Consider the following 114,176-nt stretch of genomic DNA (forward strand, 5'->3'; position numbering starts at 1 on the left):
GACAACGAACGCAAAGTTGTTCGTGGAGGTTCTTGGAAAGATGTTGCTTACTTTTTACAAGTAAGTTCTAGAGACTATGAATATGCAGATTCAGCAAGAAGCTACATCGGATTTAGAACAGTTCAGGATTACATGGGGACTGAAGTAACTCAAAATGCAGCAACTAACTAATTTTTAATTAACTAAACTAAATATTTAATCTACTTAAGTTATTACTTAGGACTAAAAACTAAAACAAAATTATGGCACAAAAAGGAAAAGTAACCGTAACTAATATGATCTACGGATTAGGAGCAGCAATTGTAATTGTTGGAGCTTTATTTAAAATTCAACACTGGCCTTTCGGATCTGAAATCCTTACCCTAGGGATGATTGTTGAGGCACTTGTATTTACGTATTCAGCTTTTGAAAGACAACAAGCAGAATTAGATTGGTCCTTAGTTTACCCTGAACTTGCAGGAGGAATGATGTCAAATAAAAAAGCTAAGAAAGAAGAACCTAAAGATGCTGAAGGATTATTATCTAAAAAATTAGATAACCTTTTGAAAGAGGCTAAAATTGATGGTGAATTAATGGCAAGCTTAGGTACAAGTATCAAAAATTTTGAAGGTGCTGCAAAAGGAATTAGCCCTACAGTTGACGCCATGACTGCTCAAAAGAAATACAGCGAAGAAATGTCTTTAGCTGCAGCACAAATGGAATCACTTAACAGTCTTTATAAAGTACAAATGGAAAGTGCTAATCGTCAAGCCGCAATTAATGAAGAAGCTGTTGAAAACGCAATGAAATTAAAAGAACAAATGCAATCTCTAGCATCTAACTTATCATCATTGAATGGTGTTTATGGAGGAATGCTTTCTGCAATGAATAAAAGCTAATTAGTTTTTAAACTAGAATTAATAACAACTATTAACAAACTAAAAAACTAATTTAAAATGGCAGGAGGAAAATTATCTGCAAGGCAGAAAATGATTAACTTGATGTACTTAGTATTTATTGCTATGATGGCGATGAATATGTCAAAAGAAGTACTATCCGCTTTCGGTTTAATGGAAGCAAAATTTGCTGACTCAAATGAGTTAACAGGCGAACGTAATGAGGCATTGCTAGCTGATCTTGAGAAAAAGTCAGATGAGAAGCCAGAAGAATTTATGATTCCCGCAGCAAAAGCTAAACAAGTAAGCGCAGCATCTGAAAAGTTCTATAACTATATCGAAACTTTGAAAGCTGATCTTTTGAAAAATGGAGATTATCAGATAGATCCTGAAACAGGAAAACTTCCTTTTGAAGCAATGGATAAGACAGATATTCTTGATGAAGCATGGTTTACTGGTGACAGATTAACTAAAAAAGGTCAGGAAGTGATGGCTAAAATTGAAGAATATAAAACTTCAATTCGAGATATCTTAGGTAAAGATGTTAAAGCTTCTAAAGTGTTATCTAACTTTGAAAAAACATTTAGCACAGAAAAAGTAGAAAATAAAGATGGTAAGAAAATAGATTGGTTAGATTACCACTTTAAAGGATTTCCAGCAATTGCATCATATACCAAAATGACAGCATTTCAAAATGATGTTGAGGTTACTGAAGCAAACATCATCAACTACTATTTAGGAAATGTGTTAACTGATGCAGTTTCTTTAGATAAATACAAAGCTATCATCTTAGCTGATAAATCAGCGTTCTTCGCTGGTGAAAAATTCCAAGGTAGAGTTGTCATTGGTAAATATGCAAAAGTACCACCTACAGGTTTAAGTATTGGAGGTCAGGCTATCGATTTAAATGAAGCTATTGATTCAACTGGAGCTGCACGTTTAGATTTTAACGTTGGTGGAGTTGGAGAGCATGAAATTGATGGAACATTTACTTTCATGGAAGATGGAAAGCCATTAGAAATCCCAATTAAAGGAAACTATGTGGTTGTACCAAGACCTAATTCTGCAACAATTTCTGCAGATAAAATGAATGTTGTATATCGTGGTGTTGTAAACCCAATGACGATTTCTTTTGCTGGTGTTCCAGATAATAAAGTTTCTGCTTCAGGAGCTGGATTGAAAAAAGGATCAGGTATGGGTAAATATACTATGGTTCCTACTTCAGGTAGAGAAGTGACTATCAATGTGACAGCTACCTTAGATGATGGTTCTAAAGTAAGTGATAAAGCAGTATTCAGAATTAAGGATATTCCTAAGCCATCTGGACAAATTGCTGGTCAGATTGGAACTGCTAAATTACCTAGAAATAACGTAGAGATTGGAAGAATTGAAGCTGTGTTAGAAGATTTTGATTTTGATTTACCTTTAACTGTAACAGGATTTAAAATGAAAGTAGAAGGGAAGCCTTCTGTAACGTGTTCTGGTAATAGATTAAATGATGCTGCAAAATCAGCTTTAAGAAGTGCTAAACGTGGTTCTCAAGTTCAGATTTTTGACATCAAATCAAGAAGTAACGGACCTGCTATTAAACCAGCATCTCCAATTATTATTGAGTTGAGTAATTAATCAGCCAACTTTAAGAATAACCCAAATTAATATTAAAAAGATGAATTATAAATTCGTATTATCAATTATTGCTACTGTAGGTTTAACATCTAGTATGTTCTCTCAGGCAAATATTTTAAATGCTAAAGTGCCACAAGAAGTTGGTGTGAAAACTGAAGCTCAGTTAGCATTAGATAATGACAAACCATTAGAATACGGCTATGTTGATGATAGAGACATATTGTTTTCTAAAATGACTTGGGAAAAAGTGGTTTTAGACGAGCGTGTGAATTTTCCGTTATACTTTCCTGTAGATACCAACAACATAGGAAAAGAAAGACGTTCTTTATATCATACATTGATAAAAGCCGTTAAAGATGGAAAAATTGAAAACGTGTATAATGATTCTTATTTTACTCAAAAGCGTACTGTAAAAGAATTGAATGACATTACAACTAAAGTAGATACTTTAGATATTGGTTATGATCAATTAAACGCAGATGGATATGTAGATCCTGAGTACATTACTACAACTAATATTGAAGCATTTCACATTAGTGCCTATTTAATTAAAGGGTTATGGTATTTTGACAAGCGTCACGGAGAATTAAAGTACAGAATTTTAGGTATTGCTCCTGCAGCACCTGATGTTAACTTTTTAGATTCAGAAGACGAGTCTTTAAAAACTCCAAATGCTTTATTTTGGGTGTTTTTTCCTGAAGCCAGAGATATATTACACGAAGCTAAAGCGTTCAATAATAAAAATAGCGCAATGCCAATATCGTTTGATCACTTGCTAAATTCAAGACGTTTCAACGCTTACATGTACAAAGAAGAAAATGTGTATGGTGATCGTGAAGTTAAAGAATATGTAGCTGATAATGCATTAATGCAATTATTAGAATCAGATCGAATAAAAGATAAGATTCGTAATTTCGAACAAGATATGTGGGCTTATTAATAGCATACAAGTTTTTAAAAAAACGTTCGCCTTGTTAGGTGAACGTTTTTTTTGTTCTTTATTGATTACAGAATCTTTTAAGAAAGCCTAACTATACTCACATTATCTTCGTTATTTTTGCAGTAATGAAACAGGTAGATTATATAATCGTAGGTAATGGATTGGCTGGTATTGCCTTTTGTGAACAACTTAGACAACATCATAAAGATTTTGTGGTCTTTGATAACCAATCCCAACAATCGTCCAGGGTTGCAGCAGGTTTATATAATCCGGTCGTTTTGAAACGTTTTACAAGTGTGTGGAATGCGCAATTTCAATTAAAATTTGCAATTCCTAAATATGCAGAACTTGAAAAATTGCTTGATGTTAAATTAGATTATAAACTTCCTATTTACAGGAAACTGACATCAGTTGAGGAACAAAATGACTGGTTTACAGCTTCAGATCAACCAGTATTATGCGATTTTCTATCAACAGCACTTATTAAAAACAATAACCCATCAATTAATGCGGAATTTGGTTTTGGCGAAGTACTTCATTCAGGCAGAATTAATACGTCTCAATTGATAAAGTCTTACAGTTCATTTTTGAATTCTGAAAATAGATTATACAAGGAAGAGTTTCATCATAATCAACTGGTAATTCATCAAAATGCTGTTAGCTATAAAAATATTACTTCAAAATATATTGTGTTTGCTGAAGGATATGGAATAAAGAGGAATCCGTTTTTCAAACATCTTCCTCTAAATGGCACAAAAGGTGAAATGCTTACTATTAAAGCTCCAGAATTGCATATGAACTTCATATTAAAGTCATCTGTGTTTATTGTTCCGCTTGGTAATCATTTATATTGGATTGGAGCCACTTATGAGTGGGAAGATAAAACACACGTCACCACATCTAAAGGTAAAGAGGAATTGATTAAAAAATTAAGAAAGGTAATTACTTGTGATTTTGAAATTGTCGATCAAGTTGCAGGTATTCGTCCAACAACCAAGGATCGCAGACCTTTAGTTGGTGCTCATCAGGAATATAAAAATGTATTTGTATTGAATGGTTTAGGAACAAGAGGTGTAATGATGTCTCCTTTTGTAGCTGACCAATTATTTAATCATATTGAAAATAACAACTGCTTAGATAAAGAAATAGACATCATACGGTTCCAATAAATAATCCGTTTTTATTTATTAGCTAAATTCTTATCATAACTCATAAACAGATTGATCCAGATATTTCTTGAAAGACGCATGATGATTGGTCCAAAAACAATCATGGTGACTACTATTGAAATAAAGGCAGTTAGTAGAGAGGTCTCTAAAAATAAATAACTGATTACAAAAGCGGCTACAGCAAACGCAATGCCAACACCATAACTCACATACATAGAACCGTAAAAAAAAGAGGGTTCTAAACGATAGCGTGTATTGCAGTGAGAGCACTTGTCGTTAATTTTTAAAACATCACTTAGCACGTAAGGGTTTTTCGTTTTGTACATCGATTCTTGATGACATTTCGGACAAGCTCCCGTAAAAATGCTGTAAACTTTTGTGCCTTTTAACATGATTTAAATTTGATTACTTTTGCGCTTTGTATTTAAGTGCAAATTTACGTTTTATTAATAATTTCATTGTAACAAAAGTAACAAATGCTTAATATCCATAATCTTTCTATTTCTTTTCAAGGCGACTTTCTCTTTGAGGATATTACGTTTAAGCTTAGCCCAGGAGATCGCATAGGTTTAATTGGGAAAAATGGTGCTGGTAAATCTACCATGCTTAAAATTTTGTCAAAAGAGTTAGAACCAGATTCCGGACAAATTGCAGCTGATAAAAATTTGAGTATTGGGTTTTTAAAACAGGATATTGATTTTATCTTCGGAAGAACAGTTCTTGAAGAATCCTATGAAGCTTTTAAGGAAATAAAAGATCTGGAAGCTAAAATGGAAGATGTAAATACCCAGTTAGCCGAACGTACAGATTATGAAAGTGAAAGTTATCATCAATTAATGATAGATCTCAATGAAATTCAGCATACCTATGAAATTATTGGAGGGTATAATTATCAAGGTGAAACGGAAAAAATATTACAAGGCCTAGGCTTTAAACGTGACGACTTTAATAAGCTCACAGATACCTTTTCTGGTGGCTGGAGAATGCGTATTGAGTTGGCGAAACTGTTATTGCAAAATAATGACATTCTGCTTTTAGATGAGCCAACAAACCATTTAGATATTGAATCGATTATTTGGTTGGAAAGTTTTTTAAAAAACTATTCAGGTGCAGTTGTTATTGTATCTCACGATAAAATGTTTTTAGATAATGTAACCAATCGTACTATTGAGATTTCTCTCGGAAGAATTTACGATTATCCGAAGCCATACTCAAAGTTTCTAATCCTTCGTCAGGAAATTAAAACACAACAACTTGCTTCTCAGAAAAATCAACAGAAACAAATTGAACAAACCGAAAAGCTTATCGAGAAATTTAGAGCCAAGGCTAGTAAGGCAACTATGGCTCAGTCACTGATTAAAAAGTTGGATAAAATTGATCGCATCGAAGTTGATGAAGATGATAACAGCGTAATGACTTTGAATTTCCCCGTTTCTGTGACACCAGGAAAAGTTGTGGTTGAAGCAGAACATATCTCAAAACGTTACGATGATAATCAGGTACTAACTGATGTCAATTTAATGATTGAACGTGATAGTAAAACGGCATTCGTTGGTCAAAATGGTCAGGGAAAATCGACATTAGCTAAAATTATTGTCGGTGAAATTAAATATGAAGGCCATTTAAAATTAGGTCATAATGTGCAAATAGGATATTTCGCTCAAAATCAGGCAGAGTATTTAGATGGTAGTAAAACCGTTTTAGATACGATGATTGATGCTGCGAATGAAACCAATAGAAGTAAAGTTCGTGATATTTTAGGATCCTTTTTGTTTCGAGGTGATGAAGTAGAAAAATACGTTAGAGTACTTTCAGGTGGTGAACGAAACCGATTGGCTTTGGCTAAATTAATGCTTCAACCGATTAATGTTTTAATCATGGATGAGCCTACAAACCACCTTGATATCAAATCTAAAAATGTATTGAAAGAGGCGCTTAAAAAGTATGAAGGAACTTTAGTATTGGTATCTCACGATAGAGATTTTCTTCAAGGGCTTACGAATAAAGTGTACGAGTTTAAAGACCAAAAAATTAAAGAATATTTAGGAGATATAGACTTTTATTTAGAACAACGTAATGTTGAGAATTTGCGAGAAGTCGAGAAACGAACAATAATAAAAGAAACACCTAAAACAACCAATAAGCAATCGTACGAAGATCAAAAGAAACTCAAATCACTTAATAACAAGTTGAGTAATGTAGAGTCTAAAATAAGTCAATTAGAAAAGGATATCAAAGCAGATGATGTTGAATTGGCAACAAATTATGACGCGACAGTTGCAGATACCAGTTTTTTTGATCGCTATCAGGCTAAAAAAGATAAACTGAAAACGTTAATGTCAGATTGGGAATCAATCACCATCGAATTAGATGAATTTAGCTAAGAGGAAATCTGATGTGCTTTTTTAAGGAATAATTAACAACAGGACACTAAACTTACCAATACTTTTGTGGTCTAATTTTATTTACCAACTTAGACAATGCGAAATATTATACTTTCTGTTTTAGGCATCTTACTCATTATTGGATCTTTCTTATTTGCAAGATATCTTATAAATAACAAAACAAAACCAAAACCAGTTGCCGCAAAAATTGTGAAAACGGTATTCACAGACACGATTTTAAATACAACAGTGCCAATCGTAATTCCGGCAAACGGAAGTTTAGTTGCTAAACGCAGAGTAGAGTTATATTCAGAAGTTCAAGGTGTGTTTAAATCTGGTAATAAGTTGTTTAAACCTGGACAAGAGTACAGCCAAGGTGAAACCCTTATACGTATTGACGCTTCAGAATATTATGCAAGTGTACAATCTTCAAAAAGTAACCTTTATAACTCTATTGCGGCTATTATGCCTGATTTAAAGTTAGATTTTCCAGAGGTATTTCAAAAATGGCAAACGTATCTTAACGGATTTGATTTAAATAAAACCACACCAAAATTACCTGAAATGTCTTCTGAAAAAGAAAACTATTTTATTACAGGTAGAGGCATCGTTTCAAGTTATTATACAGTGAAAAATCTAGAACAACGTCTCGTAAAGTATAACATAAGAGCACCTTTTTCTGGAATTTTAACAGAAGCTTTAGCGACTGAAGGTTCATTAATTCGAAGCGGACAAAAATTAGGAGAGTTTATTGATCCATCTGTTTATGAGATGGAAGTCGCATTGAGCAAAACCTATGCGAGTCTTTTAAAAGTCGGTGAAAAAGTAGCATTAAATAATTTGGAAAATACCGAAACTTTTACTGGTGTGGTCTCTCGTGTTAATGGAAGTATAGATGCAACAACACAAACTATAACTGCCTTTATTGAAGTAAAAAACGATAATCTTAAAGAAGGGATGTATCTGGAAGCTAATTTAAATGCTAAAGAGGAATCGAATGCTATTGAAATAGATAGAGGTCTTCTGCTTGAAAGCAAACAAATATACATTCTTAGAGATAGCATTCTAGATGTTTTGGATGTTAATCCAGTATATTTTTCAGAAACAAAAGTTATATTGAAAAATGTACCTAATGGAACGGTTATACTTTCAAAACCGGTCCCTGGAGCTTATGCAGGAATGCTGGTCAAGCCTTTTGAGGATAAAAAAGAAAACAGTGCTATTTCTTCTGAAGCAAAATCTAATAAAACAGAATAGGTTATGAGAAAAATAATAGCCTATTTTATTCGTTATCATGTAGCCGTAAATGTATTTATACTAGCCTTTGGTATTTTTGGAGTATTAGGTTATAAATCACTTAAATCTTCATTTTTTCCATTAGTAGATTCTAAAATTATAAATATTAGTATCACATATCCTGGCGCTTCTCCTCAAGAGATTGAAGAAGGTATTGTACTTCAAATTGAAGATAATCTCAAAGGGTTAAAAGGAATTGATCGCGTCACGTCAACTTCAAGAGAAAATAGTGGTACAATTACAGTCGAAATAGAAAAAGGCGAAAATATAGACTTCATGTTGTTAGAAGTTAAAAACGCTGTGGATCGTGTGCCATCATTTCCTTCTGGAATGGAGCCTTTGGTGGTTGCAAAACAAGAAGCTGTAAGGGAAACAATATCGTTTGCTTTGAGTGGTACCAATGTGCCTTTAGCCACATTAAAACAAATTGGTCGTCAGGTAGAAAATGACTTACGTGCTATTGATGGTATTTCTCAGGTAGAAGTATCGGGTTATCCTGCTGAAGAAATTGAGATAGCTGTTAATGAAACTAATTTGTTGGCTTATAATTTAACTTTTGATGAAGTTTCACAAGCCGTTAGCTCCTCAAATATACTGGTCACTGGTGGAAATATTAAAACAGATGCTGAAGAGTATTTAATTCGTGCGAATAACAGATCTTATTATGGTGACGAATTGTCAAATTTAGTGATTAGAGCAACATCAGACGGTAAAACGGTTCGTCTTAAAGATGTGGCTATTGTAAGAGATCGTTTTTCAGAAACACCAAACGCAACTTATTTTAATCAGAATTTATCTGTCAATATTTCGGTGACTAGTACAAACAATGAAGATTTAATTTCGTCTGCGCAACAGGTTAAAGATTACATTGAAACCTACAATCAAAAACACGAAAATGTAAGATTGGATGTTGTTCGTGATTTATCAATAACATTAACCCAGCGTACAGCACTTCTAACAGAAAATGCTGTAATCGGAATGATTCTGGTTTTACTGTTCCTATCATTGTTTTTAAATACACGTTTGGCATTTTGGGTAGCTTTCGGTTTACCGATTTCTTTTCTTGGTATGTTCATTTTTGCAGGTCAGTTTGATGTTACTATAAACGTTTTGTCGCTTTTCGGTATGATAATCGTTATTGGTATTCTAGTTGACGATGGAATTGTAATTGCCGAAAATATTTATCAGCATTACGAAAAAGGTAAATCACCAATCGATGCTGCAATTGATGGAACGATGGAAGTTATTCCTCCTGTAGTGTCTGCAATTATAACAACTTTACTGGCATTTTCACTATTTCTGTTTTTAGATAGTAGAATTGGAGAGTTTTTTAGTGAAGTGGCAGTCATTGTGATTCTTACTCTGGTTGTTTCTTTAGTTGAAGCTTTAATAATTCTTCCAGCGCATTTGGCGCATTCTAAGGCATTAAGAAAGCAGGTTATAGAAGAAAATCCTTCTAAAATGAAGCAATTTTTTGCTAAAATGCGTGGAATTAATGCTTTTGGAGACCGAATCATGAGTTTTTTAAGAGATAAATTCTATGCGCCAGTTTTAAGTTTTGTGCTTCAATTTAAAATCTTGTCTCTAGGTATTTTTGTTGCATTATTAGTGTTGACTTTTGGTTCCATTGGAGGCGGTATTATTGGTGTTACCATATTCCCATCTATAGCAAGTGATCGTGTGTCTATTGAACTGGATATGCCAAACGGGACGAACGAGAAAATCACAGATTCTATCATTTCTATGATAGAAGAAAAATCTTTTATAGTCAACAAAGAGTTTACAGAAAAATACCTTAAAGGAACCGATAAAGAACTTTTTGAAAATACGATATTAACACTAAACAGCAGTTCTAGTGCACAGTTGGTAATCAATATGTTGCCAGGTGAAGAACGTCCAGATGAGATAAAATCTTCACTGGTTGCGAATAGATTACGAGAATTAGTCGGTCCTGTTGTTGGAACAGAACGATTAATTTTTGGATCAGGAGGTAATTTTGGTGGTAGTCCAGTTTCCGTAGCACTATTAGGAAATAATATTGAAGAATTAAAAGCGGCTAAACTTGAACTAAAACAAGTATTATCCGAAAATCCGTTACTTAAAGATATTGAAGACAATGATCCAGCTGGTATTAAAGAAATAAGACTTGAGCTCAAAGAGAGTGCTTATCTTTTAGGTTTAGATTTAAGAACCGTAATGTCGCAAGTGCGTTCAGGATTTTTTGGTGTACAAGCGCAACGATTTCAGAGAGGACAAGATGAAATTAGAGTATGGGTACGTTATGACCGAAGTAATAGAGCTTCAATCAACGATTTAGATGATATGCGAATTGTAACACCTACAGGAGAACGAGTTACTTTAAAGGATATTGCCGTTTATACCATTGAAAGAGGAGACGTTGCTATTAACCACTTGGAAGGTCAAAGAGAGATTCGTATTTCAGCAGATTTAAAAGATCCAAGTTCAAGTGCTACTGATATTTTAGATGATATTAAATCTAATACAATTCCGACTTTAAAATCTAAATACCCGACAATTTCAGCTTCTTTTGAAGGGCAAAATAGAGAAGCTTCAAAATTATCAAGTTCATTGGCAAAAGCAGGTATTCCAATTTTATTGCTAATTTATATTACTATTGCCTTTACTTTCCGCAGTTATAGTCAACCACTGTTATTGATACTATTGGTGCCTTTTAGCTTAACAGCTGTTGCTTGGGGACATTGGCTTTTAGATTTTTCTGTGAATGTATTATCTCTATTAGGAATCATTGCTCTCATTGGTATTATGGTCAATGATGGCTTAGTGCTCATTGGTAAATTTAACACCAACCTTAAGGAAGGGATGAAATTTGATTTGGCAATTTCTGAAGCTGGTAAATCTCGTTTTAGAGCGATATTCTTAACCTCACTTACAACCATTGCAGGTTTAGCGCCTCTGCTATTAGAGAAAAGCAGACAAGCACAATTTTTAAAGCCTATGGCAATTTCTATTTCCTTCGGAATTGCGTACGCTACTATTTTGACCTTATTAGTGTTGCCATTATTTTTATCATTTAGTAATAGCATTAAGAAGAATGCAAAATGGTTATGGACTAATAAAGAGGTTACAAAAGAAGAAGTAGAACGTGCTATTAAAGAACAAAATGAAGCAGATGAACATTAGAAATCATATCACATACTTTTTAGTTTTCTTCGTATTAGGTCTTAATGCACAACAAATGTTAAGTCCGGAAGAAGCCGTAGAATTAGCTTTAGAGCATAACTTCGGAATAAAAATAGCCAACAATACTGTTGAAATTGCCGATAATAATACCAGTATTTTAAATTCTGGATATTTACCTACAGTAACTGGAAATGCAGGTGTTACTTACAATATTGACAATACGGAAGCTGAATTTAGTGACGGACGAGTAACAACGCTAAATGGCGCAGAAAGTAATCGTTATAATGCATCTGTAAACCTAAATTATACGCTGTTTGACGGATTGGGACGTTTGTACAATTACAAGCGTTTAAAGGAAGAGCACCAGCTTTCTGAATTAGACGCAAGAGAAACTATTGAAACAACTATGCTTCAAATTTTCTCAATTTATTATACAGTGGCTCAGCTTTCTGAAAATACTGATGCTATAGAGCAAACGTTGACCATTTCAAAAGATAGATTAGTACGTGCCGAATATCAGTTTGATTATGGACAAAGTACAAAACTGGGAGTTTTAAATGCGCAAGTTGATATCAATAATGATAGTATTAGTTTAATAAGCCTTCAACAACAATTGAAAAACACAAAGCGAGATTTGAATGTGCTTTTGGGTAATAAGCTTTCCGAAGAATTTAATGTGGATACTAGTATTGAGTTTATGCTTCAGCTAAATAAAGAAGACTTATTAGAAAAAACGAAAGCAAATAATGTGTCTTTACTTCAAGCAGAAAAGAATATCAGCATCAGTAAGTTCGATATAAAAACTAATAAAGCACAATTTTTACCAACTGTTGATTTAACTGGGACTTACGGTTGGAATAAGAATAATAATAATGCTGCTTCATTTGTTGCAGTATCTACAAATACAGGATTGTCTGGAGGTTTAAGTTTGTCTTGGAATTTGTTTGATGGTGGAAGTACATTAACTCGAGTTAAAAATGCTCAGATTACATTAGAAAATCAGCAATTTTTAAAAGATCAATTGGTTATTGAAATTGAGCGAAACTTTAATAATGCTTGGGATGATTTTCAAAATAAATTATTGATTTATCAAATCCAGGAAAATAATATTATTACCTCGCAAAATAATTTTGATCGTACCCAGGAAAAGTTTAAAATAGGGCAAGCTACTTCAATTGAGTTTAGACAAGCTCAACTTAATTTACTCAATGCAGAATTAAGTAGAAATCAGGCTAAATACGATGCCAAATTAGCTGAGTTGACTGTACTTCAACTGGGAGGAGAATTATTAAATGTTGAGTTTTAGATACTGAATAAAAATCTATGAAAGAGCATTTTTTTCAATGTCCATATTGCTGGGAAACGATATCAATGCTTATTGATATTTCACAAGAAAATCAGTCTTATATTGAAGATTGTGAAGTATGCTGTAATCCTATTCAATTGAATATCAGTGCTGAAAATAATGAAATTTTAAGTTTTGAGGCTCAAAATATTGAACAATAGTCAATTTTTAATTACCTAACAATCAGTTATTTATAATCTTTTCGATAACTGACAATGCATTTCGTCGAAAAAAGTTGGTAGATTATCGGTATTCTGCTATTTTCGTTATAGTAAATGTGCTCCCTCACAAAAATCTACTATTATGAAAACCGCTAAAATTACACTGTTGTTATGCTTGGTAACGTTATTTTCGTTTGCTAAAGTTTCTACACAAGAAAAAGATGCACTAGTTGCACTTTACAACTCAACTAATGGTGCCTCATGGAATACAACTTGGGATTTAAACAGTCCAGTTTCAAATTGGTATGGAGTTACTGTTGAAGATGAAAAAGTTGTAGCCATTAATTTAGAATTTAATAATCTTGAAGGAGAACTTCCAGAATCAATAGGAAACTTAGTAAACCTTAAAGAGCTTAATTTATTTCGAAATAATATTTCTGGAGCTATTCCAAATTCAATTGGAAACTTAAAAGCGCTTAAAGTAATGAATGTTGCTTTTAATAAGTTAGATGAAGAATTGCCAAATAGTATTGGTGATTTATCGTCATTACAATCTTTGCAGTTATTCATGAACAATATCATAGGCTCAATTCCTGATTCTATTGGAAATTTGTCACAATTGCAAACCCTAGAATTATATAGCAATAAACTATCGGGAGTTCTACCAAGCTCATTAGGAAATTTATCTAATCTTAAAGAATTACTGATTAGTAGTAACAATTTAACTGGAAAATTACCTCAGAGTATCGGTAATATGACAGATTTAAAAGTATTAAGTGTATTTGACAATAGCCTTTTAGGAATCGTTCCTAATGCGATTTCAAGTCTTGTAAACCTAGAAGAATTGGTTTTAGCCAATAATGCTTTTTTTGGAAATCTTCCAAATGATTTAGCCAACTTAACAAACCTGAAAGTATTAATGATTGGTAATAATGATTTTAAAGGTGAGTTCGCACAGTTGCAAACACAGTTTCCAAATATTGAGCAATTTGATTTTGCTAATAACAATGATAAGGGCGTATTGGCAACTTTAGATACAGAAGATTAATAATTTTATAGTTTTAATTATTGAAATAACTCTTAATGTGAAAAAATTAAGAGTTATTTTTTTTTACATTTATTATTGTTAAAATCAAAAAGCATTGTATATTTGCAGTCCTAAAATGATTGAGTCGGCATTATGAACCGAAAGTTAAAAGCTAAGACAATCATTGTAGATTTTAAATCGCGGGATAGAGCAGTAGGTAGCTCGTCGGGCTCATAACCCGAAGGTCACTGGTTCGAGTCCAGTTCCCGCTACTAAAAAAAACCTCTTGAGAAATCAAGAGGTTTTTTATTTTTGTAGAATGAACGATAATCTCAAAAATGAGTTCTTCGGTATAGGAATTCAAAATGGAAAAACACCCGAAAACTTAGGAGTGCTTTGGAGATCTGCTCAAAATTTAGGTGCTAGTTTTATTTTTACCATTGGAAATCGTTATGCTAAACAAGCTTGTGATACGCATAATGCTGTAAAATCAATGCCGTATTTTCATTATGAAACGTTTGAAGATTTTTTTAAAAATTTACCAAAAGGAACACGACTGGTTGGTGTTGAATTAAGTGAAGACGCCGAAGATTTAGAGACCTTTCATCATCCGAGACGTTGTGTATATTTGCTAGGAGCCGAAGATCATGGTTTGTCACAAAAAGCGATTGAAAAAAGCCATTTTCTTGTAAAATTTAAATCAGAATTAAGCTTAAATGTATCTGTCGCTGGAAGTATTGTGATGTATGATAGAGGAATAAACAAACCAAGGTCGTAATTTTATAATCTAAGGTTATTAACCAATAAGATACTTTTCAACTTAAATATCTAGTGATTAATCGAATAATTTTAGAGTTTAAAGTATAGCAATTTGTTATTGATTGAATTTTACTATATTTAATTTTTTAGTCGTTTTTTGAATGAATAAAATAGTAATTAACTGTCCTAGATTTACAATTTGTTTAATAACCGCTTTTTAGATACTGTATTTTCATTCTCTAAAATTATACACGTGTTAAGGCATATACTAACCAATATAACACATATTATGAAAAAACAGTTTTTGTTTTCACTAGCCCTTATGTTTGGTGCTTCTTTTTTACCTTTTAATGCACAAATTCCTAATGACGATAATTTAACACAGCCTCAAGATGTCAATGCATTAAACATTAATTGTACAAATCAATCTTTTAACTTAAGCGAATTAACTTGTGGAGAAGACTTAATTGTAATCTCACCTACCATAAGTGAAGTGCCTAGTGCTGTTAATACTACATTAGATTTTGATGGTTTCAATGATAGAGTATTAATATCTAATAGTGCATCTTTGACTTTTACTACAGAGTTTTCGGTTCAGGCATGGATATATCCAAGAGCCAATACCTATTCAAGAATATTTACTAAATATTCTGGTGGTGCTAGTTTCCCAGGCGAGTTTGTTTTTGATACTTACGACGGATCAAACCCTACATTTTTAGCAAATGGTAGAGGCTTAAGATTAGTCTTTACAGGTGCTAATGGAGGAGGAGTTATTAGTTCAAATGTATTAAACTTAAATTCATGGAACCATGTAGCAGGTACTTTTAATAATGGTGTGCTTAAGCTATATGTAAATGGTGTTGAAGTGAATTCAGGTACGACAATATTTACCTCAATTCCTTCATCTTCTCTGGGCTATGCCATTGGAGAAGATGTTAATGTTAATCAAAATGAACATTTTAACGGGCAAATAGATGAATTAAGTTTATGGAATAAGGCCCTAAAACCTTCTGAAATAGAAAATGCTTATGATAAACTTTTAGCAGGAACAGAACCTGGTTTAGTGGCTTACTACGATTTTGAAGATGGATCAGGAAATTATGTTTTGATTGATAAATCTGGTAATAGTAATAATGGAGTACTTATTAATATGGACATAAATTCAGATTGGGTAACATCTATAGCACCTATTACACCAGTAACATTAGTAAATGACCTTACTGGAATATCGGATGCGTCTGGTATTTATCCTTCTGGTGATACTACCATTACGTGGACAGCTACAGATGTAAATGGTAATTTTGAAACTTGTATCCAAACGATTTCAGTTAGTGGTAATGCTTGTGGAATCATCTATACTTTCGACAATGGCGTTTGGTCACCAAGTAATCCGGATGGATTGGCCACTGCTGATGATGATATAATTATTGAATCTGGAAATGCAACTTTATCGTCTACGACAGTCTGTAACAGTGTTACTGTAGAGCCTGAAGCAAGTTTAGATTTTGCTGGAAGTACGTTAGTAATTAATTCATCACTAGTGTTAAAATCTACCTCTACAAGTTATTCTAGTCTTTTTCCTGGTAACATTGAAAGTGGTACAAGTGCTAATAATATAATTATTTATAGACGTTATGTGAATTCTAATGCTAATGGAAATGACTTAATTTCCTCACCAATATATAATCTATCTTTTGCAGATTTTTTAAATACGGCTAATAATGCTTCAGAGTTACTAAATGATGGAAATACATCACCTACGACGTATGCTTTTGCACCTTTTAATAAAACAGTAGGTGATTATGTGAACACAAATAGCAGCACCAATTTACCATTAATTAGTGGACGAGGTTACAGAGCAGCGACAGTTTCTGGTTCAACACTCTCTTTTAAAGGTCAGCCTAATGGAGGAAGCATCGACTTTAATATTGAAAATTCTGGACCCATAAGAACCAAATGGAATTTAGTAGGAAATCCTTATCCAACATATCTCAATGTTCAAGATTTTCTTACTCATGAAGTTAGCCCTGGAGTTACTAATCTTAGTTTATTCGATTCAGGTACTGCAGCTATGTATGGCTATGATGGAAATGCAACTAACGGTTGGATCATTTATAATTTAGCGACAATAACAGCATCAACGCTTATTGCTCCTGGACAAGGGTTTTTTGTCAGTGCTAATGCAAGTCATGTTGCAGCTTATGATCTCGAATTTGAAGAAACTATGCGTTCATCAGGAACTGGAGACGATTTCATAGCAGGAAGAAATTCAGAGTTAGTCTATCTGAAACTGAATTTAAGTACGAATGCTAATACAGCTAGAACCGAAATCTATTTTAATCCAAATGCGAGTCAAGGATTCGATTTTGGTTATGACGCTGAAGCTTTTGAAAGTACAGTTTCACAGTTTATGTTCTATTCTCATTTAGTGCAAGACAACGAAGGCAAGGCGATTGCTTTACAAACGCTCAATTCAGCAAACCTCAATAATGAAACAATTCCTTTGGGAGTTCATGCAAATCAAGGAGAACAACTTACATTTAGTATTGCTGATAAGAATTTGCCAGCTTCAGTAAATGTGTATCTTGATGATGTGGTTGAAAATACGTCAACATTATTAAATACTGGCGAATATGTGATTACTCCACTTACAAATTTATCTGGAACAGGTCGTTTTTACTTAAGAACATCAGAAGATGCTTTATCAACGATTGAAAACAGTTTGAATACGTTGAACATATTTGCATTAAACAGGGCTAAAGAACTCGTCATAACTGGAGAACTCAAAGATATTACATTATTAAATCTCTATGATATTAGAGGAAGAACAATACTGACAACCAAACTTGATGCTACTAAACTTGAAAATCGGATTGATGTTTCTAATTTAAATACAGGTATGTATGTCGTGAATGTTCAAAACACTACGCAACAAAAATCGCAGAAAGTAATTATTAAATAATGTACTGACATTAAGTTACTAAGACAACACAGGCTTTTTTTAAATGAAACCATACATATTATTTATTGTTTGATAAAGGTCGTAACTTTGTAACCAGTTATAAAAGGGTATTATGAGTCATAAAGCAGGTTTTGTAAATATTATTGGAAATCCAAATGTTGGTAAGTCAACGTTAATGAATGCCTTTGTTGGTGAAAAATTATCCATCATCACGTCCAAAGCGCAAACCACTAGACATCGTATTTTGGGTATTGTTAATGGTGAAAATTTTCAGATGATTCTTAGTGATACTCCTGGAATTATCAAGCCAGCTTATGAGCTGCAAGCATCAATGATGGATTTTGTAAAGTCGGCTTTTGATGATGCTGATGTGCTTGTTTATATGGTTGAAATTGGTGAAAAGGAATTAAAAGATGAAGCTTTTTTTAATAAAATTACCAATTCAAAAATTCCGGTTTTATTGTTGCTGAATAAAATCGATAATTCAAATCAGGAACAACTAGAAGAACAAGCCGAATTATGGCAGCAAAAAGTACCAAATGCTGAATTCTTTCCTATTTCAGCTTTGCAAGGCTTTAATGTGCAGAATGTTTTTAATAGAATTATAGAATTATTACCAGAATCTCCACCTTTTTATCCTAAAGATCAATTAACAGATAAACCAGAACGTTTTTTTGTAAACGAAGCAATTCGCGAAAAAATCCTTATGCATTACAAAAAGGAAATTCCTTATGCTGTTGAAGTCGATACTGAAGAGTTTTTTGAAGAAGAAAACATCATCAGAATGCGATCGGTTATTATGGTCGAACGCGACACTCAAAAAGGAATTATAATTGGTCATAAAGGCTCAGCATTGAAACGAGTAGGTGTCGAAGCGAGGAAAGATTTAGAGAAATTCTTTGGAAAACAAGTCCATTTAGAATTGTACGTTAAAGTGAATAAAAACTGGAGAAACGATCAAAGACAACTAAAGCGCTTCGGATACAATCAGAAGTAATTAGTCTTCGGCATGAATACCAACACTTCTTAGAGTATCTCGCATAAAATGATGTAATTCATGCATTTCAGCCATTCCGGCTTTTTTTCCTAAACGTCCACCAAAATAAAGGGCAAACCAAATAACGACTGCAAATAAGGTGAAAAACAACTGGAACGTATAGGAATCACCTAAAGACCAATTCACATAAGCCCAAATACCAAAAGCGATAAATAATCCTGCGACGAGAAAGTGAAAAAACATAAACATCGTCCAAACTGTAGGATTTGGGCCAAATAAGCCATAAATAACACTACCTTCTTTGTCAAATTCCTTGTTGATCTCTAAATGGAGTTGAGGTGACCAAAAATGTTGCTTATCCTTCGGAATTCTTATAAATACGTGGTCATCAATTCGAGATACTATATAATCAGATTGTGTTGTTTTTTTGTCTTCGAATAGCTTCAAAAGCATGTTATTATCTTGCTTGACATAAAATTTAAAGCGAGGCCTTAAAACAATAGTATTAGTTGTTGACATTTTAACTTGAAATGGTTACTCAAAGTACTATTTTTTATTTAATTAATAATTAAAAAAATAGGTTTACTCTAAAATAACCAATTCATCTATACATATTTAGTATCTTTGCAGCCGCTTACAGGATATGTAATGCAGATAAAAATAAAATTATGAGTAATATAGTTGCTATAGTAGGAAGACCAAATGTTGGAAAATCAACATTTTTTAACCGTTTAATTCAACGTCGTGAAGCCATTGTTGACGCTGTGAGTGGTGTGACACGTGACAGACATTACGGGAAAAGTGATTGGAACGGAAAAGAGTTTTCATTAATTGATACAGGTGGTTACGTTAAAGGAAGTGATGATATATTTGAAGCTGAAATTGATAAACAGGTTGAATTAGCAATCGATGAAGCTGATGCCATCATTTTTATGGTAGATGTTGAAACTGGTGTTACTGGGATGGATGAAGACGTAGCAAAACTACTCCGTAAAGTCGATAAACCCGTTTTTTTAGCCGTCAATAAAGTTGATAACGGAAAACGTGCTGAAGATGCAGTGGAGTTTTATTCACTGGGTTTAGGTGAATATTTTACCATCGCGAGTATTAATGGCAGTGGCACTGGAGATCTCCTTGATGCACTAGTTGAAGCCTTACCAGAAAAGGAAGAAGAGGAAGAGAAAGATGAACTGCCACGTTTCGCAGTTGTTGGCCGTCCAAATGCTGGTAAATCATCTTTTATAAACGCACTTATTGGTGAAGAGCGTTACATCGTTACAGATATCGCTGGAACTACCAGAGATTCAATTGATACAAAATATAACCGTTATGGTTTCGAGTTTAATTTAGTGGATACCGCTGGTATCAGACGAAAATCTAAAGTTAAAGAAGATCTTGAGTTTTATTCAGTAATGCGAAGCGTAAGAGCTATTGAGCATTGTGATGTTTGCTTATTGGTTTTAGATGCTACGAGAGGTTTCGACGGACAAGTACAAAATATATTCTGGTTAGCACAACGTAACCGAAAAGGGATTGTGATATTAGTCAATAAATGGGATTTAGTTGAAAAAGATACCATGACTACTCGTGATTTTGAAAGAAAAATAAGAGAGGAAATAGCACCTTTTACAGATGTGCCTATTGTGTTTATTTCAGTATTGAATAAACAGCGTATTTTTAAAGCAATCGAAACTGCTGTTGAAGTTTATAACAACCGAACTAAAAAGATTAAAACAAGTAAGCTTAACGAGGTACTATTACCAATTATTGAAAATTATCCGCCTCCAGCATATAAAGGTAAATTTGTGAAGATTAAATATATCATGCAATTACCAACACCTCAACCTCAATTTGCATTTTTCTGTAACTTGCCACAATATGTAAGAGATCCATACAAGCGGTACTTAGAAAACCAATTAAGAGATCATTTTGATTTTAAAGGTGTTCCAATTAGCGTTTATATGCGTAAGAAGTAAAACATAGAATCAAATATCAGTGAAACACTATTCTGTAAAAAGATAGTGTTTTTTTATTTTGCACTAACAACTAACAACTAACAACTAACAACTAACAACTAACAACCTACCAGCTTCCACCAGCACCTCCGCCAGAGAAACCGCCTCCTCCGAAGCCTCCTCCAAATCCGCCACCACCAAAGCTTCCGCCTGAGCTGCTCCCAAAGCCACCTGAGCGACCTCCATAACTTCCACGTCCCATATTACTTAAGATAATAGCATCAAGAATACTAGTACCATCAGTTCGATGTCCACCTCTTCCATTATTACCACCTCGTCTGTTTTTAGAAATAGCAATCAAGAAAATGATAAAAATGATAAATAATAAGAAAAAGAGACCTACAGGAAATGGGTTTTGTGAATTACTTTGTCTTGTACCTTGATAAGCTCCAGTTAATACTTCAAAAATAGCATCAGAACCTTTATTAAGTCCTTGGTAATAATCTCCTTTTTTAAACTCTGGTATGATAACATTTCTTACTAATTCACCAGTAACTCCAGCCGTAAGTCGGTCTTCAACACCATAGCCTGGTGAAATCCAGATTTTACGATCATCTCTGGCAAGTAAAATAAACACACCGTTATCTTCTTTGGACTGGCCAATTCCCCATTCATGAGCCCATTTTGGAGTGAGCAATCCTATGTTTTCGCCTTTGGTAGTTGGTATTATGGCTATGACAATTTGTGTAGATGTAGTATCAGAATATCGAATGAGTTTTTGTTCTAAATTCTGTTTTTCAGAAGCAGAAAGTAAGTTAGCATAGTCATAAACACTCGTTTCTTCCTTTGGAATAGGAGGAATATCAAATTGAGCAAGTACGGTTTGCGAACTCAGTAAAAGCATAGCTAACAGGCATAACATTTTGGCGTGATGCATAACTTTAAATTTGTGTTTTATACTATTCGCTACGTATGACATTTTATTTTAAATACTTTTGCTTACCATCTATCCTTTAGAAATATCGTCAGGTAATTGATTTGTATCACCATGAATCCATGGGAAATGAGTTTCTAATTGTTTGCCAGCTTTAAGAACACCTTCAATAAGTCCTTGTTTAAAATTACCATGCTTAAAATGAGATTGGATAACATCTTTAGTGCTGTCCCAAAATCCTTTTGGAACAACATCGTTAACACCTTTGTCACCATAAATGACAAAGGTTTTATCTTCTACAGCAACATAAATGAGAACACCGTTTTGCTGTTTGGTATTATCCATTTTGAGGAAGTGAAAGACCTCCATCGCACGATTAAAAGCATCTAGTTTTGATGAGTTTTCAATATGAATTCTAATCTCACCAGATGTGTTTTGTTCTGCAGTTCGAATTGCTTCAATGATTTCTTGCTCCTCATCGACAGAGAGGAAAGCTTCCACTTTAGACATCTTAATTGTTGAAATCAAATTCTACATCAACAGGTTTTTCAGCACCAGCTTCTGAATCAAAATATGGCTTTTCATCAAAATTTAAAATTCCAGCTAAAATAGAGTTTGGGAATTCTTTTACATGAATATTATAAGGCTTTATGGCTTCATTATAGCGTGTTCTGGCTGTTTGAATAGTATTTTCAGTGCTTGTTAATTCGTCCTGAAGTTTAAGAAAGTTTTGGTTCGATTTTAAATCAGGATAACGCTCAACCGTTACTAATAAACTTTTTAAAGCGCCACTCAATCCACCTTGTACTTGATTGTATTGAGCCAGTTGCTCAGGTGTTACATTGGATGGATCAATATTAATAGAGGTTGCTTTTGCTCTGGCTTCAATAACATCTTTTAATGTGTTGCGTTCAAAGTCAGCAGCACCTTTTACAGTATTAACTAAATTACCAATAAGGTCATTTCGTCTTTGGTAAGATGTTTGAACATTTCCCCATGCTTCACTCACATTTTCATTTAGCTGAACTGCAGTATTATTAAATCCTTTAACCCAGGAATAAGATCCTATTGCTAAAATAGCAATGATAATAACAGGAATGAGCCATTTTTTCATAATGATATAGTTTTAAAGTTGTGTTTTATTAGTTGTAGTAATATTGCATATGTTACAACTGTGATTTAATTTTTATTAGCTGGGCTTTTATACCTTCTAACTTATTTATTATTTCAAAGTTGTTAAGTGTTTGTTGTTTTTCTTCTTTAAGATGTGTTTTTGCACCTTCAAGTGTAAATCCGCGCTCTTTTACCAAATGATAAATGAATTGTAGATTCTTAATGTCTTCAGGAGTGAACTTCCGATTTCCTTTTGCATTTTTTTTAGGCTTAATAACATCAAATTCTTTTTCCCAAAATCGGATTAAAGAGGTGTTTACATCAAATGCCTTAGCTACTTCGCCAATACTGTAATATCTTTTTTCAGGTAAATCTATATGCATTAGTCTAAGGATTGGTTTTCTAAAGATGCTTTTTCTAACAGTCTTGCATATTCGTCTGCAGATAGGTTTCCGTAGTAAAAATTAATTGGATTAATACGCTCACCATCTTTAAATACTTCATAGTGAAGATGAGGTGCTTCAGAACGTCCTGTACTTCCTACAAAACCTATTAAATCACCACGTTTCACCTTTTGATTAGAACGCACATTGTATTTGTATAAATGCGCATAGAGTGATACATAACCGTAGCCATGATCTATTCTGATGTGTTTGCCATATCCAGAGGCATTATTATCTGCGCGAGTGACAACACCATCTCCTGAAGCATAAACTGGTGTGCCTCTTGGAGCTGTAAAATCCATACCAAAATGAAATTTTCTAACTTTAGTAAAAGGGTCAGTTCTATAGCCATAGCCAGAAGCCATGTATTTTAAGTCTTCATTTTTTACAGGTTGAATAGCAGGTATGGCTGATAAGAATTTTTCTTTGTCTTCTGCTAAAACAGCAATTTCATCTAAGGATTTTGATTGCACGACAATTGCTTTTTGAAGTAAATCTAAACGTTTGTTACTTTCAATGATCAATTTCGAATTATCGTACCCTTCATATTTTTTATAGCGATTAATACCACCAAAACCAGCTCGTCGTTGTTCAGAAGGGATTGGGTTAGCTTCAAAATATAACCGATAAATTGCATTGTCGCGTTCTTCAACACTTTCCAAAACTGCAAAGGCATTGTCTACACGCTTATTGAGTAGTTTATACTGTAATTGTAAATTAGCTAATTCTCGTTTTAAAGCACGTTCTTTTGGTGATTCAATATACTGGCTTGCAATAAAAACAAAAAGAAATCCGAATAAAGCTGCTGCTAATAAAAACAGCATGGTAAACTTTATTGTAGTTCTTTTTTTACGCTCTATTTTCCGGTAAGAAAGCGTTTCAGAATCGTAATAATATTTTACTTTAGCCATATCTTAAAAAGTTCTATTTTTGCAGGAATAATAGAACAACACACAAATATATAAATTGTTTCACACTTTGAAGTCATTTGGCCTTTAGTTTTAGAGGTTTTCATCAGTTTAAGTGTTGCAATGGGTTAATTTACAAGGATTTAATTTCTAATTATGAAGTCTCAAGACATTCGCCAAACATTTTTAAACTTCTTTCATGAAAAGAAGCATAGTATAGTACCATCAGCACCAATGGTGTTAAAAAACGATCCAACACTCATGTTCGTTAACTCTGGGATGGCGCCTTTTAAAGAATTCTTTTTAGGAAATGCCGAACCAAAAAACATTAGAATTGCCGATACCCAAAAATGTTTGCGTGTTTCTGGTAAACATAACGATCTAGAGGAAGTAGGTTACGATACCTATCATCATACTTTATTTGAAATGTTAGGAAACTGGAGTTTTGGTGATTACTTTAAGAATGAAGCCATTGCTTGGGCTTGGGAGTTGTTGACTGAAGTTTACGGCATCAACAAAGACATCCTTTATGTTACCGTTTTTGAAGGTAGTGACGATGACAATCTTCCAATGGATCAGGAAGCATATGATTTTTGGAAAGCATTCATTTCTGAAGATCGCATTCTTATGGGAAATAAAAAGGATAATTTCTGGGAAATGGGAGACCAAGGTCCTTGTGGTCCTTGTAGCGAAATTCATGTTGATATTCGTTCTGAAGAAGAAAAAGCTAAGGTTGACGGCAAGTCATTAGTAAATATGGATCATCCTCAGGTTGTTGAAATCTGGAACCTCGTATTTATGCAATACAATCGTAAAGCTAATGGGAGTTTAGAAAACTTACCTGCGAAGCATATCGATACTGGAATGGGCTTTGAGCGCTTATGTATGGTCTTGCAAGGTGTTCAATCTAATTATGATACAGACGTGTTTACGCCAATCATTAGAGAGATTGAAACCATCACTAATAAGGAATACGGAACAAACGACAAAGTGGATATCGCTATTCGTGTTATTTCAGATCACGTTAGAGCTGTGGCATTTTCAATAGCAGATGGTCAATTACCTAGCAACACTGGTGCAGGTTATGTAATTCGAAGAATTTTGCGTAGAGCAGTGCGTTATGGCTTTACCTTTTTAGATAAAAAGGAGCCTTTTATTTATAGATTGGTTGATGTACTTATTAAAAAAATGGGTAAAGCATTCCCAGAATTGAAAGAACAAAAGCAACTGATTGAAAACGTAATTAAAGAAGAGGAGTCTTCTTTTTTACGAACTTTAGATCAAGGTTTGTTACTTCTAGATCGAATTATTACAAGTTCAAAATCTAAAGAAATTTCAGGAAAAAAAGTCTTTGAACTTAAAGACACTTATGGTTTTCCTGAAGATTTAACCGATTTAATTCTTCGTGAAAAAGGCTATACATACAATCATGATGAGTTTCAATTAAAGTTGAAAGAACAACAGGAAAGAGGCAAACAAGCGTCACAACTCAAATCGGATGACTGGACAGTTTTAATTGAAGATGAAGAGCAAGAGTTTATTGGGTATGATGCTATTGAGGCTAATGTTAAATTGGTACAATATCGTAAAGTAACGTCAAAAAAGAATGGAGAAATGTATCAATTGGTCTTTAATCTAACGCCATTTTATGCTGAAGGTGGTGGGCAAGTAGGAGACAAGGGCTATTTGGAAGATGCTTCAGGTGATATCGTTTATATTGTTGATACTAAAAAGGAAAACAATGTCATTATTCATTTTGCTAAAAACTTACCGAAAGATATTCATGCAACGTTTAAAGCGTCTGTAGACATTAAACAGCGTAACAGAACGGAATGCAACCATACGGCAACCCATTTATTGCATCAGGCTCTACGAGAAGTTCTTGGAACACATGTGGAGCAAAAAGGGTCTGCGGTCCATTCAAAATACTTACGTTTCGACTTTTCTCATTTTGCCAAACTTACAGTTGAAGAATTGCGCGACGTTGAGAATTTTGTCAACTCCAGAATTGAAGGTAAACTTCCACTTCAAGAACAACGTAATATTCCTATGGAAAAAGCAATTGAAGAAGGTGCTATGGCCTTATTTGGAGAAAAATATGGAGATACGGTTCGCACAGTACGCTTCGGACAATCGATTGAGCTTTGCGGAGGAACACATGTTAAAAATACTGGAGATATCTGGCATTTTAAGATTGTTTCAGAAGGAGCAGTTGCTGCCGGAATTCGTCGTATTGAAGCGATAACAAACGATGCTGTAAAAGATTTCTATTTTGAAAATAACAGAGCGTATTTTGAAATGAAAGATTTGCTCAACAACGCTAAAGAGCCCGTTAAAGCATTGCAAAATCTTCAGGAAGAGAATTCAGATTTAAAGAAGCAGATTGAGAACTTACTGAAAGAGAAAGCGAAGCACATTAAAGGTGATTTAAAAAATGAAATCGCTGAAATTAATGGCATTCAGTTTTTAGCTAAGAAAATCGATTTAGATGCTTCTGGAATCAAAGATTTATGTTTTGAATTGGGCAGTCAATTCGATAATCTGTTTTTACTCTTTGGTACAGAAAATGATGGTAAAGCATTATTATCGTGTTATATTTCAAAAGAACTGGTTGCCAGTAAAGATTTAAATGCAGGAACCATCGTTAGAGATTTAGGAAAACACATCCAAGGTGGAGGTGGAGGTCAACCATTCTTCGCTACAGCTGGTGGAAAAAATCCTGATGGATTAGACAAAGCTTTAGAAGCTGTAAAATCATATATTGTATAGATTTAATTTTCAAACCAACTAACCATGAACGTACATTTTATAGCCATTGGTGGAGCTGCAATGCACAATCTCGCAATCGCATTACACAACAAAGGATATAAAGTCACTGGCAGTGATGATACTATATTTGATCCTTCAAAGTCACGTTTGAAGGCTAAGGGTTTGTTGCCTGAAACATTTGGTTGGTTTCCCGAGAAAATCACAAATTCATTAGATGCCATTGTTTTAGGAATGCATGCGAAAGCTGATAATCCGGAATTGTTAAAAGCACAAGACCTAGGTCTGAAAATCTATAGCTATCCTGAATTTTTATACGAACAATCCAAACATAAAACACGAGTGGTTATTGGTGGAAGTCATGGAAAAACGACGATTACATCTATGATTTTACATGTGATGCATTACCACGATCGTGATGTTGATTATATGGTTGGTGCGCAGCTGGAAGGGTTTGATGTCATGGTAAAACTTACTGAAGATAACGATTTTATTGTGTTGGAAGGTGACGAGTATTTAAGTTCGCCAATTGACAGACGACCAAAATTTCATTTATACAAGCCTAATATTGCCTTATTAAGCGGCATTGCTTGGGATCATATCAACGTATTTCCAACTTATGAAAACTATGTAGAGCAATTCTCCATTTTTGTCGATAGTATTGTGAATGGCGGAAGTATCAATTATAACGAAGAAGATCTGGAAGTAAAACGTGTTGTTGAAGCAAGCGAAAACCCAATTCGAAAACTTGCTTATCATACGCCTGAATATCGTGTTGAAAACGGACAAACTTTATTAGAAACGCCAGAAGGGGATTTGCCTGTTGAGATCTTCGGAAAGCATAATCTTAATAACCTTGCTGGTGCCAAATGGATTTGTCAGCATATGGGAATTGATGAAGATGATTTTTATGAAGCTATTGCGACTTTTAAGGGCGCAAGCAAACGTCTGGAAAAAATCGCTGAGTCGTCTCAAAGTGTTGCTTACAAAGATTTTGCACATTCGCCAAGTAAGGTGGAGGCAACAACCAATGCTGTAAAAGAACAATATAGCGATAGAACGCTTGTTGCATGTTTAGAACTTCATACCTACAGCAGTTTAAATGCTGAATTTTTAAAAGAATATAAAGGCGCTTTAAATGCCGCAGATGTAGCTATTGTATTTTATTCTCCTCATGCTGTTGAAATCAAAAAATTAGATGAAGTCACTCACGAACAAATTGCCAATGCCTTTGAACGTGATGATTTAATAATTTATACCAATCCAGAAGACTTTAAAAACTATTTATTCTCTCAAAATTTCGATAACAAAGCCTTGTTACTTATGAGTTCTGGTAATTATGGAGGTTTGGATTTTGATGAGGTAAAGAAGTTATTCGTCTAATTCCTTTTTGTAACGTTTAGTCTTAAGTTTATACTTACCTAATATAAACTTACGAGAATGAAATTCAATAGACTATTTTATGATGACCATTTGAATTTTAGAAATTTTTCTAAGTTTAAAACCTTCGCCTTCATTTGCATAAGTGTTTTCTCAGCATTCGTTACCTATAGTTTTTCACAAGCTATTTTTGAAACGGAAAGAGTTATTTCCTTCAGTTTTGATTTAATACCAAATATAATTAGTGAAGATTCTAGAAATTTTTATAATCTATTTTTTGCTAGTGTATCATTTATTTTAGGACATTCAATAGCAGTTAGTTTCTTATTTAGCCGACCAGGTAATTTAATGTCAAGGAGAAGCCTAAAGCGAAAGCGAATTGTAAACGAACAAATTTTCTTAGGGTTTAATTTTGCACATTGGTTTTTAAAATTAGGTTGGATGTTTGGCACATTTGCTATGTGTTGTATGGATTTTGAATTTACGTCAACAGCAAAACTTATAGCAATTCTTTTAATTATTGTTTTATACCTAGAATCATGGAAGACATTAAAAAGCGTATTCAATAAACAGAAATGGAAGTACATATGTATTCATGCTTTACTGTTTTGTAGTCTTTCGTATGGATTAAGTAAAATCAATATTATTAATTACAAAGCGATTGATAATATGGCTTTAGAAGCGAATCCAATTGTTGATCTACCTAAATCATTGTATCATCAAAATTTGGATTACAGGTATCCTACGATCAGTTTTAAAATTCTTCAGGATGATAATGGTGAGTTGATCATAAGAAACCAATACAATGAAGTCATTGAGATGCATGAAATTTCTAATGAAATTATAAATGAACGTGCTTCACTCAGAGAAGAGCTATATTCACGTCTCAATGTAATAGTTTCTGCAGATAAAAACATAACCTTAAAAAATATTAAGCAAATTGAGGTTGTGCTGTTTTCAATCGGTCAAAGGCGAATAACTTATGAGGTGCGTAATGAGAATTTATTAACTCGTAGCTTTCAACGAAAAGCAATAGCTAAGACAATAGCATATAATATTCTTCAATTTAGACCAAAGGAAGCGAGTTTTTACCCACCATTTCCTGATAGGATATTTAAAGAGCCTGTATTTAAAGATACTCTTAATGTATATGTTGAAAATTCAGTAATTATCGATGGTGTAAAAGTTCCTAAAATTATGTTGGTTGACAAATTTAAGGATAATGTTTCGATAGATATTTTGATTAATTATTTGATATCAGAAAATACGACATATCAAGATTATATTACAGTGTTGTCAGCCCACTTTAAAGCTGTTGATGAGTTGCAGAAAAAAGAACAAGTTATTGAAGATTCCTACGAGTTGTATGAGGATTTTATGAAAGAGCAATCTGAATTAAAACTTAAATTCCCGATTATTACTGCGGAAACTTATACTAATTAAAATATCTGTTCGTTATTATTCCAACCATTCAATTCAACAACACTTATACTGCACAATTACGTTTATTAACCAATTTCTAAAATCAATAAATTATTATGAAACGTATTCTTATCACAGTATGTATTATTTCTCTATTTTTTTCATGTTCTAATGATGATAACTCTGTTAATCAGGAAGTTCAAGAAGATAACTTCTACGCTTTACGTGTAGGGAATTCCTGGGTTTATAAAAACTATAAATACGATATAAACTCCCAAACTTATGAAGATACTGGAGTCGTAGATCAAGTCAGTATTGTTGGTATGGAAACTATTTCAGGAATTGAATATTATAAGTTTAGAAGACTAACAACAGGTAACGAAGAAGGCATTACTTTGTGCAATCCAAACGGTGAACATTTCGAATATTTAAGGGAACAAGATGGCAACCTTATTTGGGATACTGGTGAAGTGAAATTCACTAATAATGATTATTCTGAACGTACGCTTGATGAAAATGATTGGGGAAATATCGTAGAAAAATTAACAGAGGATTCAACGACACTCAATGTTGAAGCTGGAACTTTTGAGTGTATATATTCTGAGCGTTATGTTATTTTACCAGATGGAGAACAGGCGCCAAGTTTAGATACGTTTTATTATTCAGATGGTATCGGGCTTATTTATGATACATCGTCTTTTGTATCACAAGAAACGCCTAGTGTTATTAGGCGTTTAGATTCTTATAATGTGCAATAAGGTGATAAAATTAATGTCCTAAAGAGGCTATATATTCGTCTAGTTCTTCAATTGTAGATTCAAATTGAAAAGAGTTATTGACCTTCCAGTAATTTTCAGGATTGAAACAATAGATATAAGCAAATTTAGCATATTCTAATCGTGTGTCTTCAAAATCAAATAAGCTGGTTATATGAGCAATTTGACCTGAGTTCAAGCAATTGCTTTTAGTAATTTGCTTAGCGAGTGTTAATCTAGAATCTGAAAAGGTTTTGCTTTCAATCGAAGCAAGTGCCTGATTGAAATCTGGACGAGACATTTCATAACAACCCGTGTCTTCAACAATAACAACATCAGTTGGTGTTCCAATAGTTGTAGTCGTGGTTTGAGTTGTTGTGGTTGACATACCTGAATTCACATTAATTCCAACGCCAACATTAGTGCCTCCTGCATTTACGCCAACACCAATATTAATTTGATCACCATTACCCGAAGATGTCGTAGTTGTAGTCGTTTGAGTTACTGTTTGAATAGGCGGTAAAGGTGTTGCATTGTAATGAATTACAGATACATTACTTGGAGGAGGCATAATGGCTTGAAAAGGTGTAAAAGAGAAAAAACGTAATTTTCTACCACGTTTAGTATCTTTAATTTTATAAACAACTTCTCCTCTTTGGTTATCTACATCAACAACCATAAGATGTTTCTTTTCCAACACTGGAATTGACTCATCAGCAAATATAATTTTAGTGTCATAGTAATCGTTAACCAGATAATCTACAGCAATATTAACTACTGGTTCTTCATTTTGTCTAATGCCATTTAAAATAACATAAAATGCATCTCCATCTTCAGAGAAAATTGTTAATCTGGATTCTTGAGCATTTGAAAATAAGCTCACTAAAAGCAATGTAAGGAATGTAATTTTTTTCATGATAGTTGATTTTAAAAAACTTAAGCTTTCCAAAAGCTGTGCCAAAAATAATATTTATTTAAATATGATTGCTAAAATTTGAATAATGTGAAGCTAGTTTTCTAAATGAAGTTTAAAAAAGGCTATAGTTCGTTCCCAAGATAAATCTGCTGCTTCTTTATCAAATCTTGGTGTGGTATTATTATGAAATCCGTGATTTACTCCTGGATAAATATAGGCTTGGTACTCAATGTCGTTAGCTTTCAATACAGTTTCAAAAGCTGGCCATCCTTCATTAACTCTGGTATCTAATTCTGCATACTGTAATAATAAAGGCGTTTTTATCTTCGCTGCATCTTCATCAGAAGGTTGTCTACCATAATAAGGAACTGCAGCATCTAATTCTGGTAAACGTACAGCTATCATGTTTGACATCCAACCACCAAAGCAAAAGCCAACGACACCAATACTACCATTACAATGTTCATGGCTTTTAAGATAATGGTATGCAGCTATAAAATCTTCAATCATTTCATTTCGATCACGTTTTTTCTGCATTGTTCTGCCGTCATCATCATTACCAGGATAACCACCTAAAGGCGTTAAAGCATCTGGAGCTAAACTAATAAAGCCTTCTTTTGCAACTCGACGACCAACGTCTTCAATGTAAGGATTAAGACCTCTGTTTTCGTGTATAACAATGACACCAGGTAATTTTGTTGTATTTGCTTTAGGTTGAGACAGCAAACCTTTTATAGTTCCACCACCTTTAGGAGAATCATAGGTGATGTATTGTGAATCTAACGTTGGGTCATCAGGTTGTACTAGCAAGGTGTCTATATAGTTTGGTGAGATGAAACTCAAAAGGGAAGTCACAGTTAAACCTCCAACGGCATACAAGGAAAGCTTTTCAACAAACTGACGACGATTTAGATTATTGTGAGCGTAATCATCATATAAGTCAAATATATCTTGACTAATATCTTCTTTTTTTAATTCTTTCATAATCCTATGATTTTAGCTAATTAAAACACCTTATCCAAAAAATGTTTGATGCTTTCTTGGTTAGCTCTTATTAATTCCGTTCGGGCGGCTTCAGTATCACTTGGCTTTTTGTCTTGAGATAACTTAAATTTACCTTCCCAATTGGTTATGGTAATTTCAAACATTTTAATATAGTTGAGGTTTCTGTCCAGCTTTGGATTATCAGGTTCTAAGACATACTTGTAATCTGGAGCTTCTAAAAATTCAGTCATGCGTATTAGCGATTGTTTTAAAGCTGCTTTACTGTCAATAGCTTTAACCGTTCCTTTTAAATGTACTTTGATGTAATTCCATGTTGGTAATTGAGAGGTTGCGTAAACACTTGGAGAAATATAACATTCAGGTCCTGAAAAAATTAGTGTAACATCACAATCGTTTTTTAAATAATTTGCTTGTGGATTATGTATATCAATATGACCAATAAGCTTTCCATCTTCAAAAATTAAAGGTAAATGGGTAATTAGAGGTTGATTCTCACTAACCGAAATCACAGTGGCCAAAGGATAAGCATTTATCACTTCAATTATGTGATTTATATTGTCATCCTGATGATGTTTTGGAGGATAATTCATTAGGCTCCGAATTGTTTTAAATGATGATCTAAATGTTTGTATTGCATTTTTCCCCATTGCTCTTGAGTGAATGCTCCAAACATTGGATGTGGAGGCCACTCTAATCTTGTCTTTTCATTGTGAAACCTTTCAATTATTTTTTTTAATCTGGACTTTTCAGTGGTAAATTCTTTACAGTCATGTACAATGAATTCTTTAGAAGTTGGTAAACTTTGCTTCCATGGTTTGTCATCATATAAAGATGATTTAAAAAAAGAAAATAACCAGCGTTTGAAAGCATTAGGTTTCTCTAACTTCAGATCCTGTAATGCCACTTGCAAAGGGAAATTGCAATGAGCTAACATTTGAGAAACGTTCATTTTTCCCCACTTTGCTTTAGCATTTCCATCAAGTTTTTCAATTCTACTCATAATTTCATTATAAGCATCAGAAGTAAAAAGTGATTCCATAATAATATAGTATTTTTTCTATATAATGTATATATTTATGCACAGAAAGTTACGATATATCTTTTTATAATGACCAAGAAACCAACTTCATTTTCTATTAAAAATTGGTCACAGGATGATCAACCTCGTGAGAAACTTCGTGATAAAGGGAAGTCTAGTCTTAGTGATGCCGAACTGGTAGCCATACTCATTGGTTCAGGAAACAGAGAGGAAAGTGCTGTCACACTTAGCAAACGTATTTTAGCAAGCGTAAATAATAACCTTAATGCCTTGGGAAAACTGTCATTAAAACAACTCATGACCTTTAAAGGAATTGGAGAAGCTAAAGCTATTTCCATAGCTGCTGCATTAGAAATAGGGCGACGACGACGAGGAAATGAAGCACTCGAACAAAATAAAATTAGCTCTAGTGTTTCGGTCTTTGAACTTATGCAACCCATTATTGGAGAGTTGCCTCATGAAGAATTCTGGATTATTTATTTGAATAATTCCAATAAAGTCATTCAAAAAAATCAATTGAGTAAAGGAGGAATCACAGGCACATTAGTCGACGTTCGATTGGCTCTTAAAACCGCTTTAGAAGTTGGGGCTGTGGGATTAATATTAGCTCATAATCATCCTTCTGGAACTTTAAAACCCAGTGAAGCAGATAAGAATCTGACCCAAAAGTTGAAAGTAGCTGCGCAAAGTTTAGATATAAAGGTTTTAGATCATTTAATAATTACAGAAAGCAGTTACTTTAGTTTTGCAGATGAATCACTTTTGTGAAATCTAATTGATTTTCTAAATTCCATTTATAAAATGACTGTTTTCATTTGGTAATTTGGTACTTTTAAAAGCTAGAATCTGAGATTAGGTATGCTCCTCGTTTATTCACATAAAATAACACCAAGATTACGTTACACATTTAAACATTTGTGCACACGAATTTTAGGTGTTCCAGTAACGTTTACCACGACTATTGAAGATTTTATTGCTCATGACAGTATCAAAATGTCCTATACCAAACAACCACTTAGTAACGAGGTGTTTATTAGAAGCCACGAGTTGCTTTTTGAGCAAGGGCTTTCAGATATTGATATTAATGTTCAGGATTGGGATGAAACCAAATGCTTTTTTGCCACTGGCGAAAAGAGTGCTTTGCCATTTGATATTTTTGCAGCTTCGTTTTATTTATTAAGTCGTTATGAGGAATATTTGCCTCATGTAAAAGATGATTATGGTCGATTTACGGCTTCTGAAAGTATAGCCTTTAAGAATAACTTTTTGCAACAACCTGTTGTAGATATCTGGGCTTATAAACTCAAAGCTGTTTTAGAAGAAAAGTTTGAAGATTTTAAGTTTACTGATAGAAATTATACGGTTCAACCTGTTATTGATGTGCCAAGAGCGTACTACTTTAGAAAAAAAGGCTTATTAAGAACATTTGGAGGTATTTTCAATGATTTGATACGTTTAAGATTGGGGCGACTTTACCAAAGAGCTATGGTATTGTCAGGTTTTAAACGTGATCCTCATGATACGTTTAAATGGATAATCAATAAACAGAAAAATTGCGATTTCAAGTTCATCGTCCTTTTTTTAATAGGTGATTATTCAACCTATGACAAAAATATTAGTATTAATAAAAAAGAATTTGTATCGCTCATTAAATCTGTGGCAGATTATTCTAAAGTCGGATTAAAAGCCTCCTATTTCGCACTTGACGATATTGCTATATTGAAAAAGGAAAAGAAAGCGATGGAATCTATAATTAATTATGAACTACAAGCATCGCGTCATTCATTTTCAAAGTTAAATTTGCCTAAGTCCTATCGGCATTTAGTAGAACTTGAAATCCATCAGGATTTTACCATGGGCTATATTAAAGAATTAGGCTTTAGAGCAGGTACTTGTACACCGTTTTTATTTTACGACTTAGATTATGAAGTTCAAACACCGCTGCAAATTCATTCGTTTCATTGCTTAGATTCTGCGTTGTTAAAATACCAGTCTCAACTAGATAAAAAAGAAGCCTTACAACGTATTATAAAACAAGTCAAACAAGTCAATGGTACGTTCACACCTATTTTTCATAATTATAGTTTTAGTGACGATGCACTTTGGAACGGCTACCGAGAATTATTCACTTTGATATTAGATTCTGCAAATGAAGATTAAAAACATAAAACACGTATTCTTCGATCTCGATCATACGCTTTGGGATTTTGATAAAAACTCAGCATTAACATTTGATAAAATATTTCACTTACATCAAATCGATATTGACAGAAATCAATTTTTGTCGGTTTATGAACCTATCAATTTAGACTATTGGAAACTATATCGTGATGAAAAAATTGACAAACCCAATTTGCGTTACAGTCGCTTGAAAGACACTTTTGACGCAATTAGTTTCAAAATTTCAGACGATACGATACATAAGTTATCTGAAGATTATATAGCGTATTTAACAACATTTAATCATTTGTTTGAAGGTACTTTTGATATTTTAGAACATTTGAAGGATCGCTATCAGTTACACATCATTACCAACGGATTTGATGAAGCGCAACAAAAGAAGATGGATAATGCTAAGATTGCTCAGTATTTCAAAACGGTTACCAATTCTGAAATTGCTGGTGTCAAAAAGCCCAATCCAATAATTTTTAACTACGCTTTAGAAGCTGCAAAAGCTAAACCGCACGAAAGTATAATGATTGGCGATAGTCTTGAAGCTGATGTTTTAGGAGCACTTGATGTTGGTTTTGACGCCATTTTATTTAATTACCATAACCACAATCCAGAATCTCATATCAAACAGATAAAGACTTTGTTAGATATAAAATTGTATCTTTAATTTCTTCTCATTATAATTAAAAATAAAACTAATTTACATGAAACATATCGCCTTAATTTTTTCAATGGTAGTCCTTATTTCTTTCAATGGTTTTTCCCAAGATGAAGTCATAAATGTTGAAGCTATCGATAATTATAAATATATCATTGTACCATTGAAATATGAATTTTTGAGTGATACAGATCAATATCAAATAAATTCCCTGACTAAATTTTTGTTCAATAAATATGGTTACACAGCTTTTTTAGAAAATGATCCGTTCCCAGAAGATTTAAGAAGGAATAGATGTTTGGCTTTAAAAGCTGAAGTGGTAAAAGACAGAGGTGGTTTTTTAAGTACAAAACTTATTATAAACCTAATGGATTGTAACGGACAGCTAATTGTGGCCTCAAAAGTTGGAAAATCCAGAGAAAAAGAATTTAAAATATCATACAATTTAGCACTTAGGAATGCTTTTGAAACGTTTCAGTTTCACAATTATAACTATAAATCAGACCCTAAAATTGAAGCATTATCTTCTAACTTAAATAATGAGTCTTCCAATATCAGTAATGAAGAAACTAAAAAGGCAGAGGAAGAAATTGAACGCTTAAAACAAGAAGTGGCAGCTTTAAAACAAGAAAAAGTAGAAGAGAAATCAGCTATGGTTGCTGTTCCTGAGCCTATAGCAAAAGATGAAAAGTTAGCGCATACTAAAGTTTTGTCAGAAGCTAGTCATGTGTTATTTGCTCAACCAATATCCAACGGATTTCAAGTGGTTGATACAACACCAAAAGTCGTTATGATTCTTCTAGAAACCCCTAAAACAAATACCTTTATCGTAAAAGATCAAAATGCAATCGTTTATAAGGAGGATGGATTTTGGTATTTGTCTAAAAATGACGGTAAATCAACATCCCTTGAAACCTTAAACATCAAATTTTAATAACCGTACTTATCTTTCCAGCGAAGCTTTAAAAATTCGCGTTGTGCATTTTCACGTGCATTATTTCCAGGATTATAAAGTTTTGTGTTTTGAATCTCTTCTGGTAAGAATTCCTGATTTGCAAAATTGTTATCGTAACTGTGTGCATATTTATAAGCGTCGCCATAGCCTAATTCTTTCATTAATTTGGTTGGCGCATTTCTTATAGACAATGGAACAGATAAATCGCCTGTCTCTTTTACAAGTTGTTGAGCCTTACCAATAGCTTCATAAGCTGCGTTGCTTTTTGGCGAAGTTGCTAAATACGTTGCGCACTGACTCAAAATTATTCGAGATTCTGGAAATCCTATAACAGTTACTGCCTGAAATGTGTTGTTTGCAATTACCAATGCTGTAGGATTTGCATTGCCAATATCTTCACTTGCTAAGATAATTAAACGTCTTGCAATAAATTTAACATCTTCTCCACCTTCAATCATTCGTGCTAACCAGTACACAGCAGCATTAGGATCACTACCTCGAATCGATTTTATAAATGCCGAAATAATGTCATAGTGTTGTTCTCCAGTTTTATCATATCGAACTGTATTGTTTTGAACTTTTTCTGAAACAACGTCATTTGTTATTACAATCGTGTCATCACTGTTATATGAGGTAACAATAAGTTCAAATACATTTAAAAGCTTCCTGGCATCACCTCCTGAAAGTCTGATAAGAGCTTCCGTTTCTTTTAATTTAATGGTGCGTTTTGAAAGTATTTCATCGTCCTTAATAGCACGTTTTAAAAGCGCTTCCAAATCGGTTTTGTCAAAGGCATTCAAGACATAGACCTGACATCTGGAAAGAAGTGCAGGAATCACTTCAAAACTCGGGTTTTCAGTTGTGGCACCAATAAGAGTTACCCATCCTTTTTCAACAGCTTGTAACAAGGAATCTTGCTGAGATTTACTAAACCTATGTATCTCATCAATGAATAAAATGGGGTTTTTTGTTGTAAATAAACCACCACTTTGCTTGGCTTTATCAATAACATCTCTAATGTCTTTAACACCAGAGTTTATAGCACTCAAGGTGTAAAAAGGTCGTTTAGATTCGTTGGCTATAATATTAGCAAGTGTCGTTTTTCCTGTGCCTGGAGGACCCCAAAAAATCATAGAGGCAATAACACCATGTTGCAATTGCTGAGTTAAAACACCAGTTTTGCCCACTAAATGTGACTGACTTAAGTAATCGTCAAGCGTTTGTGGGCGTAATCGTTCTGCTAATGGTTCATTCATACCGTAAAATTACAAAAATGAACGTGACAATATTTCATAGTTTTAATAAATGGAGAGCAATTTGCTAATTATATTTTAAATTTGAAGATGAGTCACAACCAACAGCATTTTAGATATTCTACAGGAGTCGTTGCCTACCCTGTGTTTTTTGTGCTGTCAATCTGGATAGTATTTTGGTTGCAGGTTCGTTTTTTTCCTGCTATTAAAACTTTTGGCGTGTATCCTCAAAAGTTGGAAGGCTTGAGTGGCATCTTTTTTAGTCCGTTTATTCATGCCGATATTCAGCACTTATATCACAATAGTATTCCGCTATTTATTTTGTCTGTTGCTTTATTTTATTTCTATCGGAAAATATCCTGGAAAGTTATTCTCTACGGAATTATTTTATCAGGATTAATCACCTGGATTATCGGACGACCTTCAAATCATATTGGTGCCAGCGGATTGGTTTATGTGCTGGTGAGTTTTATTTTCTTTAAAGGTGTCTTCGCTAAACATTATCGTTTAGTAGCGTTATCTCTGATGATTATTTTTCTCTATGGAAGCATGATTTGGTATGTGTTTCCCGTTAAGGAAGGCATGTCTTGGGAAGGGCATTTAGGCGGATTAATTTCTGGATTGCTATTTGCTTTAATTTTTAGAAAATCGGTAGCAAAGCCAGAACGCTATGTTTGGCAACAACCAGATTATAACGAAGATGATGATCCGTTTTTGAAACACTTTGATGAAAATGGAAACTTTATCGAAAACCTCGAACCAGAAATAGAAGAAGAGATGTCTTCTGAAGAAAACCAATTAAATATTACCTATACGTTTAAAAAAAGAGAAGACTAATACCTGTGCCTGATGTTGTTTACTTCATTCTTTGTCTAACAGCTTCATAAAGGAAAGCGCCACAAGCTACCGAAACATTTAAAGATTCAATCTCTCCAAGAATAGGAAGCTTGGCCTGATCATCGGCAACTTTTAAAACTGACGGATTAATACCTTTTCCTTCAGAACCCATTACAATGGCACAAGGTTCCTTAAAAGAAACATCATAAATGGTATGTTCGGCTTTTTCAGTAGCTGCAATAACTTTAATTCCTGAGGCTTGCATATAAAATACAGCGTCTTTAATATGATCTACTTTACAAATTGGGATTTTGAAAATTGCACCAGCACTCGTTTTAATAGTATCACCATTGACTGGAGCACCACCTTTTTTCTGAATGATAATTCCTGAAACTCCTGTGCATTCCGCAGTTCTTATAATGGCACCAAAATTTCGTACATCACTTAATTGGTCGAGTAGAAGAAATAGTGGTGTTTTATCAGATTCTAATACAGTTTCAACAAGGTTTTCAAGTGTATAAAATGAAATTGGAGCAATTTGAGCAATAGCACCTTGGTGATTTTGTTTGGAAAGCCTGTTTAGTTTTTCAACTGGAACATAAGAGACATTGAGACGTTCTTTTCTCAGTAAGTCTTCCAATTCAGTAAATAAATCACCTCTCAATCCTTTTTGAAGAAATACCTTATCGATATTTTCTCCAGATTTTACGGCTTCTATAATAGCACGAATACCAAAAATTGTTGTCTCTTTTTCCATGCGCCAAAGGTATAAAAAAACCACCTCATAAAAGGTGGTCTTAGTTGATGTATTAAAAATTAATGTTTAATAATTTTTTTCGTAATCGATCTGGTATTTGAAGAAATCCGTAAAAAATATATACCTGAATCAAAATTCGAAACATTGATCTTATGTGTATCATTAACTTGAAGAATTAAGGCTCCAAGACTATTATAAACTTCAATCCTATTGATACTACGAGATGAATTTATGTTTATAATGTCTGAAGCAGGATTTGGGTAAATCGCTACATCTTGAATTGAAAATTCTTCAGTACTTAGAACATCACAAGGCGCATTGTTTTCTGAATTGAGTTCTATTGGATTTCCTGGAGTTAAATCTCTTCCTGTAAAAGCAGGGTGATCAAGACTGTATTTTGTAGCTCTAAATACGGTGTTTGGAACAGCTTCAGGATCATCACCTTGAGCCATAATTCCAGATGTTCCTGTAGGATTAATGTATTCCCAGACAATGTTGTCGTTAGTGTCGATTTCGAAAAAATAACCAGAATCGCCATCGCAAATCAAAATATTTCCGTTAGGCAACATTTGCGCACTGGATAATATTCTAGAAAAGAAATTAGTTGGGTCGTCTGGATTCGTATAGGTGTAATCGGTAGTTGCTGGTCCATAAGCCGTGTTAGAAGTGTAATCATAAACACCAGGAGCTGTTGTTGGAGGGGTCAAAATAAATATTTCAGAAAAGCTTGGCGTTCTTGTAAATCCATTATTATATAAAATCAACTGACCAGCATTTGGTAAGCCATCTGGAATCCAATGAGGATAGTGCTGACCGAAAAGTTTTTGATCACTTTGAGTACCTTGTTTATAGGCTTGAGGATTTCCCCATCTGTATAAAAGGTCACCACCTTTCCCATAAGTGCCACCAAGATTGCTGGAAGCTTCAGAAGTCGTTGTCGAGTGATCAATAATATAAATTTCACTTAAGTGTCTTGAACTCATTACAATTTGGTCAAGATTCTCATTATATTGAATAGAATTCATGTGAAGCCAGTTGGCACTTCCACTTAAACCTCCTAAAAAGTTGATGTCAAGTAATTGTGGATTGTCCTCAACAACACCAAAATTGTCTTTTGTAGCATCAAAATCTTGAATTAAATGGTCTTTAATATTCCATTCCCAAACAATATTAGCCTGATTCGTACCAACAGGTTCAATCTCTAAAATTTGTTCATTGTAAAGTACACCATCAGTTATTAAGTTAGGATTGCGTCCTGCTTGGATAGCTTCTGCACTAGACATAACGTTTAATACAAGAACAAGAATGTTTCCGTTGGGCATTGGAAAAATATCATGATGTTGCAATTCAGTATCACTCGAAATAGTGTAAGTCCAAGTTATATTGCCATCCCAATCGTATTTTTCAATAATGCCTCCTGCACCACCAATAGACAGAGTCGTATTTCCTACTCTTCCAGCCCTTAATAAAGAGCCATCTTCCAATAAATAAACGGCATGTCCTGATGGGTAAGCGCTAGTCCATTGATTAACAGCTTCTCCACAACTATTGATTAGATAAGTTTCAGTTTGCGACGTAAACAAAGTTAAGGCATTGTAGGTGTCATTTTGATTATAAGATATGACTCCAACTGTGTTTTGAGCAACTAATCCTAAATACGAAGTAATAAATACGAGTAAAAATGTAATTTTTTTTAGATTCATCAGTAAGTTATTGTTGAATATATTAATTGTTTTTAAGACTGAAAGTCAGGAGGTTATTAGCAAAACAATAATTAATTCAAAAATTATTTTTCTTTTTCAATGCCATAAAGGTATAAAAAAAGACCATTTTTTTTGGTCAATTTCAAGGATAAGAAATATCATCTACTATTAAAATGTAGCTGTAAGGCTTAAGTGAACTTTAGAATCTGATAATCTGAAGCGTTGATTTTCGGTTTTTCCACTGGTGTAATTAAAACGGAAGAGTCCAGCTTTACTGAGAAAACCAAATCCGAAGCCAAAACCAAACAATTTGCCTTTCTGATCGCTTATCTTGTTTTCAAAGTAAGCTGCATCAATAACAGAATGAACATAAATATCACGATTTAAGCGATAGCGATACTCCGTATTAATAACTCCAAATAAGTTTGCAAATAAGCTGTTTTCTTCAAAACCTCGAATAGAGTTAATGCCTCCAAATCTTGGAAGTTCATTTTCTAGAAATGTTTCAGAATCTATAATTTGACCACTTCCTCTTACAAAAATACTATTCCGATCATTTAGATTAAATATTTTAAAAGTATGTAAAGCGAACTTGGTTTGATTTTCATCTATGGTATCAAATGTTCGGCTACCAAATCCAGCAGTAATGTCAAATAAAAAGTTGATAGGAAATAAGAAGTCATAGCTCTGACGCTTCGTATAAACATAATTACTAAAGTAATAACTCGAATTAAAATCGTTAATGGAAGATATTTCAGTATCTAATAGGTTGGAAGATCTTACGCCACTAATGCCAACACCAATAAGGTGATTAGAGTTAATTTGATAATTGAGTTTTGCAGATTGCCTTGCAGTAACAAACGTAGAATCTTTTCTAAAAATATTAAGGTTGAGTTCTACACCCAAAGGCGAGCCAAACATATAAGGCATATCAACATTGCCATCGAAGGTTTGTTGATCATTTTCATCACTTTTATAAAGTAATTTTAGAGTTTCACCATAATTAAGATTATTCGTTAAGCTTAAATTTAGATAACCATCAAATTCAATTTTGTTGGTATCTTCATTGGTTCCAAAACCTAAAAACCCATCAAATGCATTGCTCTTGGTTTTTTCTATATACATGTATAGTATGGTTGAATCTTTTGTAAATAAGACTTCAGGTTCTTTAATTTGATTGGCAAAACGTAAGTCATTAAGCTCAGATGTTTTTTCTTTGATACGAGCTAAATTAAATCGTTGTCCGATTTTTATCTTCATATAGCGCTTTACAAAAGCTTCTGGAAATTTGTCATAGCCTTTAATAATGATTTTATCAATAAAACGCTCTGAAGGTTGCGATAATTCTAAACGTGCTGAAAGATGGGTTTCACTTTCGCGTTTGATATCTATAAGTTGAAGTGTCGAAAAAGGATTGCCTTGATTGGCGATTTCTGCATTTATAAATTTAAGGGTTTGTTCTAATTTTGAAATAGGAAGTGTAAATGAGGTGTCACCAGATGTTAAATCGCTCAATTTCAATATATCTTCATCAATCAAGCCATGATGTTGTATCGTAATTGACTTAAATTGAGTTTTCAAATTAAATTTAGCATGAAATAGGGAGTCATGCTGTTTTTTAAGTTCTATTAATTTACTATTAATATAGCCAATAGATAATAAACGTTTCGTTAATGAGTCTGTTTCTGTTTGAAGAGATTTGTAATCTTTGAATTTTTTTTCATAACCCAAAGAATCAATTACTTTGGTTTCAGTAGAATCATTTCCAGTAATCTTCAATTCTAAATTTTGCGAATGAACTTCTACAAAACATAGTGTGATGACTAAAACTATATATAGACGAAATTGAAAAGACATGTACTGGATTATTTTTCAAAACTAACGCAAATTTGCAAGTTAAAATATGGAAGAGATAAAATAAATTTGAAAACTTTTGAAAATTAATGGCTTTGCGTTTGAAAAATTGATATTTATTTCTACCTTTGCAGCCCTCAAAGTAGAGGGTTAAATAATAATTATATAGAAATATATGCCAACAATTTCACAATTAGTACGAAAAGGAAGAGCCAAAATAACCAAGAAGAGTAAATCGGCTGCTTTAGATTCGTGTCCACAAAGACGTGGTGTGTGTACTCGTGTTTACACAACGACGCCTAAGAAACCTAACTCAGCAATGCGTAAGGTAGCAAGGGTTCGTTTAACAAACGGAAACGAGGTTAATGCATACATCGGTGGAGAAGGACACAATTTACAAGAGCACTCGATAGTATTGGTTAGAGGTGGAAGGGTAAAAGATTTGCCAGGAGTTAGATATCACATCGTTCGTGGTGCCTTAGACACAGCAGGTGTTGCAGGTAGAACACAACGTAGATCTAAGTATGGTGCAAAACGCCCTAAGAAGTAATTTAAAAACTTTAAGAAGAAGACATGAGAAAAAGAGCAGCAAAAAAGAGACCGCTTTTACCAGATCCACGTTTTAACGATCAGTTAGTAACTCGTTTCGTTAACATGATGATGTGGGATGGAAAAAAGTCTGTCGCTTTCAAAGTATTCTATGATGCCATTGATATTGTAGAAGCAAAGAAAACTGACGAAGAAAAAACAGCTTTAGAAACTTGGAAAGACGCTTTATCAAACGTAATGCCTCACGTAGAAGTACGTAGTCGTCGTGTTGGTGGTGCTACATTCCAGATTCCAATGCAAATTCGTCCAGATCGTAAAGTATCAACAGCAATGAAGTGGTTGATATCTTACTCAAGAAAAAGAAATGAAAAATCAATGCCACAAAAATTAGCTGCTGAAATTTTAGCTGCAGCTAAAGAAGAAGGAGCAGCTGTAAAGAAAAGAGTTGATACTCACAAAATGGCTGAAGCAAACAAGGCATTCTCTCACTTTAGATTTTAATTACACATGGCAAGAGATTTAAAATACACAAGAAATATTGGTATTGCTGCACATATTGATGCAGGAAAAACTACTACAACAGAGCGTATTCTTTATTATACAGGAGTTTCTCATAAAATTGGTGAAGTACATGATGGTGCTGCAACAATGGACTGGATGGAGCAAGAGCAGGAAAGAGGTATCACAATTACTTCTGCTGCGACAACTTGTACATGGAAGTTTCCATTAGAAAATGCTGAGCCTACTCCAGAAACTAAAGATTATCATTTCAATATTATTGATACTCCTGGTCACGTTGATTTTACGGTTGAAGTAAACCGTTCATTACGTGTATTAGATGGTTTGGTGTTCTTGTTTAGTGCAGTTGATGGTGTTGAGCCTCAATCTGAAACTAACTGGAGGCTAGCTGATAACTATAAAGTTCCTAGAATTGGTTTCGTTAATAAAATGGACCGTCAAGGATCTAATTTCCTTGCTGTTTGTCAGCAAGTTAAAGATATGTTGAAATCTAATGCAGTGCCAATCGTATTAAATATTGGTGATGAAGCAGATTTTAAAGGTATCATTGATTTAGTAAAAAACAGAGCTATCGTATGGCATGATGAAACTCAAGGGGCGACTTTTGATGTTATCGACATCCCAGAAGATATGAAAGCGGAAGCTCGTAAGTATCGTGCAATGTTAATTGAAGAGGTTGCAACTTACGATGAAAATCTTTTAGAAAAATTCATGGAAGATGAAGATTCGATTACAGAAGAAGAAGTGCATGCTGCACTTAGAGCTGCTGTAATGGATATGGCTATCATTCCTATGATTTGTGGTTCTGCATTTAAAAATAAAGGTGTTCAGTTCTTATTAGATGCTGTATGTCGTTACTTACCTTCTCCAACAGATAAAGAGGGTATCAGAGGTATTAATCCAGATACTGAGAAAGAAGAATTGCGTAAGCCAAGTGTTGATGAACCTTTTGCAGCATTAGCATTTAAGATTGCTACTGATCCTTTCGTAGGACGTTTAGCTTTCTTTAGAGCATATTCTGGTCGTTTAGATGCTGGTTCTTATATTTTGAACAATCGTTCAGGAAAGAAAGAACGTATCTCTCGTATTTATCAAATGCACTCTAATAAGCAAAATGCTATCGATTTTATCGAAGCAGGAGATATTGGAGCAGCTGTAGGATTTAAAGATATTAAGACTGGTGATACCATGTCTGATGAAAAACATCCAATTGTTTTAGAATCTATGGACTTCCCAGATCCAGTAATTGGTATTGCGGTTGAACCTAAAACTAAAGCAGATGTTGATAAGTTAGGTATGGCTTTGTCTAAATTAGCTGAAGAAGATCCAACATTTACAGCAAGAACTGATGAAGCTTCAGGACAGACTATTATTTCTGGAATGGGTGAGCTTCACTTAGATATTATTGTTGATCGTTTGAAGCGTGAGTTTAAGGTTGAGGTTAATCAAGGTCAACCACAAGTAGAATACAAAGAAGCTATAACACAACGTGCAGAACACAGAGAAGTTTACAAGAAACAATCTGGTGGACGTGGTAAATTTGCTGATATCGTATTTACATTGGAGCCAGCAGAAGAAGGAAAAGTTGGTTTAGAATTCGTTTCTGAAATTAAAGGTGGTAACGTTCCTAAAGAATTTATCCCTTCAATTGAGAAAGGATTCAAAATGGCAATGGTGAATGGACCATTAGCAGGATACGAAGTTGATGCTATGAAAGTAACATTAACAGACGGTTCTTACCACGATGTGGATTCTGATCAATTATCATTCGAATTAGCAGCGAAACTTGGATTTAAAAATTCAGCAAAAGCAGCTAAAGCGGTAATCATGGAGCCAATCATGAAACTTGAAGTTATTACTCCTGAAGAAAACATGGGTGATATTGTAGGTGACTTAAACCGTCGCCGTGGTCAAGTTAGTGATATGGGTGACAGAGCTGGAGCAAAAACTGTTAAAGCTACTGTGCCATTATCTGAAATGTTCGGTTATGTTACAACATTAAGAACATTATCTTCAGGTCGTGCGACATCAACAATGGAATTTTCACATTATGCTGAAACTCCTTCTAACATTTCAGAAGAAGTTATTAAAGCAGCTAAAGGCGTAGAAGCTTAAAACTAAAAGAAAATGAGTCAGAAAATTAGAATAAAATTAAAGTCTTACGATCACAATTTAGTTGATAAGTCTGCTGATAAGATTGTAAAAACAGTAAAAAGTACAGGTGCTGTTGTAACTGGTCCAATTCCATTACCAACACACAAAAAGATTTTCACTGTATTACGTTCACCACACGTAAATAAGAAGTCTAGAGAACAATTTCAATTAAGCTCTTACAAGCGTTTATTAGATATTTACTCTTCATCTTCTAAAACAATTGATGCATTAATGAAACTTGAATTGCCAAGTGGAGTTGAGGTTGAGATTAAAGTGTAAGTGAATCTTATCGCTTAAAAGATAAAAGCGAAACATGTCCGGAGCTGCGTGCGAAGGAAAAACGGTTAAAATACAATTCAAGGTCGAATGTATTTTCGGCCTTGAATTTTAATAAATAGTAATAATTAATAATTAATAAATATGTCTGGGTTAATAGGAAAAAAGATCGGTATGACCAGCATTTTCGATGAAAATGGAAAAAACATTCCATGTACAGTAATCGAAGCTGGACCATGTATCGTTACCCAAGTCAGAACCGAAGAGGTCGACGGGTACAGTGCCCTTCAACTTGGTTTCGATGACAAGACAGAGAAAAGTGCTACAAAAGCTGAAATTGGTCACGCCAAAAAAGCTGGTACTTCTGTTAAGAGAAAAGTCGCGGAATTTCAAGGATTTGAAGGAGATTACAAATTAGGAGATGCCATAACAGTAGAGCACTTTATTGAAGGTGAGTTTGTTGATATTGCAGGAACTTCTAAAGGAAAAGGTTTCCAAGGTGTTGTAAAACGTCATGGATTTGGTGGAGTTGGTCAAGCAACGCATGGTCAACACAACCGTTTAAGAGCTCCAGGTTCTATTGGTGCTGCTTCATATCCTGCGAGAGTATTCAAAGGAATGAAAATGGCAGGACGAATGGGAGGCGAAAGAGTGAATGTTGAAAATTTAAGAGTCTATAAAGTAGTCCCTGAAAAGAACTTACTTGTAGTAAAAGGATGTGTTCCAGGACACAAAAACTCTTATGTAATTATTCAGAAATAATGAAAGTAGCAGTTTTAGATATAAACGGAAAAGACACAGGTAGAAAAGCAGAGCTTTCTAAAGATGTGTTCGCTATAGAGCCTAATAACCACGCAGTTTACTTAGATGTTAAGCAGTATTTAGCTAACCAACGTCAAGGTACACATAAGTCTAAGGAAAGAGCTGAAATTTCAGGAAGTACACGTAAGATTAAAAAACAGAAAGGTACTGGTACTGCAAGAGCAGGTAGTATTAAATCTGGTGTGTTTAGAGGTGGTGGACGTATGTTCGGACCAAGACCAAGAAATTATAGCATTAAATTAAACAAAAACCTTAAGCGTCTGGCTCGTAAATCGGCTTTGACAATGAAGGCGAATGCTGAAGATATCGTTGTTTTAGAAGACTTCAATTTTGATACTCCTAAAACGAAAAACTTCACAGCAGTATTGAAAGCGCTTGATATTCAAGACAAAAAATCACTGTTTGTGTTGGGTGCTTCAAATAATAATGTATATTTGTCATCACGAAATTTTAAAGGGTCTGATGTTGTAACAAACTCAGAATTAAACACTTATAAGATTTTGAATGCTAATAAATTAATTCTTTTAGAGAGTTCTTTAGAAGGAATTGAATCGAATTTAAGTAAATAGAAAGTCATGAGTATCTTAATTAAACCGATAATCACCGAAAAAGCAACCATGCAAAGTGAGTTGTTAAATGCGTATGCATTTGAAGTGAACACTAAGGCGAACAAGGTAGAAATCAAAAAGGCTGTGGAAGCAACCTATGGCGTTTCTGTTGAAAAAGTTCGTACTATAAATGTCCGTCCAGATAGAAGAACCCGTTTTACAAAAACAGGTATTCAACATGGTAAAACAAATGCTGTTAAAAAAGCAATTGTACAACTGGCGGAAGGTGAAGTAATTGATTTATACACTAACATGTAATTAGACAAGAATGTCAGTAAGAAAATTAAAACCAATCACATCAGCTCAGCGTTTTAGAGTAGTAAATGGATTCGATGCCATCACTACTGATAAGCCGGAGAAGAGTTTACTCGCTCCGAACAAAAGATCTGGTGGTAGAAACAATCGAGGAAAAATGACCATGCGCCAAATTGGTGGAGGTCATAAAAGAAAGTATCGTATTATCGATTTCAAACGTAGCAAAACCGGTATTCCTGGTGAAGTTATGTCTATCGAGTACGATCCAAACAGAACAGCTTTTATCGCGTTATTGAATTATCAAGATGGTGAAAAGAGTTACATCATTGCTCAAAATGGTTTACAGGTAGGGCAAAATGTAGTGTCTGGTAGAGAAGGAATTGCTCCAGAAATTGGAAACGCAATGCCTTTGAGTCAAATACCTTTAGGTACAATTATTTCTTGTATAGAGTTACGTCCAGGACAAGGAGCTGTAATGGCTAGAAGTGCTGGAGCATTTGCTCAGCTTATGGCGAGAGATGGTAAGTTTGCAACTGTAAAATTACCTTCAGGAGAAACAAGATTAGTGCTTACAGAATGTATGGCAACTATTGGAGTTATTTCTAACTCTGATCATCAGTTAACTGTTTCTGGTAAAGCAGGACGTACAAGATGGTTAGGTAGAAGACCAAGAGTAAGACCAGTGGTAATGAATCCAGTCGATCACCCAATGGGTGGTGGTGAAGGTAAATCTTCAGGAGGACACCCAAGATCTAGAAATGGTATTCCAGCTAAAGGTTACAGAACACGTTCTAAGACTAAAGCGAGTAATAAGTATATTGTAGAACGTAGAAAGAAATAATTGAGATAATATGGCACGTTCATTAAAAAAAGGACCTTACATCCATTATAAATTGAGTAAAAAAGTTGAAGAGAATGTAGCTTCAAACAAAAAGACAGTCATCAAAACGTGGTCTAGAGCCTCTATGATTTCTCCAGATTTTGTTGGACAAACAATCGCTGTTCATAATGGTCGTCAATTTGTACCAGTTTACGTAACTGAAAACATGGTAGGTCATAAGTTAGGAGAATTTTCACCAACACGATCTTTTAGAGGTCACGCAGGTGCAAAAAATAAAGGAAAAAAATAGTAAGCTATGGGAAGTCGTAAAAAACAAATGGCAGACGCTATTAAGGAAGACAGAAAGAAAGTTGCTTTTGCAAAGTTGAATAACTGTCCTACCTCGCCAAGAAAAATGCGTTTAGTTGCAGACTTGGTAAGAGGAAAAGAAGCTGAAAAAGCACTACAAATCTTAAGATTCAGTTCTAAAGAAGCATCACGTCGTTTAGAAAAATTAGTATTGTCAGCTATTGCTAACTGGCAAGCTAAAAACGAAGATGCAAGTATTGAAGATGCAGATTTATTTGTACAAGAGATTAGAGTTGACGGAGGATCTATGTTAAAAAGATTACGTCCAGCACCTCAAGGTCGTGCTCACAGAATTAGAAAAAGATCTAATCACGTTACAGTTGTGATTGGAGCAAAAAATAACATACAAGCTTAAATAGAGATATGGGACAAAAGACAAATCCAATCGGAAATCGTTTAGGAATTATCAGAGGATGGGAATCTAACTGGTATGGAGGAAATGACTATGGCGATAAATTAGCTGAAGACGATAAGATTAGAAAATACGTTCACGCTCGTTTATCAAAAGCAAGTGTGTCACGAGTAATAATTGAGCGTACGCTTAAACTTGTAACCGTTACTATCACTACTGCTAGACCTGGTATTATTATCGGTAAAGGTGGTCAAGAGGTAGACAAGTTAAAAGAAGAGCTTAAGAAAATTACTGGTAAAGAAGTTCAGTTAAACATCTTTGAAATTAAAAGACCTGAACTCGATGCGTTTTTAGTAGGATCAAGCGTTGCACGTCAAATAGAGAATCGTATCTCTTACAGACGAGCAATCAAAATGGCAATCGCTGCTGCTATGCGTATGAATGCTGAAGGAATTAAAATCCAGATCAGTGGTCGTTTAAATGGTGCTGAAATGGCACGTAGTGAACACTATAAGGAAGGACGTATTCCTTTATCAACTTTTAGAGCCGATATTGACTATGCTTTAGTTGAAGCACATACTACTTACGGTAGATTAGGTGTAAAAGTATGGATCATGAAAGGTGAAGTATATGGAAAAAGAGAACTTTCTCCATTAGTTGGCTTGTCTAAGAAGCAAGGTGGCAAGACTGGAGGACGTGGCGGAAACGCTAACAAATCTCGTCGTAGAAAGTAATTTTTAAAGACAAAGAACAATGTTACAACCGAAAAGAACAAAATTTCGTAAAGTCCAAAAAGGACGTATGAAAGGAAATACCGGAAGAGGACACCAGCTTTCTTATGGTATGTTTGGTATAAAATCTCTAGACTCAAATTTCTTAACGTCACGTCAAATCGAGGCAGCTCGTATTGCAGCAACACGTTACATGAAAAGAGAAGGTCAATTATGGATTAAAGTATTTCCAGACAAACCAATTACTAAAAAGCCTTTAGAGGTTCGTATGGGTAAAGGAAAAGGTGCTGTTGAATACTGGGTAGCTGTAGTGAAGCCAGGAAGAATCCTTTTTGAAGTTGGTGGAGTACCAATGGATGTTGCTAAAGAAGCATTACGTTTGGCAGCTCAAAAGTTACCAGTGAAAACTAAGTTTTTAATAGCTCGGGATTACGAGGCTTAATATAAAGAAATTATGAAGCAAGCAGAAATTACACAGCTATCAGTAACTGAGTTACAAGAGAAACTTAGCGAGACCAAAAAGAGTTATGCAGACCTTAAAATGGCACATGCAATCTCTCCATTAGAAAATCCAATTCAGTTACGTAACGTTAGACGTTCAGTAGCAAGAATTGCAACAGAATTAACTAAAAGAGAAATACAATAATTGTATTCTGGCTGAAAGATGGAAAAAAGAAACTTAAGAAAAGAACGTATAGGAGTAGTTACTAGTAACAAAATGATGAAATCAATCGTTGTTGCCGAAGTAAAAAAAGTAAAACATCCTATGTATGGAAAATTCGTTTTGAAAACAAAGAAATATGTTGCTCATGACGAAACAAATGACTGCAATATTGGAGATACAGTAAAGATCATGGAAACACGACCTTTAAGTAAATCTAAGTGTTGGAGATTAGTAGAAATAATTGAAAGAGCTAAATAATTATGGTACAACAAGAATCTAGATTAAAAGTAGCTGATAACACAGGAGCAAAAGAAGTATTAACAATACGTGTTCTTGGTGGTACAAAAAGAAGATATGCTTCCATAGGAGATAAAATAGTAGTATCTGTTAAGGATGCAACACCTAACGGAAACATTAAGAAAGGTGCAGTTTCAACTGCAGTAGTGGTTCGTACTAAAAAAGAAGTAAGACGTCCAGATGGATCTTACATTCGTTTTGACGATAATGCTTGTGTGCTTTTAAATCCAACAGGAGAAATGAGAGGAACACGTGTATTCGGACCAGTAGCTAGAGAACTTCGTGACAAACAGTTCATGAAAATTGTATCATTAGCACCAGAAGTGCTTTAATGACTAAAAAAATGACAAAGCTTAAAATTAAATCAGGAGATACAGTTAAAGTAATTGCTGGAGACCATAAAGGTACAGAAGGTAAAGTGCTTAAAGTATTTGTAGATAAAAACAAAGCCATCGTAGAAGGAGTGAACATGGTTAAGAAACACACGAAACCAAGTGCACAAAATCCTCAAGGTGGAATTGTAGAGAAAGAAGCACCTATGCATATTTCTAACTTGTCGTTGTTAACTTCAAAAGGAGACGCAACCAGAGTTGGTTTTAAAATGGAAGGTGATAAAAAAGTTAGATTTTCCAAAAAATCAAATGAAGTAATATAGTTATGGCTTATATTCCAAGATTAAAACAAGAGTACAAGGACAAAGTAGTTTCTGCTCTTACAGAAGAATTCGGATATAAAAATGTAATGCAAGTTCCTAAACTTAAAAAGATAGTAATATCTAAAGGTGTTGGAGCAGCTGTTGCAGATAAGAAATTAATTGATCACGCTGTTGATGAATTGACAAAAATTTCTGGTCAAAAAGCCGTAGCAACGTTGTCTAAAAAGGATGTTGCATCATTCAAATTACGTAAAGGAATGCCAATTGGTACTCGTGTAACGTTAAGAGGTGAGCAAATGTATGAGTTTTTAGATCGTTTAGTGACTTCAGCATTACCTCGAGTAAGAGATTTTAGCGGAATCAAAGCTACAGGTTTTGATGGACGTGGAAACTATAACTTAGGTATCGTTGAACAAATCATCTTCCCAGAAATTGACATTGATAAAATCAATAAAATATCTGGTATGGATATCACATTTGTAACATCAGCAGATACAGATAAAGAAGCAAAATCGTTATTAACTGAATTGGGATTACCTTTTCAAAAGAACTAAGATATGGCTAAAGAATCAATGAAAGCCCGTGAGGTTAAAAGAGCAAAAACAGTAGCTAAATATGCTGAGAAACGTAAAGCTTTAAAAGAAGCTGGAGATTACGAAGCACTTCAAAAGTTACCAAAAAATGCTTCTCCTGTTCGTCAACATAATAGATGTAAATTGACAGGAAGACCTAAGGGGTATATGAGAACTTTTGGTATTTCACGTGTTACATTCCGTGAAATGGCTAACCAAGGTTTGATTCCAGGTGTTAAAAAAGCATCTTGGTAAACACTATCGCTTAGCGATAAACAACGAATTATAAATTGGTCTCAGGTTCGAGAAATTTCGAAAACCGTTACCGCAAATTAATATAAATGAATACAGATCCAATTGCTGATTTTTTAACAAGAATCAGAAATGCAGTGAAAGCTAATCACAGAGTGGTTGAGATTCCTGCATCAAACCTTAAAAAAGAAATGACTAAAATATTATTCGATCAAGGATATATTTTAAGTTATAAGTTCGACGATTCAACTGTGCAAGGAACAATTAAAATTGCCCTGAAGTACAACAAGGAAACGAAAGAATCGGTAATTAAGAAAATACAAAGAATAAGTACACCAGGTTTACGTAAGTACGCTGGCGCTAATGAAATGCCAAGAATCTTAAACGGATTAGGTATTGCTATTGTTTCTACATCTAAAGGTGTAATTACTGGTAAGCAGGCGCAAAGAGAAAACGTAGGTGGCGAATTATTGTGTTACGTTTACTAATTTAAAGAAGAAAGAATATGTCAAGAATAGGAAATAATCCAGTTGCAATTCCAGAAGGAGTTACTGTTGACGTTAAAGATAACGTTGTGACAGTAAAAGGTAAATTAGGTGAATTAACACAACCATATGATACTGTTGAAATTAAAGTTGAAGACGGAAACGTACTTGTAACAAGATCATCAGATACAAAAGAACAAAAAGCTAAACACGGTTTATACAGGTCTTTAATGCACAACATGATTGAAGGTGTATCTAAAGGATGGACGAAACAATTAGAACTTGTTGGTGTAGGTTATAGAGCATCTAACCAAGGTCAAAAATTAGACTTGGCTCTAGGATTCTCTCATAATATCGTTTTAGATATTGCTCCAGAAGTTAAAATTGAAACGATTTCAGAAAAAAGTAAAAACCCAATAGTAAAACTAACATCTCACGATAAACAATTAGTTGGTCAAGTTGCTGCAAAAATACGTGGCTTCAGAAAACCTGAACCTTACAAAGGAAAAGGTATCAAGTTTGTTGGTGAAGAATTAAGAAGAAAAGCAGGTAAATCAGCTTAAAAAATTAGTTATGGCATTAACAAAGAACGAAAAAAGACTAAGAATAAAAAGCAGAATCCGTAAGGTTGTTTCTGGAACAGAAGCAAGACCACGTTTAGCTGTATATAGAAGTAATAAAGAAATTTATGCTCAGGTAGTTGATGATGTTACGGGTAAAACCTTAGCATCTGCATCTTCAAGAGATAAAGATATTGCTTCTGCAAAAGGAACTAAATCAGAAAAAGCGACCTTAGTAGGTAAAGCTGTTGCTGAACGATCAATAAAAGCTGGTATCAATACCATTTCTTTTGATAGAGGTGGATACCAATACCACGGAAGAGTAAAATCATTAGCTGAAGGCGCAAGAGAAGGCGGACTTAAATTCTAAGACACTATGTATCAAAAATATAAAAACGCAGAATTAGTAAAACCAAGTGGAATAGATCTAAAAGATCGTTTAGTTGGTGTACAGAGAGTTACCAAAGTAACAAAAGGTGGTAGAGCTTTTGGTTTTTCAGCGATCGTAGTGGTTGGTGATGAAGCTGGAGTTGTAGGTCACGGTTTAGGAAAATCTAAAGATGTAGCTACTGCAATTGCTAAAGCAGTTGAAGATGCTAAGAAAAACTTAGTAAGAATTCCTATTATCAAAGGAACCTTACCTCACGAACAAAAAGGTAAATTTGGAGGTGCTAGAGTTAATATTATTCCTGCTGCTCCTGGTACAGGTGTAATTGCTGGTGGTGCTGTGAGAACAGTATTAGAAGCCGTTGGTGTTCACGATGTATTATCTAAATCTCAAGGATCTTCTAACCCACACAACGTTGTAAAAGCAACTTTTGATGCTTTATTACAACTAAGAGATGCAAATACGATTGCAAAGGATAGAGGAATATCTCTTGAAAAAGTGTTTAACGGTTAATCAAAAGGACGATGGGTAAGATAAAAGTAACAAAGGTTAAAAGTGCAATCAATCGTACTAAAAACCAAAAAAGAATATTAGAAGCTCTTGGACTAAGAAAAATTGGTCAAACAATTGAGCATGATGCTTCACCAAGTATTCTTGGTATGGTAAATAAAGTTTCACATTTAGTTTCTGTTGAAGAAACAAAATAATAATATAGAATGGACTTAAGTAATTTAAAACCAGCAGAAGGTTCTACTAAGAATCAAGGTAAAAGAATAGGTCGAGGACAAGGTTCTGGAAAAGGTGGTACTGCAACACGTGGTCACAAAGGAGCAAAATCTCGTTCTGGGTATTCTAAAAAATTAGGTTTTGAAGGTGGTCAAATGCCACTTCAAAGACGTGTACCAAAATTCGGATTTACAAATGTTAATCGCGTAGAGTATCAAGGTGTGAACTTAGATAAATTACAAGAATTAGCAGACAATAAGAAAATAAAAGATGCAGTTGATTTTCAAACACTAGTTGATCTAGGTTTGGCGGGAAAGAACGATTTAGTTAAAATTCTTGGTCGCGGTGAATTAAAATCAAAATTAAAAGTATCTGCTCATAAATTTACTGCTTCAGCAAAAGCTGCAATTGAAGCCGCAGGAGGAGAAGCTGTAACTTTATAAGACAACTTAGAGTATGAAATTTATAGAAACATTAAAAAATGTTTGGAAAATAACCGAACTAAAAGACAGAATCATTCTAACGCTTGGTTTACTTTTAGTGTACCGTTTTGGTGCTCAGGTTGTACTTCCAGGTATTGATGCAAGTCAACTTAGCAATTTACAAGCTGGTGCTGGAGAAGGTATTCTTGGTTTATTAAACATGTTTACTGGAGGTGCTTTTGCTAATGCTTCTGTATTTGCTTTAGGTATTATGCCATACATTTCTGCTTCTATTGTAGTGCAGTTGATGGGAATCGCTATTCCTTATCTTCAAAAATTACAAAAAGAAGGAGCGAGTGGTCAAAAGAAAATCACTCAGATTACACGTTGGTTAACCATCGTTATCTGTTTATTTCAGGCACCAGGTTACTTGGCCAGTTTACCAACAGCGTTTGGTATTCCTCAATCGGCATTCTTATTAGGTACTGGACCTACATTCTATATTTCTTCAGTTATTATTTTAGTGACTGGATGTATATTTGCAATGTGGTTAGGGGAAAAAATTACAGATAAAGGTATTGGTAATGGTATTTCATTATTAATTATGGTAGGTATAATTGCAACTCTACCAGCGTCATTTATCCAAAATGCTGCATCTCGTTTGAGTGGTGGTGGAAATGGTGGATTAATGATGATCTTAATTGAATTGGTAATATGGTTTGTAATCATTATGGCATCTGTAATGTTAGTTATGGCTGTTCGTAAAATTGCAGTGCAATATGCAAGAAGAACTGCTTCTGGTGGATACGAGAAAAACGTATTTGGTTCAAGACAGTTCTTACCATTAAAATTAAATGCATCTGGTGTAATGCCAATTATCTTTGCTCAGGCAATTATGTTTGTGCCAAGTTTAATTGGAAAATCAATTGATGGTAGTGATGCTGGTCAGTGGATGATTGCACAATTCTCAGATATTTTCGGATTATGGTATAATGTGGTATTTGCATTATTGATTATCATATTCACCTATTTCTATACTGCTATAACTGTTCCAACAAACAAAATGGCAGATGATTTAAAACGTAGTGGTGGTTTTATTCCAGGGATTAGACCAGGAACTGAAACTTCAGAATATTTAGACAAAATTATGTCTCAAATTACTTTACCAGGTTCTATATTCTTGGCATTGATAGCTGTGTTCCCAGCAATTATTGTAAAGCTTATGGACGTTCAAGCTGGTTGGGCTTTATTCTTTGGTGGTACATCACTATTAATTATGGTTGGAGTTGCAATAGACACAATGCAGCAGGTCAATTCATATTTGTTGAATAAACATTATGATGGCTTGATGAAAACTGGTAAAAATAGAAAAGCAGTAGCTTAATTTAAACTATGGCAAAACAAGCAGCAATAGAACAAGACGGATCAATCATTGAAGCATTATCAAATGCTATGTTTCGTGTTGAACTTGAAAATGGTCACATTGTGACTGCACATATCTCTGGTAAAATGCGTATGCATTATATTAAATTGTTACCAGGTGATAAAGTAAAATTAGAAATGAGTCCTTACGATTTAACTAAGGCTCGCATAACTTATAGATACTAATACGATGAAGGTAAGAGCATCAGTTAAAAAAAGAAGCGCAGACTGTAAATTAGTGCGCAGAAAAGGTAGACTTTACGTCATTAACAAAAAGAATCCTAGATTCAAACAAAGACAAGGGTAATTATGGCAAGAATTGCAGGTGTAGACATACCAAAAAACAAAAGAGGAGTAATCTCTTTAACTTATATCTACGGAGTAGGTAGAAGTAGAGCAAAAGAAATTTTAGCAGCTGCTAAAGTAGACGAAAGCATCAAAGTAGATGATTGGACAGATGATCAAATTGGAGCAATCCGTGACGCTGTTGGAACATACACTATTGAAGGTGAATTACGTTCTGAAACGCAAATAAACATCAAACGTTTGATGGATATTGGATGTTACAGAGGTATTCGTCACAGAGCTGGTTTACCTTTAAGAGGTCAACGTACTAAAAACAACTCTAGAACGAGAAAAGGTAGAAGAAAAACTGTTGCTAACAAGAAAAAAGCAACCAAATAATAAATAGTCTTTAGTCTTTAGACGTTGGAAAGAATCTGTTTGAAATTTAACGGTTTAGGATTCTAGCGACTATTAACTAATACTAAAAGCTAAAAATATATGGCAAAGTCAAGTACTAAAAAACGTAAAGTAATAGTAGATGCTATTGGTGAAGCGCACGTTGCGGCTTCTTTTAACAATATCATTATCTCTTTAACGAACAAAAAAGGTGACGTAATTTCATGGTCATCTGCAGGAAAAATGGGATTCAGAGGTTCTAAAAAGAACACACCTTACGCTGCTCAATTAGCTGCAGAAGATGCTGCTGGAGTTGCAAAGGAAGCTGGTCTTAAAAAAGTAAAAGTGTACGTTAAAGGTCCAGGAAATGGTAGAGAATCTGCTATCAGATCTATCCATAATGCAGGTATCGAGGTAACAGAAATTATTGATGTTACGCCATTACCACACAATGGATGTCGTCCTCCTAAACGTAGAAGAGTTTAATCTGAACATACTTCAGATGCTGCATGATTTGTATTGTGCAATCTCAACAAAATTTAAGGTAAACTAATAATCATACATTTATGTATGTTATTAGTTTATTTTGCATAAATTTGCAAACTGAAAAATAATAAACAAGTATCAACAGAGAGATCAACGTTTATCGAAGGATAAGATTAAGACCTTAATTCATAAACACTCTCAAAACAAATTTTAAAATGGCAAGATATACTGGTCCTAAAACTAAAATAGCCCGAAAATTCGGTGAAGCTATTTTTGGAGATGACAAAGCTTTCGAAAAAAGAAACTATCCTCCAGGTCAACACGGAAACGCAAGACGTCGTGGAAAAAAGTCTGAATATGCAATCCAGTTAATGGAAAAGCAAAAAGCTAAATATACGTATGGTATATTAGAAAAGCAATTCAGAAACATGTTCAAAAAAGCAACTGCTGCACAAGGTATTACTGGTGAAGTATTATTACAATTATGTGAGTCTCGTTTAGATAACGTAGCTTACAGAATGGGTTTATCACCTTCTCGTAGTGGTGCAAGACAATTAGTATCTCACAGACACATCACTGTAAATGGTGAAATCGTAAACATTCCTTCTTACCAATTGAAAGCTGGAGATGTTGTTGCAGTAAGAGAAAAATCTAAATCTTTAGAAGCTATTCAGAATTCATTAGCTAATTCTAGCAATGTTTATGAGTGGATTACTTGGAATAACGATACAAAACAAGGAACTTATGTTTCTGTTCCAGAACGTATCCAAATCCCAGAAAATATCAATGAGCAATTCATTGTTGAATTATACTCTAAATAATAAATAATCACATTGGTATTTAGCCAAAGGATTTATTAGTGTTCTTCAAACTTTTAAATCGCGCAACTAAATAACAATTAAAACGAAGAAAACTATGGCAATATTAAATTTTCAGAAACCAGACAAAGTAATCATGATTGATTCTACTGAGTTCGAAGGTAAATTCGAATTCAGACCTTTAGAACCAGGATACGGATTAACAGTTGGTAATGCACTTAGACGTGTGTTATTATCATCTCTAGAAGGTTTCGCAATAACTTCAATTAGAATTGAAGGTGTAGATCACGAATTTTCTACAATCGCAGGTGTAGTGGAAGACGTAACAGAAATGATTTTGAACTTAAAGCAAGTTAACTTTAAGCGTCAAATTGATGAGGTTGATAACGAGTCTGTATCAATTTCAATTTCTGGACAAGATCAAATTACAGCTGGAGATTTCCAAAAATTCATCTCAGGTTTCCAAGTATTAAACAAAGACTTAGTCATTTGTAACTTAGATCCTAAAGTGAGCATTAATATGGAAATCACTATTGAAAAAGGAAGAGGTTATGTTCCTGCCGAAGAAAACAAAAAAGCTTCTGCACCAATTGGAACTATCTTTACAGATTCAATTTACACGCCAATAAAAAATGTAAAGTATAGCATTGAAAACTTCCGTGTTGAACAAAAAACCGATTTTGAAAAATTAGTTTTTGAAATCATCACTGACGGTTCAATTGCACCAAAAGATGCTTTAACAGAAGCAGCTAAAATATTAATTCACCACTTCATGTTATTCTCGGATGAGCGAATCACTCTTGAAGCTGATGAAATTGCACAAACTGAAACTTATGATGAAGAATCACTTCACATGAGACAATTATTGAAGACTAAATTAGTCGATATGGACCTTTCTGTACGTGCATTAAACTGTTTAAAAGCTGCTGAAGTAGATACTCTAGGCGACTTAGTATCTTTCAATAAGAATGACTTAATGAAGTTCCGTAACTTTGGTAAGAAATCTTTAACTGAGCTTGAAGAGCTTGTAAATGTTAAAGGTCTTAACTTCGGAATGGATTTAGCAAAATACAAATTAGATAAAGATTAATTTAAATTATAACAATCATATTTTGCTCCTCAGAAATTGAGTTTGGAAGCAAGATGATAAATAGAAAGTCATGAGACACGGAAAGAAATTTAACCATTTAGGAAGACAAACTGCGCATAGAAAAGCAATGTTAGCTAATATGGCCTGTTCATTAATTGAACACAAACGTATCAACACAACGGTTGCTAAAGCAAAAGCTTTAAAACAATTTGTTGAGCCAATGATTACAAAATCTAAGTCAGATACAACACATAACAGACGTATCGTTATGGCTAAGTTAAGACAAAAAGATGCCGTCGCTGAATTGTTCAGAGATGTGGCTCCTAAAATTGGTGATCGTCCAGGTGGTTATACAAGAATCATCAAATTAGGAAACCGACTTGGTGATAATGCTGATATGGCAATGATCGAGCTAGTAGACTATAATGAAATCTACAACGCTGGTAAGAAAGAAAAGAAAACAACCAGAAGAAGTAGAAGAGGAGGTTCAAAACCAGCAGCTGCACCAGTTGCTCCAGTAGCAACTAACGAAGAAGAATAAATGTTAATAAGCATTTCATATAAAAAGGATAATCTGTTTTAGATTATCCTTTTTTTTATGCAATTTTGTAAAACTTTTCTATAAAAATGATATACTTAAAACGTAAAAAAGCCCTTATCTTACTCGCAGACGGAACGATTTTTCATGGCAAATCAATCGGAAAAGAAGGTACTGCCTTTGGCGAAGTTTGTTTCAACACTGGTACAACAGGTTACCAGGAAATTTTTACAGATCCATCATACTATGGTCAGCTCATGGTAACTACCAATGCGCATATTGGTAACTACGGAACAAAAAATGATGAAGTCGAATCTGATTCCATCAAAATCGCTGGACTCATTTGTAAAAACTTTAGTTTCAATTATTCACGTCCTTCTGGAGATAAATCCTTAGAAGAATTTCTAAATGATAATAATTTGTTGGCCATTTCAGATGTTGACACCAGAGCACTTGTAAGTCATATTAGAGATCATGGCGCAATGAATGCTGTAATTTCTACTGAAGTTGATAATATTGAAGGATTAAAGAAACAACTGGCTGAAGTACCAAGTATGGAAGGCTTAGAATTGGCTTCTCAGGTTTCAACGAAAGAACCTTACTATTATGGCGACAAAGATGCCAAGTATAAAATAGCCGCTTTAGATATCGGAATAAAAAAGAATATTCTTCGCAATCTGGCAAAACGGGATGCTTACATTAAAGTATTTCCGTACAATTCAAAGTTTGAAGATTTGGAAGCTTTTAAACCTGATGGTTATTTTCTGTCTAACGGACCAGGCGATCCTGAACCTTTAGTGGAAGCCCAAACCGTTGCTAAAGAAATTATCAAAAGAGATTTGCCTCTATTTGGAATTTGCTTAGGACATCAAGTCATAGCATTAGCAAACGGAATTTCAACGTATAAAATGCATAATGGTCATAGAGGTATTAATCATCCTGTAAAGAATTTGGTTACAACTAAAGGAGAAATTACATCACAAAATCATGGTTTCGCGATCAATAGAGAAGAAACTGAAGCACATCCTGATATTGAAATCACACATGTGCATTTAAATGATCACACTGTGGCAGGTATCAAAATGAAAAACAAAAACTGTTTTTCAGTACAATACCATCCGGAAGCAAGTCCTGGGCCAAACGATTCAACCTATTTATTTGATGAGTTTATTCAGAATATTCAAAACAACTAATAACAAAAAAGCAACGATTGTAAAGATTTGTTGCTTTTTTTATTTTACGAAAACATTATCGTTGACATATAATACAATTCTGCTTAGTCAAATGAGTTTTAGGTCAACTATTTCGTAAATTTGTAATACATTCTTAACATAAAAAATCAAAAGAAAATGAGCATTATTATTAATATTCATGCAAGACAAATTTTAGATTCAAGAGGAAATCCAACAGTTGAAGTTGATGTAATTACTGAAAATGGAGTCATGGGAAGAGCAGCAGTGCCTTCTGGAGCTTCTACTGGAGAGCATGAAGCCGTTGAGCTTCGTGATGGTGGAGATACGTACATGGGAAAAGGTGTTTCTAAAGCGGTACATAATGTCAATTCAATCATCTCTCAGGAATTATTAGGAGAGTCGGTATTTGATCAAAATAGAATCGACCAGTTAATGATTGATCTTGATGGTACAAAAAATAAATCAAAACTTGGAGCTAACGCCATTTTAGGTGTGTCTTTGGCTGCTGCAAAAGCTGCTGCTAACGAATTAGGAATGCCATTATACAGATATGTTGGAGGTGTTTCAGCAAATACATTGCCAGTACCAATGATGAATATCATTAATGGAGGTTCTCATAGTGATGCACCAATTGCATTTCAGGAATTTATGGTCATGCCAGTGAAAGCGAAAAATTTCACGCATGCGATGCAAATGGGAACTGAGATTTTCCATCATCTTAAAAAAGTATTACACGATAGAAATTTAAGTACAGCAGTTGGTGATGAAGGTGGATTTGCACCAAATTTAGCTGGTGGAACTGAAGATGCTTTAGAAACTATTGCTAAAGCGGTTTCAAATGCTGGTTATAAATTGGGTGATGATGTGATGATTGCTTTAGATTGTGCAGCTGCAGAATTTTACAAAGATGGTAAATATGATTACACCATTTTTGAAGGCGAATCTGGCGTTGTAAGATCTAGTAAAGAACAAGCTGAATATCTAGCTGAATTAGCTTCAAAATATCCAATCATTTCTATTGAAGACGGCATGGATGAAAACGATTGGGATGGCTGGAAAGATTTAACTGAAAAAATTGGTGATAAAGTTCAATTGGTTGGAGACGATTTATTCGTAACGAATGTAGAGCGTTTATCCCGAGGAATTGAAAACGGAATTGCAAATTCTATTTTAATCAAAGTAAATCAGATTGGTACTTTAACTGAAACCATTTCTGCCGTGAATATGGCTCACAATGCTGGCTATACGTCTGTAATGTCACATCGTTCAGGTGAAACGGAAGATAACACTATTGCCGATTTAGCTGTGGCTTTAAATACAGGTCAGATCAAAACAGGTTCTGCGTCGCGTAGTGATCGTATGGCTAAATACAATCAGTTATTACGTATTGAAGAAGAACTGCAGGAAGTAGCTTACTTTCCGCAAATGAAGGCGTTTAAAGTGAAGTGATTCATTTGAAACAATACTAAAAAACCTATTTGTTGATTCAAGTAGGTTTTTTTATGAAGTAAATTATTTAAAAACTATACAACAACCCATTAGTTAACTCATATTGTGTCTTCGGAATTTCAGTAGTAACCGGAAAAGCATCAAAGAAGTAATTAAATGAAGTTTTGAAAGCTAAGTCGTCTAAGATTTTAAAAAGTACTGAAGTATTACTTGACAACCGATAATCTTTAAACTTATCAATTCTGGGTTGATAGTAACTGGTACTGATAATGCTTAAAGTTTTTGTAGGATATAAACTAAACGACAAATACGCACTACCTCTTATATCTTCCTGAAGTCGATTCACAACAGCATCTGAAGCTTTTTCATGTTCATACATCACTAAAGTTCCTAAATAAAACTTATAGTTATCATTTTCACTTAGCTTAAAACGTGGTCCAGTACCTACCAAAGCCCTCAGGTTTATATCTGAAATGGCATCATACTGCGCTTGGACAAACGCTTCCCATTTTACCATTTGTGAAAGTCTTCTGTTATATCTTAAGTGTTGTGTACCTCTGTTGACTAATGAGTTTCCTTCAATCTTTTGTAAATTAATGTCATTTACAAACAACCATAAATTCATAGAATCTTTGTACTGAACATGAGCTTTATTTGCAATTCTGAAGATATCATTTCTGTTTTTTATTAAAGAGATATCTAAACTTACAGAACCTGTCCATTTTGTGGAGTCAGATGGCTTCCTTAGAGTCTCTACATTGATTACCTGAGCATGAGTAAATGAAGTCACTAGAAGTAATGCTAAAAAAAATCGTAACATGTAATTCAGTTTTAAGGCAAAAATACTATTTAACTCCTAAAAGTCAATACATCTTTTTTTAAGACATTCTGAATAAGATTATCAGCGATTAGTAATTAGCATCTATTTTATCAATCTAATAATTGTTAAAACCATTATAAATTGACTTCATAAATCATAAGATATTTCGTAATTTTACAAGACTTAAAAAACAATATAAAACATCAACAAATGTCAGATAAAGCTACGTTAGAGATTAATGGTAAAAAATATGAATTTCCAATAGTTATAGGTTCAGAAAATGAAGTTGCGATAGATATTAAAAATCTACGAGGAGATACTGGAGGCGTGATTACTATTGATCCTGGTTATAAAAATACAGGAAGTTGCGAAAGTGCAATTACATTCTTAGATGGTGAAAAAGGAATTTTAAGATATAGAGGATACTCAATTGAAGAATTAGCTGAAAAAGCTGATTTCTTAGAGGTAGCTTATTTGCTAATATTTGGTGAATTACCAACTCAAGACGAGTTATACCAATTTCACTCAGATATCAAAAAGCACTCAGTAGTTGATGATGATGTTAAGAAAATATTAGATGCATTTCCTAAGTCGGCACATCCAATGGGAGTTCTAGCTTCCTTAACAAGTGCATTGACCGCTTTTAATCCTAGTTCTGTAAATGTAGATTCAGAAGAGGAAATGTATAATGCAATTGTTAGAATCTTAGGTAAATTTCCAATTCTTGTGGCATGGACAATGCGTAAAAAACATGGAATGCCACTAGATTATGGTAGTTCGTCTTTAGGTTATGTTGAAAACATTTTACACATGATGTTTAAACGCCCTAATGAAGACTATACTCAAAATAAAATTTTAATTAACGCTTTAGATAAGTTATTAATTCTTCATGCAGACCATGAGCAAAACTGTTCGACTTCAACTGTAAGAATCACAGGTTCATCTCACGCTGGATTATTCGTTTCATTATCTGCAGGAATTTCTGCACTTTGGGGACCATTACATGGTGGAGCCAATCAGGCCGTTCTAGAAATGCTTGAGGCTATAAAAGAAGATGGTGGTGATACTAAAAAGTACATGGCAAAAGCTAAAGATAAAGATGATCCTTTCCGTTTAATGGGCTTTGGTCATAGAGTGTATAAAAACTTTGATCCTAGAGCAAAAATTATCAAAGCTGCTGCAGATGAAGTATTAAGTGATTTAGGTGTTGATGATCCAATTCTTGATATTGCTAAAGGTCTTGAAAAAGAAGCTTTAGAAGATCAATACTTCGTTGATAGAAAGTTATATCCTAACGTTGATTTCTACTCAGGAATAATCTACAGAGCAATGGGTATTCCAACAGAAATGTTTACCGTAATGTTTGCATTAGGACGTTTACCAGGTTGGATTTCTCAATGGCGAGAAATGCGTATGCGTAAAGAACCAATTGGTCGTCCTCGTCAGTTATACACTGGGGAAACGTACAGACCATTTAAAGATATTTCAAAGAGATAAGGGCTCTTAGTAAAGATTTATTAAGCTTCATAAGGAATTATGGGGCTTTTTCTATATTTGTAATATATGAAACTAAACATACAGAACGAAACCTCTCGCTTAAAAGCTGTTATTCTTGGAACTGCCAAAAGTAATGGGCCAACGCCTACTATAGAGGAAGCTTACGATCCAAAATCGATGGAACACATCAAAGCAGGAACTTATCCTAAAGAAGACGATATGGTTAAAGAAATGGAAGCTGTTGCTGAGGTTTTAAAAAAGTATGATGTTAAAGTTTACAGACCCGAGATTATCGAGAACTGTAATCAGATCTTTTCCAGAGATATCGGTTTTGTAATTGATGATGTGTTTGTCAAAGCTAACATCTTACCAGATCGAGAGGAAGAGTTAGATGCCATTCAGTATATAATTGACCAAATTGATACTGATAAAGTGATTCGACCACCAGCAGAGTGTCATATTGAAGGTGGTGACGTAATCGTATGGAACGATCATATTTTTATAGGGACTTACAGAGAAGCAGATTATGCTAATTATATAGTTGCCCGAACAAATATGGAAGGTGTCGATTGGGTAGCTCAACAATTTCCACACAAAAAAATTAAGAGTTTTAATCTTCGTAAATCGCAAATCGATCCTAAAGAAAACGCCTTACATCTAGATTGCTGTTTTCAACCTGTCGGAAAAGACAAAGCCATTATTCATAAAAATGGGTTTTTGGTGGAAAGTGAATACCAATGGTTGATTGATTTCTTCGGAAAGGATAACGTTTTCGAAATCACAAAAGAAGAAATGTACCATATGAATAGCAATATTTTTTCAATATCTGAAGATGTCATAATTTCCGAACGTAATTTTACCAGATTAAATACTTGGCTTCGAGAACACGGATTTACAGTTGAAGAAGTCCCTTATGCCGAAATTGCCAAACAAGAAGGATTGCTGCGCTGTTCAACTTTGCCCTTATTACGGGATTAATTTTTCTTATTCCAGATTTAGACTGTATTAATGATTTGAAAATAGAGCTTTAAACGCATTCCAATGCTCTTCATTTCCCTTTATATCATAGGTTTTTCGATTTTTAAATAGTCCAAAGATGCCTCCAGCAGCTGAGCCCAAAGGTGCACCAATTAAGATGCCAGCACCTAAACCTTGACTAGGACTATGACTAAGAAAACCTCGATCGGTAGATGTCGTAACTCCAATAAGTCCAAATGTTCCTGCTCCTATAGCAGCTCCTGTTAATAAATTATTTCCTAGAGAACGTTTGGTTTTTATTACACCAATATCACGAAATACGACCTCTACTGTGTCTTTGTTTTTTCTTAGAGTTAGCGTTGAGTCTGTAACTTGAACAAGTCTTCCTTTAGCTATTTTTTCACCATCTAAATTAAGCACTCTTAAAAAAGGAGCTTTAGATGTATCCTGTGCATATACATTAAAACATAAAATTAGGGCAAGTGAAAATAGTAGAGTCTTCATCTGGATGCGATTTTGATATTAAACTTAGTATAAATCATTTTTTTCTGATCGAAATATGAAGTAATATACGTAGAAAATTTACTAAATACAATGCGTAGTTCTACGCATGAATCGTTTAATCAAATATTATAGGAAACTGTTTGAAAAAAAAAACAATTTTAAAAGTCCATAATCCAGTCGTCAATGGTTTTGTCATCTGCTGCATGCAACACAGAAATATCTCCAGTAGATTCAAATACCACAGCTTTAACTTCACTTAATTGAATTACATTGGCTTCACGAAGTTTAGCTTTTAAATCAGACTCAGTCACCTTACATTTTTTAAGACTGCCTTCAATAATTTTACCGTTTTGCATTAATAGCGTTGGCTTATTATCCATTAATTCTCTAATAGGTTTCCATCGTCGTGCTGTTGCAACCAAAAGCTGTAATGCATAAATAACAACTAAACCTGTAATTCCATGTTGTAGCGATACCGATTTTGAAATTATAACTGTTGCTAAAACAGAACCAATGGCTACAGTCATTGCAAAATCAAAACTGGACATCTTTGAAAAACTACGTTTACCACTTATTCGGGTTAAAATAACTAAAGCGATGTAAATACCTATAGCTGTAAGTACAATTGCTATTAGTCCATCTGAAGAAAATTTAAACCATTTATCCATAATTGAGTTTTTTTACAATATCCTATATATCAATCTAAACTTTTACTCCAAAAGCGATTAAAATTAATCAGTATGCTTATTAATGGAATGAGTTAATGCTTTTAGCTATTAGAATAATAGGTTTAAGATCAATTTCGGAAATTTACTTATCTAGAAATCAAATACTATAAATTATGAAAATATCTTATAAGTCATGTCTTGAAGCATGTCAACAATGTTTAGTTGATTGTCAAAACTGTCTGATTAAAATGGCTGGTCAAGAGAGTATCAATGATTGTCCGCAATGCTGTGTAGAATGTATTGATGCGTGTTTGGCGTGTATAAAATTTATGGCAGCAGATAGTGCCTATGCAAAACAATATGCCCTTTTATGTGCTGAAATTTGTGAGTATTGTGCAGATCATTGTAACGCACATGAACACGACCATTGTAAACGATGTGCAGAATCTTGTAAAAAATGCGCTGAAGAATGCAGAAAAATTGCTGCATAATTGACTTAATGTACCATCTAACACTTTAATATAATTAAAAACATGGCTATCATCGGAAATATCATCAAAGGCGTCATTGGTTTAAAGGATGCTCTAACAGCAGCACCGAATCATTTTGAAAATCAACAAAACGTTTTAAAACACCTCTTAGAAACTGCTAAAAACACCCAATTTGGGAAGTATTATTCATTTGACCAATTACTCACTTCAGATGATGTATCCAAAGCTTTTTCTGAAATGGTACCTTATTTCGATTATGATAAAATTAATTCACAGTGGTGGAGCAAATTGCATGAAGGTGAAACTGATGTGACCTGGCCTGGTAATCCAACTTATTTTGCTTTAAGTTCAGGTACTACAGGAAAAACGAGCAAACGAATTCCTGTAACCGATGATATGATTGAAGCCATTCGTCAGTCTGGAATTAAGCAAGTATTTGCGCTGAAAAATTTCGATTTACCTGCCGATTTTTTTGAAAAAGAAATTATGATGTTAGGAAGTTCAACAGATTTAGACGAACGAAATAATCATTTAGAAGGTGAAATTAGTGGTATTAGTGCTAGTAATATTCCCTCATGGTTTCGAGGGTATTACAAGCCTGGTGAAGACATTGCAAAAATTGATGATTGGGACGAACGTGTGCGTCATATTGCCAAACGAGCCAAAGATTGGGATATTGGAGCACTAAGTGGTATTCCATCCTGGATTGAACTCATGCTTCAGGAAGTTATAACCTATCATAATTTAAACCACATTCATGACATCTGGCCTAATTTACAAGTATATACTTCTGGAGGTGTTGCATTCGGTCCTTATGAGAAAAGCTTTCATGCTTTAATGGGAAAACCAGTAACAGTTATTGATACGTATTTGGCTTCAGAAGGCTATATCGCCACGCAAATACGTCCTGAAACTGATGCTATGCAACTTAATACAGACAACGGAATTTACTTTGAGTTTGTTCCGTTTAAACCTGAATACATTAATCAAGATGGCTCTTTAACAGATGATGCACCATCAATAGGTTTATCAGAAGTTGAAACAAATCAAGATTATGTGCTAATTATAAGTACTGTAAGTGGCGCATGGCGTTACCTTATAGGAGATACCATTGAGTTTACTGATGTCGAACGTGCTGAAATCAAAATCACTGGTCGTACGAAGTTCTTTCTGAATACGGTTGGTTCTCAATTGTCTGTCAATAAAATGGATGCTGCAATGAAAGTATTAGAAAAGAAATTCGATACGACAATTCCAGAATATACCATTTGCGCACAACGAGGAGAAGATGGTGAATTTTACCACTATTGGTATCTAGGTTCCGAACTCGTTGATATTGATGAACAGACCATTTCAAATGCCCTCGACGAAGCTTTAAAAGAGGCTAATAATAATTATAAGGTAGCACGAAGCAAAGCTTTAAAAGGCGTCAAAGTGAAACTGATTTCAACTGAAAAATTTTACGACTGGAATGCTCAGAACAAAAAGAAAGGTGGTCAGGTTAAGATGGAACGCGTGATGAGTGAGGAGAAGTTTGCCGATTGGGAAACTTTTGTCAATGGTAGTTAGTCTGATGACTTATTGTTCCTGTCCTCTACTAATTCCATTATTTCTTCAGGAGACAGGTAATATTTTTTGATTCGGTCTTTATAGGATTGGGTGATGTTAGCGTGATTTAAAATGAAATTTTTTGTTTTCAATATATACGATTCCATACCATGAGCTACTGCAAAGCTATCGGCAGTTCGTTCGGCTTCAACTATATAAGATTCAGAAAATATATAATTGAATCCAAATCTAATAAGATTCAGGTTACTTCTTGTTTGGTAATCAGTGATGTGTCCAAGTTCATGACCAATCCAGCCAATAAAAATATCGTCTGGTATATCTCTGGTTGAAAATTCTTTATCTGCAATTTTAAAGGTTTCACTAATCAGTATTACATAAGATCTGTTTTTTCGACTTCTGAAGAAACTGGCAAACTTGGGCTGTGCTTGCATGGTAGATTTCTTAATATTTTTTTTGAACTTAAATTCGATGGCTGTATTCTTTAATTGTGGATAGAACGATAAAGCCATTTCAACATGGTCTTTTATTGATGCAGGAATTTTATGATGAGAATTTATAGGCATATATCGAACAATTAGAATGATTACAATTACTACTATTAAGAATTTTAAATACTTCATAGGGTTACAAAATAGCAATTGTAGTGGTTACTGATTGAATGAATTCATCAAATTATTGCTTCATTTGAAAATTACCCATGATTCAAACATATGTTATAAAATTATTAGTATTGTTTGAATTATTTTACGATATTTATCCGCTCAATTAATCCTACTTATGTCCTTCGAACGTACTCAAGAAAAACTTAAAATTTTAGCTGATGCTGCCAAATATGATGTGTCTTGTTCATCAAGTGGAAGTAATCGAAAAAATAGTAATAAAGGTCTTGGTGATGCCTCAGGAATGGGTATTTGTCATTCATACACCGAAGATGGACGATGTGTATCCTTATTAAAAATTCTACTTACCAATTACTGCATATTCGATTGTGCCTATTGTGTGACTCGTAAGAGTAATGATATCAAAAGAGCGGCTTTTAAGGTTCAGGAAGTGGTTGATTTGACCATAAATTTTTATCGAAGAAATTATATTGAAGGCTTGTTTCTAAGTTCTGGTATTTTTAAAAGTGCCGATTATACGATGGAAAGGCTAGTTGCTGTAGCAAAAAAGTTGCGTTTAGAGGAAAATTTTAATGGTTATATTCATTTAAAATCTATTCCTGGAGCTTCAGATGAACTCATGAGAGAAGCCGGTTTATATGCGGATCGCTTAAGTGTTAATATTGAAATCCCTACAGAATCAGGTTTGAAACGACTGGCTCCAGATAAAAATCGTGAAGATTTTATTAAACCAATGGTAAAAGTTAAAAATGAAATTATTCAATATAAAGCGGAAAAGAAAGTTATAAAAAGCACTCCTAAATATGCACCTGCAGGACAAAGCACACAGATGATTATTGGTGCAAGTGGTGAAAATGATTTCCAGATTATGCAGACTTCAAATCATTTTTATAAGCAGTTTAATTTAAAGCGAGTGTATTACTCAGGATATGTGCCAATTAGTTATGATGAACGCTTACCACAAATAGGAAGCGCTGTACCAATGCTTCGTGAAAATCGTTTGTATCAAACTGATTGGTTGATGCGTTTTTATGGGTTTGATGTGAGTGAAATTTTAAATCAGCAACATCAAAACCTTGATCTAGATATCGATCCAAAATTGAGTTGGGCACTACGAAACTTACATGAGTTTCCTGTGGATGTTAATACTGCAGATAAACGTATGCTGGCCAGAATTCCTGGTTTAGGAATGCGGTCGGTTCATAAAATCTTAAATGCCAGACGGTTCAGAAGACTCAATTGGGAGCATCTCAAAAAGATAGGTTTGGCGTTGAATAGAGCGCAATATTTTATCGTTTGTGATAGTCATATTTTTGAGCGTCGCGATTTATCTTCAGAAAAAATTAAAGGCCTAATTTTGCAAAATTCAACCAGCAAATATCAAAAGACCTTAAGTAACCAATTAAGTCTTTTTGCCTAAATGAAACACAAAAATTTACGTTACGATGGTACTTTTGATGGATTTTTAACTGCAGTTTTTACTGTATTTGAACAGAAACTTACTCAGGTAGACCTTCAAAAGGAATCAGACTTACAAGGTGGTTTGTTTTCTGAAATTGAAATTATTATTACAGACGAATCTAAAGCCAATCGTGTTTGGAAAGGAATAAAATCTAAATTATCTCCTCAAGGAAGTTACCAATTGTATTATGCGTTTTTAAGTGAACAAGATGGCGTAGAAGCTCTATTGTTGGATTATATTACATATGCCTTCGCTTCAGATGAAAATGTCGATAAAGATTATTCACATCCTTCCATTTTAAAGATTGCACAAATAGCAAAAATGGTTGGTCGTGAAAAGCATCGTATGGAAGCCTTTGTACGTTTTAAATTGACTAAAGATGATGTATACTTTGCTAATATAGAACCAGACTTTAATGTTTTACCTCTCATTTCAAAACATTTCAAAAATCGTTATGCAGATCAAAAGTGGATGATTTATGATATCAAACGACAATACGGTTTGTACTATGATTTGCAGACTGTATCGCTTATGCAAATGTATTTGCCAAAGGATTTCAACTTTACTAAAACAGATGAAAATTATTTTGCTGCGGAAGATTTGGACTTTCAAACCCTTTGGCAGGACTATTTTAAAAGTACCAATATAGCATCTCGCAAAAACATGAAATTACATGTAAGACATGTACCAAAACGCTATTGGAAATACTTAAGTGAAAAGCAACCTAATTAAGTTTATTCAGCTACAAAACCATCCCAACGTTTCATATAAGTTACAAACTTGTCACTTAAGCCTTCTTTGTGTAAATAGTGTTCTGATACAGGAATCGCAACAGGCTCAAAGTCAGGATTGGCAAGGACTAATTTTGGAAAATCATGATGTAAAATCGCTGCTCGACCAATAGAAACGAAATCGACATTAGCATTCAGAATTGTTTGTACATCGGTTCCTGTTCTAATATTTCCGGCAACGGTTAGTTTAACATGCTCATAATCTAAATTTGTAAAATGTTCTAATAAGGTTTTGTCTTGAAAATCTTCTTCTTCGGGAAATTTAAAACAATCCCAAAGAGAGATATCCAAAAAGTCTATTTGATTCTCATCAATAAACCGTTTACAAACAGTTTTAACTTCGTTAAGTTTCATGCCAAAACGTTCAGGAGATAACCGAACACCTAATACAAAATCTGGTCCACAAGCCTGTCTGATACCGTTGGTAATTTCAAATAGCAATCGCGCTCTGTTGTCTAGATTGCCTCCATAATTATCAGTACGTGAATTAATTTCTGCACTTAAAAATTGAGATATAATATAACCATGTGCACCATGCACTTCAACACCATCATAACCACTTTTCTGAGCCCTTAGAGCTGCTGAAATAAAATCGTTTTTAAGTTGTTTCACTTCTTCAAGTGACAATTCACGAGCATTGTGTTTTTTTATAGATGAAGCAGACACTGGCTGACCTTCAATTAAATCTTCTGGTGAGCGCATGCCAGCATGATGCAATTGCACAACAGCCAAACTTCCATTTGATTTGATTTCTGTAGCAAGACGTTTATGACCTTCAATGTGTTTATCTGAGAAAATACCTAACTGACCAGGAAACCCTTTTCCGTTGGCTTGCACATGCGAAGCACAAGTCATTGTTAGTCCAAAACCTCCTTTAGCACGCATTGTTAACCAATGGTATTCTTCATTAGAAAGCGTTCCATCGTCATGACTTTGAGTATTTGTCATTGGTGCCAGCATAAAACGATTTGGCATCGTTTTTCCACATGAAAAAGTCAGTGGTTCATTAAAAAAATCTCTCATTAGTCATTGGTTTAATAGGCCAGGCATCAAATACATCAAGCTTAATTTTTAGCATTATAAAAATTCAAAAAAATTAACCTCAAACAAAGTATTTAAGCGTTATAATTAATATTCAATGATAAGCCGTTTGATAAATCGCTTATTTTCAAGTTTAAATACAGCAAAGTACGGCGCAGCAGCTAGTTTGTCTATTGAAATGGTTTGTCTTTGTTGGCTAAGTTTGGTTTCATAGACTTGTTTACCTAACATATCAACAAGCTTAAATTCAACTGTTTCTTCTAAAGGATCGTTGAAGGCTATTTCTAAAAACCCATCAGAAGGGTTAGGACTAATGCGTATTTGATTATTGATATGGGTTTCTTCTTCTATACTTAATGTTTCATAAGCTTTTGCAAATTCCATCGCAGCTCCTAAAGCCCCTTTGGTTACCTGATACAAATAAGGTACGTCCATATTCACTAACAAATCATTCGCAGTGTGTGCATAAGGCGTTTCATTTTTTTCATATATACCAGTAATAATTTCACCATTATTCTCAAAAGGAATATAATCTGAAGCATAAGCATAAGAGATTTCAGTATTCAAGGTTGAATACAATTCGAAAAGCGTTGCTAAGTCATTTGTAAATGCATTAGAAGCTGCATTATTTGAAGCAGGAGAACTTTGATCACGTTCGCAAACAATGGTATTATTATTAGTTCCGGCAAGACCACCAACTTCATCAATATTAAAAACCAGTCTAATGTCTAAGTTTTGAGGAATTACGGTATTGTTTACATAGTAATTGCTTCCGACCAGACCATCTTCTTCGCCAGAAAAATGAATGAATTTGATAGAGTATTCAGTATTAATATCTTTTAATAAACGCGCTAATTCCATAATCAAAACCGTTCCAGAGCCATTATCGTTGGTTCCTGGACCATTGATGGTATCGTAATGTCCGTCAATAATTAAAAAAGTATTTGGGTATACAGTTCCGGTTTTGGTGATGATGATATTGTTACTCGTGCCTGATGAATAGCTGAAAGGTTGCAAGACAATATCTGTATAGCCTAAACTTTGATAACGAGCAGTAATCCAGTTTTCAGCATCAGTTAGACGAGTAGACCCTACGTTTTTTATTCCGAAGCTTTCAAAGGTTGTTAAGTCATTTAAAATATTTGCTTGTGAAGTGTTCTCAACAATACTAGCATAAAATGAATTGAATGTTTGAGCGTATAACGAGATTGAAACTAATGATATAAGACAGGCTAAAGATATTTTTTTCATGCGTTGGTAATTCGTGAAATTTGGGACTTATTCTCTGTATAAAAAGTAATTATTTACCAAATCAATATATACTTGTTTGGCCTCATCTTGAGTAACATCTTGAATTTGAAACAAGGCATTGGTTTTAAAGGCATTAATGATAGGTTTACTGCTACTCGGACGACCATAATTATTAGTCGCTTTTTTATAATAGGCATATAAACGAAGTAGAAAATCGGCTGGAAACGGTTGTGTGTGCGCGTTAATTCGTGCAACAGCGTCTTGAAATGCAGTATCTAATTCTTCTGAATTCATAGTTTTTCGGCAATGATACTTTCACCACCTCGTACTTTTTGATTGAGCTTTACTTTAATATTGGCATCTAAAGGTAAAAATAAATCTACTCGACTTCCAAATTTAATAAAACCAGAATCACTGCCTTGAACAGCTTCATCATCAACTTTAGCATAGTTTACGATGCGTTTGGCTAATGCTCCAGCAATTTGTCTGTATAATATTTGTCCGAAATTTTTGTTATCAACCACAACTGTTGTTCGTTCATTTTCTTCGCTGGCTTTAGGATGCCAAGCCACCAAATACTTTCCAGGATGATATTTACTGTAACTCACTTTTCCACTTATCGGATAACGAGTGACATGCACATTAATAGGAGACATAAATACAGACACTTGTATACGTTTATCTTTAAAAACTTCTTTTTCAAAAACTTCTTCAATGACAACTACTTTACCATCTACTGGAGAAACTGCAGTATGATTTTCAAGTTTAGTATGACGTTTAGGATTTCTGAAAAATTGTAAAATTAGAATCAGAAATATCAATAGAGTGACAGATAGCAATAGCCTGAGCCATTCCATAGTTATAAACCAATCGATAACTAAAACTCCTGCAATGACAAGAACTAGTGTGATAACTATAATTTTATAACCTTCTTTATGAAACATACGTTACAAGTCTTAAAAATAAAAATATAAATGGTGCCGCAAAGATAATACTATCTAGGCGATCTAGTAAACCACCATGTCCAGGCATGATAACGCCACTGTCTTTTACATTTGCCTGACGCTTAAATTTAGATTCTATCAAATCACCAAGAGTTCCAAAGACACTAACAATAATTGCTAATATGAGCCAAATGGTAAAATTAAGAATTTCGGTATATTCAGCAATAAAATAACTGGCAACACACGCAAAAAACAAACCACCTAGAAATCCTTCAACAGTTTTTTTAGGGGAAACACTTGGAAAAAGTTTTTGTTTTCCGAAATTTTTTCCCACCAGAAAGGCAAAGGTATCATTCACCCAAACCAAAACAAATGAGCCCAATAAAAGTAGAGGAGTGAATGTATGTCCAAAATTGGCAATAGAAATTAAAAAAACAAATCCACTTGACAAATAAAATGTTGTGATGATAAATCGCTTGGACTCAAATAGAGGTATGGTTTTTTCTGAAAACAGATCTTTAATTAAAATGAGCTGAACAAATATGGTAATAACCAATAGAATTTGTGAAGCTTCCTCATAGCCATTTGTTGTACTTGAAATTATTTCCCAATAAGCGAAACCTAAATACAATATTGAGTATACGATATATGGAGAAATACTTTTAAGATTAATAAGTTTTTTAAACTCAGCCATAGCAATGAGACCGAATATATAAAAGAGGCCTATAAGTGCGTGTTGCCAATAAAGAGATGCAATAAGAAGTGAAATATATAATAGTCCAGAGAGCGCTCTTGTAAGGGTTTCTTTCATCTATAAATCTTCTAGGAGCAGCAAATATAAGTTTTTAGAGCTACTTCCATAGGTGAGAAAATCTTTGTCTTCAATAGTTTTGAAGTGCTTTATTGTGGTGATATTGGTAGGAATCTTTTCTTTGTTTTTTCCTTTAATTCCTCTTAAACCTTCTCCAATATTTTGAACAAACTGGCTTGTAGTTGCGTAAATTATAAAGTTAGCTGGAAGTTCTTTTAGCTTTTTTTCAGCAATTTGATTTGAAGAAATTAAAAGGGATCCATCATCCGAAATCAAGTATTCACAAGTGGAAAGGAAATATATGCTTTCAGAAACATTTCTAGTAGATTTAAAGTTGAAATCCTTGAACATTTCATTCAGACGTTCATCAAAGATTAAAACCTTTTCGTCTTTCCAGTTATTTTCCTTTAAAATATTATTGAGACTATTATTAACTTCTTGCATATTTTCACAATACAAAAACTTACCGCCATTTGCTTTAAAATTGATTGTAAATTGCTCGTCTATAGGCAGTTTTATTTCAGGCATATATTTGCCTCTCTCTTCGCTTTTTATGTGATCTTCGGGCGTGTCTTTTAAACCGAAGATTTTACGAAATAGACTCATTTAAAGAATTGCTAATAATCAAGTTTTAAAATAGTATTTATCAAATATAAAAAACTTAAATTAAACATAAGTCAATTTAAGTTTTTTATAGGAAATTAAAGGATTACTCTTCTTCAGATTGAGATGCCTTATTATCATCAGTAACGATACTTGGCTTTGGTTCTACAAGTTCTTGTTTAGCAAAAGGACGTTTTCCAAAGATTTTCTCAAGATTGTCTTTAAAAATGACTTCTTTTTCTAGAAGCACTTCTGCTAACTGAGTTAATTTGTCTTTGTGTTGTTCTAACAAATTAATAGCACGTTGGTATTGTTTTTCTATGATGTCTGATATCTCCTTATCAATGAGTTCAGCAGTTTGCTCACTGTATGGTTTAGTAAAACCGTATTCAGATTGACCTGAAGAATCATAATAGGTTAGGTTACCCACTTTATCACTTAAACCATAAATAGTAACCATAGCTCTGGCTTGCTTTGTCACCTTTTCGAGATCACTTAAAGCACCTGTTGAAATTTTATTGAAAATCACTTTTTCGGCAGCTCTACCACCAAGAGCAGCACACATTTCGTCAAGCATTTGTTCTGGACGAACTATAAGTCGTTCTTCAGGTAGGTACCATGCAGCACCTAGCGATTGTCCACGAGGTACAATTGTTACTTTTACTAATGGTGCAGCATGTTCAAGCATCCAACTTACCGTTGCGTGACCAGCTTCATGAAAAGCAATTGCTTTCTTTTCCTCTTTAGTAATGATTTTATTTTTCTTTTCCAGACCACCAACAATTCGATCTACAGCATCCAGAAAATCTTGTTTTCCAACAGCCTTTTTACCTCCACGTGCAGCAATAAGGGCGGCTTCGTTACAGACATTAGCGATATCTGCACCAGAGAAACCAGGAGTTTGTTTTGCCAGGAAATCGATATCTAACTTTTCAGATTGTTTGATAGGTCTTAAATGAACTTCAAAAATTTCTTTACGTTCTCTTACATCTGGTAAATCGACAAAAATCTGTCTGTCAAAACGTCCAGCACGCATTAAAGCTTTATCTAAAACATCGGCTCTGTTGGTTGCAGCTAAAACAATGACATTTGTATTTGTACCGAAACCATCCATTTCAGTTAATAGTTGGTTTAATGTATTTTCACGTTCATCATTAGAACCAGAGAAATTGTTTTTACCACGAGCTCTTCCAATAGCATCAATCTCATCAATAAAGATAATTGCAGGTGATTTTTCTTTAGCTTGTTTGAATAAATCTCGCACTCTTGAGGCGCCAACACCAACAAACATTTCAACAAAATCTGAACCAGATAAAGAGAAGAATGGTACTTTAGCTTCTCCAGCTACAGCTTTTGCTAATAAAGTTTTACCAGTTCCCGGTTGCCCAACTAATAAAGCACCTTTAGGGATTTTGCCACCAAGAGAAGTATATTTCTCAGGGTTTTTAAGGAAATCTACAATTTCTTGAACTTCTTCTTTAGCACCTTCTAAACCAGCAACGTCTTTGAACGATGTTTTTACATCAGTTTTTTCATCAAACAATTTCGCTTTAGATTTTCCTATATTGAAAATTTGTCCGCCAGCACCACCACCAGAACCTCCAGACATTCGTCTCATAATAAAAATCCAAACACCTATAATAAGAATAAATGGTAATAGCGAAAACAGGAAATTGCCCCAATGATTTTCTTCTGTTTTAAAAGAGACAGGAACATTTAGGTTCGGGTTGTCTTCTAAAATTTTTTCTACTTTATTTTGAAATAATTCTAATTCACCAAATTCAAAGGTGTAGTTTGGTTGAGGTGTAACCGATGGTAATAAACTATTCGGTTTTGAGTTTTTATGGTTTTCTAATTCTTGAGCTTCTTTAGTAAGATACACACGTGCTTCTCTGTCATTAACGATCACTAGTTTTGATACATCTCCTTTTTCAAGATATTGAAGAAATTCAGAAGGGTTTATTTTTTTCGTAGATGAATCACTAAATCCTCCTGAAAACAATTGAATTCCAAGAAAAGCAGCAATGATAATTCCATATATCCAATACGGATTTAATTTAGGTTTCTTATTTAAATTTTTGTTGTCTTTTGCCATTATTTAAATGCCACAATGTGGCTAATTTTATTAGTAACTTGTTTCTATAACTGTGGTCTTTGCGTCTCCCCAAAGACTTTCAATGTCATAGTAAGATCTGATATGCTTCTGAAACACATGTACTACGACATTCACATAATCCATTAAAACCCATTCCGCATTATCAACACCTTCAACATGCCAAGGGTTATCTTTAAGCTCTTTACTTACTTTTTTCTGAATGGAGTTTACAATGGCGTTTACTTGTGTGTTGGAAGTACCTTCGCAAATAATGAAATAATCACAAACCGTATTCTCAATTTCTCTTAAATCTAGAATTGTAATCTCTTTTCCTTTTACATCTTCAATACCAGCAATTACTGTTGCTATTAGTTCGTCTGGGCTCGTATTTTTTTTCGCCATTAAATTGATTTAATTTTGTGCAAAGTTATTATTTTTTTTACTCTTATTATGCTTAATTGATTATAAGAAATTCTTAAAGTTTTTTAACACAATACTATGCGTATCATCAAACTTAATGCCATTGACTCGACGAACTCTTTTTTGCGCCAGTTGAGCGCTGAAGAATCGGTTGACGATTTCACAGTTGTCGTTGCGAATTATCAAACTGATGGTCGAGGTCAAATGGGCACACAGTGGCAATCTCAAAACGAAAAAAACCTTATGTTTAGTGTGTTTAAGGATATAAAAGGTTTAGATGTTAGGTCGCATTTTTCCTTGAGTATGGCTGTGTCTATTGCTGTTTTTGAAGCCCTAAAAGTGTTCCAAATAAACTCACTTAAAATCAAATGGCCTAACGACATTTTGTCAGAGCAAAAAAAAATATGTGGTATTTTGATAGAAAATGTCATTAAACAAAACAAATTACAGTCTTCAATTATAGGAGTTGGACTTAATGTAAATCAAACGCATTTTAATGATTTACCAAATGCAACATCTATGCGTTCAGTTTCCGGTGAGAAATTTGATCGAGAATATGTGTTACAGGAAATTTTAAAACAGTTAACATACTATTTTTCATTAGTGAACTCTAAATCTTATCACATTTTAAAGAACGCTTATGAAACTAATTTATTTAGAAAAGATAAACCTTCAACATTTAAGGATACCAATGGTAATCTGTTTTCGGGATATATAAAAGGCGTAAGTAGTTCAGGTCATCTAAAAGTACTAGTTGAAGATGGTATTATAAAATTATTTGAACTTAAAGATGTGCAACTGCTTTTTTAAACAGCTTTTGGAATATTTATCGATAAGGTCTCAATAAATTTACTGATTGGACCTTTAATCATCATGGCCATCATAGCATTAAACTCACCATCAAACGTTAATTGAGCTTCACTTGTGTTCTCGTCAATAGGAGCAATGTCTGCAGTAAGTGAAAAATCTAATTTACCTCCAGCTGCACCTAAAACAATTTTATTAGGTGAAATAGCTTCTTTCTTTTTAAGCACGATTTCTGGCATACCTTTTAGCGCAAATACAAACTTATCGTCATCTAAAACTTCAAATTTGCTTATATTTTCTGGCATTAACTTTTCGAAATTTTTTACATCAGATAAAAAATCAAATGTGTCTTTAGCCGATTTTGGTATGGTAGTTTTTGGTGATTCTAAATTCATTTTATTTGTATGTTAAGTTGTTTGTTCATAAGTCGTTAAATTGATGTAAAGGTAATCATGGAGTGAAATATACCAACTCTACATCTTTACAACTTCATAACTTAATATTTTTATATCAATTAGCATTCCATTCACTCGGATTAGCATTCCAAAGTGCTAAAATGTCTTGTTCTTTTGAAGTAATATATTTCGTGTCTAAAGCTTGCTCTAACAAATTTTCATAATTGCTTAAGGTATGAAGTTCCACATTTGCCTTTTCAAAATTAGCACGAGCGACTTCAAATCCATAAGAGAAAATAGCGACCATGCCTTTAACGTTTACTTTAGCTTCTTCTAGTGCTTTTACAGCATTGAGGCTGCTCTTTCCAGTACTGATTAAATCTTCAACCACTACCACATTTTGTCCACTTTCTACAAAACCTTCTATTTGATTTTGACGTCCATGTGATTTAGCTTCTGGTCTTACATATACAAATGGTAAGCCTAATTCTTCAGCGACCAATACACCAATCCCGATGGCACCTGTTGCAACGCCAGCAATAACATCGATGTGGCCATATTTTGCTTCAATTTTTTTTGCCATTGTAGTGCGTATGTAGTTTCTAATTTTGGGAAAAGAAAGTACAATTCTATTATCACAATATATGGGAGATTTCCAGCCTGATGCCCAAGTGAAAGGGTCATTAGGTTGAAGTTTTATTGCATTTATTTGTAATAAAACTTCGGCAGTTTGTTTTGCGGTTTCTTTGTCAAAAATCATGGTGCAAAATTACATAATTTAAACCTAATTTATTTTCAAACTCTGAATAAATTAATTTTAAAATGAAACAAAGTAGTTTAAAAAATGATATTTTTACCTTCCAAATACTATGACCATAACTGATGTATCGCATTTTTGTAAATGACAAACCTATAATTCTAACCACAGAAGTTAGCCCTGAACACAATTTTAAAAATTACCTCATGTCTTCAGTTAATATCGGAAAAGTTATAAAAGAATTGAATTCGACCTCTTTGGAAGAAGTTCGCATTATTGGCAAAAAGCAAGAAACTTTAATCAAAAAATTCCTGAAAAAGCTTCCCAATGTGATTGCTGGAGGAGGAAAAGTGATTAACGATAAAGGAGAAGTGCTTTTCATTTATAGAAATGATAAATGGGATTTGCCTAAGGGAAAAACTGAAGGAAAAGAAACCATTGAAGAAACTGCCTTAAGAGAGGTTGAAGAAGAAACAGGTGTTTCAGGATTATCGATAGTAAAACCAATGGAAACGACGTACCATATTTTCAAACGCAATGGGAAACATAAAATAAAAATCACCTACTGGTTTGAAATGAAGTCCAATTATAAAGGAGATTTATTACCTCAGGAAAATGAAGGCATTACTAAGGTCGTTTGGCTAAATCAAGAAGAACAGATAAAAGCTCTTGAAAACAGCTATGCCAATATCAGAAGCCTGATTTAAAAATTATTTTCTAAACTGTAAACAAGATTGTATCGCTAATCGAAGTGTTTGCTTCAGGTTAGAATCCATCACATTTGATTTTGAAAATTTCTGATTGATTTCAATTTCAATTCCTATATAGTGTTCAGGAAATTGTTTTCGTAAATAGCATGTGAAGCCATCAGCCTTTCCTAAATATGGATAATTGTATCTCACATTTAAATCTGGATTTACAATGTTAAGTTGCAATTTTAATGCCTTAGAAAATTCTTTTTCCAAATGTCGTTCAGAATCATAAAGCAAACCAACATCACACTTTCGTTCAACTGAATTTAATTTTGGTGTAAAGCTGTGTATCGATAAATGTAATACAAGTTCATCATTTGAGATGAGTTTTGATATTTCAGATTCTACACAATTTCTATAAGGCAAATAATAAGTTTCAATAATGTTGTTCTTATGTTCAGGTTTTAATGATTTTGTAAATTCTGAAAATAGATTGTTGTGATGTAATGAGCGATTCAGTTCAATTAAAAGCCGACTCGTTTTGCTATACATTGAAAAACGAGCGAGATCTTTTAGGTATTCAAAAGTATCTAAAGCGCCAAGGTCAAAGCCACGATGTGTTTGTAATTGTTTTGATGCATTGTTGAATACGAACTTGTAAGAATCGGGAATTTCATTTCCACCATGTTCACAAGTTAATATGAGAATCATGGTATGAAAAGTGTATTGTTCTCAAGGCATTCCGCAAGTTTTAAATATACCTTTTTAATGTGTTTTTCTGAAAAATTAGAACCGATAGCTTTTAATATTCTCGTAGATAAGGTGCCTTCAGCTAAAATGATATCAAGTGTATTTCTGTGTTCTGGACTGATATTATCTTTTACAATTTCATACAAATGCCTCCATACATCTTGTGAGGTCATTTCGATATCTATTCCGAAGGTCTTAAGGAATTTTAAATTGGTGATGTTAGAATGTTCTCCATGTTTAATTCCATCATTTAAAATCTCAAATAAATCCTGTTTTGACCATGATTTCTGAGTTCGTAAAGAGCAAATGTCTTCAGCAACAAGAGCTTTCAATACTTCAATTATTAGAATACAAATCGCAATATCTGCTTTCGGACATTCCTGAATATCAACCAAACGAATTTCGATGGCATTCCTGTCAAAACGCGCAATAGCTCCTCTGGAATTTAAAAAATGATGATCTAAAATTTTATTAGTATCATGAGGTTTGATTGCTCTTTTAATGGGCTCAAAAATAGTAGTATGATAATCGTCTTTTGAAAAAACGCGTTCTGGGATAACCAGACCAGTCATTTCTGGGATTTCTTTCTGATTGGTTTTATAAAATTCTAATCGAGAGTCCATAAACTCAGTGCTTTTGCCTTCCAGAATTGGAGAACTCGCACATAAACTCGGAATTAATGGTAAAATAAGTCTGATAGCTGCATGCAGTTGTTCAAATTCTTTATCATTAAAAAACGGTAAATTGATATGTGTGCTCTGAACATTGCTCCATCCATGACCTTTGCAATCGAAAATTCTGTTATAAAGTTCGTAAACTTCACTGTAACTGTGCTTCCATAGTTGTGTGTCAGTTGATGGATTCATTAAAGGATGCGAAGCTGTTGGCAATAGCATCATATGGTGTTCTCGCAACAACTGATTGATTTCTTTAATATTTTGGTGAAAATCTTCAGATAACGATTCAATATTGTGAGTTGGTCCGTTCGTTTTTAATTCGACGACGTGCGCTACCAATTCATTACTCCAGGCAATAGAACCATTTTCAATATCTGATGTTAATTCACCATGTTTAAGCGTCAACAATTGATCTACAGCTGGAGCAACTTTTAAGTCGGTTGAAGATACAAGCATGTATTCGAGTTCAATTCCATAAACTTCAAATAAATGATATTTTTTACTCATGTTTAATCTAATCTGTTTTTAAATGCTGAAAGAATTTTTGTGTAAATCAAATCTCCGTAATGCAAATCTTCTACACCAAAATCGATATTCGGATTATCGTTTATTTCAATAACCATTGGTTTGTCGTTCACGACTTTAATATCAATACCATAAAGACCTTTACCCATTAATTTTGCCGATTTTATGGCCATTTGAATCACGTCTTTTGGAACTTGCTCAATAGGAAGGCAATCGGCTTCTCCATCTTGTTCTTTCTTTTTCTTGGCATTCCAGTTGTAGATTTGCCAGTGACCTTTAGCCATATAATATTTGCAGGCATAGAAAGGCTCGTCATCTATAATTCCGATTCTCCAGTCATAATCTGAAGGACAGAATTCCTGAGCGATAATAAGATCAGATTCTTTAAGCATATCTGAAACTAAAAGATCGTATTCCTCTTGGGTTTTAGCTTTTTTTACACCAAATGAAAATGTAGAATCAGGTGCTTTTAACACACAAGGTAAACCGACAGCTTTAACCACTTCATGTCTGTTGTCTTTATGTATGATAACTGTTTTTGGAGTTGCAATGTTGGCATTGTTTAATGCTTCAGCCATATAGACTTTATTGCAACATTTCAAGATTGCATCAGGATAATCAATAATAGCAATGCCTTCCTGTTGTGCTTTTCTGGCAAAAGAATAAGCTTCATTGTTAACTTCAGTGCTTTGTCTTATAAAAAGCGCATCAAAAGTTGATAGTCTTGATAAATCTTTAGGTTCAACGATTTCAGCATAAATATTCATTTTGTCTGCGATATCTAAAAACTTTTTTAAACCTTTTGGATTACTTGGAGGAGCAGGATCATCAGGGTTGACTAAAATGGCCAAATCAAAATCATAGTTTTGAATTTTTGGTGTATCATATCTCTTTTTCGAAAAATATTGAATAGCAAATTCCTGAGCACTTTCAAAATGCTCTTTTGGGATTTCAGATTCAGGAATCGCCTTAATACTTTGAATATTCCATTTTGTGGTATGGTTAAATTTTACTCTTAAAAAAGGCACCTGAAAATTTCTGTAAAACAAAGCGCTCAACTCACGATATTTTTGCGCTACGTTTTGTCCAAAATAAATACTCAAAGTAAACTCCTGTGATTTGATGTTTTTTAAGCTCGACTGAATCACATCATCAAACTCATTTGAAACTATTTTTACCAGTTTGAGTGTCGTCAAATCAACAATATTTTTGATTGTTGGAATGGCTAAATGTCCTCTGGCTTCGGCTAAAAGGGACACGTAATAGCCTTTCGATTGATACGAATACTCTTTGCAAAGGTTAAAAATTCGTGCTTTTTTAAGAAGTGAATATTTAGGATTTGTAAGATAATCCTGAGATGAAATTACTGTAATATTATCAACTGAAAAATTCCATTTATCAGGCTGATTTACAACAATGTATTTATTCATTAATGACGCAAAATTGCGATGTATATTTTTGACAAAATTAGATAATTTTTGAATCGCTTTTACAAAAGTGAAAAATATATTTAGGCGTTTTAAAATAAGCGATATACAGGATATTGCAAATGTGCATTTTCATAATGTTCACTCTGTTTATGAAGCCAGTCTAATTGCGCATACCAATTGGCTGCAAATTCCTGATCATTTTCTTTTTTGGAAAGGAATTCTTTTTCAATTTGCGGATTCTGCTCTAATAGTAGTTTGGCTTTGTCTTCCCATACATAAGGTGAAAATCCTTCTTTTTGCTGAAGAATGGTATCAAAGAAATTCCAGCCAAAAAATGAATCTGGAGCTTGTGGTTCAAGTGTTTCGATGAGGTATCGAAATGCATCCTGATTTGTGTGAATCAAATAATCACCTTTAGAAAACATAATGTTTTGTTTATGAGATTCTACTTCTACGTTATAATGCGGATAATGACCTTCATAAGCCTGTGACGTGGTGTCGTAGTTTTTAATTTTATATAAATTGACATTGAGTGTTGTATCCCTTTCAAATGAAGTCATTTCGACGTTATTCATTTTGAGTAAATCAATGATAGTCCACCAGCTTTTCGGAATCACATACGCTTTTGGGATGTCAACCTCTAAAGTAGATGTCATATAGTTTTGATATGTGATCTCTTTTGTAAACGGTTTTGTTGCATCGTATTTTAGACGTTGAAAGCCTGTTACATCGCTGTCAGTCATTTGTCCTTCAAAACCTTTAAACTGCAATGTGGTAGTTTGAGTTGTGTCGATAGTCCATTGAATTGGATATGTTGACTTTTTCTGAAATTCTTCAAAAGCATGTTGTCTTAATTCTGAAATTTCTTCGCCTTCACTTTCAACAATTTCAATCATACTTTTCATCAGTTCGTAAGTGCCTTCAACGCGTTGTTTATAAGGTTTGAGCATGTGTGTTTCAACCATCATTCCAAGTGTATTCCAAAGCGTAGTATAACCCGTTGAATACCTTGGCGAATCCATAAACTGACTAAATCCTTTTTCCGGAGTTCTATTGAAAACATTCACGTAAGGCGTAATATCCCAATCTTTGTCTTCTAGTTTTTGTTCTAGTTGAGGCATCATCTTAGTATGCAAAAAGTTACCCAAAGATCCTCCTAATTTGTTGTGTTGTGTAAATAAATGGGTTAAGGTATATTGGTAATCTGCGCCATTACTTACGTGATTATCTATAAACACATCAGGCTGAATTAGATGAAAAATTTTTGCAAATGTCCGTGCATTTTTTGTGTCACTTTTAATAAAATCTCTATTCAAATCATAGTTTCTAGCGTTACCTCTGAAGCCATATTCTTTTGGTCCGTTTTGATTGGTTCTGGTCGTCGAGTTTCGATTTAAGCTTCCACCAATATTATAAATAGGAATGGTTACTATAACAGTTTCTTTTGGCATATTGATTTTTCCTTGTACTAAATCTCGAAATAGTAACATGGTAGCATCGATACCATCAGATTCTCCTGGATGAATACCATTATTGATGAGCAACATACGTTTGCCTTTTTTTCGTATGGATTCATAGTCAAATACTTGACTTGGATTAAGAGTAACAATGTGAAGCGGTTTGCCAGAATCAGTTTCTCCTATAGCTTGTATAGAAATTTCAGCATACGTTTCAGCTAAATCAGTGTAAAAAGCAATGGTTTGTTCATAGGTCGCTGTTTCTGTACCATTTGATTTTTCAAATATTGTTGTAAAATCGGTTTCAGATTTGCGTTCAGGTGAAGTACAAGAACTTAAGATGACTAAACAAATAATTAGCTTTTTCATAATGTGAAATATTTGAATGTCAAACTTACTTAAAAAATAGGTCTGTTAATTAGCTGGTTAAGCATTTATGTTAATATGTTGTGAATTGTTTTATTGAAAAACTGTAATCGCCATACTTTTTTGTCCTAATTTTAAATTATCCCTTTAAAATAACATACAATGACACAAAGTGAAAAAGTTTATAAGCTTTCCTTCGGAACAATTATCACTATTAACAATCACTTAGCCGAAGTTATCATAGATGAAGGTATAGAAATGGATGAGCATTTAGTTGATGCATATCATGATTTTCTACTCTCTCATTTTAAAGCACCATTCTCGCTATTAATTAATAAAAAGAACTCTTATTCTTATACGTTTGAAGCTCAAAAAATTATTGCCAATCTTGAAGAGATTCATAAAATGGCGGTTTTAGTAGGGACTTTAGGAAGTGCTTTAGCAACGAAAACCATTATTAGCTTAAAAGAAAGAGAGAATATTAAAATTTTTGTAGATAGAGAAGAGGCTTTAGATTGGATCATCGACAAAGAGTTTAAAAGAAATGTGATTTAATTCTTTAGGATGCTATTTTTGTTTTAATAATTAAGCTTATCAATACTAAAAAGTGCTAATTTTGCGCATATTATTCATACAATATGTCACAAACTACAAATACGATTTTAATGATCCGTCCTATAAGTTTTAGGATGAATGAGCAAACAGCTATCAATAACTATTTTCAGGAAGATTTAAATATTAAAAATGCTGAGATTAATGCAAAAGCTCAAGCAGAATTTGATGCATTTGTCGAAAAGTTAAAAGCTGTTGGTGTTAATGTAATTGTCGAACAAGATGACATATTAATGGATACACCTGATTCGATATTCCCTAATAATTGGGTGAGTTTTCACGAAAATGGAGATGTTGGTTTGTATCCAATGTTTGCTGAAAACAGGCGAAGAGAGCGTCGTGACGAAGTCTTTATTCGTTTAGAAAACGAAGGCTTTAAAATTGAGAATATTGTTGATTACACAAGTGCTGAAGATGAAGGTGTTTTTTTAGAAGGAACAGGCAGTTTGCTTTTAGATCGTATTAACCATAAAGCTTATTGTGCTTTGTCTCCAAGAGCTGATGAGGATTTATTTATCGAGTTTTGTGAAGATTTTGAATACACACCAATTATTTTTACTGCTTATCAAACGGTTGAAGGGAAGCGTCTTCCGATTTATCACACCAATGTGATGATGTGCTTGGCCGAAAAATTTGCAGTGATTTGTTTGGATAGTATTGACGATAAAAAAGAGCGCAAAAGTGTTGTCAAACATCTTAAACAAGATGGTAAGGAAATTATAGAAATTTCTGAAGCACAAATGCATCAGTTTGCTGGAAACATGTTACAAGTGCAAGGTCATCACAATCAGCGTTATTTAGTCATGAGTAAAGCAGCTCATGATAGCTTAACTCCTAAACAAATTGCTGCTATAGAAAAACATTGTCCGATTTTGTCCAGTTCTTTGGAAACCATTGAAACTTGTGGTGGAGGCAGTGCACGTTGTATGATGGCAGAAGTGTTTTTACCTAAAAACTTGTCGCTTAACTAAGTTTAAGCTTGCGTTTTTTCAGAAGGGATTCATAATTTAAATCATTAAATCGTCTCTCTGAACTTGTTTCAGGGTGTCAATTAACAATTAGTGGAATGTCAATTAGTAATGTGATGCTGAAACGAGTTCAGTATGACGTTAATGCTAAATGAAGGTATACCAAACAGTCTATTTCTACTTTGAAATTTTTAATCTAGTTTATTAAAAATATATCCACCTTTTTCAGCTCCCCAGATGTGTTCGCCTTTATCGTCGAATCCTCTGTCCCAGGATATGATTTTATCTGATAAGATTTCAACTTCACTTGTTGCATAAGAGGCTCCATATAAAGTGCTCTCACATGTTTTTTCGCCTGTTTCGCCTTTAAAATAATCTGTGTCGATTCGCTTGAGTAAGACTTCACAGCCTTCCTTTTTAGTAACCTGATTCATAGATAACGAATCAAATGCTTTAGGTGTTTTCCATTTACCAATCCATAACGAATCGTTTTCAATCGTGTAAACAGCAGAACTGAAGATGCTATCATTTAGCTGGGTAACTTCATAAACGCGCTGTCTGTAAGGTTTATTTTGTCTGGCATTTAAGGCTTGTTCAACATATAAATAATTCCCTTTATCTTCCCAAATAGGATACATGTGAAGCGAGATGTTGAAGTAAGTGGAGTCTATTTCAGCTTGAACCTCAGAACTAAAAGAGCCTTGCATCATGCTAAATAAATCTTGTAGATGATTGTCTTTTACAGTTTCTTCAGGTTTTGTTTCAGAATTTTTACAACTAAATAGAGTTGCTACAACAGCAAGAGAGAGAATAAAATGTTTCATGTTTGTGATTGGTTTTTGCTAAGATACACAAAACCAAGAATTATTCTGTCGGTTTATTCTTTGGAAGTTCAACATAGAACTTCGTGCCAACATTAGGTGTGCTTTCAACCCAAATTCGTCCACCATTAAGTTCTACCAATTCTTTACAAATACTAAGTCCGAGACCTGTGCCTTTTTCATTATTTGTACCTCTGGTTGTAAAAGTTCCATTCTGAAATAATTTGTCAACATTTTCACGAGAGATTCCAACACCTGTATCTTCAATGCAAATTAGAGATTTTCCGTCGTGGTCGTTATTTGAAACTGTAATCACATCTCCAACGCGTGTAAACTTCACCGCATTTGTAATTAAGTTTTGAATCACGATTTCAATCATACTCTTGTCGGCATAGATAAAGTCTCTACGCGATTCATCAATAAGAACAATACGTTTTTGTTCAACTTTTTGTTCTACAAGTGCCATCTTATTTTTGAAGACTTCCTGAATATTAAAAAGTTCTGGTTTTGGTTTAAGATTTTGCATTTGTGACTTTGACCAGTTCAACAGATTGTATAATAATGAAGAAGCATTATCGGCATTTTCACTTAACTCAGGAACCAAATTATAAAACTCTTCACGAGAAATACTATCCTCTTTTAAGAGATCAATAAAGGCCTTTATTGATGAGATAGAATCTTTTAAATCGTGAGAAACAATTGAAAACAGTCGGTCTTTTACCTTATTGATTTCTTCTAGGCTTTTAATCTGTTCAGAATAAACTTCATTTTGTAATTGAACTTGTGTGCTTTTTTCTTGTAGTTCTCTATTGAATTTTAAGGTGTTTTTACGTTTCAAATAGATGAGTAGCAAAATCGTAGATACAATTAAAAATGCAGCAATAGAGGTATATGCAATGGCTTTTAAACGTTTAATCTCTTCTTCATTTTTTTTATCTTCTTCTTGTTTTGCAATAGAATTAAAAGCATCATCTTCAATAGGATCTACAACTTCATTTTTGATACTGTTAGTGTCAACTGGAATTTTAGGTTGTTTAGCTTGATCCAATTCAATCTTTAGTTCGTAGTATTTGGCCTGCCAAAAGAATGCATTTTGGAACCTACCATTGATAGAGTCTAGCTCTTTTAATAACCTGTAATTTTTTAGTAGCTCAGGTTTATTATTAATTTTGGTTGCAATATTGTAAGCTTCATTTAATTGAATTTCTGCAAGCTTCAATTTGTTTTGTTGCATATTAAGCTCTCCAATCGCATTCAATGTTCTTAAGATGCCATCATCATTTTTTGTGCTTCTATTAAATTTTAATCCTTCAACTAGATATTCAGCAGCTTTGTCGTAGTCTTTAAACTGAAGGTATTCGCTACCAATTCGTGGAAGAACTTCTCCTCGAATGGCTTGGTCTTCTTTGGGGTTTAATAGCTTTAAAACTTTCTCGTAATATTCAATAGCTTTTCTGTGCTCTTTTCTATCTGAATATAAGGAAGCAATGTTTTTAGTAGATGTTTTAATTCCAGAACTATCTTTCAATTGTTCTCTTACATTTAAAGCTTTAATATTAAACTCTAAAGCCTTATCCACCTGATGCGTGTTATAATACGCTTCAGCTAAATTATTATAAGCTGAGCTCAGTTCATCTAAAAGATTTCTGGTTTCAAAAGTTTGAATAGCTGATAGCGAATTCTCAAGTCCAACACTATAATTTCCACGTTTTATTTCAATTAATCCAATACTATTGTTCACTTTAGCGATTCCTAAAGTATCTCCGAGCTGTGTGTAGTATTTTTTTGATTTGTTATAACCATCAATCGCATTGTAGTAATCATCATTATGTGAATAGATTAATGCTTTGTAGTAGTTTACATCAGCTATGCCTTTGTTATGATTTAAGAATTTTGAAAGTCTTTCCGTTTGGTCAATATACAACAGCGCTTTTTTAAAGTTCCCGCTTTTGTACAAGGCCTTAATCAAATACAACGAAGTGTCTACTTTAGAAGAGTCTTGTTTTTGATAAGCTAATTGTATAGTAAGACTATCGATCTCATTTGTTTGGGAAAAACAAAAAAGCGAAGAACATAAAACAGCTAATGTAATTAACTGCTTCATAGCGTTGTATTAAAAGTTACCGAGTTGTTTAAACTCTTATTAACCTTGAGGGAAAGGGGAACTAAGTTTAAATAAGTCAAGGGTAACCTCAATAATGATTGAATATTAAGTTTCATCAACGTTTGGGACTCTTGATTAATAGCTTACCAAAAATGGATAAAAGGGTTCTAATTTGCTAATTTTTGGGTTTTAATACCTAAAAATTAGATAAAGTGACCTTTAGAAATTATGAAAAAATCGACGAATAGATGAACGGTAAAAAACATAGAAAAACAGCACTTTTATCGATGAAATGCATGTTTGTGTTTAAAGCTCTGATTATTAACTAGTTGTTTTTGTAGATATCAAAAATAGGCAACGCCTTAAGGTTGAAATCAAACATGCATTGATTTTCCCAAGAACTTCCTGATGTTGAGGTGTTTTCGTTGCCAGAAAACGCAACCCAATCTGGAGCCCAATAACAGAAACCAATACCTCGATTATTAGGTATATTTTTTAGGGTATTAACTAACCATGTAAAATACGCTTTCTGGCCCTGAGGTGTCGCTGAAAACTGACTTAAAATTTGATTTTCACTGCCAATGTAGTTTGTGCTGTTATCATTCCAATCTAATGTAAATGGATAGGCAACTTCAACCATAAGAACATCTTTATCAAAGGTTGTTGCAAGTTCATTCAGTTTAAATTGAACCAGATTTAAATCCTTAGTATGAAATTGCGGATAATAAGAGAGTCCGATGATATCATAATCAACATTAAAAGCACTAAGCTCATCAAAGAAAAATATAGCATTTTCCAGATTAGAAAGATGTAACATAATTTTAACCGAATCATCTGTATCTACTTCTTTTACAGCTCGAATCGCTTCTTTAACTAACATGGTAAAGTTGCTCCAGTTATTTGAAAAATCTCCCCAGACTTTTCCGTAATTCCATAAAAATCCACTGTCGGTTTCGTTTCCAATTTGTATGATGTCTGGAAGCGTATTTTGATTTTTTAACTGCGTAACTACATTTTTGGTGTACTCATAAATAGCAATGCGTATGTCTTCATTGGTCATATTTTGCCAAGCTACTGGAGGATTTTGTGTTCCCGGATCTGCCCAATAATCACTGTAATGAATATTTAATAAAAAGCCCATTTGCTTAGCTTTCACACGTTGCGCATAAGTCTTGACATCCTCTAAACCATTTTCTCCATCTTGAGGTGTATGCCATAATTTAAGCCGAACAAGATTGGTGCCTTTTTCAGAAACAAAATCAAGAAGTTCAACAGGAGTTCCATTTTCATCTTTATAATCGAGATTATAATCTTCCAATTCAGATTGAAACGATAAATCCATGCCTTTGTAAAACGTAGAATTATCTTCAGGTGGATTGTCCTGTTGGACTTTAAAGTCGTCAGAATTGCTACAACTAGCACATATAAAAAGTAATAAAAGAGGTGTAAGTAGTTTCATTAATTTAATTCTAGATCAAACTTAACGATAATTCTATAATTTAAAATGATCGATAACTCTTAAAATAATCAATTTAAGCTAGCCATCGCCATAAAAAAATAATAAAAAACCTATCTTTGCAGACTTATAAAAAAGGATTAAAATGAATCTTCAGGAGACACTATCAAATCATGTGCAACAGGCTGTAAAATCAATTTACAGTGCTGATTTAGAATCGGTTGAATTTCAGGCCACTCGTAAAGAGTTTGCAGGCGATATAACTGTGGTCGTGTTTCCAATGTTACGTATTGTAAAAGGTAATCCAGTTCAAATTGGTGAACACATTGGAAATTATCTGGTTGAGCATGTTTCAGAAGTAAAAGATTTTAATGTTGTCAAGGGGTTTTTGAACCTGGAAATTGGCGCGTCCTATTATATTGATTTCTTCAACAGTATTAAAGGTAAAACAGACTTCGGATTTGTGACGCCTAATCCTTCTGAAAAAGCAATTATGGTTGAGTATTCTTCACCAAATACGAACAAACCATTGCATTTAGGACATATTAGAAACAATTTATTAGGCTATAGTGTTTCTGAAATTTTAAAAGCTTCAGGAAAGAAAGTTTATAAAACACAGATTATCAACGATAGAGGGATCCATATTTGTAAGAGCATGTTGGCTTGGAAGCGTTTCGGAAATGAAGAAACTCCTGAATCTACTGGATTAAAAGGCGATAAGCTCGTCGGAAATTACTACGTCAAGTTTGATCAAGAATACAAAAAGGAAATACAAGAATTAGTATCTCAAGGACTATCTGAAGAAGACGCTAAGAAAAATGCACCATTATTATTAGAAGCGCAACAAATGCTTCAAAAATGGGAAGCTGAAGATGATGAGGTTGTAGCGCTATGGCAAACCATGAACGGTTGGGTTTATAAGGGCTTTAATGAAACTTATAAAAATTTAGGTGTTGATTTCGATAAACTCTATTATGAGAGTGAAACCTACTTGTTAGGAAAGGAATTTGTTGCCGAAGGCTTAAAAACAGGCGTTTTTTATAAGAAAGACGATGGTTCTGTTTGGTGTGACTTAACTGAAGATGGTCTTGATGAAAAAATCGTTTTGCGAAGTGATGGCACAGCAGTCTATATGACGCAAGATATTGGTACTGCCATTCAACGTGTGAAAGATTTTCCAGATGTTGGAGGTATGGTTTATACTGTTGGTAATGAGCAGGAGTATCATTTTCAAGTCTTGTTCTTAATCATTAAAAAGTTAGGGTTTGATTGGGCTAAAAACTTATTTCATTTGAGCTACGGAATGGTTGATTTGCCTTCAGGAAAAATGAAAAGTAGAGAAGGTACTGTTGTAGATGCTGACGATTTAATTCTAGAAATGGCTCAAACAGCTGAAGAAATTTCAGAAGAACTAGGTAAGTTAGATGGTTATTCTTCAGAAGAAAAACAAGAACTTTATAAAACGATTGGTCTTGGCGCGTTAAAATATTACATATTGAAGGTTGATCCTAAGAAGCGAATTTTATTCGATCCTAAAGAATCTATAGATTTTCAAGGAAATACAGGGCCTTTTATTCAATATACCTACGCAAGAATTCAGTCTATATTAAGAAAAGCAGATTTGAATAAAGATGTCACACTGAGCACACAGGATGTGTCTCTTCATCCTAAAGAAAAGGAACTATTGAAGCAACTTGAGATATTTCCTGAAGTCATTCAGAATGCAGCACAACAACATAGTCCCGCTTTAATAGCAAACTATACCTATGATTTGGTAAAGGAGTTTAATTCATTTTACCAAAACGTGTCAATTCTGGGTGCAGATAATGACTCTGAAAAAACATTTCGGGTGCAATTATCGCAAACGGTTGCAAACGTTATTAAAAATGCATTTGGCTTATTAGGTGTTGATGTTCCAGAACGCATGTAACTATTAAATAGCTTCTATTTATATTGATGACAATCACGTATTCGTTAGTAATGCAAAATGTTAAATTAATGTTAATATAACATTTTTACAAAACCCATCATTCCATTTTCTCGTAAGTGTTTTTGCCTTCCCAAAAGGGCGTTATAATCAAAATTTTAACAAAAAAACACTAATCAAATGAGAAACAAAACTACACTTGTTATTGCATTCGCAATAGCTTTATTTATCTCAGCATCTTCATTCGCACAAATTGTGACAAGTGGTTTAGATGATGGATCAGACGGAACATTACGAAATGAAATCGCAGATACTCCAATGGGAGGCACAATTACATTTCTGCCAGCTGTTACAACTGTAACTTTAAATGCTGAACTTTTAATAGATAAAGATCTTACTATTAATGGAACTCCTGTACTTACAGTTGTTATCGATGCAAACTTCAATGGTCGAGTGTTTAATATCACTGCAGGAAATGTAGCATTAAATAATTTAACAATTACCAATGGTGTTGCATCAGATGGAGGTGGTATTTATATGACAAATGCTGCTGTAACTATCAGTGATTGCGTTATTACTAATAATGTTGCCAATGCAACAGGTTCGCCAGCTGGTTCAGGTGGTGGAATTTTTAACGATGTTGGCGGAATTTTAGTCGTCAATGATTCTGAAATATCTTCAAACACAGCTAACAGAGCTGGTGGAGGAATTGAAGATAAAACTGCTGGCGGAGCAACCATCACAACAACATTAAATAATGTATCGCTTTTAAATAACAATGCAGGTGTGTCACCAGCAACAGCGCAACCTGGAAATGGTGGAGGAATTCACGTGTCTAGTAATGGTTCTGTAACTATTAATGGAGGAATTGCTTCAGGAAATGTAGCAGCACTTGAAGGTGGTGCTCTATGGAATGGCTTTGGTACAATGACTGTGGACGCAATGGTAATTGATGGTAATGATGCACAAGGTGCAGGCGGAGACAATGGAGGTGGAGGAATCTTCAATAATGGAGGAACACTGATTGTTCAAAACGGAACAACAATAACAAACAATATAGCGTCAGGAACTTTAGGTTCAGGAGGAGGAATTTTTTCACTAACTCCAGGAACTTTAAATGTTGACGGATTAACAATTGAAAATAACACAGCAAATAGAGCTGGTGGTGGAATTGAAATCAATTCAGCATCAGGCGAAACTTATACGTTTAACAATGTCACCTTGATTGGAAATACAGTTAACGGACCAGCACCTGGAAATGGTGGTGGTTTGCATATTTCAGGAGCAGGAAACGTGGTTTATAATGGAGGAACAGTTTCAAATAACACAGCCTTTGAAGGTGGTGGACTTTGGAATAGTTCAGGTTCTATGTCAATCAATGGTACATTAATCTCGGGAAATATCGCGAATGGAAATGTTACAGGTGGAGGAGGACTCTTTAATAATGGAGGAACTCTTAATGTTGATGCAGCTACAACATTAACTGGAAATATAGCAGATGCTCCTGATGTTGGTGGACGTGGTGGTGCCATTTTTAATAATACTGGAGGGACTTTAAATTTAGCTTCCGGATTAACAATATCTGTAAACTATGCTAGTAGAGCAGGTGGAGCTATTGAAGATAGTTCCGGAAATACTTTAACTTTAAACGGAGTAGTTTTAACTGGGAATGCGGCTGGAGTTGATATTGGTCTAGGGAATTCTATTAGTCCAAATCCGGGAAATGGTGGAGCAATTCATTTATCTGGGACTACAAATGCAACAATAAATAATAGTTCAGTTACCAACAATTTGGCTGCTTCAGAAGGTGGAGGTTTATGGAATAATTTAGGAACCATGACTGTAGATAATACCTTGGTAGATGGAAACGATGCTCAAGGTGCAGATGCAGATACAGGAGGTGGAGGAATCTTCAACAATGGAGGAACTTTTGTTGCTCAGAATTCAACAACAGTAACAAACAATTTAGCTTCTGGAGCTTCAGGTTCTGGTGGAGGAATTTTTAGTACTGCTGGAAATGTAACCGTAAATTCATCATGGGTTGCTTATAATACATCAAATCGTGCTGGTGGAGGAATTGAATTAATTGAAGGAAATCTTAATTTGGTTAATACAACTCTAGACTTTAATAACACAGGATCTTCACCTGGAAATGGTGGTGGACTTCATATTACTGGTTCTGCTAATGCGTCTATTTTAGGTGGAACGGTTAATAGTAATGTAGCTGCTCGAGAAGGTGGAGGTCTTTGGAATGGTTCTGGAACGATGACTGTAATTAATGTGACGATTGATAGTAATGATGCTCAAGGGCCTGCTGCTGATGATGGTGGTGCCGGAATTTTTAATAATGGAGGAACTCTTAATGTTCAAGGAGGTACAACAATAACGAATAATACTGCGACTGGTACTTCAGGTTCAGGAGGTGGTGTATTCTCAACTGATGGAGTTGTAACAATCTTAGATTCTGAAATATCTACAAACTCAGCCAATCGTGCTGGTGGTGGTATAGAACTTATTGAAGGAACATTAAATGTTACGAATTCAACAGTAATTTCAAATACAACAGGATCTGCACCAGGAAATGGTGGTGGACTACATATAACTGGAGCTGCTAATTCGAACATTACAGGAGGAACTTTTAATGCTAATGTTGCCGCTCGTGAAGGTGGTGGTTTATGGAATGGTTCTGGTACAATGACTGTTGCTGGTGTGATTATAAATGGAAACACCGCAAATGGACCAGCTGCCGATGATGGTGGAGGAGGAATCTTCAACAATGGAGGAACACTTATTGTTCAAAACGGAACAACAATCACTAATAATTTAGCGGATGGAACTTCAGGTTCTGGTGGTGGAATTCAGAATGTGTCTGGAGGAAGCGTTTCAGTTTCTAACTCTATTATTTCAGGGAATTCAGCTAATCGTGCTGGAGGTGGAATCGAAGATAATTCTACCTCAGCCGTAGGAACAATCACATTAACAAATGTAACTCTAAATAATAATTCAACGGCTTCGGCACCAGGAAATGGTGGTGGATTACATATTACTGGTCCTGGAAACTCAACGATTACAGGAGGAACTACTAATGGAAATACTGCTGCCAATGAAGGTGGAGGACTTTGGAATGGTTCGGGGATTATGACAATCATTAATCATACAGTTGACGGAAACACCGCATCTGGAAATGATGCTACAGTAGCAGGAGCTGCAGGTGGTGGTGGAATTTTTAATGAAGGTGGTACTCTGGATATTTCAGGTGCTACAGTCATTTCAAATAACGTTGCCGATGGTGCGCAATCAACAGGTGGTGGAATTCTAAATGCTGCTGGAACTTTGACAGCAAACGGAATCACAATAATAGATAATCAATCTAATCGCGCAGGTGGAGGAATTGAAACTAATGGAGGTGGAGCAGTAACGCTAACCAATGTAAGTTTAAATTCTAATGATACTGGTGTTGTTACTGGAATTGGTGCTCCTGGAAATGGTGGAGCCTTGCACGTGAGTGGAAACAGTATGGTTAATGTTACTGGTGGTACTGTAAATATGAATACTGCTGCTTCAGAAGGTGGAGGGTTATGGAATGGTTCTGGAATGATGACCGTTGATGGAACTACCTTAGATAGTAATAACGCTCAAGGTGATGGTGCAGATAATGGTGGTGGTGCTTTATTTAATAATGGAGGAACACTTATCGTTCAAAATGGAACAGTCATAACGAATAATACTGCAACTGGAACTGCTGGTTCTGGTGGTGGAATTCAAAATGTTGATGGAGGTTCTGTTTCAGTATCTGATTCTGAAATTTCAGGGAATTCTTCTATTAGAGCAGGTGGAGGAATTGAAGACAATTCTTCAAATGCTACAGGAACGATTACATTATTCAATGTTGCTTTAAATAACAATACAACAGGTTTTACGCCAGGAAATGGTGGTGGATTACACATGACAGGTCCAGGTAATTCAACAATTACAGGAGGAACGGTTAATGGTAATTTAGCTGCTTTAGAAGGTGGAGGATTATGGAATGGTTCTGGTGTGATGACTTTGGATAACGTTAGTATAATTGCTAATACAGCTTTAGGGAATGCTGCAGATGATGGTGGAGCAGGAATCTTCAATAATGGAGGAACTCTAAACATCACAAATAATAGTCTTGTTTCAAATAACTTAGCAACTGGAAATTCGGCTTCAGGTGGTGGATTATTAAGTACTGCTGGAGATGTTACAGTAACAAATTCAATATTCGAAGGAAATGCTGCTAACAGAGCTGGTGGAGCTATTGAAATTATTGATGGGAATTTATTATTTACGAATTCTTTAATGTCTGCAAATGACGTTAACGGATTGGCAGGAACTGCTGCACCAGGAAATGGTGGAGGATTGCATGTTACTGGAATGTTTGGAACGGTTATTATTTCTACAAGTACAATTACCGGAAATGCTGCTGCTAATGAAGGTGGTGGTTTATGGAATCAAGGTGGAACAACAATGAATGTTTCAACATCTACTATTGATAATAATACTGCTGGTGAAGGTGGTGGAGTATTCGGGAATACTGGAGCTATTACAACTGTGTTGACAAGTACCATTTCAGGAAACTCTGCATCAGTATCTGGTGGTGGAATCTTTAATAATGGAGCTAGTTTTGATATTAATGCTTCAACAATTGCATTGAATACTTCTCCTGGAAATGGTGGAGGAATTGATGCAGTGACTAATGTGTCTCTTAAAAATACAATAGTTGCATTAAATACAGCGAGTTCTGGGACTGATGTTTCAGGATTATTATCATCAGATGATTACAACTTAATAGGTACTGATGATTTATCTGTTTTCGCTCCTCAAGCCAATGATATAGAAGGAGGTGATCCACTTGTTGGTCCGTTGCAAGACAATGGAGGAACAACATTTACGCATCAATTATTGAATGGTTCTCCGGCTTTTGATGCTGGTGATTCTGGAGATGCGTTTTCCGATCAAATAGGACAACCTGTATTTGGAGCTTCTCGTGATATTGGAGCATACGAATCTCAAGTGGCATTATCTATTGATAGCTTTAATCAAGGTGCTGTTTTAAACGTGTATCCTAATCCAACAAAAGGCGTGTTTAATATTGAATTAGGTACTTCAATTACAGGTGATGTTAATCTGAAAGTGATTTCTATTACTGGAACATTAGTAAAAGAAACCATGTTAAAGTCAGGATTAAATACAATTGATATTAACGGATTGGCTTCAGGATTATATATTTTAAATATTTCTTCTGAAAACAATGCTGTAACATATAAGCTGATTTTAGATTAGTAGTTAGTAATAATTACTAAACTAGATTTGCTAGGGAAGCCGTCGAAAGACGGCTTTTTTATTTGTAATCTTTCAGAAGAAAGTTAAAACCACAATGTCTTGTATATCGTAAATAGAATATGAACAAACAGATTGTAATTTCTTTATTCGTATTAATTTTTTGCGGCATAACTAATGCTCAAAAAATAGATCATTTGGTTTCTTTCAGAAATATGGATAGCAAACGTTACTTCAGATTTAATTATGACAATGATTATTTTGCTGCAAGTGATAAAAATTATACACAAGGATATAATTTAGAATTTGTATCTCCATTTTTTAATAAAAACCCAATCAATTCATTTTTAATTACGCCACAAAACTATCCGTTGAAATACGGATTTTCAATAGAGCATATAGGCTTTACACCTAATCGATATGATTTGCCAGAAATTCAGTTTAACGACAGACCTTTTGCAGCTTCAATAATGCTTAAATCTTTTGTGGTTGCTCAAAACGCAGACAAACAATTAAGAATACATTCTTCAGTTAATCTCGGAATTATTGGTCCTGGAGCGTTTGGAGAAGAAATGCAGGTTGGAATTCATAAAGCTACGGGAAATAAAGTGCCAAGAGGATGGAGACATCAAATTAAAAATGATATCGTTGTCAATTATAATATTGGTATAGAAAAGCAGATTTTAAAAGTTAACAATCTGGCATCTCTACAAATTCAATCTAATTTGAATCTAGGAACCTTATTTACAAATGCTTCAGTTGGTACAAATGTGATTCTTGGAAAGTTTAAAGATTCTTTTTCTTCCGAAGATAATCAGAGTAATTTTCAAATTTATGTGTATGCTCAACCTGTAATTAGTGTTGTAGGTTATGACGCTACCTTGCAAGGCGGATTGATAAATCGCGACAGTCCATATACTATTTCATCTGAAAATATTGAACGATTTACGTCACAATTCAATCTCGGCATGGTTATTCAAACCAAAACAATGTATTTTGAATATACGCGTTCTAGCATAACTAGAGAGTTTGCAACTGGAGCCTTAGCAAAATGGGGAGGAATTCGAGTTGGCTTCACTTATTAAGTGGTTTTGTTAAACTGTCCTTTGTATTCTAAAGCTTGTTTTATATGTGCCAAATGATGGTTGCAATGCCATGCATAAACACCTATAGTTTCATCCAATCTAAAATGTTTTCCGTGTTCTGGATGAACGAATTCTTTTAATAAGTCTGAAGGTGAAAGGTTGCGAAGCAAAGTTGTGAGCTTAGCGTGCAAGCCTTTTAGCAAATACAACGTATCTTCTAAATTATCATCATTCCCATCGACTAAATTTGCCCAACGGTCTTCATAATAAGGTTTTATAGTTGGCGTATCTTCGGTAAGTGCTAGTTTGAAACGAATCAAACTATTCATATGACTGTCCGCACAATGATGAACCACTTGTTTAATCGTCCATCCTTCTGGTCTATATTTCCAGTTTAATTGATTAACAGTTAAGTCATCAGTAAGTTCTTTAACCTTACTCGGAAAGGATTCAATATGAGCAATCCATTGAGAAATTTCATGATCACTAATGTGTTCAGGTTTAGTAAATTCACCAATTGGAAACTTTAATCTAAAGAGTTCTTCTCTAACCATTTTTCAAGATTCTTATCGGTTTTTTGTTTTAGTAATTTCTCAATGACTTTGTTTTTAATGATGCCTGCTTTTCGATTCTTTGAATAAAAATTTAAGATGCTTTTAATTCCGGCTATATTTCCTTGAGTGTCTGTAATTTTATAATTCTGTTCTATTGAAGCCTTGGTCCATCCTCCAAGAAAAATAGATAATAACTCTGCGTTTTTTTCAGAAAGATCTAATACGTAAGGCATAAGACTAATTGAAACGGTTGGACTACCAGTAACCCATTTCATAAAAAAGGCACTAACTTCCTTTCTTTTGTCATGTTGTTCATTTAATGGTGTGGTTTCCAGCCATTGAATAGCATTCAGTACATCTTGTTTGTAAGGCTCATAATCATCAGCAGCTACCAGGCTATAGTTTTCAGGGACTACAAATTCTTGAGCACTAATTGATACAATTGAGAAGAAGCAGATAAATGCAGCGAATAAAATTTGTTTCGGTGTCATAAGGTTTCTAATTTGAATTAAAAATAAAGAATTAAAACCGTACCCTAAAACTGATATTTGGTGTAATGCCTAGCGATAGATTATCTATGGTTACAATATCGCCATTTTCATCGGTGGCGAAATAGGTATTTATGATATTTTTTCTGTCAAATATATTCCAGATGGAAGCTCCAATAGAGGCATCTAACTTGTTCCCAAACTTTAATTTATAAGTAGCTGAAATGTCTGTTCTAAAGTAGTTGCTTAAGTTATCACTGTTTGGAGATTTATATTCAATAATATTGTTTGCATTGTTTTGAATTTCTTCCGGAAGTGTTGTTGGTTTACCAGAATGCCAATTAAAGCCCAAAGCGAGATTTAGATTATTAATTGAATAGGTATTTGCAAATGTTACTGCATGTCTGATGTCTAAATTATTTCGAAACGTGTTGCTGTTATTTAAATTATCGAACGTGTAATCATTATTGCTAAAGGAATAACTTAACCATGTACTAAAGCTTTCAAATTGTTTATTAATTAAAAAATCGACTCCTTTAACTTGATATTTGCCGATGTCATTAACAAACTGAAATTGATTCTGAAAGCCTTGGCTTCTACTCGTAATACCTTCAACATTTTTTATAAAGGCTTCTGCACTAATGAATAATTTATTTTTGTTATAATGAACACCAAAAGCACCTTGAACACTTTTGATGATGGGAATATCTTCATTGTTAGATAATATCCAGCGTCGTTTTTCAATTCCTAAAAAATCATTCTGTAAATCTATGATTTGAGAGGTGGTTTGGCTTTTAAATTCTGCCAAAAATTCAAATCTAAAATTATTGTTCAGCTTATGACTAACAGAAAGTCTAGGTTCAGTAAAAAACTCAGAAAATTTCTCAATAAAATTAGTTCTAATCCCTATTCTCGCATAGGTGTTTTTGTCTGCAGAAGTAAATTCAGCTTCGCCATAGATTGAATGTGTGCGATTGACTTCTCTAACAAAACTTGTAAAATCTGGTATATCTATTTCCTCTAAATTACTAATGATAACTTCGTTGAATTGATAGCCACCATGTAGTTTGAGATTGTCATCAATATGATTTGTTGCGTTTATTTTAATGCCTAAATCTTTAACTTCGTTTTCTTGATTTTGACGCTGATTATTAATGACATCAAAATCTATAGCCTTAAGGTCATAATTTGAAATATATAGTTGTGCAGTAGTTGTAAGTTTGCTATTCCAGTATTTTAAATATTGTATTCCTCCAGCAAAATTGTTTTGTTCTAAAGTATTGGTTAAAGATTCATTGTCGTTAGTGAGAGAAATTTGATCGTAGGTAAGACTATTGTTAATGGTGGAAAAATTAACCCTCACTTGGTCTTGATCTGTGATATCATATAAGAGTTTTGTAGCAATATCATAAAAATAAAATCGCTCATTATTAGATACAATAGGAGTTGTGTTTTGTTCGGAATTGGAAAAATCCGAATCCTGAAAAACACGTTGCAAGTATTGGTCGTAGGTAGGTGTGAAAATAAAATCGGTTACCGAACGTCTTGCCGATACTTGAATTTCAGCTTGTTTATTTAAAGGTACTTTTGCAAAACCATCGGCATGTATGAGATTAAAACCTGCACCAGCTTTGAAATCCTGATCTAGACTGTTAGATTGTTGCATATCGATAACGCTGGAAACTCCATCACCATAGATAACACTAGTCCCATTCTTTGAAACATTGATATCTGTGGTGAGATACGGATTGAAAGCCGATACTAATCCAAAAAAATGTCCCGATTGATACATTTTGATACCATCCCAAAGAATAAGATTTTGGTCATGCGTTCCTCCTCTTACATTGATGTTTGAAACAGTTTCATCTACACTTAAAATACCTGGAAGCGCTTGAATGGTTTGTAAAATGTCTGGTTCAATAAGCCCAGGAAGAATTCCGAAATCTGCAGTTTTAATAGAAGTTTTACCATCACTTTTTCTGGAAATGCCTTTTGTTAAATAATTCGTGATGACCACTTCTTCTAATTTTTGAGTGATAATACTGCTGAGAGGATTCATGCGTTTTGAAATGACAATGTTGTGATTGTCCACCAGAATAAAGTCTAAATTAGCTTCAGATTTTAAGTAGTCTAAGAGCTCTTCTAAGGTGAAATTTTTGTCAGGTTTTACAATATAGATATCAGCAATGGTTTGATCTACGTATGTAAAATGAACACTATATTGTGTTTCTAATTCTGTTAGAATTTCCGCAAGTGGCTGTGTCTCTTCAGATGTATTTTGAGCAATATTGCTATGTATACCAGAGAAAAATAAAATTATAAAAAGATAAATGATACCTTTCTTACTCACGTTTTAGTGTAATGATATTGTCAGTTTTACTGTACGTTAAATGTAACGGTAAAGTAATGGATTTTAAGGCAATTTCAATATCATTATGAGTAAAACTTCCAGTAAATAATTGCGAATCGTCAATGTTTTCAAGAGCAATAGTGACATTATGCTGTCTTTCAAATTCAGCAATAACCTCTCGGTATGGTAAGCTTTTAAAACGGCTTTGGTTTTGTAACCAGGAAGGAAGAGTTTGATTTTCTTTGTCTGTAGCAATTAATTTCCCATCTAAAACGAAGAATGAATCTCCAGGTAATAATTTGGTCATATTTGAATTGTAAGTAACAGCGACTTTCCCTTCATAACAAATCACTTCAAAATAACGGTTACGTTGTTTGATGTTAAACTGAGTGCCTAAAACAGAGATGATACCATCTTCGGTTTTTACATCAAATCGTGAGCCTTTAGCAACTTTAAAAAAGGCTTCACCTTCAAGAGAAACTTGTCTGTTGTCGCTCCATTTACTTTCATTAAATACAAGTGTAGACATGGCGTTAAGCTCTACAACTGAAGCATCAGGTAATTCTACAGATTGCTTTTGGGAAGCAAGCGTGTTAATTGTAGTATCTAAAGTGGTTGTATAAAAATAGACACTAAAGCAGATTACAAAAACAGCAGCAATTTTAATGACTGTTGGTAACCAGTTTCTTGTCTTTTGTTTATCAGATGTAATAGTACTCAAAACCTGCTCTAAGTTCTCGGAAGTGTTATACTCAGGAGCTTTAAAGTGTTTGATGTTAGTGTCTAACTTGCTTAATGCAGCATAATCTTCAAGCTGTTTAAAAGCCTCAAGTTCTTGAGCGTTAAGATCGTGATCTAACCATTTTTGTATGAGTTCTTCTCTGTTCATGATTTGGTTTACATCTATATAACAGTTAAGCTATTAAAATTCCTACCCTAGTGATATTCATTATTAAGTATTGAATTACAATTTCGAAATAATATTCATCCATTTAAAATTTGTTTCAGATAGTTTTAAACAACTAACAACTAACAACTAACAACTAACAACTAACAACTAACAACTAACAACTAACAACTAACAACTAACAACTAACAACTAACAACTACAACTTAAAGTTCATCAATATCTTCTCTAAGTTTTTTTAGCGCGCCATAAATTCGTTTTTCAACAGCTTTAGTTGAAATATCTAAGAGTTGTGCTATTTCTTTAAAACGTTTGCCTTCAACACGATTCATTAAAAATGCCACACGTTGCGCTTCGGTGAGATTTGCAATGGCTGTATTCAATTTCTCGTGATATTCTTTTTCTTGTAATAAAAATTCAGGTGTTTCATTAGTACTGAATTTTGGTTTTATTTGCTCATGCTTGCGAACCACTTTTTGATGTGCGTAAGCATTGAGCATTAAGTTGTTCGCTGTAGTAAATAAAAAGCTTTTGGCTTTATCTGGCGAAATTTTTCCACAGTTTTCCCAAAGCTTAACGAAGGCTTCTTGGACTTTATCTTTTGGGCTAAGCGTGCTGCCAAACTTATAAAATAAGAAGTTGTTGAGGTCTTTTGAGTATTTAGTAAACAGTGAAGAAAATAACCGTTCTTCACAGATGTTGTCGTTAAGCGGTTTTGACATCGTTTGTGACTTGAAACTAAGTTTTAAATTTATGTAAAGGTAGGGGATTTTTATATTTAGCTGTTATATATAAAAATAATAGCAAAAATTTATTAAGGGTTAAAAGGGTTATCTAAAAAGACTATTATTTTTTGAAATTCATAAATCATTAGTAAAACTGAACCACTTAGTTTTTAGTTTTAGTTTTTAGTTGGAAAAAAAGGATTACTGTTTAAGTAATCCTTTTTTTATGGTTTAATTTATACTGCATCACTTTATAAATACATCACAAATACTTAAATTTGCATTTTTCCAGATACACCTAGAATAATTAGTGTGCATTAATTAATTTGAAGAAAGACTATGTTTAATAATTTAAGTGAAAAGTTAGATAAGGCGTTACATGTATTAAAAGGACATGGAAGTATTACTGAAGTCAATGTTGCTGAAACTTTAAAGGAAGTTAGAAGAGCTTTACTCGATGCCGATGTTAACTTTAAAATAGCTAAAGAGTTTACAAATAAAGTTAAAGAAAAAGCATTAGGGCAAAACGTTTTAACAAGCTTACAGCCAGGACAGTTAATGGTGAAACTTGTTAAAGACGAATTAACTGAGCTTATGGGAGGTGATGCTGAAGGTATAAACCTCTCAGGTAATCCAACGGTTATTCTAATGTCTGGTTTACAAGGTTCTGGTAAAACAACATTCTCTGGAAAATTAGCTAATTACCTAAGAAATAAAAAAACGAAGAAACCATTATTAGTAGCTTGTGATGTGTATCGTCCTGCTGCAATTGATCAGTTACATGTTGTTGGTGATCAACTTAATATTGAGGTGTATAGTGATAAAGGAAATAATGACCCTGTTGCTATTGCTCAAGCTGGTATTGTTCATGCTAAAGCTAATGGTCATAATGTAGTTATTATAGATACTGCTGGTCGTTTAGCTGTTGATGAAGCGATGATGACCGAAATTTCTAACATTCATAAAGCAATACAGCCTCAGGAAACATTGTTTGTTGTAGACTCGATGACAGGTCAGGATGCGGTAAATACGGCAAAAGCCTTTAATGATATCCTGAATTTTGATGGTGTTATTCTTACCAAATTAGATGGTGATACTCGAGGTGGAGCAGCGATTTCTATTAAATCTGTTGTAAACAAACCAATTAAATTTATTGGTACAGGGGAGAAGATGGAAGCCATTGATGTCTTTTATCCATCACGTATGGCAGATCGTATTCTGGGAATGGGAGATGTTGTGTCTCTTGTAGAAAGAGCTCAGGAGCAATACGATGAGGAAGAAGCGAGAAAGATTCAGAAGAAAATTGCTAAAAATCAATTCGGATTTGATGACTTCTTAAAGCAAATTCAGCAAATCAAAAAGATGGGTAATATGAAAGACCTTATCGGAATGATTCCTGGTGCTGGAAAAATGATGAAAGATGTCGATATTGATGATGATGCTTTTAAAGGAATAGAAGCGATTATTCATTCTATGACACCTGAAGAACGTTCAAATCCTTCAGTAATTAATTCAAGCCGAAAAAAGCGTATTGGGAAAGGTTCTGGAACTTCTGTTCAGGAAGTGAATCAGTTACTTAAACAATTCGATCAGATGAGCAAAATGATGAAGATGATGCAAGGTGGAAAAGGTAAAGCCATGATGCAAGCTATGAAAGGTATGAGATAATACACATCCTTTTACCATAATTAATAACTAGGTCTGGATTCAGTTTGACCTGATAAATAAAACCAACATGACAATTTTAGACGGAAAAAAAGTAAGCAACGATATCAAAGACGAAATTACTGAGCAAGTCAAAAAAATGAAAGCTAAGGGAGAAAAAGTGCCTCATTTAGCTGCTGTTATAGTTGGAAACGATGGCGCTAGTTTAACTTATGTTGGTAGTAAAGTTCGTGCTTGCGAACGCGTTGGCTTTGAGTCTACTATGGTTCGTATGTCTAATACTACTAGTGAAATTGAGCTTCTGGATAAAATTGAAGAGTTAAATCAAAATGATGATATCGATGGTTTCATCATTCAGTTGCCACTTCCTCCTCAAATCAACACTCAAAAAGTATTAATGGCTGTAGATCCAAGTAAAGATGTTGACGGATTTCATCCTGAAAACTTTGGAAAAATGGCACTTGACATGAGTACATTTATTCCGGCTACACCTTTTGGAATTCTCGAATTACTTGATCGCTATGATGTTGAAACAAAAGGGAAACATACCGTTGTTATAGGAAGAAGTCATATTGTTGGAAGACCAATGAGCATTCTTATGGGTCGTAAAGGCTTTCCAGGAAACTCAACTGTGACACTTACACATAGCCACACGAAAAATATTACACAAATAACCTCACAGGCAGATATCATTATTTCGGCACTTGGTGTTCCTAACTTTCTTAAAGCAGAAATGGTCAAAGATGATGCTGTTATCATTGATGTTGGAATTACTAGAGTTCCCGATGAAAGTTCTCCAAAAGGATACATCATCACAGGAGATGTTGATTTTGAAAACGTTAGTAAAAAAGCAAGTTTTATTACGCCAGTTCCGGGTGGTGTTGGTCCAATGACAATTGCAATGTTACTCAAAAACACCTTACTTGCAAGAGAACAACGAATGTAATTTTCTTTTCATTCAAAGCTTAGCAAAGCATCTTTTATATTATATTGCTTTGTGCAATTTATAGTTTTTTCTTCTCTACAAAGAGTTACAATTGGTTCTCTAGAACACATCATGCCTATTGGTATTGCGGTTTTGTTTTCTATACTTTTAATCCGATTTGCTAAACACTCTTCTCATGCCAAAGTAAAACGCTTTTTATTTAATAGTTTGGCCATTTTCGTTTCTCTAAGTGTCCTTAGTTTTCATCTGTATCATATTTATTTTGAATCCTACAATATAAAAACAGACTTACCGCTATATTTATGTAGTCTAGTAGCTTTAATAATCCCCGTGTTCTCTTATTACAGAAAATATTGGATGTTTGAGGTTTTAGTATTTTGGATTATCGCTGGAACTTTACAAGGTGTTATAACTCCAGACATTGCAATTGGGTACCCTAGTTTTGATTTTTTTAGATATTGGATTGTTCATCTCGGACTCTTAGCTATTATTTTTTATGCCATTTTTGTTTTTAAAATGAGACCAAGATTTAAGAGTGTGTTTAAGTCCTTTTTTGCACTTCAGTTGTATGTTATTTTAATAGTAATCATAAATTTTATCCTTGATGCAAACTATTTTTATTTAAACGAAAAGCCTAAATCTGCATCGCTTTTAGACTATTTTGGAGATTGGCCGTATTATATAATTATTACACAATTAATTGTAATACCTCTCTTCCTGCTGATCTATCTTGTGTTTTATTCAGCTTCACTCAGACGATATTAATAAATTAGTGAAATGTATGTTGTTGTTTCACAGTTATTTAATATTAAATTTCAATTGAAAGTGAAATTTCTTACAACCTAAATCGCTTAAACTACTTTTTTAGGGAATAATCTAAAAGTCCCTTCATCATTATCAATTTTTCGTAGATTGATCATCGTTTTAATATCACATTCTCCCTACAGATATTAATTATATACAATAGCATTTTTTTTATGGTTGATTAATAGCCTATCAACCCAAATTTACATCAATATGTAATCCATTTATGTTTGGTTTAATCACTAAAACCAATCATTATGAATGCTGTAGCTATTAATTCAACTAAAACGTGTTGTAAAACTAACAACACCTTATTATTTAAGTCTAAAGTCAAGAAGCAACTGCTGTTTTTTCTGACTTTTTTGTTTTTAGGACCTTTTCTAACCTTTGGGCAAACGTTTTCAGGAACAACTGGTAACATTGACGATAATAATTGTCCAACAACAAATGATTTTACAGCTTCTGTTTCAGGTGTTGGAGTGCTAGGTACAACGAAGTTTTTTAACGAGGTAGTTATTAATATTACACATTCGTTCGATGGAGATCTCGAAATGACTTTAATTGCACCAGGTGGATCGCCTTCGGTAGTATTATCTTCAAATAATGGAGGAGGTGGAGATAACTTTACCGATACCCATTTTAGATCTGATGCCACGTCATCTATAACCTCAGGTTCTGCTCCATTTACCGGAAATTATCGTCCAGAAGGAGATCTTACTGCTTTTGATGCAATTAATGCAGATGGTGTATGGACTTTAAGTGTATGCGATGATGCCAGTCAGGATATAGGATCACTAGATTCATGGGAAATTACTTTTGGAACTGAAGCAGTCGAGCCTTTTGATTGCACAAACCCTATCAATCCATCACCTTCGTGTAATGCGCTAAACGTAATTGTTGTTTTAGATGAATCTGGTTCAATCGATTCTAGTACAGAAAGTCAGGTAGAAGCTGCGTCTTTAGCACTCGCTAACGCATTAAAAGATACTGGAGCAGAATTAGCATTTGTTGAATTTGCTTCTTCAGCTGATATTCCTACCTATGGAGGTTTTACAGGTTGGAATACGGTTAATCAGGCTTACATCGATGGACTTAACAACGCAACTACTGGTTTAGTAGCACAATATGGCAGTAATGCTAACACTACAGATCAATTTACCAATTGGGAAGATGCCTTATTAAAAGTGTTAGATTTAAATGCTATCATGACAGCAGATATCGTTCTGTTCATGACCGATGGAAATCCAAACAGATCTGTTGATGGCTCAGGAAACCCAACGTCTTCAGGAGATCACGTGCAAGATGCAGCAGACCAGGCATGTCTTATAAAACAACAAGGATCACATATCTTTTCATTAGGTGTTGGTTCCGATATAAATGTAACAAACCTTATTAGTGTTACTGGACCAATTCAAGATGATGGACCAGGAAATCCTACACTTACCGTTTTATCTGCAGATTATGGTTTAATATCTGCTGGAGATTTAACGCAATGTTTCTTAGATATTGCTCAAAGTGGTTGTAATAACGATTTGGCTTTAGAGAAAACGGTTTATGCTGGTCATAATAATGGTGCAGGTTGCGATGGTGCTAAAATCATTCCTAATCCTAATGATTCTAAGGTAACGTATTGCTTTACAATTACAAATGATGGTGATCAAACCATAAATAATATGGATTTTTCAGATGCTGATATAGGAATTAACGAAAATGATTTAACTCCAGCTTTCCAAACGTCTATGACATCAGGTCAATCGATAACGTATTATTATGAAACAACATTCTCAGGTGGTCAATCTTTCCCTTTCCTTAATACAGCTGAAGTAACTGGCGAAACACCTACAGGAGATCCGTTAAGTGATAGTAGTTCTGCTGAGGTTACCGAGCCATTGTGTAATCCTCCAGGTTTAACAACTGAAAACGGAGCAGTATGTGCAGAAAATCAAACAAGTATCGATTTGTCAACGTTAGTAAGCTCTGGAGGAACTGTATCATATCATTCCAGCCAGATAGATGCCGATAACAATGATAATGCACTTACAGATACTAATGTAAGTCCGCTAGTGGAAACAACGTATTATGTTCGAAGTGAGGTAGCAGCAGATTGCTTTGTTACTGATACTATTACAATTTCTATAAATCCTCTGCCAAATGCAGAAGCAGATGGAGGAGAATTAAATTGCTTGATTCTCACTGTTCAATTGACAGGTTCAAGTTCTACTGCTGGAGTTACGTATTCTTGGTCAGGACCAAATTCATTTAGCTCAAACGATCAAAATCCTGTTGCTAGTGATGAGGGTATTTATACATTAACTGTAACAGAGACGCAGACTGGATGTACTGCTACTGCTACAGCGTCTGTGACTTCAGATACTACAGCACCAACAGCAAATGCAGGCGCAAATACAGAACTGACCTGTACAACTTTGGAAGTGACTCTTGACGGCTCAGGAAGTTCCACAAATCCAGATGCGGACTTATCGTACTTATGGAGTGGACCGAATGGTTTTTCAGCAGCTACGGAAGATATCACAGTTAGTGAAGCAGGAACCTATACTTTAACGGTTACGGATAATGACAATGGTTGTTCAGCAATGAGCAGTGCAGATGTAACTGAGGATTCTGAAAAGCCTTCAGCAGACGCAGGAGCAAATGCAGAATTGACTTGCACAACACTTGAAGTGGTTCTTGATGGATCAGGAAGTTCCACAAATCCAGATGCGGACTTATCGTACTTATGGAGTGGACCTAATGGTTATTCAGCAGCTACGGAAGATATTACAGTCAGTGAAGCAGGAACCTATACTTTAACGGTTACAGATAATGATAATGGTTGTTCAGCAATGAGTGAAGCAGAGGTGAATTTAGATACAACTACACCAACAGCAGACGCAGGCGCAAATGCAGAATTGACTTGTACAACTTTGGAAGTGACTCTTGATGGCTCAGGAAGTTCCACAAATCCAGATGCAGATTTATCGTACTCATGGAGTGGCCCAAATGGTTATTCAGCAGCTACGGAAGATATCACAGTTAGTGAAGCAGGAACCTATACCTTAACCGTTACGGATAATGATAATGGTTGTTCAGCAATGAGTGAAGCAGAGGTGAGTTTAGATACAACTATACCAACAGCAGACGCAGGCGCAAATGCAGAACTGACTTGTACAACACTTGAAGTGACTCTTGATGGCTCAGGAAGTTCCACAAATCCAGATGCAGATTTAAGCTATTCATGGAGTGGACCGAATGGTTTTTCAGCAGCTACGGAAGATATTACAGTCAGTGAAGCAGGAACCTATACCTTAACCGTTACAGATAATGACAATGGTTGTTCAGCAATGAGCAGTGCAGATGT

General features: G+C 34.1%; 116 protein-coding genes and 1 tRNA gene (1 of these 117 cut by a window edge). 76 read left to right on the forward strand and 41 right to left on the reverse strand.

Going from position 1 to position 114,176, the window contains the following annotated elements; genetic code table 11:
- From porK to TD18_RS03360, 5 genes are all read left to right on the forward strand, one after another.
- Positions 1-171 carry the 3' portion of a type IX secretion system lipoprotein PorK/GldK gene (gene porK, locus TD18_RS03340; RefSeq protein ID WP_449420688.1) on the forward strand. Its footprint begins 1,194 nt before the window's first position, so 171 of the gene's 1,365 nt are visible here — the last part of the coding sequence; the start codon falls outside the window, past its left edge; its stop codon occupies positions 169-171.
- Positions 172-242: 71 nt separating this feature from the next.
- Positions 243-878 (forward strand): type IX secretion system motor protein PorL/GldL, encoded by a 636-nt coding sequence (gene porL / locus TD18_RS03345; RefSeq protein ID WP_040248417.1) that lies wholly within the window; start codon positions 243-245, stop codon positions 876-878.
- A gap of 57 nt (positions 879-935) precedes the next feature.
- Positions 936-2,501, forward strand: a complete 1,566-nt coding sequence (porM, locus tag TD18_RS03350; RefSeq protein ID WP_040248418.1) for a type IX secretion system motor protein PorM/GldM — start codon at positions 936-938, stop codon at positions 2,499-2,501.
- 40 nt (positions 2,502-2,541) lie between these two features.
- On the forward strand, positions 2,542-3,441 hold the full coding sequence (porN, locus tag TD18_RS03355; protein ID WP_040248421.1) for a type IX secretion system ring subunit PorN/GldN: 900 nt from the start codon (positions 2,542-2,544) through the stop codon (positions 3,439-3,441).
- A gap of 125 nt (positions 3,442-3,566) precedes the next feature.
- On the forward strand, positions 3,567-4,610 hold the full coding sequence (locus TD18_RS03360) for an NAD(P)/FAD-dependent oxidoreductase (RefSeq protein WP_040248423.1): 1,044 nt from the start codon (positions 3,567-3,569) through the stop codon (positions 4,608-4,610).
- Positions 4,611-4,621: 11 nt separating this feature from the next.
- Here the strand turns inward: TD18_RS03360 and TD18_RS03365 are convergent, their stop codons facing one another.
- A complete protein-coding gene (locus tag TD18_RS03365) occupies positions 4,622-5,005 on the reverse strand; it encodes a DUF983 domain-containing protein (protein WP_040248425.1) in 384 nt (127 codons plus the stop codon).
- A gap of 81 nt (positions 5,006-5,086) precedes the next feature.
- Here TD18_RS03365 and TD18_RS03370 point away from each other — a divergent pair, with 81 nt between their 5' ends.
- The 10 genes from TD18_RS03370 (at position 5,087) to era (ending at position 18,703) form a co-directional block, all read left to right on the forward strand.
- On the forward strand, positions 5,087-6,994 hold the full coding sequence (locus tag TD18_RS03370; protein WP_040248427.1) for an ABC-F family ATP-binding cassette domain-containing protein: 1,908 nt from the start codon (positions 5,087-5,089) through the stop codon (positions 6,992-6,994).
- A gap of 96 nt (positions 6,995-7,090) precedes the next feature.
- Entirely contained in the window at positions 7,091-8,251 is a 1,161-nt protein-coding gene (locus tag TD18_RS03375) for an efflux RND transporter periplasmic adaptor subunit (RefSeq protein WP_040248430.1), read from the forward strand.
- 3 nt (positions 8,252-8,254) lie between these two features.
- Positions 8,255-11,452, forward strand: coding sequence for an efflux RND transporter permease subunit (locus TD18_RS03380; RefSeq protein ID WP_040248432.1), 3,198 nt, complete (start codon positions 8,255-8,257; stop codon positions 11,450-11,452).
- The gene (locus TD18_RS03385) at positions 11,442-12,758 is read left to right on the forward strand and encodes a TolC family protein (RefSeq protein ID WP_040248768.1); all 1,317 of its coding nucleotides are present in this window, start codon (positions 11,442-11,444) and stop codon (positions 12,756-12,758) included. Before TD18_RS03380 ends, TD18_RS03385 begins: the two co-directional genes overlap by 11 nt.
- 17 nt (positions 12,759-12,775) lie before the next feature.
- Positions 12,776-12,958 (forward strand): CPXCG motif-containing cysteine-rich protein, encoded by a 183-nt coding sequence (locus tag TD18_RS03390; RefSeq protein WP_040248435.1) that lies wholly within the window; start codon positions 12,776-12,778, stop codon positions 12,956-12,958.
- Positions 12,959-13,100: 142 nt separating this feature from the next.
- On the forward strand, positions 13,101-14,006 hold the full coding sequence (locus tag TD18_RS03395) for a leucine-rich repeat domain-containing protein (protein WP_040248437.1): 906 nt from the start codon (positions 13,101-13,103) through the stop codon (positions 14,004-14,006).
- A gap of 178 nt (positions 14,007-14,184) precedes the next feature.
- Positions 14,185-14,257, forward strand: a tRNA-Met gene (locus TD18_RS03400).
- A 47-nt stretch (positions 14,258-14,304) separates the two neighbouring features.
- Entirely contained in the window at positions 14,305-14,763 is a 459-nt protein-coding gene (locus TD18_RS03405) for an RNA methyltransferase (RefSeq protein ID WP_040248438.1), read from the forward strand.
- Positions 14,764-15,033: 270 nt separating this feature from the next.
- Positions 15,034-17,706, forward strand: coding sequence for a LamG-like jellyroll fold domain-containing protein (locus tag TD18_RS03410; RefSeq protein ID WP_084205832.1), 2,673 nt, complete (start codon positions 15,034-15,036; stop codon positions 17,704-17,706).
- 112 nt (positions 17,707-17,818) lie between these two features.
- Entirely contained in the window at positions 17,819-18,703 is an 885-nt protein-coding gene (era, locus tag TD18_RS03415) for a GTPase Era (protein WP_040248441.1), read from the forward strand.
- Here era and TD18_RS03420 read toward each other — a convergent pair whose 3' ends face one another.
- Positions 18,704-19,222: a hypothetical protein gene (locus TD18_RS03420; protein ID WP_040248443.1), complete on the reverse strand. Its 519-nt coding sequence runs from the start codon at positions 19,220-19,222 to the stop codon at positions 18,704-18,706.
- A gap of 149 nt (positions 19,223-19,371) precedes the next feature.
- Between TD18_RS03420 and der the strand changes: the two genes are divergently transcribed.
- Positions 19,372-20,679: a ribosome biogenesis GTPase Der gene (der, locus tag TD18_RS03425; protein WP_040248445.1), complete on the forward strand. Its 1,308-nt coding sequence runs from the start codon at positions 19,372-19,374 to the stop codon at positions 20,677-20,679.
- A 106-nt stretch (positions 20,680-20,785) separates the two neighbouring features.
- On the opposite strand, the gene TD18_RS03430 is transcribed toward der, so the two are convergent.
- The 5 genes from TD18_RS03430 to TD18_RS03450 all read right to left on the reverse strand — a co-directional run bounded on the left by TD18_RS03430 (position 20,786) and on the right by TD18_RS03450 (position 24,059).
- Positions 20,786-21,595 (reverse strand): TPM domain-containing protein, encoded by an 810-nt coding sequence (locus TD18_RS03430; protein WP_040248447.1) that lies wholly within the window; start codon positions 21,593-21,595, stop codon positions 20,786-20,788.
- 69 nt (positions 21,596-21,664) lie between these two features.
- A complete protein-coding gene (locus TD18_RS03435) occupies positions 21,665-22,102 on the reverse strand; it encodes a TPM domain-containing protein (RefSeq protein WP_040248449.1) in 438 nt (145 codons plus the stop codon).
- A gap of 1 nt (position 22,103) precedes the next feature.
- On the reverse strand, positions 22,104-22,706 hold the full coding sequence (locus TD18_RS03440; RefSeq protein ID WP_040248451.1) for a LemA family protein: 603 nt from the start codon (positions 22,704-22,706) through the stop codon (positions 22,104-22,106).
- 52 nt (positions 22,707-22,758) lie between these two features.
- Positions 22,759-23,088, reverse strand: coding sequence for a MerR family transcriptional regulator (locus TD18_RS03445; RefSeq protein WP_040248454.1), 330 nt, complete (start codon positions 23,086-23,088; stop codon positions 22,759-22,761).
- Positions 23,088-24,059: a M23 family metallopeptidase gene (locus TD18_RS03450; protein ID WP_040248456.1), complete on the reverse strand. Its 972-nt coding sequence runs from the start codon at positions 24,057-24,059 to the stop codon at positions 23,088-23,090. Before TD18_RS03450 ends, TD18_RS03445 begins: the two co-directional genes overlap by 1 nt.
- Positions 24,060-24,212: 153 nt before the next feature.
- On the opposite strand from TD18_RS03450, the gene alaS reads away from it, so the two are divergent.
- The 4 genes from alaS (at position 24,213) to TD18_RS03470 (ending at position 30,382) form a co-directional block, all read left to right on the forward strand.
- Entirely contained in the window at positions 24,213-26,825 is a 2,613-nt protein-coding gene (alaS, locus tag TD18_RS03455; RefSeq protein WP_040248457.1) for an alanine--tRNA ligase, read from the forward strand.
- A gap of 24 nt (positions 26,826-26,849) precedes the next feature.
- Entirely contained in the window at positions 26,850-28,205 is a 1,356-nt protein-coding gene (locus TD18_RS03460; RefSeq protein ID WP_040248460.1) for a UDP-N-acetylmuramate--L-alanine ligase, read from the forward strand.
- A 57-nt stretch (positions 28,206-28,262) separates the two neighbouring features.
- Positions 28,263-29,645, forward strand: a complete 1,383-nt coding sequence (locus TD18_RS03465; RefSeq protein WP_040248462.1) for a hypothetical protein — start codon at positions 28,263-28,265, stop codon at positions 29,643-29,645.
- A 95-nt stretch (positions 29,646-29,740) separates the two neighbouring features.
- Positions 29,741-30,382 carry a hypothetical protein gene (locus TD18_RS03470; protein ID WP_040248464.1) on the forward strand — a complete coding sequence of 214 codons (642 nt, stop codon included), beginning with the start codon at positions 29,741-29,743 and terminating at the stop codon, positions 30,380-30,382.
- A gap of 10 nt (positions 30,383-30,392) precedes the next feature.
- Here TD18_RS03470 and TD18_RS03475 read toward each other — a convergent pair whose 3' ends face one another.
- The 4 genes from TD18_RS03475 to TD18_RS03490 all read right to left on the reverse strand — a co-directional run bounded on the left by TD18_RS03475 (position 30,393) and on the right by TD18_RS03490 (position 33,339).
- A complete protein-coding gene (locus tag TD18_RS03475; RefSeq protein ID WP_040248466.1) occupies positions 30,393-31,295 on the reverse strand; it encodes a DUF4476 domain-containing protein in 903 nt (300 codons plus the stop codon).
- Positions 31,296-31,388: 93 nt separating this feature from the next.
- Complete coding sequence (locus tag TD18_RS03480) at positions 31,389-32,279, reverse strand: dienelactone hydrolase family protein (protein WP_040248468.1); 891 nt, start codon at positions 32,277-32,279, stop codon at positions 31,389-31,391.
- Between the two features lie 20 nt (positions 32,280-32,299).
- A complete protein-coding gene (locus TD18_RS03485; protein WP_040248470.1) occupies positions 32,300-32,890 on the reverse strand; it encodes an FMN-binding negative transcriptional regulator in 591 nt (196 codons plus the stop codon).
- On the reverse strand, positions 32,890-33,339 hold the full coding sequence (locus TD18_RS03490) for a DUF1569 domain-containing protein (protein ID WP_040248473.1): 450 nt from the start codon (positions 33,337-33,339) through the stop codon (positions 32,890-32,892). The genes TD18_RS03485 and TD18_RS03490 overlap by 1 nt, the downstream gene beginning before the upstream one ends.
- 69 nt (positions 33,340-33,408) lie before the next feature.
- On the opposite strand from TD18_RS03490, the gene radC reads away from it, so the two are divergent.
- From radC to TD18_RS03510, 4 genes are all read left to right on the forward strand, one after another.
- Positions 33,409-34,107 carry a RadC family protein gene (radC, locus tag TD18_RS03495; RefSeq protein WP_040248474.1) on the forward strand — a complete coding sequence of 233 codons (699 nt, stop codon included), beginning with the start codon at positions 33,409-33,411 and terminating at the stop codon, positions 34,105-34,107.
- Positions 34,108-34,254: 147 nt separating this feature from the next.
- Entirely contained in the window at positions 34,255-35,499 is a 1,245-nt protein-coding gene (locus TD18_RS03500; protein WP_316931624.1) for a polysaccharide deacetylase family protein, read from the forward strand.
- A complete protein-coding gene (locus tag TD18_RS03505) occupies positions 35,489-36,178 on the forward strand; it encodes a YjjG family noncanonical pyrimidine nucleotidase (protein WP_040248478.1) in 690 nt (229 codons plus the stop codon). Before TD18_RS03500 ends, TD18_RS03505 begins: the two co-directional genes overlap by 11 nt.
- Before the next feature lie 37 nt (positions 36,179-36,215).
- Positions 36,216-37,103 carry a hypothetical protein gene (locus TD18_RS03510; RefSeq protein WP_152611307.1) on the forward strand — a complete coding sequence of 296 codons (888 nt, stop codon included), beginning with the start codon at positions 36,216-36,218 and terminating at the stop codon, positions 37,101-37,103.
- Here the strand turns inward: TD18_RS03510 and TD18_RS03515 are convergent.
- Positions 37,100-38,380 (reverse strand): replication-associated recombination protein A, encoded by a 1,281-nt coding sequence (locus TD18_RS03515; RefSeq protein WP_040248482.1) that lies wholly within the window; start codon positions 38,378-38,380, stop codon positions 37,100-37,102. The genes TD18_RS03510 and TD18_RS03515 overlap by 4 nt on opposite strands.
- Before the next feature lie 87 nt (positions 38,381-38,467).
- On the opposite strand from TD18_RS03515, the gene TD18_RS03520 reads away from it, so the two are divergent.
- Positions 38,468-39,214, forward strand: a complete 747-nt coding sequence (locus TD18_RS03520; protein WP_040248484.1) for a rhomboid family intramembrane serine protease — start codon at positions 38,468-38,470, stop codon at positions 39,212-39,214.
- Positions 39,215-39,233: 19 nt separating this feature from the next.
- Here TD18_RS03520 and rlmB read toward each other — a convergent pair whose 3' ends face one another.
- From rlmB to TD18_RS03535, 3 genes are all read right to left on the reverse strand, one after another.
- Positions 39,234-39,971, reverse strand: coding sequence for a 23S rRNA (guanosine(2251)-2'-O)-methyltransferase RlmB (gene rlmB / locus TD18_RS03525; RefSeq protein WP_040248488.1), 738 nt, complete (start codon positions 39,969-39,971; stop codon positions 39,234-39,236).
- A 59-nt stretch (positions 39,972-40,030) separates the two neighbouring features.
- Entirely contained in the window at positions 40,031-41,674 is a 1,644-nt protein-coding gene (locus TD18_RS03530; protein WP_084205833.1) for an aryl-sulfate sulfotransferase, read from the reverse strand.
- Positions 41,675-41,842: 168 nt separating this feature from the next.
- Positions 41,843-43,531 (reverse strand): POTRA domain-containing protein, encoded by a 1,689-nt coding sequence (locus TD18_RS03535; RefSeq protein WP_162835787.1) that lies wholly within the window; start codon positions 43,529-43,531, stop codon positions 41,843-41,845.
- Between the two features lie 172 nt (positions 43,532-43,703).
- On the opposite strand from TD18_RS03535, the gene rpsL reads away from it, so the two are divergent.
- From rpsL to eno, 34 genes are all read left to right on the forward strand, one after another.
- The gene (gene rpsL / locus TD18_RS03540; protein WP_008269190.1) at positions 43,704-44,078 is read left to right on the forward strand and encodes a 30S ribosomal protein S12; all 375 of its coding nucleotides are present in this window, start codon (positions 43,704-43,706) and stop codon (positions 44,076-44,078) included.
- 23 nt (positions 44,079-44,101) lie between these two features.
- Positions 44,102-44,578 carry a 30S ribosomal protein S7 gene (rpsG, locus tag TD18_RS03545; protein WP_040248497.1) on the forward strand — a complete coding sequence of 159 codons (477 nt, stop codon included), beginning with the start codon at positions 44,102-44,104 and terminating at the stop codon, positions 44,576-44,578.
- Positions 44,579-44,584: 6 nt separating this feature from the next.
- Positions 44,585-46,711 carry an elongation factor G gene (gene fusA / locus TD18_RS03550; RefSeq protein WP_040248498.1) on the forward strand — a complete coding sequence of 709 codons (2,127 nt, stop codon included), beginning with the start codon at positions 44,585-44,587 and terminating at the stop codon, positions 46,709-46,711.
- Positions 46,712-46,723: 12 nt separating this feature from the next.
- Positions 46,724-47,029 carry a 30S ribosomal protein S10 gene (rpsJ, locus tag TD18_RS03555; protein WP_007650482.1) on the forward strand — a complete coding sequence of 102 codons (306 nt, stop codon included), beginning with the start codon at positions 46,724-46,726 and terminating at the stop codon, positions 47,027-47,029.
- Positions 47,030-47,170: 141 nt separating this feature from the next.
- A complete protein-coding gene (rplC, locus tag TD18_RS03560; RefSeq protein ID WP_040248510.1) occupies positions 47,171-47,788 on the forward strand; it encodes a 50S ribosomal protein L3 in 618 nt (205 codons plus the stop codon).
- Positions 47,788-48,417 carry a 50S ribosomal protein L4 gene (gene rplD / locus TD18_RS03565; protein ID WP_040248518.1) on the forward strand — a complete coding sequence of 210 codons (630 nt, stop codon included), beginning with the start codon at positions 47,788-47,790 and terminating at the stop codon, positions 48,415-48,417. The genes rplC and rplD overlap by 1 nt, the downstream gene beginning before the upstream one ends.
- A gap of 6 nt (positions 48,418-48,423) precedes the next feature.
- On the forward strand, positions 48,424-48,714 hold the full coding sequence (gene rplW, locus TD18_RS03570; RefSeq protein WP_040248520.1) for a 50S ribosomal protein L23: 291 nt from the start codon (positions 48,424-48,426) through the stop codon (positions 48,712-48,714).
- Positions 48,715-48,724: 10 nt separating this feature from the next.
- Positions 48,725-49,552: a 50S ribosomal protein L2 gene (rplB, locus tag TD18_RS03575; protein ID WP_040248522.1), complete on the forward strand. Its 828-nt coding sequence runs from the start codon at positions 48,725-48,727 to the stop codon at positions 49,550-49,552.
- Between the two features lie 10 nt (positions 49,553-49,562).
- Positions 49,563-49,841, forward strand: coding sequence for a 30S ribosomal protein S19 (gene rpsS / locus TD18_RS03580; RefSeq protein WP_040248524.1), 279 nt, complete (start codon positions 49,563-49,565; stop codon positions 49,839-49,841).
- 6 nt (positions 49,842-49,847) lie between these two features.
- A complete protein-coding gene (gene rplV, locus TD18_RS03585; RefSeq protein WP_040248527.1) occupies positions 49,848-50,255 on the forward strand; it encodes a 50S ribosomal protein L22 in 408 nt (135 codons plus the stop codon).
- An 8-nt stretch (positions 50,256-50,263) separates the two neighbouring features.
- Entirely contained in the window at positions 50,264-50,986 is a 723-nt protein-coding gene (gene rpsC / locus TD18_RS03590; protein WP_040248529.1) for a 30S ribosomal protein S3, read from the forward strand.
- Between the two features lie 19 nt (positions 50,987-51,005).
- The gene (gene rplP, locus TD18_RS03595) at positions 51,006-51,425 is read left to right on the forward strand and encodes a 50S ribosomal protein L16 (protein ID WP_040248531.1); all 420 of its coding nucleotides are present in this window, start codon (positions 51,006-51,008) and stop codon (positions 51,423-51,425) included.
- 12 nt (positions 51,426-51,437) lie between these two features.
- The gene (gene rpmC, locus TD18_RS03600) at positions 51,438-51,629 is read left to right on the forward strand and encodes a 50S ribosomal protein L29 (RefSeq protein WP_040248532.1); all 192 of its coding nucleotides are present in this window, start codon (positions 51,438-51,440) and stop codon (positions 51,627-51,629) included.
- A gap of 18 nt (positions 51,630-51,647) precedes the next feature.
- Positions 51,648-51,905, forward strand: coding sequence for a 30S ribosomal protein S17 (rpsQ, locus tag TD18_RS03605; protein ID WP_013869035.1), 258 nt, complete (start codon positions 51,648-51,650; stop codon positions 51,903-51,905).
- 2 nt (positions 51,906-51,907) lie between these two features.
- Positions 51,908-52,276 carry a 50S ribosomal protein L14 gene (rplN, locus tag TD18_RS03610; protein WP_040248536.1) on the forward strand — a complete coding sequence of 123 codons (369 nt, stop codon included), beginning with the start codon at positions 51,908-51,910 and terminating at the stop codon, positions 52,274-52,276.
- 11 nt (positions 52,277-52,287) lie between these two features.
- A complete protein-coding gene (gene rplX, locus TD18_RS03615) occupies positions 52,288-52,599 on the forward strand; it encodes a 50S ribosomal protein L24 (RefSeq protein ID WP_040248775.1) in 312 nt (103 codons plus the stop codon).
- 2 nt (positions 52,600-52,601) lie between these two features.
- Complete coding sequence (gene rplE, locus TD18_RS03620; RefSeq protein ID WP_040248537.1) at positions 52,602-53,153, forward strand: 50S ribosomal protein L5; 552 nt, start codon at positions 52,602-52,604, stop codon at positions 53,151-53,153.
- A 3-nt stretch (positions 53,154-53,156) separates the two neighbouring features.
- Complete coding sequence (gene rpsN / locus TD18_RS03625) at positions 53,157-53,426, forward strand: 30S ribosomal protein S14 (protein WP_040248538.1); 270 nt, start codon at positions 53,157-53,159, stop codon at positions 53,424-53,426.
- An 86-nt stretch (positions 53,427-53,512) separates the two neighbouring features.
- Positions 53,513-53,911 carry a 30S ribosomal protein S8 gene (gene rpsH / locus TD18_RS03630; protein ID WP_040248540.1) on the forward strand — a complete coding sequence of 133 codons (399 nt, stop codon included), beginning with the start codon at positions 53,513-53,515 and terminating at the stop codon, positions 53,909-53,911.
- Positions 53,912-53,928: 17 nt separating this feature from the next.
- Positions 53,929-54,471 (forward strand): 50S ribosomal protein L6, encoded by a 543-nt coding sequence (rplF, locus tag TD18_RS03635; RefSeq protein ID WP_040248541.1) that lies wholly within the window; start codon positions 53,929-53,931, stop codon positions 54,469-54,471.
- 10 nt (positions 54,472-54,481) lie between these two features.
- A complete protein-coding gene (rplR, locus tag TD18_RS03640; RefSeq protein WP_040248543.1) occupies positions 54,482-54,838 on the forward strand; it encodes a 50S ribosomal protein L18 in 357 nt (118 codons plus the stop codon).
- A 6-nt stretch (positions 54,839-54,844) separates the two neighbouring features.
- Complete coding sequence (gene rpsE / locus TD18_RS03645; RefSeq protein WP_040248545.1) at positions 54,845-55,369, forward strand: 30S ribosomal protein S5; 525 nt, start codon at positions 54,845-54,847, stop codon at positions 55,367-55,369.
- Between the two features lie 11 nt (positions 55,370-55,380).
- Entirely contained in the window at positions 55,381-55,563 is a 183-nt protein-coding gene (rpmD, locus tag TD18_RS03650; protein WP_040248547.1) for a 50S ribosomal protein L30, read from the forward strand.
- A gap of 9 nt (positions 55,564-55,572) precedes the next feature.
- Positions 55,573-56,025, forward strand: coding sequence for a 50S ribosomal protein L15 (rplO, locus tag TD18_RS03655; protein WP_040248550.1), 453 nt, complete (start codon positions 55,573-55,575; stop codon positions 56,023-56,025).
- 13 nt (positions 56,026-56,038) lie between these two features.
- Positions 56,039-57,388, forward strand: a complete 1,350-nt coding sequence (gene secY / locus TD18_RS03660) for a preprotein translocase subunit SecY (RefSeq protein WP_040248552.1) — start codon at positions 56,039-56,041, stop codon at positions 57,386-57,388.
- An 8-nt stretch (positions 57,389-57,396) separates the two neighbouring features.
- Positions 57,397-57,612 (forward strand): translation initiation factor IF-1, encoded by a 216-nt coding sequence (gene infA / locus TD18_RS03665; protein ID WP_026753784.1) that lies wholly within the window; start codon positions 57,397-57,399, stop codon positions 57,610-57,612.
- A gap of 4 nt (positions 57,613-57,616) precedes the next feature.
- Positions 57,617-57,733, forward strand: coding sequence for a type B 50S ribosomal protein L36 (ykgO, locus tag TD18_RS16945; RefSeq protein WP_008269159.1), 117 nt, complete (start codon positions 57,617-57,619; stop codon positions 57,731-57,733).
- A gap of 2 nt (positions 57,734-57,735) precedes the next feature.
- Positions 57,736-58,110 carry a 30S ribosomal protein S13 gene (gene rpsM / locus TD18_RS03670; RefSeq protein ID WP_040248561.1) on the forward strand — a complete coding sequence of 125 codons (375 nt, stop codon included), beginning with the start codon at positions 57,736-57,738 and terminating at the stop codon, positions 58,108-58,110.
- A gap of 99 nt (positions 58,111-58,209) precedes the next feature.
- Positions 58,210-58,593, forward strand: coding sequence for a 30S ribosomal protein S11 (gene rpsK, locus TD18_RS03675; RefSeq protein WP_040248564.1), 384 nt, complete (start codon positions 58,210-58,212; stop codon positions 58,591-58,593).
- Between the two features lie 215 nt (positions 58,594-58,808).
- On the forward strand, positions 58,809-59,414 hold the full coding sequence (gene rpsD, locus TD18_RS03680; protein ID WP_040248567.1) for a 30S ribosomal protein S4: 606 nt from the start codon (positions 58,809-58,811) through the stop codon (positions 59,412-59,414).
- 94 nt (positions 59,415-59,508) lie between these two features.
- Entirely contained in the window at positions 59,509-60,501 is a 993-nt protein-coding gene (locus TD18_RS03685) for a DNA-directed RNA polymerase subunit alpha (protein WP_040248570.1), read from the forward strand.
- Between the two features lie 70 nt (positions 60,502-60,571).
- Complete coding sequence (gene rplQ, locus TD18_RS03690) at positions 60,572-61,042, forward strand: 50S ribosomal protein L17 (RefSeq protein ID WP_040248573.1); 471 nt, start codon at positions 60,572-60,574, stop codon at positions 61,040-61,042.
- Positions 61,043-61,128: 86 nt separating this feature from the next.
- Complete coding sequence (gene carA, locus TD18_RS03695; protein ID WP_040248575.1) at positions 61,129-62,232, forward strand: glutamine-hydrolyzing carbamoyl-phosphate synthase small subunit; 1,104 nt, start codon at positions 61,129-61,131, stop codon at positions 62,230-62,232.
- A 156-nt stretch (positions 62,233-62,388) separates the two neighbouring features.
- On the forward strand, positions 62,389-63,681 hold the full coding sequence (eno, locus tag TD18_RS03700; protein ID WP_040248581.1) for a phosphopyruvate hydratase: 1,293 nt from the start codon (positions 62,389-62,391) through the stop codon (positions 63,679-63,681).
- 67 nt (positions 63,682-63,748) lie between these two features.
- Here eno and TD18_RS03705 read toward each other — a convergent pair whose 3' ends face one another.
- Positions 63,749-64,501, reverse strand: a complete 753-nt coding sequence (locus tag TD18_RS03705; protein ID WP_040248583.1) for a DUF481 domain-containing protein — start codon at positions 64,499-64,501, stop codon at positions 63,749-63,751.
- 210 nt (positions 64,502-64,711) lie between these two features.
- On the opposite strand from TD18_RS03705, the gene TD18_RS03710 reads away from it, so the two are divergent.
- Both TD18_RS03710 and TD18_RS03715 read left to right on the forward strand, forming a co-directional pair.
- Positions 64,712-65,998, forward strand: coding sequence for a citrate synthase (locus TD18_RS03710; protein ID WP_040248586.1), 1,287 nt, complete (start codon positions 64,712-64,714; stop codon positions 65,996-65,998).
- Between the two features lie 66 nt (positions 65,999-66,064).
- Positions 66,065-66,976, forward strand: coding sequence for a dimethylarginine dimethylaminohydrolase family protein (locus TD18_RS03715; RefSeq protein ID WP_040248588.1), 912 nt, complete (start codon positions 66,065-66,067; stop codon positions 66,974-66,976).
- Between the two features lie 27 nt (positions 66,977-67,003).
- Here TD18_RS03715 and TD18_RS03720 read toward each other — a convergent pair whose 3' ends face one another.
- A complete protein-coding gene (locus TD18_RS03720; RefSeq protein WP_040248590.1) occupies positions 67,004-67,480 on the reverse strand; it encodes a hypothetical protein in 477 nt (158 codons plus the stop codon).
- Between the two features lie 158 nt (positions 67,481-67,638).
- On the reverse strand, positions 67,639-68,148 hold the full coding sequence (locus TD18_RS03725) for a DUF421 domain-containing protein (protein WP_040248592.1): 510 nt from the start codon (positions 68,146-68,148) through the stop codon (positions 67,639-67,641).
- Between the two features lie 173 nt (positions 68,149-68,321).
- Here TD18_RS03725 and TD18_RS03730 point away from each other — a divergent pair, with 173 nt between their 5' ends.
- A complete protein-coding gene (locus TD18_RS03730; RefSeq protein ID WP_040248594.1) occupies positions 68,322-68,639 on the forward strand; it encodes a four-helix bundle copper-binding protein in 318 nt (105 codons plus the stop codon).
- A 42-nt stretch (positions 68,640-68,681) separates the two neighbouring features.
- The gene (locus TD18_RS03735; RefSeq protein WP_040248597.1) at positions 68,682-70,208 is read left to right on the forward strand and encodes a GH3 family domain-containing protein; all 1,527 of its coding nucleotides are present in this window, start codon (positions 68,682-68,684) and stop codon (positions 70,206-70,208) included.
- Here TD18_RS03735 and TD18_RS03740 read toward each other — a convergent pair.
- The gene (locus TD18_RS03740) at positions 70,205-70,828 is read right to left on the reverse strand and encodes a hypothetical protein (RefSeq protein WP_241480636.1); all 624 of its coding nucleotides are present in this window, start codon (positions 70,826-70,828) and stop codon (positions 70,205-70,207) included. The two genes, TD18_RS03735 and TD18_RS03740, sit on opposite strands and share 4 nt — an antisense overlap.
- Positions 70,829-70,985: 157 nt before the next feature.
- Here TD18_RS03740 and TD18_RS03745 point away from each other — a divergent pair, with 157 nt between their 5' ends.
- Together TD18_RS03745 and TD18_RS03750 are read left to right on the forward strand one after the other, a co-directional pair.
- Entirely contained in the window at positions 70,986-72,248 is a 1,263-nt protein-coding gene (locus TD18_RS03745) for a putative DNA modification/repair radical SAM protein (RefSeq protein WP_040248602.1), read from the forward strand.
- Positions 72,249-73,022, forward strand: coding sequence for a TIGR03915 family putative DNA repair protein (locus TD18_RS03750; protein WP_040248604.1), 774 nt, complete (start codon positions 72,249-72,251; stop codon positions 73,020-73,022).
- 2 nt (positions 73,023-73,024) lie between these two features.
- Here TD18_RS03750 and TD18_RS03755 read toward each other — a convergent pair whose 3' ends face one another.
- From TD18_RS03755 to rsfS, 8 genes are all read right to left on the reverse strand, one after another.
- Positions 73,025-74,104, reverse strand: a complete 1,080-nt coding sequence (locus TD18_RS03755) for an NADH:flavin oxidoreductase (RefSeq protein WP_040248608.1) — start codon at positions 74,102-74,104, stop codon at positions 73,025-73,027.
- Between the two features lie 105 nt (positions 74,105-74,209).
- Positions 74,210-75,373 (reverse strand): M28 family peptidase, encoded by a 1,164-nt coding sequence (locus tag TD18_RS03760; protein ID WP_040248611.1) that lies wholly within the window; start codon positions 75,371-75,373, stop codon positions 74,210-74,212.
- Between the two features lie 27 nt (positions 75,374-75,400).
- Entirely contained in the window at positions 75,401-75,667 is a 267-nt protein-coding gene (locus TD18_RS03765; RefSeq protein ID WP_040248613.1) for an acyl-CoA-binding protein, read from the reverse strand.
- Positions 75,664-76,317 (reverse strand): phosphatidylserine decarboxylase family protein, encoded by a 654-nt coding sequence (locus tag TD18_RS03770; RefSeq protein WP_040248615.1) that lies wholly within the window; start codon positions 76,315-76,317, stop codon positions 75,664-75,666. The genes TD18_RS03765 and TD18_RS03770 overlap by 4 nt, the downstream gene beginning before the upstream one ends.
- Positions 76,307-77,128, reverse strand: coding sequence for a phosphatidate cytidylyltransferase (locus tag TD18_RS03775; protein WP_040248617.1), 822 nt, complete (start codon positions 77,126-77,128; stop codon positions 76,307-76,309). The genes TD18_RS03770 and TD18_RS03775 overlap by 11 nt, the downstream gene beginning before the upstream one ends.
- A complete protein-coding gene (locus TD18_RS03780; RefSeq protein ID WP_040248620.1) occupies positions 77,129-77,734 on the reverse strand; it encodes an LUD domain-containing protein in 606 nt (201 codons plus the stop codon).
- A 103-nt stretch (positions 77,735-77,837) separates the two neighbouring features.
- On the reverse strand, positions 77,838-79,826 hold the full coding sequence (ftsH, locus tag TD18_RS03785; RefSeq protein WP_040248623.1) for an ATP-dependent zinc metalloprotease FtsH: 1,989 nt from the start codon (positions 79,824-79,826) through the stop codon (positions 77,838-77,840).
- 30 nt (positions 79,827-79,856) lie between these two features.
- Positions 79,857-80,228, reverse strand: a complete 372-nt coding sequence (rsfS, locus tag TD18_RS03790) for a ribosome silencing factor (RefSeq protein WP_033960754.1) — start codon at positions 80,226-80,228, stop codon at positions 79,857-79,859.
- Between the two features lie 96 nt (positions 80,229-80,324).
- On the opposite strand from rsfS, the gene TD18_RS03795 reads away from it, so the two are divergent.
- Positions 80,325-81,056, forward strand: a complete 732-nt coding sequence (locus tag TD18_RS03795) for a biotin--[acetyl-CoA-carboxylase] ligase (RefSeq protein WP_040248627.1) — start codon at positions 80,325-80,327, stop codon at positions 81,054-81,056.
- On the opposite strand, the gene TD18_RS03800 is transcribed toward TD18_RS03795, so the two are convergent.
- Together TD18_RS03800 and pyrE are read right to left on the reverse strand one after the other, a co-directional pair.
- A complete protein-coding gene (locus TD18_RS03800; RefSeq protein WP_040248632.1) occupies positions 81,053-81,448 on the reverse strand; it encodes an SRPBCC family protein in 396 nt (131 codons plus the stop codon). The two genes, TD18_RS03795 and TD18_RS03800, sit on opposite strands and share 4 nt — an antisense overlap.
- A gap of 115 nt (positions 81,449-81,563) precedes the next feature.
- Positions 81,564-82,208 carry an orotate phosphoribosyltransferase gene (pyrE, locus tag TD18_RS03805; RefSeq protein ID WP_040248634.1) on the reverse strand — a complete coding sequence of 215 codons (645 nt, stop codon included), beginning with the start codon at positions 82,206-82,208 and terminating at the stop codon, positions 81,564-81,566.
- 122 nt (positions 82,209-82,330) lie between these two features.
- Between pyrE and TD18_RS03810 the strand changes: the two genes are divergently transcribed.
- On the forward strand, positions 82,331-82,912 hold the full coding sequence (locus tag TD18_RS03810) for an NUDIX hydrolase (protein WP_040248636.1): 582 nt from the start codon (positions 82,331-82,333) through the stop codon (positions 82,910-82,912).
- 3 nt (positions 82,913-82,915) lie between these two features.
- Here the strand turns inward: TD18_RS03810 and TD18_RS03815 are convergent, their stop codons facing one another.
- The 4 genes from TD18_RS03815 to TD18_RS03830 all read right to left on the reverse strand — a co-directional run bounded on the left by TD18_RS03815 (position 82,916) and on the right by TD18_RS03830 (position 88,105).
- Entirely contained in the window at positions 82,916-83,608 is a 693-nt protein-coding gene (locus TD18_RS03815) for an N-formylglutamate amidohydrolase (RefSeq protein WP_040248639.1), read from the reverse strand.
- Positions 83,605-84,831 carry a glutamate-cysteine ligase family protein gene (locus TD18_RS03820; protein ID WP_040248642.1) on the reverse strand — a complete coding sequence of 409 codons (1,227 nt, stop codon included), beginning with the start codon at positions 84,829-84,831 and terminating at the stop codon, positions 83,605-83,607. Before TD18_RS03820 ends, TD18_RS03815 begins: the two co-directional genes overlap by 4 nt.
- Before the next feature lie 2 nt (positions 84,832-84,833).
- Entirely contained in the window at positions 84,834-86,279 is a 1,446-nt protein-coding gene (locus TD18_RS03825) for a RimK family protein (protein WP_040248644.1), read from the reverse strand.
- Positions 86,280-86,368: 89 nt separating this feature from the next.
- Complete coding sequence (locus TD18_RS03830) at positions 86,369-88,105, reverse strand: M14 family metallopeptidase (RefSeq protein ID WP_040248647.1); 1,737 nt, start codon at positions 88,103-88,105, stop codon at positions 86,369-86,371.
- Positions 88,106-88,264: 159 nt separating this feature from the next.
- On the opposite strand from TD18_RS03830, the gene TD18_RS03835 reads away from it, so the two are divergent.
- Both TD18_RS03835 and ctlX read left to right on the forward strand, forming a co-directional pair.
- Complete coding sequence (locus tag TD18_RS03835) at positions 88,265-88,657, forward strand: hypothetical protein (protein WP_040248649.1); 393 nt, start codon at positions 88,265-88,267, stop codon at positions 88,655-88,657.
- An 83-nt stretch (positions 88,658-88,740) separates the two neighbouring features.
- Complete coding sequence (gene ctlX / locus TD18_RS03840) at positions 88,741-89,685, forward strand: citrulline utilization hydrolase CtlX (RefSeq protein WP_040248651.1); 945 nt, start codon at positions 88,741-88,743, stop codon at positions 89,683-89,685.
- Between the two features lie 188 nt (positions 89,686-89,873).
- Here the strand turns inward: ctlX and TD18_RS03845 are convergent, their stop codons facing one another.
- The 3 genes from TD18_RS03845 to TD18_RS03855 all read right to left on the reverse strand — a co-directional run bounded on the left by TD18_RS03845 (position 89,874) and on the right by TD18_RS03855 (position 94,066).
- Positions 89,874-90,506: a chromophore lyase CpcT/CpeT gene (locus TD18_RS03845; protein WP_040248654.1), complete on the reverse strand. Its 633-nt coding sequence runs from the start codon at positions 90,504-90,506 to the stop codon at positions 89,874-89,876.
- 40 nt (positions 90,507-90,546) lie between these two features.
- Positions 90,547-92,607, reverse strand: coding sequence for a tetratricopeptide repeat-containing sensor histidine kinase (locus TD18_RS03850; protein WP_040248656.1), 2,061 nt, complete (start codon positions 92,605-92,607; stop codon positions 90,547-90,549).
- A 325-nt stretch (positions 92,608-92,932) separates the two neighbouring features.
- Complete coding sequence (locus TD18_RS03855; RefSeq protein WP_040248659.1) at positions 92,933-94,066, reverse strand: glycoside hydrolase family 53 protein; 1,134 nt, start codon at positions 94,064-94,066, stop codon at positions 92,933-92,935.
- A gap of 142 nt (positions 94,067-94,208) precedes the next feature.
- Here TD18_RS03855 and argS point away from each other — a divergent pair, with 142 nt between their 5' ends.
- From argS to TD18_RS03870, 3 genes are all read left to right on the forward strand, one after another.
- Positions 94,209-95,993, forward strand: a complete 1,785-nt coding sequence (argS, locus tag TD18_RS03860) for an arginine--tRNA ligase (RefSeq protein ID WP_040248662.1) — start codon at positions 94,209-94,211, stop codon at positions 95,991-95,993.
- 177 nt (positions 95,994-96,170) lie between these two features.
- A complete protein-coding gene (locus tag TD18_RS03865; protein ID WP_052461028.1) occupies positions 96,171-101,297 on the forward strand; it encodes a beta strand repeat-containing protein in 5,127 nt (1,708 codons plus the stop codon).
- Between the two features lie 119 nt (positions 101,298-101,416).
- Entirely contained in the window at positions 101,417-102,379 is a 963-nt protein-coding gene (locus TD18_RS03870) for a lipid A deacylase LpxR family protein (protein WP_040248666.1), read from the forward strand.
- Here the strand turns inward: TD18_RS03870 and TD18_RS03875 are convergent.
- The 5 genes from TD18_RS03875 to TD18_RS03895 all read right to left on the reverse strand — a co-directional run bounded on the left by TD18_RS03875 (position 102,376) and on the right by TD18_RS03895 (position 107,400).
- Complete coding sequence (locus TD18_RS03875) at positions 102,376-102,933, reverse strand: YfiT family bacillithiol transferase (protein ID WP_040248671.1); 558 nt, start codon at positions 102,931-102,933, stop codon at positions 102,376-102,378. The genes TD18_RS03870 and TD18_RS03875 overlap by 4 nt on opposite strands.
- Complete coding sequence (locus TD18_RS03880) at positions 102,906-103,424, reverse strand: hypothetical protein (protein ID WP_040248673.1); 519 nt, start codon at positions 103,422-103,424, stop codon at positions 102,906-102,908. The genes TD18_RS03875 and TD18_RS03880 overlap by 28 nt, the downstream gene beginning before the upstream one ends.
- A 31-nt stretch (positions 103,425-103,455) precedes the next feature.
- Positions 103,456-105,771 (reverse strand): TonB-dependent receptor plug domain-containing protein, encoded by a 2,316-nt coding sequence (locus tag TD18_RS03885; RefSeq protein ID WP_040248675.1) that lies wholly within the window; start codon positions 105,769-105,771, stop codon positions 103,456-103,458.
- Entirely contained in the window at positions 105,764-106,660 is an 897-nt protein-coding gene (locus tag TD18_RS03890) for a FecR family protein (protein ID WP_040248678.1), read from the reverse strand. The genes TD18_RS03885 and TD18_RS03890 overlap by 8 nt, the downstream gene beginning before the upstream one ends.
- Positions 106,661-106,884: 224 nt before the next feature.
- On the reverse strand, positions 106,885-107,400 hold the full coding sequence (locus tag TD18_RS03895; RefSeq protein WP_040248680.1) for an RNA polymerase sigma factor: 516 nt from the start codon (positions 107,398-107,400) through the stop codon (positions 106,885-106,887).
- A gap of 342 nt (positions 107,401-107,742) precedes the next feature.
- Between TD18_RS03895 and ffh the strand changes: the two genes are divergently transcribed.
- The 4 genes from ffh to TD18_RS03915 form a co-directional block, all read left to right on the forward strand.
- Positions 107,743-109,071 carry a signal recognition particle protein gene (gene ffh, locus TD18_RS03900; protein WP_040248684.1) on the forward strand — a complete coding sequence of 443 codons (1,329 nt, stop codon included), beginning with the start codon at positions 107,743-107,745 and terminating at the stop codon, positions 109,069-109,071.
- A 67-nt stretch (positions 109,072-109,138) separates the two neighbouring features.
- A complete protein-coding gene (locus tag TD18_RS03905; RefSeq protein WP_040248687.1) occupies positions 109,139-110,014 on the forward strand; it encodes a bifunctional 5,10-methylenetetrahydrofolate dehydrogenase/5,10-methenyltetrahydrofolate cyclohydrolase in 876 nt (291 codons plus the stop codon).
- Between the two features lie 51 nt (positions 110,015-110,065).
- Positions 110,066-110,779, forward strand: a complete 714-nt coding sequence (locus TD18_RS03910; RefSeq protein ID WP_040248690.1) for a YwaF family protein — start codon at positions 110,066-110,068, stop codon at positions 110,777-110,779.
- Between the two features lie 296 nt (positions 110,780-111,075).
- On the forward strand, positions 111,076-114,176 hold a 3,101-nt coding region (locus tag TD18_RS03915), incomplete at its 3' end, for a proprotein convertase P-domain-containing protein (RefSeq protein WP_040248693.1).

Origin of the sequence: Psychroserpens mesophilus (assembly GCF_000826645.1) — a bacterium.
GTDB classification, from domain to species: domain Bacteria; phylum Bacteroidota; class Bacteroidia; order Flavobacteriales; family Flavobacteriaceae; genus Psychroserpens; species Psychroserpens mesophilus.

Coding starts and splice junctions, on each gene's coding strand:
- porL (WP_040248417.1), top strand. CDS start 243: ATGGCACAAAAAGGAAAAGTAACCGTAACTAATATGATCTACGGATTA.
- porM (WP_040248418.1), top strand. CDS start 936: ATGGCAGGAGGAAAATTATCTGCAAGGCAGAAAATGATTAACTTGATG.
- porN (WP_040248421.1), top strand. CDS start 2,542: ATGAATTATAAATTCGTATTATCAATTATTGCTACTGTAGGTTTAACA.
- TD18_RS03360 (WP_040248423.1), top strand. CDS start 3,567: ATGAAACAGGTAGATTATATAATCGTAGGTAATGGATTGGCTGGTATT.
- TD18_RS03370 (WP_040248427.1), top strand. CDS start 5,087: ATGCTTAATATCCATAATCTTTCTATTTCTTTTCAAGGCGACTTTCTC.
- TD18_RS03375 (WP_040248430.1), top strand. CDS start 7,091: ATGCGAAATATTATACTTTCTGTTTTAGGCATCTTACTCATTATTGGA.
- TD18_RS03380 (WP_040248432.1), top strand. CDS start 8,255: ATGAGAAAAATAATAGCCTATTTTATTCGTTATCATGTAGCCGTAAAT.
- TD18_RS03385 (WP_040248768.1), top strand. CDS start 11,442: ATGAACATTAGAAATCATATCACATACTTTTTAGTTTTCTTCGTATTA.
- TD18_RS03390 (WP_040248435.1), top strand. CDS start 12,776: ATGAAAGAGCATTTTTTTCAATGTCCATATTGCTGGGAAACGATATCA.
- TD18_RS03395 (WP_040248437.1), top strand. CDS start 13,101: ATGAAAACCGCTAAAATTACACTGTTGTTATGCTTGGTAACGTTATTT.
- TD18_RS03405 (WP_040248438.1), top strand. CDS start 14,305: ATGAACGATAATCTCAAAAATGAGTTCTTCGGTATAGGAATTCAAAAT.
- TD18_RS03410 (WP_084205832.1), top strand. CDS start 15,034: ATGAAAAAACAGTTTTTGTTTTCACTAGCCCTTATGTTTGGTGCTTCT.
- era (WP_040248441.1), top strand. CDS start 17,819: ATGAGTCATAAAGCAGGTTTTGTAAATATTATTGGAAATCCAAATGTT.
- TD18_RS03420 (WP_040248443.1), bottom strand. CDS start 19,222: ATGTCAACAACTAATACTATTGTTTTAAGGCCTCGCTTTAAATTTTAT.
- der (WP_040248445.1), top strand. CDS start 19,372: ATGAGTAATATAGTTGCTATAGTAGGAAGACCAAATGTTGGAAAATCA.
- TD18_RS03430 (WP_040248447.1), bottom strand. CDS start 21,595: ATGCATCACGCCAAAATGTTATGCCTGTTAGCTATGCTTTTACTGAGT.
- TD18_RS03435 (WP_040248449.1), bottom strand. CDS start 22,102: ATGTCTAAAGTGGAAGCTTTCCTCTCTGTCGATGAGGAGCAAGAAATC.
- TD18_RS03440 (WP_040248451.1), bottom strand. CDS start 22,706: ATGAAAAAATGGCTCATTCCTGTTATTATCATTGCTATTTTAGCAATA.
- TD18_RS03445 (WP_040248454.1), bottom strand. CDS start 23,088: ATGCATATAGATTTACCTGAAAAAAGATATTACAGTATTGGCGAAGTA.
- TD18_RS03450 (WP_040248456.1), bottom strand. CDS start 24,059: ATGGCTAAAGTAAAATATTATTACGATTCTGAAACGCTTTCTTACCGG.
- alaS (WP_040248457.1), top strand. CDS start 24,213: ATGAAGTCTCAAGACATTCGCCAAACATTTTTAAACTTCTTTCATGAA.
- TD18_RS03460 (WP_040248460.1), top strand. CDS start 26,850: ATGAACGTACATTTTATAGCCATTGGTGGAGCTGCAATGCACAATCTC.
- TD18_RS03465 (WP_040248462.1), top strand. CDS start 28,263: ATGAAATTCAATAGACTATTTTATGATGACCATTTGAATTTTAGAAAT.
- TD18_RS03470 (WP_040248464.1), top strand. CDS start 29,741: ATGAAACGTATTCTTATCACAGTATGTATTATTTCTCTATTTTTTTCA.
- TD18_RS03475 (WP_040248466.1), bottom strand. CDS start 31,295: ATGAAAAAAATTACATTCCTTACATTGCTTTTAGTGAGCTTATTTTCA.
- TD18_RS03480 (WP_040248468.1), bottom strand. CDS start 32,279: ATGAAAGAATTAAAAAAAGAAGATATTAGTCAAGATATATTTGACTTA.
- TD18_RS03485 (WP_040248470.1), bottom strand. CDS start 32,890: ATGAATTATCCTCCAAAACATCATCAGGATGACAATATAAATCACATA.
- TD18_RS03490 (WP_040248473.1), bottom strand. CDS start 33,339: ATGGAATCACTTTTTACTTCTGATGCTTATAATGAAATTATGAGTAGA.
- radC (WP_040248474.1), top strand. CDS start 33,409: ATGACCAAGAAACCAACTTCATTTTCTATTAAAAATTGGTCACAGGAT.
- TD18_RS03505 (WP_040248478.1), top strand. CDS start 35,489: ATGAAGATTAAAAACATAAAACACGTATTCTTCGATCTCGATCATACG.
- TD18_RS03510 (WP_152611307.1), top strand. CDS start 36,216: ATGAAACATATCGCCTTAATTTTTTCAATGGTAGTCCTTATTTCTTTC.
- TD18_RS03515 (WP_040248482.1), bottom strand. CDS start 38,380: ATGAATGAACCATTAGCAGAACGATTACGCCCACAAACGCTTGACGAT.
- TD18_RS03520 (WP_040248484.1), top strand. CDS start 38,468: ATGAGTCACAACCAACAGCATTTTAGATATTCTACAGGAGTCGTTGCC.
- rlmB (WP_040248488.1), bottom strand. CDS start 39,971: ATGGAAAAAGAGACAACAATTTTTGGTATTCGTGCTATTATAGAAGCC.
- TD18_RS03530 (WP_084205833.1), bottom strand. CDS start 41,674: ATGAATCTAAAAAAAATTACATTTTTACTCGTATTTATTACTTCGTAT.
- TD18_RS03535 (WP_162835787.1), bottom strand. CDS start 43,531: ATGTCTTTTCAATTTCGTCTATATATAGTTTTAGTCATCACACTATGT.
- rpsL (WP_008269190.1), top strand. CDS start 43,704: ATGCCAACAATTTCACAATTAGTACGAAAAGGAAGAGCCAAAATAACC.
- rpsG (WP_040248497.1), top strand. CDS start 44,102: ATGAGAAAAAGAGCAGCAAAAAAGAGACCGCTTTTACCAGATCCACGT.
- fusA (WP_040248498.1), top strand. CDS start 44,585: ATGGCAAGAGATTTAAAATACACAAGAAATATTGGTATTGCTGCACAT.
- rpsJ (WP_007650482.1), top strand. CDS start 46,724: ATGAGTCAGAAAATTAGAATAAAATTAAAGTCTTACGATCACAATTTA.
- rplC (WP_040248510.1), top strand. CDS start 47,171: ATGTCTGGGTTAATAGGAAAAAAGATCGGTATGACCAGCATTTTCGAT.
- rplD (WP_040248518.1), top strand. CDS start 47,788: ATGAAAGTAGCAGTTTTAGATATAAACGGAAAAGACACAGGTAGAAAA.
- rplW (WP_040248520.1), top strand. CDS start 48,424: ATGAGTATCTTAATTAAACCGATAATCACCGAAAAAGCAACCATGCAA.
- rplB (WP_040248522.1), top strand. CDS start 48,725: ATGTCAGTAAGAAAATTAAAACCAATCACATCAGCTCAGCGTTTTAGA.
- rpsS (WP_040248524.1), top strand. CDS start 49,563: ATGGCACGTTCATTAAAAAAAGGACCTTACATCCATTATAAATTGAGT.
- rplV (WP_040248527.1), top strand. CDS start 49,848: ATGGGAAGTCGTAAAAAACAAATGGCAGACGCTATTAAGGAAGACAGA.
- rpsC (WP_040248529.1), top strand. CDS start 50,264: ATGGGACAAAAGACAAATCCAATCGGAAATCGTTTAGGAATTATCAGA.
- rplP (WP_040248531.1), top strand. CDS start 51,006: ATGTTACAACCGAAAAGAACAAAATTTCGTAAAGTCCAAAAAGGACGT.
- rpmC (WP_040248532.1), top strand. CDS start 51,438: ATGAAGCAAGCAGAAATTACACAGCTATCAGTAACTGAGTTACAAGAG.
- rpsQ (WP_013869035.1), top strand. CDS start 51,648: ATGGAAAAAAGAAACTTAAGAAAAGAACGTATAGGAGTAGTTACTAGT.
- rplN (WP_040248536.1), top strand. CDS start 51,908: ATGGTACAACAAGAATCTAGATTAAAAGTAGCTGATAACACAGGAGCA.
- rplX (WP_040248775.1), top strand. CDS start 52,288: ATGACAAAGCTTAAAATTAAATCAGGAGATACAGTTAAAGTAATTGCT.
- rplE (WP_040248537.1), top strand. CDS start 52,602: ATGGCTTATATTCCAAGATTAAAACAAGAGTACAAGGACAAAGTAGTT.
- rpsN (WP_040248538.1), top strand. CDS start 53,157: ATGGCTAAAGAATCAATGAAAGCCCGTGAGGTTAAAAGAGCAAAAACA.
- rpsH (WP_040248540.1), top strand. CDS start 53,513: ATGAATACAGATCCAATTGCTGATTTTTTAACAAGAATCAGAAATGCA.
- rplF (WP_040248541.1), top strand. CDS start 53,929: ATGTCAAGAATAGGAAATAATCCAGTTGCAATTCCAGAAGGAGTTACT.
- rplR (WP_040248543.1), top strand. CDS start 54,482: ATGGCATTAACAAAGAACGAAAAAAGACTAAGAATAAAAAGCAGAATC.
- rpsE (WP_040248545.1), top strand. CDS start 54,845: ATGTATCAAAAATATAAAAACGCAGAATTAGTAAAACCAAGTGGAATA.
- rpmD (WP_040248547.1), top strand. CDS start 55,381: ATGGGTAAGATAAAAGTAACAAAGGTTAAAAGTGCAATCAATCGTACT.
- rplO (WP_040248550.1), top strand. CDS start 55,573: ATGGACTTAAGTAATTTAAAACCAGCAGAAGGTTCTACTAAGAATCAA.
- secY (WP_040248552.1), top strand. CDS start 56,039: ATGAAATTTATAGAAACATTAAAAAATGTTTGGAAAATAACCGAACTA.
- infA (WP_026753784.1), top strand. CDS start 57,397: ATGGCAAAACAAGCAGCAATAGAACAAGACGGATCAATCATTGAAGCA.
- ykgO (WP_008269159.1), top strand. CDS start 57,617: ATGAAGGTAAGAGCATCAGTTAAAAAAAGAAGCGCAGACTGTAAATTA.
- rpsM (WP_040248561.1), top strand. CDS start 57,736: ATGGCAAGAATTGCAGGTGTAGACATACCAAAAAACAAAAGAGGAGTA.
- rpsK (WP_040248564.1), top strand. CDS start 58,210: ATGGCAAAGTCAAGTACTAAAAAACGTAAAGTAATAGTAGATGCTATT.
- rpsD (WP_040248567.1), top strand. CDS start 58,809: ATGGCAAGATATACTGGTCCTAAAACTAAAATAGCCCGAAAATTCGGT.
- TD18_RS03685 (WP_040248570.1), top strand. CDS start 59,509: ATGGCAATATTAAATTTTCAGAAACCAGACAAAGTAATCATGATTGAT.
- rplQ (WP_040248573.1), top strand. CDS start 60,572: ATGAGACACGGAAAGAAATTTAACCATTTAGGAAGACAAACTGCGCAT.
- carA (WP_040248575.1), top strand. CDS start 61,129: ATGATATACTTAAAACGTAAAAAAGCCCTTATCTTACTCGCAGACGGA.
- eno (WP_040248581.1), top strand. CDS start 62,389: ATGAGCATTATTATTAATATTCATGCAAGACAAATTTTAGATTCAAGA.
- TD18_RS03705 (WP_040248583.1), bottom strand. CDS start 64,501: ATGTTACGATTTTTTTTAGCATTACTTCTAGTGACTTCATTTACTCAT.
- TD18_RS03710 (WP_040248586.1), top strand. CDS start 64,712: ATGTCAGATAAAGCTACGTTAGAGATTAATGGTAAAAAATATGAATTT.
- TD18_RS03715 (WP_040248588.1), top strand. CDS start 66,065: ATGAAACTAAACATACAGAACGAAACCTCTCGCTTAAAAGCTGTTATT.
- TD18_RS03720 (WP_040248590.1), bottom strand. CDS start 67,480: ATGAAGACTCTACTATTTTCACTTGCCCTAATTTTATGTTTTAATGTA.
- TD18_RS03725 (WP_040248592.1), bottom strand. CDS start 68,148: ATGGATAAATGGTTTAAATTTTCTTCAGATGGACTAATAGCAATTGTA.
- TD18_RS03730 (WP_040248594.1), top strand. CDS start 68,322: ATGAAAATATCTTATAAGTCATGTCTTGAAGCATGTCAACAATGTTTA.
- TD18_RS03735 (WP_040248597.1), top strand. CDS start 68,682: ATGGCTATCATCGGAAATATCATCAAAGGCGTCATTGGTTTAAAGGAT.
- TD18_RS03740 (WP_241480636.1), bottom strand. CDS start 70,828: ATGAAGTATTTAAAATTCTTAATAGTAGTAATTGTAATCATTCTAATT.
- TD18_RS03745 (WP_040248602.1), top strand. CDS start 70,986: ATGTCCTTCGAACGTACTCAAGAAAAACTTAAAATTTTAGCTGATGCT.
- TD18_RS03750 (WP_040248604.1), top strand. CDS start 72,249: ATGAAACACAAAAATTTACGTTACGATGGTACTTTTGATGGATTTTTA.
- TD18_RS03755 (WP_040248608.1), bottom strand. CDS start 74,104: ATGAGAGATTTTTTTAATGAACCACTGACTTTTTCATGTGGAAAAACG.
- TD18_RS03760 (WP_040248611.1), bottom strand. CDS start 75,373: ATGAAAAAAATATCTTTAGCCTGTCTTATATCATTAGTTTCAATCTCG.
- TD18_RS03765 (WP_040248613.1), bottom strand. CDS start 75,667: ATGAATTCAGAAGAATTAGATACTGCATTTCAAGACGCTGTTGCACGA.
- TD18_RS03770 (WP_040248615.1), bottom strand. CDS start 76,317: ATGTTTCATAAAGAAGGTTATAAAATTATAGTTATCACACTAGTTCTT.
- TD18_RS03775 (WP_040248617.1), bottom strand. CDS start 77,128: ATGAAAGAAACCCTTACAAGAGCGCTCTCTGGACTATTATATATTTCA.
- TD18_RS03780 (WP_040248620.1), bottom strand. CDS start 77,734: ATGAGTCTATTTCGTAAAATCTTCGGTTTAAAAGACACGCCCGAAGAT.
- ftsH (WP_040248623.1), bottom strand. CDS start 79,826: ATGGCAAAAGACAACAAAAATTTAAATAAGAAACCTAAATTAAATCCG.
- rsfS (WP_033960754.1), bottom strand. CDS start 80,228: ATGGCGAAAAAAAATACGAGCCCAGACGAACTAATAGCAACAGTAATT.
- TD18_RS03795 (WP_040248627.1), top strand. CDS start 80,325: ATGCGTATCATCAAACTTAATGCCATTGACTCGACGAACTCTTTTTTG.
- TD18_RS03800 (WP_040248632.1), bottom strand. CDS start 81,448: ATGAATTTAGAATCACCAAAAACTACCATACCAAAATCGGCTAAAGAC.
- pyrE (WP_040248634.1), bottom strand. CDS start 82,208: ATGATTTTTGACAAAGAAACCGCAAAACAAACTGCCGAAGTTTTATTA.
- TD18_RS03810 (WP_040248636.1), top strand. CDS start 82,331: ATGTATCGCATTTTTGTAAATGACAAACCTATAATTCTAACCACAGAA.
- TD18_RS03815 (WP_040248639.1), bottom strand. CDS start 83,608: ATGATTCTCATATTAACTTGTGAACATGGTGGAAATGAAATTCCCGAT.
- TD18_RS03820 (WP_040248642.1), bottom strand. CDS start 84,831: ATGAGTAAAAAATATCATTTATTTGAAGTTTATGGAATTGAACTCGAA.
- TD18_RS03825 (WP_040248644.1), bottom strand. CDS start 86,279: ATGAATAAATACATTGTTGTAAATCAGCCTGATAAATGGAATTTTTCA.
- TD18_RS03830 (WP_040248647.1), bottom strand. CDS start 88,105: ATGAAAAAGCTAATTATTTGTTTAGTCATCTTAAGTTCTTGTACTTCA.
- TD18_RS03835 (WP_040248649.1), top strand. CDS start 88,265: ATGACACAAAGTGAAAAAGTTTATAAGCTTTCCTTCGGAACAATTATC.
- ctlX (WP_040248651.1), top strand. CDS start 88,741: ATGTCACAAACTACAAATACGATTTTAATGATCCGTCCTATAAGTTTT.
- TD18_RS03845 (WP_040248654.1), bottom strand. CDS start 90,506: ATGAAACATTTTATTCTCTCTCTTGCTGTTGTAGCAACTCTATTTAGT.
- TD18_RS03850 (WP_040248656.1), bottom strand. CDS start 92,607: ATGAAGCAGTTAATTACATTAGCTGTTTTATGTTCTTCGCTTTTTTGT.
- TD18_RS03855 (WP_040248659.1), bottom strand. CDS start 94,066: ATGAAACTACTTACACCTCTTTTATTACTTTTTATATGTGCTAGTTGT.
- argS (WP_040248662.1), top strand. CDS start 94,209: ATGAATCTTCAGGAGACACTATCAAATCATGTGCAACAGGCTGTAAAA.
- TD18_RS03865 (WP_052461028.1), top strand. CDS start 96,171: ATGAGAAACAAAACTACACTTGTTATTGCATTCGCAATAGCTTTATTT.
- TD18_RS03870 (WP_040248666.1), top strand. CDS start 101,417: ATGAACAAACAGATTGTAATTTCTTTATTCGTATTAATTTTTTGCGGC.
- TD18_RS03875 (WP_040248671.1), bottom strand. CDS start 102,933: ATGGTTAGAGAAGAACTCTTTAGATTAAAGTTTCCAATTGGTGAATTT.
- TD18_RS03880 (WP_040248673.1), bottom strand. CDS start 103,424: ATGACACCGAAACAAATTTTATTCGCTGCATTTATCTGCTTCTTCTCA.
- TD18_RS03890 (WP_040248678.1), bottom strand. CDS start 106,660: ATGAACAGAGAAGAACTCATACAAAAATGGTTAGATCACGATCTTAAC.
- TD18_RS03895 (WP_040248680.1), bottom strand. CDS start 107,400: ATGTCAAAACCGCTTAACGACAACATCTGTGAAGAACGGTTATTTTCT.
- ffh (WP_040248684.1), top strand. CDS start 107,743: ATGTTTAATAATTTAAGTGAAAAGTTAGATAAGGCGTTACATGTATTA.
- TD18_RS03905 (WP_040248687.1), top strand. CDS start 109,139: ATGACAATTTTAGACGGAAAAAAAGTAAGCAACGATATCAAAGACGAA.